Annotated in this window: 108 protein-coding genes, 4 tRNA genes and 1 rRNA gene (1 of these 113 running past the window's edge); 34 read left to right on the top strand and 79 right to left on the bottom strand. The window is 47.6% G+C overall.

Annotation, left to right across the window (positions count from 1 at the left end; all coding sequences use genetic code 11):
• Positions 1 to 1,030, bottom strand: the 5' portion of a protein-coding gene (gene ffh, locus ACN0UY_RS00565) for a signal recognition particle protein (protein WP_417664885.1). Its footprint begins 344 nt before the window's first position; the window shows 1,030 of its 1,374 coding nt (coding positions 1–1,030); it begins with the start codon at positions 1,028 to 1,030; its stop codon lies off the left edge, out of view.
• 153 nt (positions 1,031 to 1,183) lie between these two features.
• Here ffh and ACN0UY_RS00560 point away from each other — a divergent pair, with 153 nt between their 5' ends.
• Together ACN0UY_RS00560 and ACN0UY_RS00555 are read left to right on the top strand one after the other, a co-directional pair.
• Positions 1,184 to 1,975: a cytochrome C assembly family protein gene (locus ACN0UY_RS00560; RefSeq protein ID WP_417664884.1), complete on the top strand. Its 792-nt coding sequence runs from the start codon at positions 1,184 to 1,186 to the stop codon at positions 1,973 to 1,975.
• Between the two features lie 87 nt (positions 1,976 to 2,062).
• The gene (locus ACN0UY_RS00555; RefSeq protein ID WP_417664883.1) at positions 2,063 to 3,331 is read left to right on the top strand and encodes an HlyC/CorC family transporter; all 1,269 of its coding nucleotides are present in this window, start codon (positions 2,063 to 2,065) and stop codon (positions 3,329 to 3,331) included.
• A 31-nt stretch (positions 3,332 to 3,362) separates the two neighbouring features.
• On the opposite strand, the gene ACN0UY_RS00550 is transcribed toward ACN0UY_RS00555, so the two are convergent.
• Both ACN0UY_RS00550 and gshA read right to left on the bottom strand, forming a co-directional pair.
• Positions 3,363 to 3,974, bottom strand: coding sequence for a hypothetical protein (locus tag ACN0UY_RS00550; protein ID WP_417664882.1), 612 nt, complete (start codon positions 3,972 to 3,974; stop codon positions 3,363 to 3,365).
• 3 nt (positions 3,975 to 3,977) lie between these two features.
• Positions 3,978 to 5,570, bottom strand: a complete 1,593-nt coding sequence (gene gshA / locus ACN0UY_RS00545) for a glutamate--cysteine ligase (RefSeq protein ID WP_417664881.1) — start codon at positions 5,568 to 5,570, stop codon at positions 3,978 to 3,980.
• A 167-nt stretch (positions 5,571 to 5,737) separates the two neighbouring features.
• Between gshA and ACN0UY_RS00540 the strand changes: the two genes are divergently transcribed.
• Together ACN0UY_RS00540 and ACN0UY_RS00535 are read left to right on the top strand one after the other, a co-directional pair.
• Positions 5,738 to 7,837 (top strand): response regulator, encoded by a 2,100-nt coding sequence (locus ACN0UY_RS00540; protein ID WP_417664880.1) that lies wholly within the window; start codon positions 5,738 to 5,740, stop codon positions 7,835 to 7,837.
• Entirely contained in the window at positions 7,837 to 8,010 is a 174-nt protein-coding gene (locus ACN0UY_RS00535; protein ID WP_417664879.1) for a hypothetical protein, read from the top strand. The genes ACN0UY_RS00540 and ACN0UY_RS00535 overlap by 1 nt, the downstream gene beginning before the upstream one ends.
• 41 nt (positions 8,011 to 8,051) lie before the next feature.
• Here the strand turns inward: ACN0UY_RS00535 and ACN0UY_RS00530 are convergent, their stop codons facing one another.
• The 9 genes from ACN0UY_RS00530 to ACN0UY_RS00490 form a co-directional block, all read right to left on the bottom strand.
• Positions 8,052 to 9,182, bottom strand: coding sequence for a sodium ion-translocating decarboxylase subunit beta (locus tag ACN0UY_RS00530; RefSeq protein ID WP_128352000.1), 1,131 nt, complete (start codon positions 9,180 to 9,182; stop codon positions 8,052 to 8,054).
• Positions 9,183 to 9,188: 6 nt separating this feature from the next.
• Complete coding sequence (oadA, locus tag ACN0UY_RS00525) at positions 9,189 to 10,973, bottom strand: sodium-extruding oxaloacetate decarboxylase subunit alpha (RefSeq protein WP_417664878.1); 1,785 nt, start codon at positions 10,971 to 10,973, stop codon at positions 9,189 to 9,191.
• Positions 10,974 to 11,003: 30 nt separating this feature from the next.
• On the bottom strand, positions 11,004 to 11,219 hold the full coding sequence (locus ACN0UY_RS00520; RefSeq protein ID WP_417664877.1) for an OadG family protein: 216 nt from the start codon (positions 11,217 to 11,219) through the stop codon (positions 11,004 to 11,006).
• Between the two features lie 138 nt (positions 11,220 to 11,357).
• Positions 11,358 to 11,434 (bottom strand) — tRNA-Arg (locus ACN0UY_RS00515).
• A gap of 26 nt (positions 11,435 to 11,460) precedes the next feature.
• Positions 11,461 to 11,537: transfer RNA gene (locus tag ACN0UY_RS00510), tRNA-Arg, on the bottom strand.
• A 12-nt stretch (positions 11,538 to 11,549) separates the two neighbouring features.
• Positions 11,550 to 11,642, bottom strand: a tRNA-Ser gene (locus ACN0UY_RS00505).
• Positions 11,643 to 11,853: 211 nt separating this feature from the next.
• On the bottom strand, positions 11,854 to 12,051 hold the full coding sequence (gene csrA, locus ACN0UY_RS00500; RefSeq protein ID WP_128352003.1) for a carbon storage regulator CsrA: 198 nt from the start codon (positions 12,049 to 12,051) through the stop codon (positions 11,854 to 11,856).
• Between the two features lie 226 nt (positions 12,052 to 12,277).
• Positions 12,278 to 14,878, bottom strand: a complete 2,601-nt coding sequence (alaS, locus tag ACN0UY_RS00495; RefSeq protein ID WP_417664876.1) for an alanine--tRNA ligase — start codon at positions 14,876 to 14,878, stop codon at positions 12,278 to 12,280.
• Between the two features lie 78 nt (positions 14,879 to 14,956).
• Positions 14,957 to 15,427 carry a regulatory protein RecX gene (locus ACN0UY_RS00490; protein ID WP_417664875.1) on the bottom strand — a complete coding sequence of 157 codons (471 nt, stop codon included), beginning with the start codon at positions 15,425 to 15,427 and terminating at the stop codon, positions 14,957 to 14,959.
• A gap of 34 nt (positions 15,428 to 15,461) precedes the next feature.
• Here ACN0UY_RS00490 and ACN0UY_RS00485 point away from each other — a divergent pair, with 34 nt between their 5' ends.
• The gene (locus ACN0UY_RS00485; RefSeq protein WP_417664874.1) at positions 15,462 to 16,142 is read left to right on the top strand and encodes an SIMPL domain-containing protein; all 681 of its coding nucleotides are present in this window, start codon (positions 15,462 to 15,464) and stop codon (positions 16,140 to 16,142) included.
• On the opposite strand, the gene ACN0UY_RS00480 is transcribed toward ACN0UY_RS00485, so the two are convergent.
• The 24 genes from ACN0UY_RS00480 to ACN0UY_RS00365 all read right to left on the bottom strand — a co-directional run bounded on the left by ACN0UY_RS00480 (position 16,134) and on the right by ACN0UY_RS00365 (position 36,502).
• On the bottom strand, positions 16,134 to 17,180 hold the full coding sequence (locus ACN0UY_RS00480) for an agmatine deiminase family protein (protein ID WP_417664873.1): 1,047 nt from the start codon (positions 17,178 to 17,180) through the stop codon (positions 16,134 to 16,136). The genes ACN0UY_RS00485 and ACN0UY_RS00480 overlap by 9 nt on opposite strands.
• Positions 17,177 to 18,229 carry a 23S rRNA pseudouridine(2605) synthase RluB gene (gene rluB / locus ACN0UY_RS00475; RefSeq protein WP_417664872.1) on the bottom strand — a complete coding sequence of 351 codons (1,053 nt, stop codon included), beginning with the start codon at positions 18,227 to 18,229 and terminating at the stop codon, positions 17,177 to 17,179. The genes ACN0UY_RS00480 and rluB overlap by 4 nt, the downstream gene beginning before the upstream one ends.
• Before the next feature lie 5 nt (positions 18,230 to 18,234).
• On the bottom strand, positions 18,235 to 18,816 hold the full coding sequence (gene scpB / locus ACN0UY_RS00470; RefSeq protein ID WP_417664871.1) for an SMC-Scp complex subunit ScpB: 582 nt from the start codon (positions 18,814 to 18,816) through the stop codon (positions 18,235 to 18,237).
• Positions 18,797 to 19,630, bottom strand: a complete 834-nt coding sequence (locus ACN0UY_RS00465) for a segregation and condensation protein A (RefSeq protein WP_417664870.1) — start codon at positions 19,628 to 19,630, stop codon at positions 18,797 to 18,799. The genes scpB and ACN0UY_RS00465 overlap by 20 nt, the downstream gene beginning before the upstream one ends.
• A gap of 5 nt (positions 19,631 to 19,635) precedes the next feature.
• Positions 19,636 to 20,262 (bottom strand): L-threonylcarbamoyladenylate synthase, encoded by a 627-nt coding sequence (locus tag ACN0UY_RS00460; protein WP_417664869.1) that lies wholly within the window; start codon positions 20,260 to 20,262, stop codon positions 19,636 to 19,638.
• A 34-nt stretch (positions 20,263 to 20,296) separates the two neighbouring features.
• Positions 20,297 to 21,124: a PHP domain-containing protein gene (locus ACN0UY_RS00455; protein WP_417664868.1), complete on the bottom strand. Its 828-nt coding sequence runs from the start codon at positions 21,122 to 21,124 to the stop codon at positions 20,297 to 20,299.
• A 1-nt stretch (position 21,125) separates the two neighbouring features.
• Positions 21,126 to 23,141, bottom strand: a complete 2,016-nt coding sequence (locus ACN0UY_RS00450) for an FAD-dependent oxidoreductase (protein ID WP_417664867.1) — start codon at positions 23,139 to 23,141, stop codon at positions 21,126 to 21,128.
• Between the two features lie 59 nt (positions 23,142 to 23,200).
• Positions 23,201 to 24,556 carry a carbohydrate porin gene (locus tag ACN0UY_RS00445; protein WP_417664866.1) on the bottom strand — a complete coding sequence of 452 codons (1,356 nt, stop codon included), beginning with the start codon at positions 24,554 to 24,556 and terminating at the stop codon, positions 23,201 to 23,203.
• A 10-nt stretch (positions 24,557 to 24,566) separates the two neighbouring features.
• Complete coding sequence (locus ACN0UY_RS00440; RefSeq protein WP_417664865.1) at positions 24,567 to 26,543, bottom strand: BCCT family transporter; 1,977 nt, start codon at positions 26,541 to 26,543, stop codon at positions 24,567 to 24,569.
• Positions 26,544 to 26,670: 127 nt separating this feature from the next.
• Positions 26,671 to 26,934: a 30S ribosomal protein S17 gene (gene rpsQ / locus ACN0UY_RS00435; RefSeq protein WP_128352015.1), complete on the bottom strand. Its 264-nt coding sequence runs from the start codon at positions 26,932 to 26,934 to the stop codon at positions 26,671 to 26,673.
• Entirely contained in the window at positions 26,934 to 27,125 is a 192-nt protein-coding gene (gene rpmC, locus ACN0UY_RS00430; protein ID WP_128352016.1) for a 50S ribosomal protein L29, read from the bottom strand. Before rpmC ends, rpsQ begins: the two co-directional genes overlap by 1 nt.
• Entirely contained in the window at positions 27,125 to 27,538 is a 414-nt protein-coding gene (gene rplP, locus ACN0UY_RS00425) for a 50S ribosomal protein L16 (protein ID WP_092854205.1), read from the bottom strand. Before rplP ends, rpmC begins: the two co-directional genes overlap by 1 nt.
• An 11-nt stretch (positions 27,539 to 27,549) precedes the next feature.
• Positions 27,550 to 28,239 (bottom strand): 30S ribosomal protein S3, encoded by a 690-nt coding sequence (gene rpsC, locus ACN0UY_RS00420; protein ID WP_128352017.1) that lies wholly within the window; start codon positions 28,237 to 28,239, stop codon positions 27,550 to 27,552.
• 11 nt (positions 28,240 to 28,250) lie between these two features.
• Complete coding sequence (gene rplV, locus ACN0UY_RS00415) at positions 28,251 to 28,583, bottom strand: 50S ribosomal protein L22 (RefSeq protein ID WP_128352018.1); 333 nt, start codon at positions 28,581 to 28,583, stop codon at positions 28,251 to 28,253.
• 12 nt (positions 28,584 to 28,595) lie between these two features.
• Positions 28,596 to 28,874 carry a 30S ribosomal protein S19 gene (gene rpsS, locus ACN0UY_RS00410; RefSeq protein ID WP_026860408.1) on the bottom strand — a complete coding sequence of 93 codons (279 nt, stop codon included), beginning with the start codon at positions 28,872 to 28,874 and terminating at the stop codon, positions 28,596 to 28,598.
• Between the two features lie 16 nt (positions 28,875 to 28,890).
• Entirely contained in the window at positions 28,891 to 29,715 is an 825-nt protein-coding gene (gene rplB / locus ACN0UY_RS00405; RefSeq protein WP_128352019.1) for a 50S ribosomal protein L2, read from the bottom strand.
• Positions 29,716 to 29,729: 14 nt separating this feature from the next.
• Positions 29,730 to 30,032 carry a 50S ribosomal protein L23 gene (rplW, locus tag ACN0UY_RS00400; protein WP_055438604.1) on the bottom strand — a complete coding sequence of 101 codons (303 nt, stop codon included), beginning with the start codon at positions 30,030 to 30,032 and terminating at the stop codon, positions 29,730 to 29,732.
• Entirely contained in the window at positions 30,029 to 30,634 is a 606-nt protein-coding gene (gene rplD, locus ACN0UY_RS00395; RefSeq protein ID WP_128352020.1) for a 50S ribosomal protein L4, read from the bottom strand. Before rplD ends, rplW begins: the two co-directional genes overlap by 4 nt.
• Positions 30,635 to 30,652: 18 nt before the next feature.
• Positions 30,653 to 31,297 carry a 50S ribosomal protein L3 gene (gene rplC, locus ACN0UY_RS00390; RefSeq protein WP_128352021.1) on the bottom strand — a complete coding sequence of 215 codons (645 nt, stop codon included), beginning with the start codon at positions 31,295 to 31,297 and terminating at the stop codon, positions 30,653 to 30,655.
• A gap of 38 nt (positions 31,298 to 31,335) precedes the next feature.
• Positions 31,336 to 31,647, bottom strand: coding sequence for a 30S ribosomal protein S10 (rpsJ, locus tag ACN0UY_RS00385; RefSeq protein ID WP_008488677.1), 312 nt, complete (start codon positions 31,645 to 31,647; stop codon positions 31,336 to 31,338).
• Positions 31,648 to 32,031: 384 nt separating this feature from the next.
• Positions 32,032 to 33,231, bottom strand: coding sequence for a dipeptidase (locus ACN0UY_RS00380; protein WP_417664864.1), 1,200 nt, complete (start codon positions 33,229 to 33,231; stop codon positions 32,032 to 32,034).
• A gap of 184 nt (positions 33,232 to 33,415) precedes the next feature.
• Complete coding sequence (locus tag ACN0UY_RS00375; RefSeq protein ID WP_339877798.1) at positions 33,416 to 33,688, bottom strand: hypothetical protein; 273 nt, start codon at positions 33,686 to 33,688, stop codon at positions 33,416 to 33,418.
• 178 nt (positions 33,689 to 33,866) lie between these two features.
• Positions 33,867 to 34,895 (bottom strand): tRNA dihydrouridine(20/20a) synthase DusA, encoded by a 1,029-nt coding sequence (gene dusA, locus ACN0UY_RS00370; protein ID WP_417664863.1) that lies wholly within the window; start codon positions 34,893 to 34,895, stop codon positions 33,867 to 33,869.
• Positions 34,896 to 34,960: 65 nt separating this feature from the next.
• Positions 34,961 to 36,502: an amidase gene (locus ACN0UY_RS00365; RefSeq protein WP_417664862.1), complete on the bottom strand. Its 1,542-nt coding sequence runs from the start codon at positions 36,500 to 36,502 to the stop codon at positions 34,961 to 34,963.
• Positions 36,503 to 36,571: 69 nt separating this feature from the next.
• On the opposite strand from ACN0UY_RS00365, the gene zur reads away from it, so the two are divergent.
• Entirely contained in the window at positions 36,572 to 37,012 is a 441-nt protein-coding gene (zur, locus tag ACN0UY_RS00360) for a zinc uptake transcriptional repressor Zur (protein WP_417664861.1), read from the top strand.
• Positions 37,013 to 37,036: 24 nt separating this feature from the next.
• Here zur and dnaB read toward each other — a convergent pair whose 3' ends face one another.
• From dnaB to ACN0UY_RS00300, 12 genes are all read right to left on the bottom strand, one after another.
• On the bottom strand, positions 37,037 to 38,449 hold the full coding sequence (gene dnaB, locus ACN0UY_RS00355; protein WP_417659505.1) for a replicative DNA helicase: 1,413 nt from the start codon (positions 38,447 to 38,449) through the stop codon (positions 37,037 to 37,039).
• A gap of 126 nt (positions 38,450 to 38,575) precedes the next feature.
• Positions 38,576 to 39,526, bottom strand: coding sequence for a DUF4097 family beta strand repeat-containing protein (locus ACN0UY_RS00350; protein WP_417664860.1), 951 nt, complete (start codon positions 39,524 to 39,526; stop codon positions 38,576 to 38,578).
• A gap of 12 nt (positions 39,527 to 39,538) precedes the next feature.
• Positions 39,539 to 40,069 carry a hypothetical protein gene (locus tag ACN0UY_RS00345; RefSeq protein ID WP_417664859.1) on the bottom strand — a complete coding sequence of 177 codons (531 nt, stop codon included), beginning with the start codon at positions 40,067 to 40,069 and terminating at the stop codon, positions 39,539 to 39,541.
• Positions 40,056 to 40,625, bottom strand: a complete 570-nt coding sequence (locus tag ACN0UY_RS00340; RefSeq protein ID WP_417664858.1) for an RNA polymerase sigma factor — start codon at positions 40,623 to 40,625, stop codon at positions 40,056 to 40,058. The genes ACN0UY_RS00345 and ACN0UY_RS00340 overlap by 14 nt, the downstream gene beginning before the upstream one ends.
• A 156-nt stretch (positions 40,626 to 40,781) precedes the next feature.
• A complete protein-coding gene (gene rplI, locus ACN0UY_RS00335) occupies positions 40,782 to 41,234 on the bottom strand; it encodes a 50S ribosomal protein L9 (protein WP_417659509.1) in 453 nt (150 codons plus the stop codon).
• Between the two features lie 42 nt (positions 41,235 to 41,276).
• The gene (gene rpsR, locus ACN0UY_RS00330) at positions 41,277 to 41,504 is read right to left on the bottom strand and encodes a 30S ribosomal protein S18 (RefSeq protein ID WP_006956988.1); all 228 of its coding nucleotides are present in this window, start codon (positions 41,502 to 41,504) and stop codon (positions 41,277 to 41,279) included.
• Between the two features lie 10 nt (positions 41,505 to 41,514).
• A complete protein-coding gene (priB, locus tag ACN0UY_RS00325) occupies positions 41,515 to 41,817 on the bottom strand; it encodes a primosomal replication protein N (RefSeq protein ID WP_417664857.1) in 303 nt (100 codons plus the stop codon).
• Between the two features lie 32 nt (positions 41,818 to 41,849).
• Positions 41,850 to 42,224 (bottom strand): 30S ribosomal protein S6, encoded by a 375-nt coding sequence (rpsF, locus tag ACN0UY_RS00320; protein WP_128352033.1) that lies wholly within the window; start codon positions 42,222 to 42,224, stop codon positions 41,850 to 41,852.
• Between the two features lie 130 nt (positions 42,225 to 42,354).
• Entirely contained in the window at positions 42,355 to 42,810 is a 456-nt protein-coding gene (locus tag ACN0UY_RS00315) for a hypothetical protein (protein ID WP_417664856.1), read from the bottom strand.
• Positions 42,800 to 43,546: a 23S rRNA (guanosine(2251)-2'-O)-methyltransferase RlmB gene (gene rlmB / locus ACN0UY_RS00310; RefSeq protein ID WP_417664855.1), complete on the bottom strand. Its 747-nt coding sequence runs from the start codon at positions 43,544 to 43,546 to the stop codon at positions 42,800 to 42,802. The genes ACN0UY_RS00315 and rlmB overlap by 11 nt, the downstream gene beginning before the upstream one ends.
• A 25-nt stretch (positions 43,547 to 43,571) precedes the next feature.
• The gene (rnr, locus tag ACN0UY_RS00305) at positions 43,572 to 45,926 is read right to left on the bottom strand and encodes a ribonuclease R (RefSeq protein ID WP_417664854.1); all 2,355 of its coding nucleotides are present in this window, start codon (positions 45,924 to 45,926) and stop codon (positions 43,572 to 43,574) included.
• A 107-nt stretch (positions 45,927 to 46,033) separates the two neighbouring features.
• Positions 46,034 to 46,120 (bottom strand) — tRNA-Leu (locus ACN0UY_RS00300).
• Positions 46,121 to 46,310: 190 nt separating this feature from the next.
• Here ACN0UY_RS00300 and ACN0UY_RS00295 point away from each other — a divergent pair.
• Positions 46,311 to 46,850, top strand: coding sequence for an RDD family protein (locus tag ACN0UY_RS00295; RefSeq protein ID WP_417664853.1), 540 nt, complete (start codon positions 46,311 to 46,313; stop codon positions 46,848 to 46,850).
• A 29-nt stretch (positions 46,851 to 46,879) separates the two neighbouring features.
• Here the strand turns inward: ACN0UY_RS00295 and lptG are convergent, their stop codons facing one another.
• Positions 46,880 to 47,950 (bottom strand): LPS export ABC transporter permease LptG, encoded by a 1,071-nt coding sequence (lptG, locus tag ACN0UY_RS00290; RefSeq protein WP_417664852.1) that lies wholly within the window; start codon positions 47,948 to 47,950, stop codon positions 46,880 to 46,882.
• Positions 47,950 to 49,056 (bottom strand): LPS export ABC transporter permease LptF, encoded by a 1,107-nt coding sequence (gene lptF / locus ACN0UY_RS00285; protein WP_417664851.1) that lies wholly within the window; start codon positions 49,054 to 49,056, stop codon positions 47,950 to 47,952. Before lptF ends, lptG begins: the two co-directional genes overlap by 1 nt.
• A 123-nt stretch (positions 49,057 to 49,179) precedes the next feature.
• Between lptF and pepA the strand changes: the two genes are divergently transcribed.
• From pepA to ACN0UY_RS00270, 3 genes are read left to right on the top strand one after another with little or no spacing between them, the layout of a single operon-like run.
• Positions 49,180 to 50,685, top strand: a complete 1,506-nt coding sequence (gene pepA, locus ACN0UY_RS00280) for a leucyl aminopeptidase (RefSeq protein WP_417665891.1) — start codon at positions 49,180 to 49,182, stop codon at positions 50,683 to 50,685.
• 12 nt (positions 50,686 to 50,697) lie between these two features.
• A complete protein-coding gene (locus ACN0UY_RS00275; protein WP_417664850.1) occupies positions 50,698 to 51,153 on the top strand; it encodes a DNA polymerase III subunit chi in 456 nt (151 codons plus the stop codon).
• 18 nt (positions 51,154 to 51,171) lie between these two features.
• Positions 51,172 to 54,021: a valine--tRNA ligase gene (locus tag ACN0UY_RS00270; RefSeq protein WP_417664849.1), complete on the top strand. Its 2,850-nt coding sequence runs from the start codon at positions 51,172 to 51,174 to the stop codon at positions 54,019 to 54,021.
• A 43-nt stretch (positions 54,022 to 54,064) separates the two neighbouring features.
• Here ACN0UY_RS00270 and ACN0UY_RS00265 read toward each other — a convergent pair whose 3' ends face one another.
• The 8 genes from ACN0UY_RS00265 to ACN0UY_RS00230 all read right to left on the bottom strand — a co-directional run bounded on the left by ACN0UY_RS00265 (position 54,065) and on the right by ACN0UY_RS00230 (position 62,426).
• Positions 54,065 to 55,426, bottom strand: coding sequence for a GntP family permease (locus tag ACN0UY_RS00265; protein WP_417664848.1), 1,362 nt, complete (start codon positions 55,424 to 55,426; stop codon positions 54,065 to 54,067).
• Between the two features lie 44 nt (positions 55,427 to 55,470).
• Positions 55,471 to 55,830, bottom strand: a complete 360-nt coding sequence (gene rraB, locus ACN0UY_RS00260; RefSeq protein WP_128352043.1) for a ribonuclease E inhibitor RraB — start codon at positions 55,828 to 55,830, stop codon at positions 55,471 to 55,473.
• 7 nt (positions 55,831 to 55,837) lie between these two features.
• Complete coding sequence (locus ACN0UY_RS00255; RefSeq protein ID WP_417664847.1) at positions 55,838 to 56,557, bottom strand: 1-acylglycerol-3-phosphate O-acyltransferase; 720 nt, start codon at positions 56,555 to 56,557, stop codon at positions 55,838 to 55,840.
• A gap of 61 nt (positions 56,558 to 56,618) precedes the next feature.
• The gene (parC, locus tag ACN0UY_RS00250; RefSeq protein WP_417664846.1) at positions 56,619 to 58,859 is read right to left on the bottom strand and encodes a DNA topoisomerase IV subunit A; all 2,241 of its coding nucleotides are present in this window, start codon (positions 58,857 to 58,859) and stop codon (positions 56,619 to 56,621) included.
• 14 nt (positions 58,860 to 58,873) lie between these two features.
• Positions 58,874 to 60,766 (bottom strand): DNA topoisomerase IV subunit B, encoded by a 1,893-nt coding sequence (parE, locus tag ACN0UY_RS00245; RefSeq protein ID WP_128352046.1) that lies wholly within the window; start codon positions 60,764 to 60,766, stop codon positions 58,874 to 58,876.
• Positions 60,767 to 60,822: 56 nt separating this feature from the next.
• Positions 60,823 to 61,404, bottom strand: a complete 582-nt coding sequence (locus tag ACN0UY_RS00240) for a YqiA/YcfP family alpha/beta fold hydrolase (RefSeq protein WP_417664845.1) — start codon at positions 61,402 to 61,404, stop codon at positions 60,823 to 60,825.
• A gap of 3 nt (positions 61,405 to 61,407) precedes the next feature.
• Positions 61,408 to 61,848: a DUF1249 domain-containing protein gene (locus ACN0UY_RS00235; protein WP_417664844.1), complete on the bottom strand. Its 441-nt coding sequence runs from the start codon at positions 61,846 to 61,848 to the stop codon at positions 61,408 to 61,410.
• On the bottom strand, positions 61,845 to 62,426 hold the full coding sequence (locus ACN0UY_RS00230; RefSeq protein WP_417665890.1) for an NUDIX domain-containing protein: 582 nt from the start codon (positions 62,424 to 62,426) through the stop codon (positions 61,845 to 61,847). Before ACN0UY_RS00230 ends, ACN0UY_RS00235 begins: the two co-directional genes overlap by 4 nt.
• 280 nt (positions 62,427 to 62,706) lie before the next feature.
• Between ACN0UY_RS00230 and tolC the strand changes: the two genes are divergently transcribed.
• Both tolC and lpxL read left to right on the top strand, forming a co-directional pair.
• Positions 62,707 to 64,068, top strand: a complete 1,362-nt coding sequence (gene tolC, locus ACN0UY_RS00225) for an outer membrane channel protein TolC (protein WP_417664843.1) — start codon at positions 62,707 to 62,709, stop codon at positions 64,066 to 64,068.
• Entirely contained in the window at positions 64,061 to 64,990 is a 930-nt protein-coding gene (gene lpxL / locus ACN0UY_RS00220) for an LpxL/LpxP family Kdo(2)-lipid IV(A) lauroyl/palmitoleoyl acyltransferase (protein WP_417665889.1), read from the top strand. Before tolC ends, lpxL begins: the two co-directional genes overlap by 8 nt.
• On the opposite strand, the gene glnE is transcribed toward lpxL, so the two are convergent.
• A complete protein-coding gene (gene glnE / locus ACN0UY_RS00215) occupies positions 64,987 to 67,731 on the bottom strand; it encodes a bifunctional [glutamate--ammonia ligase]-adenylyl-L-tyrosine phosphorylase/[glutamate--ammonia-ligase] adenylyltransferase (protein ID WP_417664842.1) in 2,745 nt (914 codons plus the stop codon). The two genes, lpxL and glnE, sit on opposite strands and share 4 nt — an antisense overlap.
• 2 nt (positions 67,732 to 67,733) lie before the next feature.
• Complete coding sequence (locus ACN0UY_RS00210) at positions 67,734 to 69,224, bottom strand: inorganic triphosphatase (RefSeq protein WP_417664841.1); 1,491 nt, start codon at positions 69,222 to 69,224, stop codon at positions 67,734 to 67,736.
• 228 nt (positions 69,225 to 69,452) lie between these two features.
• Between ACN0UY_RS00210 and putA the strand changes: the two genes are divergently transcribed.
• Entirely contained in the window at positions 69,453 to 72,620 is a 3,168-nt protein-coding gene (gene putA, locus ACN0UY_RS00205; protein WP_417664840.1) for a bifunctional proline dehydrogenase/L-glutamate gamma-semialdehyde dehydrogenase PutA, read from the top strand.
• Between the two features lie 43 nt (positions 72,621 to 72,663).
• On the opposite strand, the gene ACN0UY_RS00200 is transcribed toward putA, so the two are convergent.
• From ACN0UY_RS00200 to ACN0UY_RS00190, 3 genes are all read right to left on the bottom strand, one after another.
• Complete coding sequence (locus ACN0UY_RS00200) at positions 72,664 to 74,439, bottom strand: acyl-CoA dehydrogenase C-terminal domain-containing protein (protein WP_417664839.1); 1,776 nt, start codon at positions 74,437 to 74,439, stop codon at positions 72,664 to 72,666.
• A 79-nt stretch (positions 74,440 to 74,518) separates the two neighbouring features.
• On the bottom strand, positions 74,519 to 75,226 hold the full coding sequence (locus tag ACN0UY_RS00195; protein ID WP_417664838.1) for a general secretion pathway protein GspB: 708 nt from the start codon (positions 75,224 to 75,226) through the stop codon (positions 74,519 to 74,521).
• A complete protein-coding gene (locus ACN0UY_RS00190) occupies positions 75,226 to 76,686 on the bottom strand; it encodes an ExeA family protein (protein ID WP_417664837.1) in 1,461 nt (486 codons plus the stop codon). Before ACN0UY_RS00190 ends, ACN0UY_RS00195 begins: the two co-directional genes overlap by 1 nt.
• A 104-nt stretch (positions 76,687 to 76,790) precedes the next feature.
• Here ACN0UY_RS00190 and ACN0UY_RS00185 point away from each other — a divergent pair, with 104 nt between their 5' ends.
• A complete protein-coding gene (locus ACN0UY_RS00185) occupies positions 76,791 to 77,906 on the top strand; it encodes a tRNA nucleotidyltransferase (protein WP_417664836.1) in 1,116 nt (371 codons plus the stop codon).
• On the opposite strand, the gene ACN0UY_RS00180 is transcribed toward ACN0UY_RS00185, so the two are convergent.
• From ACN0UY_RS00180 to folB, 3 genes are read right to left on the bottom strand one after another with little or no spacing between them, the layout of a single operon-like run.
• The gene (locus ACN0UY_RS00180; RefSeq protein ID WP_417664835.1) at positions 77,903 to 78,697 is read right to left on the bottom strand and encodes an undecaprenyl-diphosphate phosphatase; all 795 of its coding nucleotides are present in this window, start codon (positions 78,695 to 78,697) and stop codon (positions 77,903 to 77,905) included. The genes ACN0UY_RS00185 and ACN0UY_RS00180 overlap by 4 nt on opposite strands.
• Positions 78,694 to 79,242 carry a 2-amino-4-hydroxy-6-hydroxymethyldihydropteridine diphosphokinase gene (folK, locus tag ACN0UY_RS00175; RefSeq protein ID WP_417664834.1) on the bottom strand — a complete coding sequence of 183 codons (549 nt, stop codon included), beginning with the start codon at positions 79,240 to 79,242 and terminating at the stop codon, positions 78,694 to 78,696. Before folK ends, ACN0UY_RS00180 begins: the two co-directional genes overlap by 4 nt.
• The gene (folB, locus tag ACN0UY_RS00170) at positions 79,239 to 79,592 is read right to left on the bottom strand and encodes a dihydroneopterin aldolase (protein ID WP_417664833.1); all 354 of its coding nucleotides are present in this window, start codon (positions 79,590 to 79,592) and stop codon (positions 79,239 to 79,241) included. Before folB ends, folK begins: the two co-directional genes overlap by 4 nt.
• A gap of 113 nt (positions 79,593 to 79,705) precedes the next feature.
• Between folB and plsY the strand changes: the two genes are divergently transcribed.
• Entirely contained in the window at positions 79,706 to 80,299 is a 594-nt protein-coding gene (gene plsY / locus ACN0UY_RS00165; protein WP_417664832.1) for a glycerol-3-phosphate 1-O-acyltransferase PlsY, read from the top strand.
• A 6-nt stretch (positions 80,300 to 80,305) separates the two neighbouring features.
• Here plsY and tsaD read toward each other — a convergent pair whose 3' ends face one another.
• From tsaD to ACN0UY_RS00150, 3 genes are all read right to left on the bottom strand, one after another.
• Complete coding sequence (gene tsaD, locus ACN0UY_RS00160; protein ID WP_417664831.1) at positions 80,306 to 81,322, bottom strand: tRNA (adenosine(37)-N6)-threonylcarbamoyltransferase complex transferase subunit TsaD; 1,017 nt, start codon at positions 81,320 to 81,322, stop codon at positions 80,306 to 80,308.
• A gap of 61 nt (positions 81,323 to 81,383) precedes the next feature.
• The gene (locus ACN0UY_RS00155; RefSeq protein WP_417664830.1) at positions 81,384 to 82,499 is read right to left on the bottom strand and encodes a PilT/PilU family type 4a pilus ATPase; all 1,116 of its coding nucleotides are present in this window, start codon (positions 82,497 to 82,499) and stop codon (positions 81,384 to 81,386) included.
• A 2-nt stretch (positions 82,500 to 82,501) separates the two neighbouring features.
• Entirely contained in the window at positions 82,502 to 83,536 is a 1,035-nt protein-coding gene (locus tag ACN0UY_RS00150; protein WP_417664829.1) for a type IV pilus twitching motility protein PilT, read from the bottom strand.
• Between the two features lie 34 nt (positions 83,537 to 83,570).
• On the opposite strand from ACN0UY_RS00150, the gene ACN0UY_RS00145 reads away from it, so the two are divergent.
• Genes ACN0UY_RS00145 through ACN0UY_RS00130 form a run of 4 tightly spaced genes read left to right on the top strand, consistent with a single transcriptional unit; the run spans position 83,571 to position 86,115 of the window.
• Positions 83,571 to 84,284, top strand: coding sequence for a YggS family pyridoxal phosphate-dependent enzyme (locus tag ACN0UY_RS00145; protein ID WP_417664828.1), 714 nt, complete (start codon positions 83,571 to 83,573; stop codon positions 84,282 to 84,284).
• A complete protein-coding gene (proC, locus tag ACN0UY_RS00140) occupies positions 84,281 to 85,108 on the top strand; it encodes a pyrroline-5-carboxylate reductase (RefSeq protein WP_417664827.1) in 828 nt (275 codons plus the stop codon). Before ACN0UY_RS00145 ends, proC begins: the two co-directional genes overlap by 4 nt.
• Before the next feature lie 21 nt (positions 85,109 to 85,129).
• Positions 85,130 to 85,681: a YggT family protein gene (locus ACN0UY_RS00135; protein WP_417664826.1), complete on the top strand. Its 552-nt coding sequence runs from the start codon at positions 85,130 to 85,132 to the stop codon at positions 85,679 to 85,681.
• The gene (locus ACN0UY_RS00130) at positions 85,678 to 86,115 is read left to right on the top strand and encodes a DUF4426 domain-containing protein (RefSeq protein ID WP_417664825.1); all 438 of its coding nucleotides are present in this window, start codon (positions 85,678 to 85,680) and stop codon (positions 86,113 to 86,115) included. The genes ACN0UY_RS00135 and ACN0UY_RS00130 overlap by 4 nt, the downstream gene beginning before the upstream one ends.
• On the opposite strand, the gene ACN0UY_RS00125 is transcribed toward ACN0UY_RS00130, so the two are convergent.
• A complete protein-coding gene (locus tag ACN0UY_RS00125; RefSeq protein WP_417664824.1) occupies positions 86,112 to 87,860 on the bottom strand; it encodes a potassium/proton antiporter in 1,749 nt (582 codons plus the stop codon). The two genes, ACN0UY_RS00130 and ACN0UY_RS00125, sit on opposite strands and share 4 nt — an antisense overlap.
• 68 nt (positions 87,861 to 87,928) lie before the next feature.
• On the opposite strand from ACN0UY_RS00125, the gene rdgB reads away from it, so the two are divergent.
• Together rdgB and hemW are read left to right on the top strand one after the other, a co-directional pair.
• Positions 87,929 to 88,528, top strand: a complete 600-nt coding sequence (gene rdgB, locus ACN0UY_RS00120; protein ID WP_417664823.1) for an RdgB/HAM1 family non-canonical purine NTP pyrophosphatase — start codon at positions 87,929 to 87,931, stop codon at positions 88,526 to 88,528.
• A gap of 5 nt (positions 88,529 to 88,533) precedes the next feature.
• The gene (hemW, locus tag ACN0UY_RS00115; RefSeq protein ID WP_417665888.1) at positions 88,534 to 89,670 is read left to right on the top strand and encodes a radical SAM family heme chaperone HemW; all 1,137 of its coding nucleotides are present in this window, start codon (positions 88,534 to 88,536) and stop codon (positions 89,668 to 89,670) included.
• A 6-nt stretch (positions 89,671 to 89,676) separates the two neighbouring features.
• On the opposite strand, the gene trmB is transcribed toward hemW, so the two are convergent.
• Together trmB and ACN0UY_RS00105 are read right to left on the bottom strand one after the other, a co-directional pair.
• Positions 89,677 to 90,393 carry a tRNA (guanosine(46)-N7)-methyltransferase TrmB gene (gene trmB / locus ACN0UY_RS00110; RefSeq protein WP_417664822.1) on the bottom strand — a complete coding sequence of 239 codons (717 nt, stop codon included), beginning with the start codon at positions 90,391 to 90,393 and terminating at the stop codon, positions 89,677 to 89,679.
• A gap of 125 nt (positions 90,394 to 90,518) precedes the next feature.
• Positions 90,519 to 91,595 carry an OmpA family protein gene (locus ACN0UY_RS00105; RefSeq protein ID WP_417664821.1) on the bottom strand — a complete coding sequence of 359 codons (1,077 nt, stop codon included), beginning with the start codon at positions 91,593 to 91,595 and terminating at the stop codon, positions 90,519 to 90,521.
• 139 nt (positions 91,596 to 91,734) lie between these two features.
• Here ACN0UY_RS00105 and mutY point away from each other — a divergent pair, with 139 nt between their 5' ends.
• From mutY to ACN0UY_RS00085, 4 genes are all read left to right on the top strand, one after another.
• Positions 91,735 to 92,754 (top strand): A/G-specific adenine glycosylase, encoded by a 1,020-nt coding sequence (mutY, locus tag ACN0UY_RS00100; RefSeq protein WP_417664820.1) that lies wholly within the window; start codon positions 91,735 to 91,737, stop codon positions 92,752 to 92,754.
• A gap of 81 nt (positions 92,755 to 92,835) precedes the next feature.
• Complete coding sequence (locus ACN0UY_RS00095) at positions 92,836 to 93,108, top strand: oxidative damage protection protein (protein WP_417664819.1); 273 nt, start codon at positions 92,836 to 92,838, stop codon at positions 93,106 to 93,108.
• A 190-nt stretch (positions 93,109 to 93,298) separates the two neighbouring features.
• Positions 93,299 to 94,411, top strand: a complete 1,113-nt coding sequence (gene proB / locus ACN0UY_RS00090) for a glutamate 5-kinase (RefSeq protein WP_417664818.1) — start codon at positions 93,299 to 93,301, stop codon at positions 94,409 to 94,411.
• Complete coding sequence (locus tag ACN0UY_RS00085) at positions 94,408 to 95,661, top strand: glutamate-5-semialdehyde dehydrogenase (protein ID WP_417664817.1); 1,254 nt, start codon at positions 94,408 to 94,410, stop codon at positions 95,659 to 95,661. The genes proB and ACN0UY_RS00085 overlap by 4 nt, the downstream gene beginning before the upstream one ends.
• Here ACN0UY_RS00085 and waaA read toward each other — a convergent pair.
• Both waaA and ACN0UY_RS00075 read right to left on the bottom strand, forming a co-directional pair.
• The gene (gene waaA / locus ACN0UY_RS00080; RefSeq protein WP_417664816.1) at positions 95,646 to 97,670 is read right to left on the bottom strand and encodes a lipid IV(A) 3-deoxy-D-manno-octulosonic acid transferase; all 2,025 of its coding nucleotides are present in this window, start codon (positions 97,668 to 97,670) and stop codon (positions 95,646 to 95,648) included. The two genes, ACN0UY_RS00085 and waaA, sit on opposite strands and share 16 nt — an antisense overlap.
• A 6-nt stretch (positions 97,671 to 97,676) precedes the next feature.
• Positions 97,677 to 98,417 carry a glycosyltransferase gene (locus ACN0UY_RS00075; protein WP_417664815.1) on the bottom strand — a complete coding sequence of 247 codons (741 nt, stop codon included), beginning with the start codon at positions 98,415 to 98,417 and terminating at the stop codon, positions 97,677 to 97,679.
• A 123-nt stretch (positions 98,418 to 98,540) separates the two neighbouring features.
• On the opposite strand from ACN0UY_RS00075, the gene ACN0UY_RS00070 reads away from it, so the two are divergent.
• Both ACN0UY_RS00070 and ACN0UY_RS00065 read left to right on the top strand, forming a co-directional pair.
• Positions 98,541 to 100,142, top strand: coding sequence for a cryptochrome/photolyase family protein (locus ACN0UY_RS00070; protein ID WP_417664814.1), 1,602 nt, complete (start codon positions 98,541 to 98,543; stop codon positions 100,140 to 100,142).
• 9 nt (positions 100,143 to 100,151) lie between these two features.
• Positions 100,152 to 100,685, top strand: a complete 534-nt coding sequence (locus tag ACN0UY_RS00065; protein ID WP_417664813.1) for a lipocalin family protein — start codon at positions 100,152 to 100,154, stop codon at positions 100,683 to 100,685.
• A 3-nt stretch (positions 100,686 to 100,688) separates the two neighbouring features.
• Here the strand turns inward: ACN0UY_RS00065 and ACN0UY_RS00060 are convergent, their stop codons facing one another.
• Complete coding sequence (locus ACN0UY_RS00060) at positions 100,689 to 102,494, bottom strand: DEAD/DEAH box helicase (protein WP_417664812.1); 1,806 nt, start codon at positions 102,492 to 102,494, stop codon at positions 100,689 to 100,691.
• A gap of 263 nt (positions 102,495 to 102,757) precedes the next feature.
• Here ACN0UY_RS00060 and ACN0UY_RS00055 point away from each other — a divergent pair, with 263 nt between their 5' ends.
• The 7 genes from ACN0UY_RS00055 to nspC all read left to right on the top strand — a co-directional run bounded on the left by ACN0UY_RS00055 (position 102,758) and on the right by nspC (position 112,351).
• A complete protein-coding gene (locus ACN0UY_RS00055) occupies positions 102,758 to 104,215 on the top strand; it encodes an NAD-dependent succinate-semialdehyde dehydrogenase (protein WP_417664811.1) in 1,458 nt (485 codons plus the stop codon).
• The gene (locus ACN0UY_RS00050; RefSeq protein ID WP_417664810.1) at positions 104,212 to 105,585 is read left to right on the top strand and encodes an aldehyde dehydrogenase family protein; all 1,374 of its coding nucleotides are present in this window, start codon (positions 104,212 to 104,214) and stop codon (positions 105,583 to 105,585) included. Before ACN0UY_RS00055 ends, ACN0UY_RS00050 begins: the two co-directional genes overlap by 4 nt.
• Positions 105,586 to 105,598: 13 nt before the next feature.
• Positions 105,599 to 106,450: a thioredoxin gene (gene trxA / locus ACN0UY_RS00045; protein WP_417664809.1), complete on the top strand. Its 852-nt coding sequence runs from the start codon at positions 105,599 to 105,601 to the stop codon at positions 106,448 to 106,450.
• 129 nt (positions 106,451 to 106,579) lie between these two features.
• Positions 106,580 to 107,998 (top strand): sodium-dependent transporter, encoded by a 1,419-nt coding sequence (locus tag ACN0UY_RS00040; RefSeq protein ID WP_417664808.1) that lies wholly within the window; start codon positions 106,580 to 106,582, stop codon positions 107,996 to 107,998.
• A 3-nt stretch (positions 107,999 to 108,001) separates the two neighbouring features.
• The gene (locus tag ACN0UY_RS00035) at positions 108,002 to 109,915 is read left to right on the top strand and encodes a GNAT family N-acetyltransferase (protein ID WP_417664807.1); all 1,914 of its coding nucleotides are present in this window, start codon (positions 108,002 to 108,004) and stop codon (positions 109,913 to 109,915) included.
• 94 nt (positions 109,916 to 110,009) lie between these two features.
• Positions 110,010 to 111,209 carry a saccharopine dehydrogenase family protein gene (locus tag ACN0UY_RS00030; RefSeq protein WP_417659561.1) on the top strand — a complete coding sequence of 400 codons (1,200 nt, stop codon included), beginning with the start codon at positions 110,010 to 110,012 and terminating at the stop codon, positions 111,207 to 111,209.
• Positions 111,210 to 111,214: 5 nt separating this feature from the next.
• Positions 111,215 to 112,351, top strand: a complete 1,137-nt coding sequence (gene nspC / locus ACN0UY_RS00025) for a carboxynorspermidine decarboxylase (RefSeq protein ID WP_417664806.1) — start codon at positions 111,215 to 111,217, stop codon at positions 112,349 to 112,351.
• 81 nt (positions 112,352 to 112,432) lie between these two features.
• On the opposite strand, the gene ACN0UY_RS00020 is transcribed toward nspC, so the two are convergent.
• From ACN0UY_RS00020 to rrf, 4 genes are all read right to left on the bottom strand, one after another.
• Positions 112,433 to 113,182 carry a type III pantothenate kinase gene (locus tag ACN0UY_RS00020; protein WP_417664805.1) on the bottom strand — a complete coding sequence of 250 codons (750 nt, stop codon included), beginning with the start codon at positions 113,180 to 113,182 and terminating at the stop codon, positions 112,433 to 112,435.
• Positions 113,172 to 114,161: a bifunctional biotin--[acetyl-CoA-carboxylase] ligase/biotin operon repressor BirA gene (birA, locus tag ACN0UY_RS00015; RefSeq protein WP_417664804.1), complete on the bottom strand. Its 990-nt coding sequence runs from the start codon at positions 114,159 to 114,161 to the stop codon at positions 113,172 to 113,174. The genes ACN0UY_RS00020 and birA overlap by 11 nt, the downstream gene beginning before the upstream one ends.
• Positions 114,158 to 115,159 (bottom strand): UDP-N-acetylmuramate dehydrogenase, encoded by a 1,002-nt coding sequence (gene murB / locus ACN0UY_RS00010; protein WP_417664803.1) that lies wholly within the window; start codon positions 115,157 to 115,159, stop codon positions 114,158 to 114,160. The genes birA and murB overlap by 4 nt, the downstream gene beginning before the upstream one ends.
• A gap of 95 nt (positions 115,160 to 115,254) precedes the next feature.
• Positions 115,255 to 115,343, bottom strand: a 5S ribosomal RNA gene (gene rrf, locus ACN0UY_RS00005); the annotation flags it as partial.

Below are 115,343 nucleotides of genomic sequence, written 5' to 3'. Positions count from 1 at the left end.
TGTCGCGCATTTGAGCCAGCTGATCACGAAAGTCCTCAAGTGAGAACTTACCGTCTTTCATCACCTTTTTAGCAACTTTTTCCGCTTTCGCTTTATCAACTTTAGATTCGAGTTCATCGATCAGCGACATCACGTCGCCCATACCTAAAATCCGCGAAGCAACGCGATCAGGATGAAACGGTTCGAGCGCTGTATTCTTTTCGCCAATACCCAAAAATTTAATTGGTTGGCCAGTAATATGACGTATCGACAACGCTGCACCACCGCGAGCATCACCATCTGTCTTAGTTAAGATAACGCCCGTAAGCGGTAACGCTTCGCTGAAAGCTTTTGCAGTGTTGGCGGCGTCTTGCCCAGTCATCGCGTCAACCACAAACAATGTTTCTACTGGGTTGATTGCTTCGTGCAATGCTTGAATTTCCGCCATCATAGCTTCATCAATTGCGGTACGACCGGCAGTATCGACTAAAACTACATCTAGGAATTTTTTCCGTGCGTGAGCTATTGCAGCTTGTGCAATAGCAACAGGTTTTTGATCTGTGCTTGATGGGAAAAATTCAACTTCAACTTCGCTCGCTAATGTTTCCAATTGCTTAATAGCGGCCGGACGGTAAACATCGGCACTAACCACCAACACTTTCTTTTTCTGTTTTTCACGCAGGTAGCGGGCTAATTTACCGACGCTGGTCGTTTTACCAGCACCTTGCAAACCTGCCATCAGTATCACTGCGGGCGGCTGTGCGGCAAGGTTGAGCGGCACATTGCCTTCACCCATTGCGTGCTCAAGCTCTTTTTGCACAATTTTTAAGAATACTTGGCCAGGGGTCAGGCTCTTGTTGACTTCTTCACCAAGGGCTTGCTCTTTTACCCGGCTTACAAATTCACGCACTACCGGCAAGGCAACATCAGCCTCGAGCAGTGCCATGCGCACTTCTCGTAAGGTGTCTTTGATGTTGTCTTCGGTTAAACGTCCGCGACCGGTAATACTTTTCAACGATTGCGACAATCGTTCGCTTAAATTCTCAAACATGCGAATCTGCCCACTTTCTTATTGCCATTTTGTCGATATGGCGGCGATTATATCTTAAATCAAGCAAAGTTTCCTGATCCTATTGGGTTTAGGCGTGACTATGCATATACTTGCTACATTGTTCACCCATTGCGCAGCAGACTGATAATTGCCATGACCCTATTGCTACCCATCAATCTTGTGTTGTACGTACTGAGCGCCGTATTACTTTGGCGTAGTCTCGCACGAACAACCTCTGCATCTTGGCTACTGCTAATCGTACCACTGGCAGCAATCGTGACCCATGCAATCGTGTTGTGGGATTACCTCAATGCCGATCATTTTGACCATTTAAACATCACTACCAGTTTAAGTACGGTCGCGCTCTTGTTAGCCGCATTCACGTTAATGCGAAGCCGCCGCGCCGGTGGTTTGCTGTTAAGCCCAATAATTTATGTGTTCGCGGCAGTGAGCGTATTACTGATGGTACTCAGTCCGGCCAACTGGGGCGCACAACTGAGCGAAGCCCATGGTTTAGTCGTCCATATTATCTTGTCCTTGATTGCCTACGCGGTGTTGAGCTTAGCAACTTTGTACGCAATCCAGCTCTTATATTTAAACTACTTACTGAAGCATCACCGCACGCACACGCTCACCGGTTATTTACCCCCCTTGATGACTGTGGAACGTTACTTTTTCCGCTTATTGAGTACCGGAACTGCGTTGCTACTGATCGCAATTATTAGTGGATTCGTTTTCCTTAATGACATGTTTGCTCAGGGGCAATCGCACAAAACAATTTTGAGTCTTATTGCATTCGCACTTTACGCAATTGTGTTGTACCTGCACGGCGTAAAACGAGCACGCGGACGAGCTCTGGTAATAACCAGCGTTATCGCTAGCATTATTCTGTCATTAGCGTATTTTGGCAGTCGTTTTGTGAAAGATATTCTACTTTCTCTGTAGTTCGTCACGCATTTGCATGCGAAGAACTTGACTTGTAGCGCCAGCTGGCTAAATTAGGCGTTCAGTTTTAAATTATAGGACTTTTTTTTGGACGAGATATCCACCTCGACCCTACTGATCATACTTGGGGTTTTATTGTTTCTTTCCGCGTATTTTTCTGGCTCGGAAACCGGCATGATGTCGGTCAATCGTTACCGCTTACGTCACCTCGCGCAGCAAGGTAATGCTGGAGCCAATCGCGTACTCTATCTTCTCGACCGCCCTGACCGTTTAATTGGTCTTATTCTAATCGGTAATAATTTAGTTAATATCGCTGCTTCGGCAATTGCGACAATCATTTGTTTGCGCTGGTTTGGCGATGCTGGCATCGTTATCGCAACATTTGGTTTAACTTTGGTTGTGCTAATCTTTGCTGAGGTAACACCGAAGACAATTGCAGCTCTGCACCCCGAACGCATTGCGTTTCCTAGCTCATTTGTTTTAAAGCCAATGCTGACTGTACTCTACCCTCTCGTGGCAACGGTTAACTTTATAACGAATAGCTTCATGCGCTTACTCGGTATTAACCCGAAAGGCTCCTCTGGCCAAGATGCGTTGAGTTCCGAAGAGCTGCGAACGGTGGTTAATGAAGCAAACTCAATGATTCCTTCAAGTCACCAAGACATGCTGATTAGTATCTTGGATCTTGAGAAAGTGACCGTTGAAGATGTGATGATTCCGCGTGCTGACATATCGGGTATTGATGTGCAGGACGACGTGAAATCAATTATTAAACAACTCAGCCAAGCCCAATACACAAGAATATTACTCTATCGGAATGAAATTGACGACGCAGTTGGCTTTTTACACGCGCGTGACATCATGCAAATCATGACAAAAAACAATAATGATTTGGATAAATCTGAAATTGTCCGCGCCGCTCGGGATATTTATTACATTCCGGAAGGCACACCGCTAAACGTGCAATTACTGAAATTTCAGCGCAACAAAGAACGTATTGGTTTGGTGGTGGATGAATACGGCGATATTCAAGGGTTAGTGACTTTAGAAGATATTTTAGAAGAGATTGTAGGTGACTTCACCACCAGTATTGCGCCTGCACCGAGCGAATCTACCCAAGTTCAAATCGATGGTTCGGTACATGTCGAAGGTGTTGCGAATATTCGTGACTTAAATAAAGAAATGAACTGGGACTTACCTACGGATGGCCCCAAAACGGTCAGCGGTTTAATCATCGAGCAACTGGGTGACATTCCGCAGCGGCCCTTATGTTTACGTATTAATGGCTATGCGATTGAAGTGATTGAAAGCAGTGACAACTTAGTCAAACTGGTGCGCGTGCTACCCGATAGGTAACACGCACCCGCTCATCATAACAGCGGTTCGGTTAACCAAAGAATAGACGCCACAACCAACCGCGCTCTAAATCATCTTCGCAGGTACGCAACTGAGCACCATAACGACTGGCACGCTGTTTGACCCGCTCTGCTGTATTCATTAACCAGCGTTTACTGCGATAGGTTTGACGCTGATAGCCGCCCCATCCTTCATGATAATTGAGATATTGCGCGTAAGCGTCCCATTTAGAAACACCGTTTATTTGGTGACTTTTTGAGATAAACCATCCCATAAAATCAAGTGCGTCATCAAAGTCGTCACGTGATGACCACGAGTTTCCTGTTTCACGAACGTAGTCATCCCATGTTGGTGTCTTGGCTTGCGAATAACCATAAGCACTACTCACCCGCCCCCATGGGATAATCCACAATAAATAGTCCCGCGGTGGCACGGCATCGTGCTTGAATGAACTCTCTTGATACATCATGGCCATAGGAACTTGTATCGGTACGCCCCACTTATCGCGCATTGCTGCAGCGGCGTCGTACCAATCACGTTTTTCCATGAAAATACCACAGAGGTTTTCCGGCTCTTTCGGTGGTGCTGATGCACAGCCGACTAAACTAAGAGTTGCCGCAATAATCGTAAACTTGAACTTCATTTTTTAACAATCCAGTGATTGGTAAGCCGCACGCCGGAAATACTCCTCTAAAAAGTCATCAAAACTTGAATTCGCGTCGGCCGCTTCAAGCTCCTGTTGCGCAGCCCATGAAGCATCGCGCAAACGGTCAAATTCAGCCTCGGTGAAATAACTTAACGGCTGCTCAAGTTGTTTTTTATAATCCCGCGCCAGTTGCATGCCAAACACGCTGTTATCGATGTTGTGCTCAAGCAAGTGTGCCATTACCCGGCCTGACAACGTCAGTTCAGGATTAAGTACACAACGGTATTGTTCGTTAACTGCCGTGACATAGTCTTGCTCACCGTGAGCAGTGTCCATCACTTTGGCAATTTGCTGTAAGTCAGCAAATATATCTTCTAACCAATCAGATATAGGCCTTTCATAACCATTATCTTGCAGGGTTAAGCGTGGGTTACGCCCATCCATGACAACCCGATTAAAATTGGTATCGGTTATCACCTGCTCATCCCAGCTTAGCTCAGCACTGGGTTTAAGTGCGCAATAGATCAACAGTACATCAAGCAACTGCATTTGTTCAGCAGTAATACCCACAGGGCTAAATGGATTCACATCTAATGCCCTGACTTCAATGTATTCAACCCCACTGCGTTCAAGAGACTGCGTAGGCGTTTCACCTGAGCGGGCTACCCGCTTCGGTCGGATAGTTGAATAAAACTCATTTTCAATTTGTAGAATATTCGTGTTGAGTTGGCGATACTCACCATCAACTTTAACACCAATTTTGCTAAACCGCGCAGATGGGGTTGTGATCGCCCTACGTAGACCGGTCACGTACTCGTCCAGCGTGTTATAGGTTATCTTGAGGTCCGCCTGCTCTTTATTGGTATAGCCTAAATCACTCATTCGCAACGAGGTTCCATAAGGCCTGTATACGGTGCCTTTACCCAATTCGGCGAAGGTCATATTGCCTTCGGTATGTTTCAGAAACGACTTACAAATAGCCGGCGAAGCGCCAAATAAGTACGGAATAAGCCAGCTCACCCGCTTATAGTTTCGAATTAAGTGAAAATAGCGTTCGGAAATAAAGTCTTGGTTGAGTTCACGCTGTTCGCGTTCAGCTAACAATTGCCAAAACGTATCGGGCAGTGAAAAATTGTAATGCACCCCCGCAATAATTTGCATACCGCCGCCATACCGATAGGTAAGCCCTTGCCGATACAAAGTTTTCATTCTACCGGTATGGGATTTGCCATACTGCGCAATCACAATATCTTCGGCCGCGCCGACAAAGCACGGCATACTTAATGGCCATAGTAACTCATCGCCTAATTCGCGATAGGTTACTTTATGGATATCCATCAGCTGCTGCACGGTGACTTTGATATCACTGGCTACGGGCGTGATGAATTCCATTAAAGTTTCGGCATAGTCGGTTGTAATTAACGGATGCTTAAGCGCCGAGCCTAACTTTTCGGGATGCGAAGTGGGCGCAAGCTTTCCCGCTTCTGTAATACGCAAGGTTTCGCGTTCAACCCCGCGGTGAATGTCACGTAAAATATTAACGTGCTCGGAATTGGCGAGTACTGCCAACACATCGGCAAATTGTGACTGCAAAATGGGATCCTGCCTTATATCGTCGAGCCATTGGTTATCGCGAAATATTACTGGTTTATAACCTTTTAGTCCATGTTAGTCGATCAGTGTTTAGCATTGGCTAAACACTACTTGCATGGCATGATAGACAATTAAATGACTATCTCATATTGGTCTTGAGGCAATCCATGCAACTGCGAAAAGGCTTGGCAGAACTATTCTATAGAATATATCGTCGGTTGAACCCAGACGATATCGCCACGGCTAAGTCTATGACTATGGCTGCGCGCGAAAAAGAAATTAAAGCTGCAGCTGCTGCAAATCAAACAAAAAGTGAATTTCTCGCCAATGTAAGTCACGAAATTCGTACGCCAATCAATGCTATTTTAGGGATGACGCAGCTCACCCTAAAAACCAATCTCGACGAACAACAGCGCAGCTACTTAAAGTCTATTGAAAGTTCATCACGAATCTTACTGGGAATTGTCAACGACATGCTCGATTTTGCCAAGATAGAGGCTGGCAAGCTCAGTATAGAGGCGATTCCGTTTGACCTTGAAGAGGTTTTGGCCAACCTTGCTGACATGTTTGCCTATCGTGCATACGACAAAAACTTAGAGTTTATCATTAACTTGCCAACCAACATTCCAACACGACTCATTGGTGACCCGCTGCGGCTTAATCAGGTGTTGGTAAACCTAGTCAGTAACGCCATCAAATTCACTGAAGATGGTGAAATTGTTGTTTCGGTTACATTATTGGATGTCGATGACGCCGATGTATTTCTGCGCCTTTCAGTAACGGATACGGGTATCGGTATGGACGAAGCACAACGAGCTCGTCTATTTGATGCCTTCACGCAGGCCGACACCTCCACCACTCGGAAATTCGGTGGCACCGGCTTGGGTCTCGCCATCAGTCAGCGTATTGTAAAAATCATGAATAAGCACGGCTTAGGCGTCACCAGTAGCGTTGGGCAGGGCTCAACTTTCTTTCTCGAACTGCGGTTACCGATTCAACAGAATCAAGACTTGTCGAACCGTGACGCACTGATCAAGCGCTTACAGAACAAACGCGTTTTGGCCATTGAAGATAACTTAACTACGCGTGAAATGCTGACTGAATTATTACGCAGCTACAATGTTGATATACAAACCTGCCGCACTGCCGAGGAAGGCCTGAAACAGCTTGACCAGCAACCTTTCGATGCCGCAATTGTAGACTGGCAACTACCTGGTATCAGCGGGTTGGAGTTCTGTCAGGAAGTACTCTCGAAGCAGGACACAGCTTCGCCGAAACTGATACTCGCAACCAATTATCACGCTAAAGACATGATTGAGCAGGCGCAGTCGATTGGGGTCGCTGACTATATTGTTAAACCCTATACCAGTTCGGCGTTGGTTCGGGTGCTCTGCTCGGCGCTTTCGATCAGTACTAATAGACAAGCAATGCCAAGTAATAACCGCTTAAAAGAGATTTGCAGTGCACCCGTTTTATTGGTTGAAGACAATGACATCAATCAGATCATCGCACGAGAAATGCTGCAACATGCAGGCATGCAAGTCGATGTAGCGCGCAATGGCGAAGAAGCGCTCGCTATGGTGTTGGCAAAACATTATGCCTTAGTGTTGATGGATATTCAGATGCCGGTCATGGATGGTCTTACCGCAGCCGAAAAAATACGTGGGCATTATTCCTACCAGCAATTGCCTATCATTGCGATGACAGCAAACAGCAGTAGTGACGACATCGAGCGTTCGCACAGTGCAGGTATGCAAGACCATATCAGTAAACCTATTGATGAACAGGTGCTCATTCAAGCGCTCGAGAAGTGGTGTGTGCGCGGCGATTATCAACGTGAGCAAACTTCGGCGGTATCCGTGCACAACAAACCAGCTGTAGCTCGAAACTACCCCAATCATAGTGACATTGATTTCGATAATGCGCTGGATCGTCTTGGGCACAACGTAGCATTATATCAAAGTTTAATAGAACGCTTGTATAGTGACTATCACCATGCGCCGCAGCAAATCGTTGAGTTTCTTTCAAAAGGTCAGCACGACCAAGCAAAGCGTTTCTTCCACTCATTGAAGGGGGCAGCGGCAAACTTGGGGCTACTCAAGTTATCAAATATCGCTGCGCAACTTGAAAAAAGCATGGCGAGCGGCGCAGTGGATGAAGTTGCCGACCATATTACGCGACTTGACCCAATGCTGGAGCAGGCTCGGCAAGCTGTCGCCGATCTGGTTCTCTGGCAACAACGCCAACACACCACAGGGAAGCAATAATGACGAGATTTCTATTTTTAATTCCGCTGATACTAAGCGTTCTCTGGTTTGTATATCTTCGATTAAACGGCTGGAGCATGCGCCAAGGGCTGAAAGGTTTTATCTACATTGCAGCATTCAGCGTGTTTGTTGCAGTGGCTTATACTGTGCTGCTTTGGCTAACCGGACGTTAAGCCCGGTTAACCATTATTACCCACTTATGGCGTGCGCAGAGTTAGCCAACTAAGGCTAATAAAATACCCGCCGCAACGGCACTCCCCAGCACACCAGCCACATTCGGCCCCATCGCATGCATTAATAGGAAATTTTGCGGATTAGCCTCAAGCCCAACTTTGTTCACCACGCGAGCCGCCATAGGTACAGCTGAAACGCCTGCGGCACCAATTAGCGGATTGATTGGTTGCTTGCTGAATTTGGCCATGACTTTTGCCATTAATACGCCCGATGCCGTGCCGATACCGAACGCAACAGCACCCAAACCAAGAATGCCCAAAGTTTGTAGCGATAAAAACTCGCCTGAAGAGAGTTTTGAACCAACCGCCAAACCGAGAAATATCGTCACAATATTGATTAGTTCGTTCTGTGCTGTCTTACTTAAGCGGTCAACAACACCCGCTTCACGCATCAAATTACCAAGACAAAACATACCAACCAATGGTGTTGCTGTTGGTAAAAACAGAAGAGTCAGAAATAGCACTGCCAGCGGAAATAGAATTTTTTCCTTACGCCCCACTGGACGCAATTGCTCCATTTGAATTCCGCGTTCAGCTTTTGTAGTTAACAACTTCATGATTGGCGGTTGAATTATTGGCACTAACGCCATATAAGAATAGGCTGCAACAGCAATAGCTCCGAGTAAGTCAGGGCTTAATTTTGACGCAAGGAATATTGCTGTCGGACCGTCGGCACCACCAATAATCGCGATGGCTGATGCATCCGCCATGCTAAATTCAAACCCTGGTATGGAGTTCAAGGCAATCGCACCGAGCAATGTCGCAAAAATCCCAAATTGGGCGGCCGCACCCAGTAACAATGTTCGAGGATTTGCAAGTAGTGGGCCAAAATCCGTCATGGCGCCTACACCCATAAATATCAGCAGCGGAAAAACACCCGTTTCAATACCAACGTAATAAACGTAATAGAGCAGACCACCCGGATCCGTGAAGCCTGCTTGCGGAATGTTCGCAAGAATAGCGCCGAAGCCAATCGGCAACAATAATAACGGTTCGAACTTTTTATGAATGGCTAAATAGAGCAGTAGCGCTCCAACGAGCATCATTACAGCCTCACCCCAAGTGAACGCAGCAATGGCGGTGCTCTCCCAAAGCAGTATCAAACGGTCCATGTGCAACTACTCCAAGTTCAGCAAAACGTCACCTACATTCACGCTATCACCTTCTTTGGTTTGTAACGCTGCGACAACGCCATCGTGTTCGGCTTTAATATCGGTTTCCATCTTCATGGCTTCAAGAATAATTAGCACGTCTCCGGCCTTGACCGATTGTCCTTGCTTAACCTGAACCTTGAAAACATTGCCTGCTAGCGGCGCCTTGACTTCGTGACCTGATCCAGCTGACGAAGGTTTTGCGGCTGACGCATCAGTTTTTGCTGAAACAATTTGTCCAGACGGCGCCACTTCAACAGTAAATAACTTACCGTCCACTTTGACATCATAGACACCTGAACCACTCGACTCACTTACGCCAGAAGCTGTGTTCGAGGTTGGTTCCGCTTCATTTTCTTGTCCGGTAGGAACGGGCTCAAAGGCATCCGGATTTCCACGGTTTTTCAAAAACTTCAAACCAATTTGCGGGAACAATGCATAGGTTAATACGTCATCGACTTCGCTTTTCGCTAATTCGATACCTTCATCTTTCGCTTTTTGCTTGAGTTCTTTGGTCAGACTATCCAGTTCATTGTCGAGCAAGTCAGCAGGACGCACTGTAATTGGTTCATCACCATCCAATACGCGCTGCTGCAGTTCTTTATTGACCGGCGCTGCGGTTGCACCATATTCACCACGCAATACACCGCGGGTTTCTTTTGAAATAGATTTGTAACGCTCGCCACTGAGCACATTCAACACCGCTTGTGTGCCTACAATTTGCGAGGTTGGGGTAACTAACGGAATAAAGCCAAGATCTTCACGCACGCGCGGAATCTCTTGCAGAACTTCTTCAAACTTATCCAGTGCCCCTTGTTCCTTGAGTTGCCCTTCCATATTGGTCAACATTCCGCCTGGCACCTGTGCAATCAGAATACGTGCGTCAATACCTTTCAGTGAACCTTCAAATTGTGCATATTTTTTACGAACTTCACGAAAATAACTCGCAATTTTCTCTAACTTTTCCAGCTCGAGCCCGGTGTCACGTTCGGTTCCCTCAGTCATTGCCACAATGGTTTCGGTTGCTGAGTGCCCATAGGTCATACTCATTGACGAAATTGCGGTATCGAGCATGTCGATACCAGCATCAATTGCTTTTTGATAGGTGGCAGTGCTTAAACCTGTGGTTGCATGACATTGCATGGCAATCGGTATATCTACGGTTTTCTTTAACGCACTAATCAATTCAAAAGCCGGCTCCGGGCGTAATAAGCCAGCCATGTCTTTTATACACAATGAATCGCACCCTAACGCCTCCAGTTCCTTCGCCATGTCTAACCACTTGTCTAAAGTGTGAACTGGGCTCACCGTGTAAGACATCGTGCCTTGCGCATGGCCGTCGACTTCTTTCGCGGCTTTAATTGCGGTTTTAAGGTTACGGACATCATTCATCGCATCAAAAATACGAAAAACATCAACGCCATTCTCTCTGGCACGTTCCACAAACCGGCGCACCACATCGTCACCATAATGACGATAACCTAATAAATTTTGTCCCCGCAGGAGCATTTGTTGTGGCGTTTTGGGCATCGCTTTTTTTAGTTCTCGAATGCGCTCCCAAGGGTCTTCCCCTAAATAACGAATGCAGGCGTCGAAGGTCGCACCGCCCCATGACTCCATTGACCAGTAGCCCATGCTATCGAGCTGCTCAGCAATCGGAAGCATGTCGTCTAAACGCATCCGTGTTGCTAATAACGATTGATGGGCGTCGCGTAATACGAGTTCAGTGAGTTGCAGTGGCTTCTTTGTCATTCAAGCGCTCCTTACTTATTTTTGAATGGTTTATTTGCGGCGATACTGATGAATTGCAGCGGTTATAGCGGCGAGTTGGGCAGGCGTGGGTTCCTGTGCCGATGAACTGCCACCTACCGCTGGCTCAGGGGCATCGGCGATAAGCCGCAACAATGCCATTGCACCAAGCAATAGAGAAAGAAAAGCGAACACGGTAACCATCCCGGTTACCATAATTGTGAAGGCTTCTGAGAATAGATCTGTCATAAACCGCCTGCTAAGTAGTTGTTTATTTTTAATCCTAAATGAACATAAGGATAACACAACTAATTTAGCTGGAGGGTTTAGCTGAAAAATAGAGGGTATAAATAAAAACGATAGAACTCAAAGGGGTATTTCAAGAAGTGGCGCACTCGGGAGGACTTGAACCTCCAACCGCTCGGTTCGTAGCCGAGTACTCTATCCAATTGAGCTACGAGTGCGTATATCCGGTGTTATTGTCAACAAATGGCGCACTCGGGAGGACTTGAACCTCCAACCGCTCGGTTCGTAGCCGAGTACTCTATCCAATTGAGCTACGAGTGCGTTGTTGACAAATGGCGGTGAGGGAGGGATTCGAACCCTCGATAGAGCTACAAACCCTATACTCCCTTAGCAGGGGAGCGCCTTCAGCCTCTCGGCCACCTCACCGCTTACTTGTGGCGATGAATTCTAGCGACCTTGAAAAATATGTCAAACGATTTTTTGGAAATTGGTGTTTGTTTGTGGGAATTTTAAACATCTCGGACAAAATTCCGGCACAACCGTCCATTTTGAGATAAATAAGCTAAATAGGTAACTTCGCTTAACGCCCGCTTAAATCAAAAAAGCCGACCTCGTCGGGTCAGCTTTTTTTGTAAAATCATTCTTTGTCTTCTGGTTTCTCGCTGTCTTGGTGCTCAGCTTGAATACGCATGTAAATTTCTTCACGGTGAACAGAGACATCTTTTGGTGCATTTACCCCGATACGCACCTGATTCCCTTTTACACCCAATACAGTGACTGTGACCTCATCGCCTATCATCAAGGTCTCACCCACTCTGCGGGTTAAGATCAACATTAGCCTACTCCTTCCCTACTTCTGTGTCCCATGCGGTTCAGTATAGATCATTCCCGCACCATCAGCCTGTTATTTTTCGCCTCAATGAATATATCACAATTGTTATAACAATCACCACTTTATTGCGCACTTATTCACCGAAACCCGAATAAGCACGGACATTCTAACAAGGAACTGCTGTCAGTACACCCGCACATCATCCAAACTAACCGTACCATCGCGCTATCTACCGCAATAATGCTTCCAACTTCGTTTTAGCTGCACTGAGTGCATGGTCCAACTTGGTTGGGTCTGCGCCGCCGGCTTGCGCTAAATCAGGTCGGCCACCACCTTTACCGCCAACTTCTGCCGCTGCTACATTAACAACCTCGCCCGCTTTAACGCGACTGGTGAGATCGTTCGTTACACCGACAATCAAGCTGACTTTATCTTCCGTAGCGAGTCCTAACACAACAACACCAGACTGCAGTTGGTTTTTTAAATCATCAACCATGCTTCGCAAAGCTTTGGCTTCAACACCAGCAACCTCAGCGATTACTACTTTTACACCATGGATATCTAACGCATTACCAATTAAGTCGGAGCCCGCTTGTGCAGCAATTTTCTGACTTAATTCATCTATAGTACGTTCAAGCTGACGACTACGATCAATTTGTTGTTGCACCCGCTCAGCCACGTGCATTGCATCGGTTTTAAGCAGGCTGGCTGCGTGACGGAGTTGTTGTTGCTGTTGCAAGGTAAACTGTACAGCACCCGCGCCAGTAACGGCTTCAATTCTGCGCACGCCTGAAGCAATACCCGCTTCAGAAATTATGCGAAAAGCACCAATGTCGCCAGTCTGTTGCACGTGAGTACCACCACAAAGTTCCATGGAGAAATCACCCATACGCAACACGCGAACCTCATCGTCATATTTCTCACCAAATAAGGCCATTGCACCCGCTTTTTTCGCGTCCTCAATTGGCATTACCGCCGCACTTACTTGAAGATTGTTATAAATTTCTTCATTCACTTGACGCTCTATCGCATCAAGTTGCTCGGCTGTTACGGATTCGAAATGTGAGAAGTCAAAACGCAAACGTTCGGCTGTTACCAGTGAGCCCTTCTGAGTAACATGCTCCCCCAAAAGGTTACGTAATGCAGCATGCAATAAGTGCGTTGCTGAATGGTTTCGCTTAACAGCTTCACGACGGTGAGAATCAACATGAGCGGCCACCTTGTCACCGACTTTAAGTGTCGCAGCTGCTTGCCCATGGTGAGCAATTGCCTTACCGATATATTGGGTGTCTTCAACTACAAATTCACCACCATTCACAATCAATTTGCCGGTATCACCAATTTGTCCGCCACTTTCAGCATAAAATGGCGTGCGGGTTAGCACCACGATGCCTTTACTTTCCGCAGGCAACTCTGAAACAGCTTCACCATTGGCAAATAATTCGACAATTTCACTTTCGCCCGTAACATCGGAGTAACCCAAAAATTCAGACTTCTGGTTCGACTTTAAACGCTCGTTGTAATCAACACCAAAATTCGATGCTTGTTGAGCACGTTGGCGTTGCGCTTCCATCGCTTCATTAAACCCAGTCTCGTCAATGGTTAAACCTTTCTCGCGCGCCATGTCAGCGGTAAGGTCCATCGGAAAACCAAAGGTGTCATACAGCTTAAACACCAACTCACCTGGAAGCACTGTGCCGTCGAGCTCTGTGAGCGCTTCATTCAAAATATTTAGGCCGCGCTCAAGCGTTTTACCAAACTGTTCTTCTTCTCTTTGTAGCGCTTGTTCAATAACTTTCTGTTTATCTTTAAGTTCGGGATAAGCGTCACCCATTTGTTCAACCAAGCTGGCCACAAGCTTATGGAAGAAGGTGCCTCGTGCACCTAGCATGCTGCCATGTCGCACAGCACGGCGGATAATGCGGCGCAATACATAACCGCGGCCCTCATTCGAAGGTTGCACCCCGTCAGCAATTAAGAAGCTGCATGAACGAATATGATCAGCAATGACGCGTAGCGACTTATTATCTAAATCATCGGTTCCAATAATGCTTGCGGCTGATTTGATCAGTGCTTGAAATAGGTCAATTTCATAGTTGCTGTGTACATGTTGCAATACAGCAGCAATCCGCTCTAAACCCATACCGGTATCAACCGAAGGCTTTGGTAATGGTAGCAACGTACCATCGGCCTGGCGGTTGTATTGCATGAATACTAGATTCCAGATTTCAATGTAACGATCACCGTCCTCTTCTGGTGTTCCCGGTGGGCCGCCCCAGATTTCTTCGCCGTGATCATAGAAAATTTCAGAGCATGGCCCACACGGCCCAGTGTCACCCATTGCCCAAAAGTTATCTTTTGCTCCAATACGTGAAATACGGTCGGTCGGCACACCGATTTCTTTAGCCCAAATGTCGTATGCTTCGTCGTCTTCAGTGAACACAGTTACCCACAGTTTTTCTTTCGGTAACTTCAACACGTCTGTCAGATATTCCCAGGCATATTGAATCGCTTCGCGCTTAAAATAATCGCCAAAACTAAAATTACCCAACATTTCAAAAAACGTGTGGTGGCGCGCGGTGTAACCTACATTTTCAAGATCGTTATGCTTCCCGCCTGCTCTCAAGCAGCGCTGAGATGACGTCGCACGGCTGTAATCACGTTGTTCATCACCTAAAAACACATCTTTAAACGGCACCATACCTGCGTTGGTAAACAGCAAGGTTGGATCATTGCCAGGGATTAAAGATGCTGATGGAACCCGTTGATGGCCCTTCTCAGCGAAGAACGCGAGAAACGCTTCACGAATTTCCGCACTGGTCATTTGCATGGACTACTTCCTACGACGTTTGGGGTTAGTTTATGACTAAAGATAGGGCAAAATGCTACCATGAAAGAATCACGACGACTAGTCTGCAAAGGCTTTAGCTTGGCGTTCAAGCGCATGATTTATCACATCGAAACTAAACCCACGTTGTAATAAATGACGCATGATTTTATCGCGTTGCTTCCTATCAACTGCTGGCATTTCGCCAAACTTTCTAATCAACCGTTGATAACAGGCCTCATTCCAGTCAGGTTGTTCGTGCTTTAAAACCAGCTCAATTAGCTCTGCGGGGATACCTTTTTGGGGAGCTTGAGCAGATATTTTCCTTAGCCCGTCACCGCGTGCTATACACGTTCGAACCCACACATGGGCAAAGCGTTCATCCGACTGCCAACCATGTTCTTGTGCCTTTTTAAGAACCAAGTCTATGGTACGGTGGTCAAAGCCTCGTTGCTGTAGTTTTTGGTGCAATTCGTGAGCACTGTGTTCTCGACGCGCAAGGAGGCGTACCACAACCTCCTCCGCTTGCTGTATAGTGTTTTCTTGTTCCATTTGCACCTACTTACATTCACCCCATGGAGGTGTTATGACTGTTCGTAAAATGTCAATTCTGCTAATCGGTTGCTTAACTTTAGCTGCTTGCCAACCAATAACTCAAGAACCTCGCACGCTGACGGTTTCGAGTCATGCCGAACTTGAGGTTGAACCCGACCAAGTAAGCATTAATTTAAGTATCAATCGCGAGGGGCAGGACCTAACCTTACTCAAGCAACAAATTGATACCGTCACAGCTGCGATCATAACATTTTTGCGCGAGCAGCAAATTGATGATCGGGACATCAGGTCCTATCAAATTAATGCTTCGCCGCGTTACGACTATAAAGATGGTGAACGACTTCAACGCGGCTATACCGCGACCCGTCAGGTCAGTGTGCTGCTTCGCCAAGTGTCAAACTACGATGCGATAATCAATCAGGCGCTTGAGGTTGGTGCAACGCATATTCTTAACTCTGAATTTTTGGTAAGCGAAACCGAAGCCCTGTACCAACAAGTGCTCGAACAAGCCGTTGTCAATGCACGGGAAAAAGCCGACAAAATGGCACGTGCTGCCAACAGCGCCGTGGTTGAAGTGCTACAAATTCAGGAAAGTAGTCAAACACCGGTGCGTTATGAAGCGACGATGCGTATGCAACAAGCGGCGGATGTGAGTTTGCCAGGTACCAATAAAATACGAGCTCAGGTGCAGGTGACCTATCAACTAGAGTAAGTTGTTGGCCGCAGCTGGTAGCGGCAACGTCATACAGTGCAGTGCGCCGCCCGCCTTCATAAATTCGTCGGCGGGTGCGGCAATTATATGCAGCTTTGGTGCCGCAGTTTGCAAGGTTCGAACTGCCTCGTAATCGCTATCCAAACCGAATTGAGGCACCACAACGCAATTCCCAACACGCACAAAATTTACGTAGCTTGCCAGCATCGGCGCCTTTCCACGCTCAAAAACACCGTGCACACGCCGCACAGAAGTAAATTCATTAATATCTGGAACAATTGGCTCTGGCTGCGGCAACACCACCACGTTATATGGGCGCCCTTGTATGTCCCGCCACGCACTTACTTGCTCAAGCTGTCGCTGATATGCGTTGAACAGCTCCCCCGGCACACTGGGCATACTCACAACAAGCGTCTCTTCATTAAGAAATTGAACCTGGTTGTCCGTATGCCCGCCCGTTTCATCCGCTGGGTTCGCGAAATCAAGCCAATAAATTTGCTTAAGCCCTAATGGCTGGCTTATCTGCTGAAGCTGTTCGATGCGAGATAGGCGGCTATTGTTTCGAGCTACACTTACCCCATGCACAATCGCAGTGCCTTGGCCGTCCGTTGCGACAGCTCCACCTTCAAAGACAAAGTTATGGGTTTCACATGGCACCTGCAGTCGATCTGCCAATGCTGCAGCAAACGCTTGGTCATCCTCACAATTTGGATAAAGCCCATGCCACGCCGAAAAGGCAAAACTATGCGCCGTAACCTGATCACGCTTTGTTTGGCACCATAGCGGCCCGATATCGCGAGGCCACGCATCGTTGTACGACAAAGAAAGTGTTTTTACTGAATCAGGAAGTTGTTTGCGCACCGATGTGAACTGATCTGGATGCACGCCTATAAGCATAGGATAGTGCGGTGAAAGCATTTCCCAGAATTCGATGAGCTGACGTTGAGCAGGTTTTCCCTGCTCACGCCAAACATCATCTCTAAACGGCCATAAACTAAGCAGCGGCCCGGCTAAGCGCCAGTCAGCGATTAGGCTCATGTGCGCGTGCGTTTGCGCCCAGTTGCTTTGCGTTCTTTCGGCTTACGTGTCGTCGGTTTACGTTCACTCGGCTTACGTTGGTCTGTAGCCCGCGAACCCGGCCGCTCACGGTCACCTGGTTTACGCGACTTCGAGCGCGACTGGTCATTTGTCTTACGTGGATCGGGCTTTCCGGTTGCAGCCTGCTCTTGCTCTACAGCTGGCGTATTATGGCCACGTTGCTGCAGTTTTTGCGCGTTCACACGACGAGCACGTGAATAACGTTTTTGTCGTGACTCTCCTTGGCGTGGATCAACGAACGTTCGCGTTTCCGCCGGCAAGCCAACAAGCTCGCGCAGGTAATTGATTTCTTTAATCGGCAGTTCACCCCAACCACTTTGCGGCAGACCTTGCTCAAGCTTGATATTTCCGTAACGAACACGAATCAAACGGCTAACCTGAACCCCTTGGGATTCCCACAAGCGACGAACTTCTCGATTGCGCCCCTCAGTTAACATGACGCGAAACCATTGGTTCATGCCTTCGCCACCGCCACGTTTAATTTCTTTAAATGATGCTGGACCATCTTCGAGCTGCACACCCTGCTTCAGTTTGCGCATCATCTCGTCCGTCACTTCACCAAATATGCGGACCGAGTATTCACGCTCAATTTCATGACCGGGATGCATTAAGCGGTTTGCAAGTTCGCCGTCGGTGGTGAACAACAGCAAACCTGATGTGTTCACATCAAGTCGGCCAACAGCAACCCATCGTGAGCCTTGCATGCGTGGTAAGCGATCGTAAACAGTCGGTCGCCCTTCCGGATCTTTACGCGTGCAAAGTTCACCTTCCGGTTTGTGGTACATCAGTACTCGGCACACCACATCTTCGGGCTGTTTAATACTGGCTTCGCGGCCGTCAATTCGAACCACCGCATTGCTGTCAATTCGTTCACCTAAACTGGCAACTTGACCATTCACGCTCACGCGACCAGCCGCAATCATTGTCTCAAGTTCGCGGCGAGAGCCATGACCTGACCGGGCTAGTACTTTTTGTAACTTTTCACTCATGGGTATTACTCTGTATTTGTCGCTGTCTCAGCGGTTGTTTGAACGGCCGCCCCTTTCAGTGAAACCTTTTCAGGCGCCTCAGGAATAGCCGGTAATTCAGATAAATCTTGTAAACTAAAATAATCCAAAAACTCATTTGTTGTCGCGTAAAGCTGCGGGCGCCCGGGTACTTCACGGTGCCCAACCACTTTTATCCAACCACGTTCTTGCAACGTCTTCATAATGTTCGAGCTTACGCTTACACCACGAATTTCTTCAATATCACCCCGTGTTATCGGCTGGCGATAGGCAATTAATGCAAGGGTTTCAAGTAACGCCTGCGAATAACGTGGCGGCTTTTCTTGCCACAAGCGGCTTATTATACCACCCAATTCCGCGCGCGTCTGAAATCGATAGCCTGAGGCTACTAAGGTTAATTGAACACCACGCTCTTGGTAATCACTTTGTAACTCGCTCAGAACTTCTTTGAGTTGCTTACGGCTAATGCTTTCCTCGCTAAAATGCTCAAATAACTGCGTTTCAGTTAATGGCTGCTCAGCAACAAAGAGGAGTGCTTCAATCGCTTGTTTAAGTTGTGGAGTCTGCATAAATTTGCTCACGGTTCGTGACATGAATCTCACTAAAAGCGTCAACTTGAACCACTTCAATCAACGCTTCTTTCACCAGTTCTAAAATAGCCAAAAAGCTAACAACAACACCCGCTTTACCCTCACTGGGTTCAAAAATATCCGCGAATCGCAATCGCTGGCTGGTTTGCAATAAATCCAAGATGCGGCTCATGCGCTCACGTGTGGATAATTTCTCCCGTTGCACTTGATGGTGGTTTTGTAATTTTGCGTGCGCTAACGCCTGGCTAAATGCTAGCGCTAACTCCGCTAAAGCGACGTCAGGTAAGTGTTGTTCAATAAGTTCTTGCGCGTCGGTCATGGCTTGCGCAACGAAATTATCCCGTCCTGTTTGCGGCATCGCATCAAAATGTTGGGCACCCTGTCTGATTGATTCATATTCTTGCAACCGTCGCACCAACTCTGCGCGTGGGTCGTGCTCTTCGTCATCTTCAGCAGGCGGGCGTGGTAATAACATACGACTTTTTATTTCGGCTAACATTGCCGCCATAACCAGATAATCGGCCGCCAACTCAAGTTTGAGATCTTTCATCATCTCAACGTATTCCATGTACTGGCGTGTAATCGGTAAAATCGGCAAATCAACAATGTCGAGTTTTTGTCGACGAATCAGGTACAGCAGCAGATCCATCGGCCCCGAAAAGCTTTCTAAGATAAGTTCAAGTGCATCAGGCGGAATATAAAGGTCTTCAGGTTTATCAATGACCGGTTCACCACGAACAAAGCCAAGTGGCAGTGATTGTTGTTGTGGGGTATTTGCGTCAGCCGAGCTCATGTAGGTTACTGATCCACAAAAGGTGAAACGTCCCCAGCCCCTTGCCGTGCTACTTTTACAACATCATCCGCGAGGTCAATGATGGTGGTTTGCTCTTCAGCACGGTGCTCGCCATCGATGATTAAATCGACTTGGCGCTCTAATCTTTCGCGAATTTCATTCGGGTCTGATTCTGCGAATTCATTGTCATCCAGAATCAAGCTGGTTGACATTAATGGCTCTCCCAAAGCTTCGAGTAAGGCCATTACAATTGGATCATCAGACACACGAATACCAATTGTTTTGCGCTTAGGATTCAGCAAGCGACGTGGTACCTCTTTAGTACCTTTTAGAATAAATGTATATGCACCAGGCGTGTTGTTTTTTAATAAGCGAAAAGCTGGATTGTCGACTCGCGCATAGATAGATAATTCAGAGAGATCGCGACACATCAGCGTAAAGTTATGATCTTTATCGATATTTCGAATACGACAAATGCGTTCCATGGCATTTTTGTCACCAATACGACAGCCAATTGCATAACCAGAATCTGTTGGATATACGGCAACACCGCCCTTTAGAATAATCTCGGCTGCTTGTTGAATTAAGCGCTTTTGCGGATTTTCTGAATGTATACTGAAATATTGGCTCATAAAGCTATGTAAAGTCCCGTGTTACCTAGTCTTATTATGACCATTTCGACCATATTGGCACACAGCGCTCAGGTAGACAAAGGTTTTTACCCAATTCACGCCAGCGGGCTGGGTAATGAAAATCCGAGCCTACAGAGGCAAGCAAGCCGATTTCTTCAGCAAAGGTCGCCAATGCTTCGCGTTGGCCAGGTGCTTGTGTACCAATTGCAACTTCAACACCATCTACGTCCGCTGCTTTTGCCTCATGCAGTAATCGTCGCAGCCACTTGTTGCTCAACTGATAGGCATGCGGGTGCGCAATAACGCTAACGCCACCAGCAGCTTTTACGCTGGCAGCAGCATCAGCTAACGAAACCCACTCGGTCGCAATGTAAGCCTGCTGCCCTTTACCGAGATAACGCCGAAATGCTGTCTCGAATGAATTCACCCAGCCACCTTCTACTAACGCATCGGCTAGATGTTTTCGGGTTGGCATTGTCATCGCTTGCGCCAACGGCGGCTGCACATCAATACCCGCATTGTGAAGCTTCGCAACCATTGCTTGATAACGCTCTCGGCGACGCTGCTGTTGCACACTTAATAACTCAACAATACTTGGCGCCTGCTCATCAAAATTGAGTGCAACCAAATGCACCTCAAACTGCTGCCAGCGGCAAGTTATTTCGGTGCCAGAAATGAGCGTTAACGGGATGTTTTGCGCGCTTATCGCGTCTCGTGCCTCAGTTAATCCGGCAATTGAATCGTGATCAGTTAATGCCAAATGGCTGACGCCGAATTCATGGGCGCGGCTCACCAAGTCCGCTGGGCTTAGTGCGCCGTCGGAATAGTAGCTGTGACAATGTAAATCGTATTGCTGTGTCATATCAAATGGCTGCTGCAAGTTCTGCGCCCTGACGAATCGCGCGTTTGGCATCAAGCTCGGCTGCTACATCAGCACCACCTATCAAGTGAACAGATACGCCCTGCTGCTCAAGATCATGGAACAACTCACGTTGTGGTACCTGCCCAGCGCAGACCACAATAGTGTCTACTTCGAGCAACTGTTCCTTGCCGTCAATCTCTATCCAGAGTCCATGTTCAGTAACGCGTTTGTAGCTCACCCCGGCTATCATTTCTACGCCTTTTTTCTTCAAGGTGGCGCGGTGCACCCACCCTGAAGTTTTACCCAACCCAGCGCCTACCTTTGAAGTTTTGCGTTGCAATAACCAAACTTCCCGCGGGCTATGCTCCTCGGCTTGTGGTTTCAAACCACCGCGCGCTTCGTAACTTTCATCAACCCCCCAAATCTCAGACCATTCCTGAACATTTGATGTAGGCGAGTGTTCTGTGGTGATGTATTCAGCCACATCAAACCCGATACCTCCGGCACCGATAAGTGCAACTTTCTTACCCACCGGCTTATGATCACGCAACACATCCAAATAGCCCAACACGTTGTCAGATTCTATCCCCGGAATGTCGAGTTGCCGCGGCACCACACCTGTTGCTAGAACCACCTCATCAAACCCTCCGGCAACTAAGTTCGCTGCGCTCTGACGGGTGTTAAGGTGAACCGTCACACCGCAATCCACAAGGCGGTTTTTAAAGTAACGAATGGTTTCATGAAACTCTTCTTTGCCTGGAATTTGCTTGGCGTAGTTAAACTGGCCGCCAATAGCTGCGGCTGCATCGAATAAATGCACTTCATGGCCGCGCTCTGCGGCACGGCACGCAAACTCGAGCCCTGCTGGCCCAGCACCAACCACAGCAATCTTTTTCGGCTGCTGGGCCGGAGTAAACACTAACTCGCTTTCATAACATGCCTGTGGATTAACCAAACAGCTGGCACGTTTGTTTTCAAACACATGGTCGAGACACGCCTGATTACAAGCAATACAGGTATTGATTCTATCCGCTTGGTCGCGCTCAGCTTTATTAACGAAGTTGGCATCCGCCAGCAACGGCCGAGCCATCGAAACCATATCGGCTTCTTCATCGGCGAGTATTTTTTCGGCAACTTCTGGCGTATTAATTCGGTTCACCGCTACCACTGGAATCGACAGTTCTTTGCGTACTTTGGCCGTAATCCAACTAAATGCAGCGCGTGGCACTGAAGTGACGATGGTCGGTACACGTGCTTCGTGCCAACCAATACCGCTATTTATAATAGTCACACCAGCCTTTTCAACTGCTTTACCTAGCGCGATCACTTCATCATAGGTGTTGCCTTCTGGCACCAAATCGAGCATCGACAACCGGTAAACAATAATGAATTTTTCACCAACCGCGGCACGAATCGCCTTGATAATTTCTAGTGCTAAGCGGCTGCGATTTTCAAACGAACCACCCCATCTATCAGTGCGTTTGTTGGTTCTTGGGCAAATAAACTGATTGATTAAATAGCCCTCAGAGCCCATGACTTCAACACCATCGTAGCCGGCTTTTTGAGCTAATTTTGCGGCACGTGCGAAATGGCGAATGGTCGTAAGAATTTGGCGTTCGCTCATTGCTTTTGGTTTAAAAGGGTTAATTGGCGCTTTGATTTTACTTGGTGCGACAGAAAACGGGTGGTATGCGTACCGCCCCGTATGCAGAATTTGCATACATATTTTGCCGCCATTTGCGTGCACCGCCTCAGTTACTTTACGATGCTTCGCAACATGCCAAGGTCTGCTGAGTTCACTACCGAAGGGGCTGACGCGTCCGCGAAAATTCGGGCTAATGCCACCCGTCACGATAAGTCCAACGCCACCTTTGGCGCGCTCGGCGTAAAAAGCCGCCAACTTATCGAAACCGTTTTTTTCTTCTTCTAAACCAGTGTGCATTGAACCCATAAGCACACGGTTCTTGAGTTGGGTAAAACCTAAATCAAGTGGCTGAAATAAATGGGGGTATTTCATTGGCACAGTGACCTCAACTTAAACAACTGTTTGAATAAGGCCACTGTACTCATTTTTACTTAAAAATAATAGCCTATATTGATGTTGAATCGCGTGTTGGTGTCTTTCGCATCACCACTCATAGAGCCACCTACAAACGGCTGATTTCTGGCGGTTACCAAGTCAAAATAAGTATATAGCCCCCCCGCCGCGACCGCAAAACCAAGCACATTCATTATCGTATCTTCGGTATACAAGCGTTTATCTGTCATCAAACTGAAATCATTGTAAAACGTTAAGTTGGTCACAGGGCCCCATTTTACTGGCATGCTGTATGCAATATTCGCCGTATAAAGTGTTGCCTTGCTCGGTATCGTATCAAAGTAGTTGTAGGCGCCAACAACAATACCTATATCCGGTACATCCATGTCGTAGTCGTACTGGGACACCTGTCCCATAAATGTCCAGCGATCATAATTATAAAGCCCATGCAGCGCCCAAGCTGAACGTTCGCCGACATTATCAATGCCATCGTTCATATCACCCCATTGCAATGACGCGCCGAATTCTGCCGAACTGAGTTCGTCTAGGGTCCATTTTCGAACGCCACGTAATGCCCAACTGTTGGTTTCCGCAGCTAGCGCAGCGGGGTCATCATAGATGCCCTCACCGGCGACACGAAGTCCGACAGCATCGTATGCATAGCGGTCTGATTTATTGGTCGCTAAGCCATCCGCACCACCGAGTTCATCGGACTTGAAAAAGGCAATATCGAAATCCCAGTCGGCATCGCGATAGCGCATTTTGGCGCCCATATCATGGTCATCCTCAAGCCCAACGTAGAAATTAGAACTAAAGAAATAACTGTTCGAATTATAAGGCGTATTGCCAAATGGTACCTTGGTGACGCCAAGTTGGCCCTGCCAGTTGTCTGTGAAGTTGTAGCCAACCCATGCGTGCTGCACAACGTCCATGTATTGGAACCAGCGATACTGCGCTGACAACACTACATCACCTATTTCGCCGCTGTAATCAATGCGGATTAAATCAAAATCAAAGTCACCGCCGCGATCTTTTATCGGGTCGTTATAATCCTCCCAAACATACTGTGTGCGAACCGCTCCACCGATTCGAATCGGATCATTCTCAGCATTCTCTAAATCTTCTTCTAAACGCTCAACGCGTGCCGCCAGCGCCGAGTTTTTGACTTCGCGACGCGGCGCAAACGCTTCTTCCTGCTCTTGATTGGCTGACTCCGATGCGGTTTGTTCCTGCGCAACGCGCTGCTCAAGGTCGAGCACACGTTGCTTCAGCTGTTCAATCTGGTTGAGGAGTTGCTGCAGCTCCTCTGCACTGCTGCGCTCGGCATTTTGAGCTAACGCAGTTGGCACTATTAATGCAGCCGCGACCGATACCGCTATGATTTTAAGCTTCATAGTCAACTCCTTAACGTAGTACATGCAAGAAATGCATGTGCTTGTGATAGTGATCAATAATGTCGCCAATCACAGCATCGCGTGACCAACCAAGAATGTCGTAGTCTTGACCACCTTCGCGTAAATGAACCTCTGCCCGATAGTATTTTTGCTCTTCTGGTGCATCCGTTGGGTCTGCATCAGTTTCCGAGAAAACAAACGCTGGCTGAATATGAGAAGACAACTGAACATGGTAAATAAAGTCAATTTCATCACCATGGATAACGCGGAATATTTTAATATTCTTATCGTCGCCTTGTAGCTGGACGGTTAAACCACTGGCTTCCATTTCCTTCGCTACCTCGGCAAATGCAGGCTCCACAACTTGCAATAAAAAGCGCTGGCCAACCGACTGACTTGGAAAGTCTATAATATTGTGTAACCGCTCGCGCCAGTTCTTATTGCTCGATGCTGACGCTGTCAGATAGTTATTTTGTAAGGTATCTTTTTTATGAACATCAACGCGTAAGGCACGGATCAACCCGTAAGTAGCAATGAGTAGAATCACGGTAAATGGAAGTGCACTGGCTATCGTCATTGTCTGCAGCGCACCTAACCCACCAGCAAGCAGCAGCACAATGGCGACAATACCTTCCCCACTCGCCCAAAAAATACGCTGCCAAGCAGGCGTATCATCGCGACCATTGGAGCACAGCATATCCACAACCATTGACCCCGAATCCGACGAGGTGACAAAGAAAACCACGACCATCAACGTAGCAATAACGCTTAGCACTCCGCTCCAGGGAAATTGTTCCAGAAAAGCGAATAGTGCGATTGATACATCGTTTTGGACCATTTCGCCCAGTGACGTTACTCCCTTATTAAGGATCATATCAATGGCCGAGTTACCGAAGAAGGTCATCCACATGAGAGTAAAGCCTGTAGGCACCAGCAGCACACCAAGTACAAACTCTCGAATGGTGCGACCGCGCGAAACGCGCGCAATAAACAACCCTACAAATGGTGCCCAACTTAACCACCAGCCCCAATAGAAAACTGTCCAACCGCCAATCCAGTCGGTTTTTTCGTAGGCAAATAGATTAAAGGTATTGTTGACTAGTTCAGAAACGTAAGAGCCTGTGTTTTGCACGAAAGCCTGCAGTAAGAACACAGTTGGCCCCAATATCAATACGATAACGAGCAATATAATTGCGAGTATCATATTCAGCTCTGACAACCGGCGGATACCTTTATCCAACCCGGTCGTTACTGAGATAACAGCCAGTAAAGTGACACCAACAATGAGTAACACCTGAACCGTATCTGATACCGGTACATCAAACAGGTAATTAATACCGGCATTAATTTGGGTGACACCATAGCCCAGCGACGTGGCCACACCGAATACTGTTCCTATAACTGCAAAAACATCCACAACATTACCGATAGGCCCGTAAATTCGGTCACCGATCATGGGATAAAGTGCTGAACGCAGGGTTAATGGCAGCCCATGACGGTAGGCAAAAAAAGCAAGAATTAGCGCCACAATTGCATAAATTGCCCACGCATGAAGCCCCCAGTGAAAGAAGGTTATCTTCATCGCTTCCCGGGCTGCCTCAACCGAGCCGGGGTCGCCAACTGGAGGCGCTAGAAAATGCATAACAGGCTCAGCAACACCGAAGAACATCAACCCGATTCCCATGCCTGCTGAAAACAACATCGAGAACCAAGATAAATTTGAATAGTCCGGCTCCGAATGGTCAGGGCCGAGCTTAATTGTACCCATACGGGAAAATCCGAGGTACAAAACACTAAGGAGAATTATTGCGACCGCAAGTACGTAAAACCAACTGCCGTTCTCAATTATGGCTGACTGAATAGTCTGAAACCAGGAGTCCGCTGTTTCTGGAGCAATGGCAGCGAACAAAAGAATTGCAACAATTAGACCTGCTGCACTGAAGAATACTGGGGGATTTAAACGGGCCGGCTCTCGGATGTCGGTCATCGTATCTCCTTGGCTGAATTGAAAAACTCCTACCCAGTATAACCATACTTTACTGCTTTTTCCTGCCTGCAAAAAAAAACGGCCTCCCGAAGGAAGCCGTTTATATTACACGTTTATTGGTAATCGGTTAGATTACTAATGCGCGCTCTACAATTTCAACAAGTGCCCAAGTCTTAGTCTTGGATACTGGGCGCGTCTCGCGAACAATCACGGTATCGCCAGTTTTACACTCATTGTTTTCGTCGTGTGCGTGCAATTTCGTGGTACGGGTAATGTACTTACCATATACCGGATGTTTAACACGGCGAGTTACCGCAACAGTGATGGACTTGTCCATCTTATCGCTGGTTACACGACCTTGCAGAGTACGAACACGTTTTTCTTCAGCCATTACGCACCTGCCTTCTCAGTCAGAATAGTCTTCACACGTGCGATATCACGACGCACTTGCTTCAACATGTGGGTTTGATTCAGCTGACCAGTTGCTGCTTGCATGCGCAGATTAAACTGCTCACGACGCAAACCCAGCAATTCTTCTTGCAGCTGCTCAACGGTTTTTTCTTTCAGTTCGCTAGCTTTCATTACATCACCGTCCGAGTTACAAAGGTGGTTTTGAATGGCAGCTTACGTGCCGCAAGGTCAAACGCTTCACGCGCCAACTCTTCCGAAACACCGTCCATTTCATACAGGACACGACCTGGCTGAATTTGAGCTACCCAGTATTCCACGCTACCTTTACCTTTACCCATACGCACTTCAAGAGGCTTTTGAGTAATTGGCTTATCAGGGAACACGCGGATCCAGATCTTACCTTGACGTTTCACGTGACGCGTCATGGCACGACGAGCCGCTTCGATTTGGCGAGCTGTCATACGACCGCGCTCAACCGATTTTAAACCGAAAGTACCGAAGCTGACTTTGTTACCTGCTTGCGCCAGGCCGCGGTTACGGCCCTTGTGTACCTTACGGAATTTAGTACGCTTTGGTTGTAACATATCGTATCTCCTTACTTACGGCCTTTAGGGCGTTTTGCTGGAGCTGCTGGTTTTTCCTCAGCAACAGGCATACCGCCAAGAACTTCGCCTTTGAAGATCCATACTTTGATACCAATGATACCGTAAGTGGTGTTAGCTTCAGCGGTTGAATAATCGATGTCTGCACGCAATGTGTGCAATGGAACTCGACCTTCACGGTACCATTCGGTACGTGCGATTTCCGCGCCGCCTAAACGGCCGCTAACTTCTACTTTGATACCTTTGGCGCCAAGACGCATTGCGTTCTGAACCGCGCGCTTCATAGCACGACGGAACATTACACGGCGCACTAGCTGGCCAGCGATATTTTCAGCAACCAGTTGTGAGTCAAGCTCAGGCTTGCGCACTTCTGAGATGTTGATTTGCGCAGGAACACCAGTCAGTTTTGAAACTGCTTGACGCAATTTCTCAACGTCTTCGCCTTTCTTACCAATCACAACGCCTGGACGGGCTGTGTGGATAGTCACGCGGATGCTCTTGGCAGGACGCTCGATGACGATGCGAGAAACTGACGCGCTGGCCAATTTTTCGTTCAACATCTTACGAACCAAATGATCACTGTGCAGGTTATCAGCAAAATCTTTCGTATTCGCGAACCAGGTTGAATTCCATGGTTTGGTGATACCTAGGCGAATACCATTAGGATGTACTTTCTGACCCATAATTTTATCTCCTAGCTATCTGATACAACCACAGTAATGTGGCTGGTACGCTTTAAGATACGATCAGCACGACCTTTCGCACGAGGCTTGATGCGTTTCATGGTTGGACCTTCGTCTACCATGATTTTAGCAACTTTTAACTCGTCGATGTCGGCACCTTCGTTGTGTTCAGCATTCGCAATCGCTGACTCCAACACCTTTTTCAACAGCAATGCTGCGTCTTTAGGGCTGTAGTTCAAAACGTCCAGCGCTTTCGCTACTGGTAAACCGCGAATCTGATCCGCTACCAAACGCCCTTTTTGCGCAGAAAGCTTGGCAAACTTGTGAATAGCAATAGCTTCCATCTCATGTCTCCCTTAGCGTTTCTTCGCTTTCTTATCAGCGGCGTGGCCACGATAAGTGCGTGTTGGTGCGAATTCACCAAGCTTGTGACCAATCATTTCGTCAGAAACGAAAACTGGCACGTGCTGGCGACCATTATGAACAGCGATTGTTAAGCCGATCATATCAGGGATAATCATTGAACGACGGGACCAAGTTTTAATTGGCTTTTTGTCCCCGGCTTCCAACGCTTTCTCCACCTTGTTAAGTAGGTGAAGGTCTATAAATGGACCTTTTTTAAGAGAACGTGGCATGTTAGATCCTCAACTCTTATTTGTTGCGACGACGTACGATGAACTTATCTGTACGCTTGTTCTTACGGGTCTTATAACCCTTAGTCGGAGTACCCCATGGGGTAACCGGATGACGACCACCTGAAGTACGACCTTCACCACCACCATGTGGGTGATCAACTGGGTTCATTGCCACACCGCGAACGGTAGGACGAACACCACGCCAGCGCGTTGCACCGGCTTTACCCAATTGACGCAGCATGTGTTCTGCGTTGCCTACTTCACCGATGGTTGCACGGCAGTCCGACTGAATTCGGCGCATTTCGCCAGAACGCAGACGTACAGTAACGTACGCGCCGTCACGAGCTAGAAGCTGTACTGACGCACCAGCTGAACGAGCCAGCTGAGCACCTTTACCAGGCTTCATTTCGATAGCGTGTATTACTGAACCCACTGGAATGTTACGCAGTGGCAGTGTGTTACCGCTTTTGATCGGTGCATCTGAACCAGAAGCTACTTTATCACCAGCCTTCATGCCTTTTGGAGCAAGAATGTAGCGACGTTCGCCATCTGCATACAGAATCAAAGCGATGTTCGCTGAACGGTTTGGATCATATTCCAAACGCTCAACTTTCGCTGGGATGCCGTCTTTATCGCGTTTAAAGTCGACCATACGGTAGTGATGCTTGTGACCACCGCCAATGTGACGAACTGTAATGCGACCATTGTTATTACGACCACCTTTCTTGTTGTTTTTATCCAACAATGGGGCGTAAGGCTTACCTTTGTACAGGTCTTCGTTAACCACTTTAACGACGTGGCGACGACCTGGAGACGTAGGCTTACACTTAACTAATGCCATGTGAATTCCTCCTGTTACTCAGCGCCGCCGACGAAGTCGATGTCCGCACCTTCTTTCAGTGTGACATACGCTTTTTTCCAGTCGCTGCGCTTACCGAAGCGAGCGCCGGTACGTTTGGTTTTGCCTTTTACGTTCACAGTGCGAACGCCTTCAACTTCAACTTCAAACAACTTTTCTACCGCTGCTTTAATTTGAGGTTTAGTTGCGTCTTTCGCTACTTTGAACACGACAGTGTTAGCTGTTTCTGCAGTCGTAGTAGACTTCTCAGAAACGTGAGGAGCAAGAATTACAGTCAGCAAACGTTCTTCGCGCATCATGATAATACCTCCTCGATTTGCTTCACTGCGTCAGCAGTCATCAAAACTTTTTCAAAAGCAATCAGGCTTACTGGGTCAAGACCTTGAACATCGCGAACGTCAACTTTATGCAAGTTGCGTGCGGCTAAGAACAAATTCTCTTCCACTTCTTTAGTCACGATAAGAACGTCGTTCAAATCCATTGACTTAAGCTGAGCTGCTAATGCTTTAGTTTTTGGTGAATCAACACCAAACTTCTCTACCACGATTAAACGATCTTGACGAACAAGTTCAGACAAGATGCTTTTCATTGCACCGCGGTACATTTTCTTATTTACTTTTTGGTCGTGGCTGCGTGGTTTCGCTGCAAACGTCGTACCACCAGAGCGCCAAATTGGGCTGCGGATAGTACCTGCGCGAGCACGGCCAGTACCTTTCTGACGCCATGGCTTTTTGCCACCGCCAGATACTTCAGAACGCGTCTTTTGTGCCTTGGTGCCCTGACGAGCGCCTGCAGCATAAGCAACGACTACCTGATGAATCAGAGCTTCGTTGAACTCACGTCCAAAGGTAGCTTCGGAAACTTCAAGAGCGCCTTTTGCGTCTTTTAATGTTAATTCCATCACCATTCTCCTCAGACGTTACGCCTTTGCCTTGACTGCTGGCTTAACGATTACATCGCCGCCAATAGCACCAGGGACAGCACCACGAATCAGCAACAAGCCACGCTCTGCGTCTACGCGTACTACGTCAAGCGTTTGTACGGTAATTTGCTTGTTACCCATCTGACCTGCCATCTTTTTGCCCTTGAATACCCGACCCGGAGACTGGTTCTGACCGATAGAACCCGGCGCACGATGCGACAACGAGTTACCATGGGTAGCGTCTTGAGTACGGAAATTCCAGCGCTTAACAGCACCTTGGAAACCTTTACCTTTAGAGGTACCGGTAACGTCTACTTTTTTGGTGTCCGCAAAAATTTCTACAGTGATTTCTGAACCCACTGCATAATCATCACCTTCACCGTTCTCTAGGCGGAATTCCCAGAGACCGCGACCTGCTTCGACACCCGCTTTCGCGAAGTGACCAGCAAGTGGTTTAGTAACGCGGTTTGCTTTTTTTGTACCTGCAGTCACTTGAAGCGCGCGGTAACCGTCAGTTTCCTCAGTTTTCACCTGAGTCACACGGTTTGCTGTCACTTCGATCACAGTAACAGGTACAGAAGCGCCGTCTTCTTGGAAGACGCGAGTCATTCCTACTTTACGACCGACTAGACCAATAGCCATTGTTAAAACCTCTCGTGTGTAATCCTATTACTGTCCGCTTAACCCAGGCTGATCTGAACATCAACGCCCGCCGCAAGATCCAAACGCATTAACGCGTCTACAGTCTTGTCAGTTGGGTCCATGATGTCGATCAAACGCTTGTGGGTACGGATTTCGTACTGGTCACGCGCATCTTTGTTCACGTGTGGTGAAATCAACACAGTGAAACGTTCTTTGCGCGTTGGCAGTGGGATTGGGCCACGTACCTGAGCACCAGTGCGTTTTGCAGTCTCAACGATTTCTGCAGTCGACTGGTCAATCAGACGATGATCGAACGCTTTCAAGCGAATCCGAATTCTTTGATTAGCCATAAAAATCAAAGCCTCAATTAATAAAGAGCATTTAAAAAAGAGCACAGAAAAAAACCGACACCCTGGCAGCATACCGGGCGTGGCATTTTCAACGAAAAATCCATTCAATCCCCTATCGGGACTGCTGTGGCAACCAACTACCAGCGTTGAAATCCTTTACGGGGATCAACACTGTGGCCGCGAATTATACGCTTTTGAAGGGAAAAAGCAACATCGATGTTCGTTATTCGTTACTCGTTATTCGTTATTCGTTATTCGTTATTGGTTGGTCGTGGAAAAGAAAAATCTCCGCGCACTGAGTGTGGCGGAGATTTTTTGTTTACGCTTTTGGTGTTTCGCTTTTTCGATTAACGATTAACGAATAACGAATAACGCTCTTGGTTCTTAATGTTTCGCTGCGTAGTCTTCCGCTTCGCGCCATACACGAACAAAGTTTCTGTATAATATTTTTTCGATATCAGCTTCGCTGTAACCCCGGTCAAGTAGACCTTGCACCAAGTTTGGATAGGTTGTTACATCCTTTAAGCCAACTGGCAATGAATCGCCTACCCCATCGTAGTCAGAACCAATACCGATATAATCGATACCCACTAGGTTTTTCACGTGGTCAATGTGATCAAGAACTTCTTCGAGTGTGGCATATGGGAACGGGTTTTTGGCACGCACTTCAGCGATACGCTTTTCAGCCTCATCAGAACCTTCACCAAACTGTTCATTAATAGCGGCAATTTGCTTGCGTACAATGTCACCGTAACGATTCGCTTGTTGCGTCACAAACGATGAACCGAAATTGATCATAATGACACCGCCATTTTTGGCGAGGCCCTTGATCATCTCGTCGCTCATGTTGCGTTCAAATCCAGGAGTGTACGTGCGCAACGATGAGTGCGATGCAATAACCGGTACTTCTGATATTTCGACGGCCTGCCAAAACGCTTCATCCGATACGTGCGAAATATCAACCATCACACCGACTTTATTCATTTCTTTGACCAGCTCTTTACCGAACGGGCTCAAACCATTCCACTGACGTCGAATATCATAGGACGAGTCTGAGATATGGTTCGACTGGCTATGCGCCAACGTAATATAACGAATACCACGATTGTAGAATTCGTATAAATTATTCATGTCACCTTCAATCGGTGAACCGTTTTCCATGCCAAGAGCGATAGAAATCACACCGCGTTCTTGTTGTTGCATGGCTTGGTCAACACTATAAGCCATCGCAAACTTGTGCGGCGCGCGCCAGGCAAGTGCTTCCATACTATCGATAAGCTGATGTGCCAATTGATAGCTCGCACCTTTAGTTTGTTCTAGTTGAGCGGGAATATAAATCGACATGAATGGGACGTTCAACCCGCCCTGTTTTGCGCGTGGATAATCAAAATCACCACGGGCTGTTGCACGCGTTACGTCTTCCCAGTCTTTGTTCAAACGATATGGCACATCGATATGGGTATCGATGATCAGATTTTTTTGTGCAATTTCATGCGCTCGCTCACTCGCGGTGTACTGCTGAGCTGCGGCTGCAGTTGTCAGGCTTAGGGCGCCGACCAAACCCAAAACAAGCGGCTTATTCACGCTGCAACTTCCTCTTTATAATAATTAAAAGTGAAGTTCAGCCTACCACATGTTTACTACGCATTCACTTGGATTTGTCGACGCTCACCGCAGTGGAAACGATAACGACCGCACCTGCAACCACTGTACCCAATACAGGGGCGGCCATCATCACAACCAACAAACTCGATTGCATCCACATCGGTTATTCCTCGTTGCCAACTAAGTAATCAGCTGCGGCTTCTGCCACGGTTGAGGCAACACGGCTTGGATTTAATGCAAATTTGAATTCAGCAAAGTACTGCACCAGCTCTAATTGGTTTTCTGCTTTAACTTGGCTGCGAGTTACTTCAACTTCCTGCTGAATGCTGCGTTGCAAAGAAGACTCCAGCACGTCGCGCGGTTGTGATTCGTTAGCAAAGGCAGAACCTGCAAATACGCTAGATAATAAAATGACTGTTGCGATAGTGGTTTTCATGGGTTATCTCCTGTAAATAAAATGACTATTTATTTAGTCGACAGGAATAATGCAAAGGTTGTGCCAACTTCCGCCTTTTGTTGCGAAACTAGGATTAAATCTATATTTTCAGTGCTTTAGACGCAAAAGAGCCGTACATGTGTACGGCTCTTCGGTTATGTATGGAACAAAAGAAATGTTAACTAACATTAGCCTCGTTAGCGAAATCGGCGACTTTTTCGGCAAAATGTAAACGTGCTTGAATAACTTCACCATATGCAGCTTCTATCACGCTACGCGCATTTCCTGCCGTTGGCCCTTGCTGGCTTAATACTTGACGCCACTTTTTGGCACCGGGCCCACCTTGAAAAAGCCCAATCATATGGCGCAGTACATGCCAAGGACGCCCACCAGTTAATACATGGGCATCGGTGTAGCGAATCATTTCTTCTAGGACATGTTCGATGTTTAATTCATGTTGTTCACCGAACAAACCGTCAAATTGGGTTAGTAGTAATGGGTTTTGATAGGCTTCTCGCCCAATCATGACACCATCTACGTACTCCAAATGATGCTTGATTTCGTCAACGGTCTTAATACCACCATTAATTGAAATGTTTAGCTCCGGGTACCGTTGCTTCATGCGATATACGCGATCATAACGCAGCGGTGGAATATCACGGTTTTGCTTCGGACTTAATCCTTTCAGCCAAGCATTGCGTGCGTGCAAGGTAAAGTGCTCGCAACCAGCGTCAATCACTGGCTCAAGGAAGGCTTGCAGATATTCGTCGCTGTCGTGTTCATCTATTCCTAGTCGCGTTTTCACTGACACCACGGTGTTAGGCGACGCAGCCTTCATAGCTTTCACACAAGCAGCGACCGTTTCAGGTTGGGCCATTAGGCAAGCGCCAAAGCTGCCATTCTGAACACGATCCGAAGGGCAGCCAACATTAATATTCACTTCTCGGTAGCCACGGTCCGCAGCTCGCACCGTGCAGTCAGCCATGGCGGTCGGGTCGCTACCACCCAGCTGCAGTACCACAGGTTGCTCCGCAGCGTTGAATTGCAAGAAGTCCATTTTACCGTGAATAATCGCGCCGGTTGTGACCATTTCAGTGTAAAGCACTGACTTTTGAGTTAATAACCGATGAAAATACCGACAGTGACGGTCCGTCCAATCGAGCATCGGCGCTATCGATATCAATTTGTCAGCATAGTTTATAGTCATCGGCTTTCTGTTTAACCTTAGTTCATCAGTTCAAATAAAACGGCGCGCGATTCTACCACTCTTGCTCAGTAAGGGCTAGCCAACACCGGTGCACGACGCGCTTGTGTTCTTGCTTCGTAACCATAAGCGGCTTCAATCAAGGTTGCTTCGCTATTTGCGGTACCAAAAAAGCTCAACCCTACCGGCATGTGGTGCACAAACCCCATCGGCACAGTGATGTGTGGGTAGCCAGCAACCGCAGCTGCGCTGCTCGCAGAACCCGTGAAATGATCGCCGTTAATAAAGTCGATTTTCCACGCTGGGGAAACTGTAGGGGCAATCAGTACATCAAGGTCGTTCGCTGATAGTACCGCATCGATGCCCTCCTCCCGCGCTTTACGACGCGCATCCTTAAGCGCTTTTTCATAGCCTTCACGATCGCTTTGGCGCGCCAGAGCCATTTCAAACAGTTCCTGACCGAACCACTTCATAGTGACACTCGATTCCGCTTTGTTCGCAGCAATCAAATCTTCAAGAGTGCTGAACTCAGGGTGTGGACTTTGCTCAAAGTAAGTGCGCAGGCCTTCTCCAAATTCATACAGCAATACCGAGTACTCATCGCCACCCCAATTGCGTCCATTCGGGAACTCCAAGTCATCAACGATAATTGCACCAGCGGCCTTCAATACCTCCAGTTGTGCATCAAATACCTGGTCGAGCTGACTGTTGTAGCCCGCTAAATCGCGCATCACACCGATGCGCTTACCTGCAAGGCCGTCACGGCGTAAATTCTCTTTATAATCTACGTTTGAGGCGAAGCTCGCTGAGTCGCGCTCATCTAAACCGCGCATCGCCATCAACAGATGCACCGCATCTGCAACACTGCGAGCAATTGGTCCGGCCGTATCTTGGCTGTGTGAAATAGGAATAATGCCGTCACGACTTAGCAAACCAACCGTTGGCTTAATGGTCACCACACCGCTAATCGCTGACGGGCAAACTAAACTCCCATCGGTCTCGGTACCTACAGCCACAGAGACAAAGTTAGCGCTTACTGCAACAGCAGAACCTGAACTCGAACCACAGGCTGTGCGGGTCGTATCATAGGGATTCTTCACTAAACCACCCAAGCTACTCCAGCCCGAAGAAGAATTGGTTGAACGAAAATTTGCCCATTCGCTTAAGTTGGCCTTACCTAGAATAATCGCGCCAGCATCGCGCAACTGCTGCACAATAAAAGCATCATCAGGCGGCATATGATCGCGCAGTAGATAAGAACCCGCTGTATTTGCTAGCCCATCAGCAGTATCGATGTTGTCTTTCAGCAATACCGGTATGCCGTGCATGGGTCCGCGGTATTTACCAGCTTCGCGTTCGGCGTCAAGCTTTGCTGCAACGTCTAACAGTTTCTCACGTTGTTGCACCGAAATAACGGCACGAAGGTTAGCACCATCGGTATTATGCTTTTCAATCTGGGTTAAATAACGCTCAACAAGCTCAACACTGGTAAGTTCACCACGCTTAAACTGCTGCTGTAACGCGTCAATTGAAGCGCCGTCTGCGGCAATAGCCACAATACTGAACGCATACAAACAAACCAACAATCCCAATTTTTTTATAGTTTTCATTGTTGCTTCCTTTAATAAGCAAATAGATGGAGCTTTGCGCCTTATGATTCCGATGGTAAACTGCGCTGTATGAACACACAAGAAACCCAACGCCTGATCAATAAGGCTGAAAAACTTTGCGAACAACGTGGTGCACGCTTAACGCCAGCGCGTCGCGAAGTGTTTGAAATATTAGCCGGTCAAGCCGGAGCTATCGGTGCTTATGATTTATTGGACAAGCTTAAAGCTGCTGTTCCGAATGCAAAGCCACCGACTATTTATCGTGCTTTGGACTTTTTGCAAGAGCAGGGTTTTGTCCACAAAATCACATCCTCCAATAGTTACGTACTTTGCACCCATTTTGACCACCAACACCCAGTACAAATGCTAATTTGTGAGCAATGCGGCTCGGTACAAGAAATTCAATCGGACGGTGTATACGACGCGTTGCGTAAGCAAGCGGAAGGTCAAGGCTTTAAAGTGGCTTCGCAATCCATAGAAGCACATGGGCTTTGTAAAGATTGTATGTAACTTGTGTCACGACAATTGCGGGCGTTAGTAACCAGGCCCGTCAGGCATATCCATCTTGGCAAGATTATCAAATCGCGAATAATGCCCTTGGAATTTAAGCTTTACGCTGCCAATCGGCCCGTTACGCTGCTTGCCAATAATAACTTCAGCAATACCACGCTCTTCACTTTCAGGGTGATAAACTTCATCACGATAGATAAACATAATCACATCGGCATCCTGCTCGATTGAACCTGATTCCCGTAAATCTGAGTTAACAGGACGCTTGTTCGTACGCTGCTCCAACGACCGGTTCAACTGTGATAGTGCCACCACAGGCACCTCGAGCTCTTTCGCTAAGGACTTCAATGAACGCGAAATTTCGGCAATTTCTAAAGTTCGGTTTTCCGATATTCCAGGTACCGTCATCAACTGCAAATAATCAACCATAATCATAGAAAGACCGCCACTCTCACGATACACCCGACGGGCGCGTGAACGAACTTCTGTTGGGGTAAGTCCTGAGGAATCGTCGATAAAGATATTGCTTTTATCTTTCAAAATATTAATGGTTGACGCAATACGAGACCACTCGTCTTCTTCCAAGCGGCCGGTTCGAATTCGAGTCTGATCAACATGGCTTAACGATGCTAGCATACGCATCATAATTTGTTCGGATGGCATCTCTAAGCTGAAAACCAGCACCGGTTTATCGGCTCGCATGGCTATGTTTTCACACAAATTCATCGCAAAGGTGGTTTTACCCATCGACGGGCGCGCGGCAACGATAATTAAATCTGAAGGCTGCAAACCAGCGGTCATCTGGTCGAGATCGTAAAACCCAGTTGATGCGCCCGTTATACCGTTATGATTTTTATTGCGGCTTAGGAAGTCGATGCGGTCGATAGTTTTTTGCAGTATCGGCGAAATGGGTTGCGGACCTTCGTTTTCGTTGGTGCGCTTTTCAGCAATTTGGAACACTTTGCTTTCTGCCAAATCCAGCAGCTCGCTAGAGGTACGGTTTTGCGTATCAAAACCTGACTCAGCAATTTCATTGGCAACTGCGATCATTTCCCGCAATACAGCGCGTTCGCGAACAATTTGCGCGTAAGCTCGAATATTAGCGGCGCTGGGTGTGTTTTTAGCAATTTCACCAAGATATGCAAAACCGCCAACATCTTGCAGTTCGGCCGATGTTTCGAGAACTTCAGATACGGTGACTAAGTCAATTGGCTGGTTACGTTCGGACAGGTGGTGCATGGCGCGGTAAATTAATCGGTGCCCACGGTGATAGAAATCATCGGAAATTAACTCGCCGGCGATGGTGTCCCAAGCTTGGTTATCAAGCATGAGTCCGCCAAGCACTGACTGTTCAGCTTCAATTGAGTGCGGGGGTGTTTTTATCGCATCAAGCTTCGCATCTTTCCGTGTTTGCTTATCGTTGCGCTTCTCTGCCATGGATATCTCAGTAACCTTAATTAGATTGTCATGCGAGACTATACAAAATGATGCAGAACGAAGGAAGCGAATCAGCTTTTATTTTTTGCTGACTCGCTTACCGATTACACGTATTTACTAATAATATCAGTTAGATAGTGTGACATTACCACTCACAGTACCAAACCGCATTGAACCACTTCGCTCACCCAACTCAAGCTCCAGCTGTTCACCAATTCCAAATGGTGACTTCTGTGGTTTTGCATTACTGAGCTTATTGTGAATTGAACCGCCGGCACTTGTCTCAATGGTAATATCGGCATTGATGCTACCATTAAACTTCGCATCCACATCCCCACTCACACTCTCGACATTAATTCGTGCTTCCGGGCCAGCTGTTAGCTTCATGGTTACGTCGCCACTGACACTGTTCACCTGCAAGGATTCAACCGTTTGCAATGCCAATTCAACATCACCAGATACTGACTCTGCGCGCACCACAGCAGCATTCGTGCTAACCCGAACGTCACCGCTTACACTGGCATAAGTGGCGCGGCGGCTATCGCTATCGCTATCGCTAACGTCACCACTGACGCTGCTTAATGCAATTTCACCGGCTAAGTCGCGTGCATGAATATCACCACTAACCGACTCAAGCTTCACACCACCGGTTAATGCATTCGCTTTAATGTCGCCACTGACTGTTTTCAACATGCTTTGCGCAGTAAATTGTGACGCCGAGAAATCGACTGACACCCCTTTTGCCTCAACGCGAGCAGATGACGGCAGCGAAATGGTGAGTTCATTGCCGTCATTGTCGTTGTAACGACCACGCTTAGGCATTTCCACCTTAATGGTTAACGTATCCCCATTAAGTTCGAATATAAAACGCTCGGCATGCTCATCCAGCTTGCCTTTTACATGAGCGACGTTCTTATCCGTGCCCTTAATCATGACATCGCCGCGCATCGTTTCGACCACCACGCGCGCATTGCTCGGAATCGTCATTTCCTCGTCAACAGTTTTCCGTTCGGCGTGAACATTTGCTGATAGCGTCAGTACAACGCCACTCATAACCCATAACATTAATCGTTTCATCACTAACTCCTATTACGCCCGTTGCATGGTGCGCGGTTGTTGATACATGGTGCGCAATAGATCCAATTCCTGTTGATGAATCCACTGCAAAAATTGCCACAATTCTGCATTGTCCGGCTCTAATCGTAACTGCGCCGTAATTTGGGTTGCAGCGTCACGCAGTTGCTGCAATTCATTCTCTAATTCGCTAACCGATTGCTGGTAGCCAGCATCATTAAAGCTTGTTAACAAAACTTGGCGTTGCTGCTGGTGTTGTTCCGTTAGCATGGTTAGCAAGTCGATACCTTGATGGTTGGGGATGGGGGCGTTGTTCTGGTGCATAGCACTCAACATGACGCCAGTCATAACCAGCACGGTTGCTGCTGTTGCCGAAAGCCAAGCCATCCAACTGTTGCGCCCTATCGACACCTTAACTTGAGAACGGCTAATGCTCGCCTCAATCCCCCGCCATAAATCTTTATTGGGGCTAACCTCTGCATGCTTGTCAGCAACGTCAGAAATTAGTTCGTCGAGCTTAGATGATGAACTCTTAGATACTGTCATGGCTCAACCACTCCTCCAACAACGTACGTGCCCGATGCACTTGTGCTTTACTCGTACCAACCGCAATACCTAACTCGCTTGCCACATCTTCATGCCGCATCCCCTCTATGCAATGCAAAACAAAGGCCCAGCGCGTCTGCGGTGGCAGCCTTTGGATGAGCTTATCTAACTCACCCAAATCTGGACTGTCTTCGTGCGTAAGCTCTTGCTCAACCGCATGCTGATCGTCACCAACAAACTGTAAATGATTTAATCTGCGAGATTGCTGTCTCAGCTCGGATATAGCAACTCGAGTCGCTACGGTATGCAACCAAGTACTAAATTTGCTATCACCACGAAAATTAGCTAAGTACTTCCAAACCTGAATAAAAACTTCCTGAGTTAAATCATTTGCCGTATCCAAATTCCCAGCTAAGCGCATCACCAATCCATAAACCCGCCGATGATGCCGATCATAGAGCTGTCTAAATGCAATCAAATCACCCTCAGCAGCGCGCTTCACCAGCGCCTTATCGGGATCATCGAAGTGTGCATGTGTTACCACCTGAGCTGTCACAGTAGTTCCTTTTAGTCGGTCAGATGCATTCATCAATAACTTCAGTCATAAGGTTAGTCGCCCACCTTTCCCCAAAGGTTTATATCGCTTCAAAAAAAAACAAAAAAAAAGCTGTCCAAATGGACAGCTTTTCTATTTTTTGCTTTGACTGATTGCTTAGTCAGCAGCAACAACTTGCAATTTAACAGTAGCAAATACGTCTGAGTGCAAGTGCAACTCGATGTCGTATTCGCCAACTTCACGCAAGGTGCCGTTTGGCATTAACACTTCGGACTTAGCAACTTCAGCGCCAGCAGCAGTTACTGCATCAGCGATGTCACGAGTACCGATTGAACCAAACAATTTACCTTCGTCACCAGCTTTAGAGCTGATTACAATAGGTTCAAGTGCATTAATTTTTTCTGCACGTGCTTGAGCAGCGGCTAACTCTTCAGCAAGTTTTGCTTCAAGTTCAGCACGACGGCCTTCAAATACTTTAATGTTCGCTTCGGTAGCAGGAACTGCTTTACCTTGTGGGAACAAAAAGTTACGTGCATAACCAGACTTAACTGAAACTTGGTCGCCCAAGCTACCTAAGTTGGCAATTTTGTCTAATAGAATGATTTCCATTGTACGCTACCTCTGAGTCTCTGAGATCGTTCGCGATGCGGCTTACTGATGTGAATCAGTATAAGGCAGCAAAGATAAGTAACGTGCACGTTTGATTGCACGCGCCAACTGACGCTGGTACTTCGCAGAAGTTCCAGTGATGCGGCTAGGAACGATTTTGCCACTCTCAGTAATATAGTTTTTCAGAGTAGCGATATCTTTATAATCAATTTCTTTAACGCCTTCAGCCTTAAAGCGGCAGAATTTACGGCGACGGAAAAAACGAGCCATGATGGTCTCCTCAAATCTTCACAAGTTGCTGGGCATGTAGTACCAATTTGCCAATCCCGTTTCTATCTTCAATACGATTCAAAAAACCGGTGACTTGTACTGCACTTCCAACGTTTAATTCTTTTGCCCATTGTGGTGCTAATTCGCCACTCATAACCACGGTAATGCGAACATAACTGCGGCGAGGGAGTCCGGCTTCGATTTGTTCCGACTGATGTTCCAGTACAAATCTCAAATGGCTAATGCCAGCCGGGCTGTGCGTTAACTGTGGCGGTTTAATAATTTCGCCGCTCAGTTGATAGTTATTTTGCACAGGCTCCACAATAGTAGACTCAACGGTTTGGCTTACGCCGCTTCGTTGTCGTCTTGCTCTTCGTTACGGCTATCAGATTTACGCGGTTCTTCTTTCTTGCTCATATGAGAAGCTTCAGTTTCAGCTTCTTTTTTGCGCATGATCATGTTGCGTAATACTGCGTCGTTGTAGCGGAAAGCTGTTTCCAGCTCATCAACAACTTCTGACGTCGCTTCGATGTTCATCAACACATAGTGTGCTTTGTGCAACTTGTTGATTGGGTAAGCCAATTGACGACGGCCCCAGTCTTCTAGACGATGAATGGTACCGTTACCCTGTTTGATGGTCTCGCTGTAACGCTCGATCATGCCAGGGACTTGCTCGCTCTGGTCTGGATGGACCATGAATACGATTTCATAATGACGCATTTCTGCTCCTTATGGTTCATAGCTACTAACTGGCTCAGTCGCACCCTCAGCAGCAAGGAACGCTTTTTAATTGAAATTTAATACTTCAGACTGATTTAAGCCGCGGGAGTGTAGCCGATATTGCGCGCAATCACAAGTTTGATTGTGCGTTGTGGCCATTTTCAACAAGTTGAATGAGTATTTTTACAAACTGTTCCGGCAAAGCAGCATAACTATCGGCTGGCCCTTGCACTTTAAACCGCTGCACCGATTGACTTAGGCCATCTGAGGCTGGTGCTTCCAAATTTCCCATGAGCACCAATAATTGCTCCGAGGTTACCGTAACGGTAAGCTGCCAAGCACGCGGTTCAAGTTGGTCTAACAAGCGCCACTCATGACGCTGCTCAATACGCTGTTGCACATCAAAGGCAACATCTTCAAGGTGCTGCACATTCACATCGCCTTGAATTTCATAACTGACATACAGAAACGGTTTGTTCGAACGTTGTTCGGGAGTTAAATCACCCATAGGCAGCCAAGCCAACGCCAACATGACCACCACCAGCGCCACTAAAAACAGCGGCAACCAACTGCGTTTAAACGCCATGGCGTTGTCTCACTACTTCGTACAAACACACACCGGTCGCGACCGAGACATTTAAGCTACTCACAGTACCCAGCAATGGAATCTTGATGAGCTCATCACAAGTTTCTCGGGTGAGGCGGCGCATGCCATCACCTTCAGCTCCCATAACAATCGCAACAGGCCCTGTGTAATCAACTTCGTACAAGCTTTTACTTGCTTCACCAGCTGTGCCCACAACCCACACCTGCTTGTCTTGCAACTGGCGCAACGTACGAGCTAGGTTGGTCACTTGCACAAATGGGATGGCCTCAACCGCTCCGCTTGCAACTTTACGTACGGTTGGGTTAATCGATGCAGACTTGTCTTTAGGTACTATTACCGCGGTAACGCCAGCCGCATCGGCTGTGCGCATGCATGCACCAAGGTTGTGCGGGTCGGTAACGCCATCTAACACCAAGAACAGGGCTTTATTGCCAAACTTATCAATCAACCCATCAAGGTCATTTTCGTTGAGCTGTGGCGCTTCCAATGCGGTAATTGCTATCCCTTGGTGATTGCCACCTTCGGCCTTTTTATCCAACGTAGCCTTGGGCACAAATTGCACCCGAATACCTAAGCGTTGGGTTAAACTCACTAATTCCTGTAGTGATTTATCTTGCCGCTCGCGAGTGGCGAAAACTTCAACCAAGCGTTCAGGATGCTGCTCTAACAATGAACGCACTGAATGCATTCCAAAAATTGTAACTTTTTTACTCATTTTTTAACGGCTCACGATACATAATTTATGAATTATTTTTAGCTTTTGGCTTTCGGCCTTTTCGCGCAGCCTCTTTGGCTTTTCGCTTCGATTTGATCCGCGCTTTCGTCACATTTTTCTTGTGTTTCTTGCTCGGTTCTTTAACCGGTTTCTCTTTATCTCGTTTGCTCGCTGGCATCCGGTCTTTTCCGGTTGGGCTCTCTGCCGACAGCAGCTCTAAGTCAATTTTCCGCTCATCAAGGTTAACCGACTTCACACGGATACGTACTTTATCGCCCAAGCGATAAACGCGTCGGCTATTCTCGCCGATCAGTAACTGGCGCGCGCCGTCGAACTGATAGTAATCGTTATCTAAATTACTGATGTGAACCAGACCATCAATTTGCATATTATCGATACGAACGAACAAACCGAAATTGGTTACTGCTGCAATTACGCCAGTGAACTCAGAGCCAACATGGTCGCGCATATATTCGCATTTAAGCCATTCATCCACTTGCCGCGTTGCATCATCCGCACGCCGCTCAGTCATCGAGCAATGCGCACCCAGCTCATCGAGTTGTTCATCCGGATACATCCACGCACCTTCAAGTGCTGGCGAAGGCCCTTGTTGCTTTTTCAACAGTGCTTTAATCGCACGATGCAAAACTAAGTCTGGGTAACGTCGAATTGGCGACGTAAAATGCGCGTATTCATCAAGTGCTAAACCAAAATGCCCAGCATTGTCTGGGCTGTAAACCGCTTGTTGCATAGAACGCAACAACATGGTTTGAATCAATTCAGCATCAGGCCGTTCCGCCACTTGCTTCAAAACTTCTGAGTAGTCATGCGGGCTTGGGTCATCGCCACCTGTCATGGTAATACCAAGTTCGCCCAAGAAGCTGCGGAATGCGCTAAGGCGCTCGGCTGCTGGTGGCTCGTGAATACGAAATAGAGCGCCAGCTTCTTCGTGCGCTTCTATTAAACGCGCAGTCGAAACGTTCGCCATAATCATACATTCTTCAATGATGGTATGGGCCACGTTGCGGCGTACCGGTTCAATGGATTCAATTTTGCGCTGAGCATTAAATATAAAACGCGTTTCGAGTGTTTCAAATTCGATTGCAGCACGTTGTTGACGGGCCTTTTTGAGTACTTTGAATAAGCCGTGTAAGTGCTCAATATTCCCCATGACATGATCGTAATCTTTGCGTAACTTCGGGTCGCCATCCAAAATGGCGGCAACCTTGGTATACGTCAGCCGTGCATGTGACTTCATGACTGCAGGGTAAAACTTCGAGTGCGTCAGCTTGCCCTTAGCATTGATATCCATCTCAGCAACCATGCACAACCTGTCGACATCCGGATTCAACGAGCACAGACCATTCGACAGTTTCTCTGGTAACATCGGTACCACGAAGTTTGGAAAATAGACGGAATTACCGCGTTCCAGCGCATCTTTATCCAGCGCGGTATTCGGGCGCACATAATAACTTACGTCAGCAATCGCGACCCATAGGCGCCAACCATCACCTTGCGGCTGCGCGCAAACTGCATCATCAAAATCTCGAGAATCGTCACCATCGATGGTGATTAACGGTAACTCACGAAGATCGGTACGCCCTTCATAGGCTTCCGGTGGCACGGTCTCGCCAAAACGCGCAAGTTCTTTCTCTACAGCTGGCGACCATTGGTTCGGAATATCATGCTCACGAATAGCAATCTCGATTTCCATACCAGGCGCCATATGCTCACCGAGCACCTTGGTCACTGTACCGATAGGGCTGCTACGTCGGGACGGTCGCTTGGTTACTTCGACAACCACAATTTGGCCATGGCGCGCGCCGGCAGACTGCTCTTCTGGAATAAGAATATCTTGGCAGATTCGGCTATCATCTGGCACCACTGTTGCAATGTTATGCTCAACAAAATAGCGCCCGACAATATCACCTTGGCGTGGCTCAATTACACGCACTACACGGCCTTCGATACGGCCTTTACTGTCGGTGCCCTGTTGCTGAACCAGTACTTTATCGCCATGCAGTACGTTATACATTTGGTGATGCGGGATAAACAGATCACTGCCGCCTTCATCAGGGCGGCAAAAACCAAAGCCATCACGGTGACCGATGATGCGGCCTTTAATTAAGCTCATCCGTTCTGGTAGCCCATAGGCGTTGGCTTTGGTGTAGATAAGTTGGCCATCACGCTCCATTGCGCGCAATCGACGTTTCATACCGATGTGCTGACGCTCATCAGTAAGATTAAATTTTTCAACCAGCTCTTCGAAGCTGATCGGCTTTAAGCGTGCTTCAACAGCGTCAAGCAATTGCTCGCGCGACGGGATCTCGACTTCGTATTCAGGTGCATCGGCAACTGAGTTGTTGTCTTTTTGGGTCATAATTCCTCGATAATGGGTCAACGCCATGTTGCATTGACAAGAATACCCTAAGCATAACAGACAAAAACAATATTGGTTAAATCAAACACGGGGGATATTCAAAGAAGTGGTGCCTAGGGTCGGACTCGAACCGACACGTTGTTTCCAACGGCGGATTTTGAATCCGCTGCGTCTACCAATTTCGCCACCCAGGCACTGGGGACTTTGCGCTAGCTTGGCTAGCTGAAGTATGGTGCGCATTATACTGAACAGTTGAAGCCGATCAAGATATTTTCGTGAACAATTGACCGTTCGACTATTTCCTAACCAACCGACTGCAAAAATTTATGCTCCACAGACATTTTTAGTTAAGATACCGCCAGTTAATTTTAATTTGAGATACTCATGACTGAACCAACTGCACTCGACGATACGCCGCCACGCTCAACTGCGCAGATTCACGCAAGCTTCCCCAGCGCCAGTTTTCTTCGCCGCTTAGCTGCTATGGTTTATGACTTATTGGTTGCTGTTGCCATTTTAATGTTGGCCACAGGGCTTGCTCTTATTCTACCCGCAGTGCTGAACCACATGGATGTGATACAACTTTCGGATGATTTCAGCGCAGCTGATTGGCTGAACAAAACACCGTTGTTTGGTATTTACCTATTGAGTATTTTGGCAGCATTCTTCTGCTGGTTTTGGTGGCGCAGTGGGCAAACCGTTGGCATGCGCGCATGGCGCTTAAAAGTTCAACAGCGTGACGGTTCACGACTTACCAAAAAGCAGGCCGTGATACGCGTGCTTACGTGTGCCTTCGGGCTAGGTAACTTGTGGGTGTTGGTTGATTTTAAAAACCGCCGCGCATGGCATGATTATGCAGCAAATACCGAATTGGTGACCTTATCAAAAGAAGCTAACCAACTGTATTATTGGAAAGAGCTGTAACAACCGCCGACCGATTTAATACGGCGTCGTTAACTACCCCGGCGCCCCATCATCCACAACGCCCAGCCAGCAAACAGTAAGCTGGGTAGCAGTGCGCCAAACACTGGTGGCAATTGATAAACTTGAGCCATAGGGCCAAATATTTCATTACTGACATGGAAACCGAAGCCGGTAATCACACCCAGCAATATACGAGCGCCCATGGTCGTTGAGCGTAACGGGCCGAAAATAAATGACAGTGCAACCAACAACATCACTGCCACAGTAACTGGGGCGAGCAATTTGCGCCATAAAGCCAATTCATAACGTTCTGCAGCTTGCTTATTTGTCTTCAGGTATTCCAAATAATCAATCAGTCCGCGAATTGACAACGATTCAGGTTTAACTGTCACAACACCCAACTTGTCAGGGGTTAATGATGATTCCCACATAAATGAATCTTGCGTGTTTTGAATAATACGATCGATGGTGTACTCGGTTTGAGTAACCTTCGACAGGCGCCATTTGTCTGCCGTGAACGTTGCTGATTGCCCCTGCGTTATTGACTCGAGTTCATTTTGATCATCAAAGTTGTAAATCGTTACATCACGCAAACGACCGGTATTTTCAACTTCGCCAATATTCACAAAGCTCAGCCCATCGCGAGCCCAAATACCTTGTTGGGCAGATATTAAGCTGCCGCCCGAAATAGCGCGGGCGCGGAGTTCACGCCCATGCGATTCTAATTCCGGTGCAACCCACTCGCCCATAGCCATAACAGCTAGCATCATGATAACCGCCGCTTTCATAACCGACGCAACGATATTTAAACGCGAGCGTCCAGCGGCCAACATCACCACCAGTTCTGAATTGCTAGCCAACATGCCCATGCCAATCAAGCCGCCAAGTAATGCCGCCATCGGAAAGAAAACCTCAATGTCGCGAGGTAAGCTGTACAGTACGAAGAGCCCCGCATCCGCAACCGAATAGGTGCCCTTGCCGACTGACTTCAGTTGTTCGACAAAACGGAGCAGACTCGAGAGCCCACTTAAAACCGCCAAGCTCAGTAGCGAAGTGACTAATACCGAGCGCGCGATGTAGCGATCCAAAATGGAAAACATCACTTTGACCTCTTCAGTTTAGCCATTACTCTCAAACCCCACGGGCGCCCTTTTCCAATTAATAGAATGCCACATACCAATAATAAAACGTGTATCCACCATAAGCCTATGGTGGGGTTAATCGCCCCGTCAGCAACGGCTGAACGCGCGGCCATTAGAATTAAGAAATACCCTAAATAAATAAGTAAAGCAGGCGCCATTCGCCCAAATTTCCCTTGGCGCGGATTTACACGGCTTAACGGTACAGCAATAAGGGTAAGTAATGGCATAGCCAGAGGGATTGCAATGCGCCACTGCAACTCAGCCTGCGCTTCAGGATTGGTCTCGTTCATCAACTCGAGCGTGCTGTAGGCTTCCAGCTTACGAATGTACTCGGAACCTTCTTGTTCTTTAATCTGCAATTGATAGTCATCAAATTGCATGATTTGAAATTCGCCTTCTACAAAACTTTGGGCATAACGCATACCATTGGAAAGTACTAAAGTTTGCGCGCCAGTTTCAGCAGCGATAACGCTACCTCTGTCGGCCATGACGACGCTGCCGCCAATAACTTTGTTATCTTCGTCACGTAGCGACTGGGCCACGAATACTTCATCAAGATCGCCGTTATCGTTCAGGCCTTGCACATAAATAACAGCTTTTTGGTTACTCGCTTGCTGGAAACGTCCAGGCATGATCACACTCAATCCAGTTTCGCTGCGTGCTTTTTCCTCAACCACGCGTTCCTGTTCAAGCGACCATGGCACCAAATATAAAGTTAGCGCAGCAGTGCTGACGGCAAGAACCAAAGACAAAACTAACGTAACGCGGGTTACATACCATTCACTGACACCGCAGGCGTGAAATACCGTCATTTCGTTATCGGCATAAATACGACCATGAGCCAGCAAAATACCGAGAAATAGACTTAAAGGGAGAATAAGTGCAGCTAATGCGGGAAGATTTAACCCAAGTAACTGAATTACAATGTTACTAGGTATTTCGCCCGCAGAAGCGTCCGCTAGAACCCGAACGAACTTCTGGCTCACGAAAATGGTCATGAGCACCGTTAATACGGCGATCTGAGACTTAAATGTTTCACGTATTAAATAGCGAAATATACGCACTGAGACCCACTCTTAACATTGCTTTTTACTGGAAATGCTGCGAATTTTAAGTAAACTTGTCGTTTTCACAAGAATTATTCTATGACAGCTATCTACTGTCAACCGCAGCAAACGGGAGCACATATGGAGTTCAGCGTAAAAAGCGGCAGTCCTGAGAAACAACGATCTGCCTGTGTCGTGGTCGGTGTCTACGAACCACGTCGCCTATCCGGTGTAGCAGAACAACTTGATAAAGTTAGCGGCGGATACCTAAGTAACCTCCTGCGCCGCGGTGACCTTGAAGGTAAATCCGGGCAAATGCTGCTGCTACACAACGTTCCTAATATTTTTAGCGAGCGCGTTCTTCTCGTTGGTTGCGGCAAAGAACGCGAACTCGATGAACGTCAGTATAAACAAATTATTGAAAAAACCATCCATACTTTAAACGAAACCGGTTCAATGGAAGCAGTTTGCTTTCTGAGTGAACTGCACGTTAAGGGTCGCGACACCTATTGGAAGGTGCGCCAAGCCGTTGAAGCAGCTCAAAGTGGCCTCTATACCTTTAACCAATTAAAAACCCGAAAAGAAGAGCCACGACGCCCGTTAAGAAAATTAGTGTTCAACGTGCCGACGCGTCGCGAGTTACCGCTTAGCGAAAAAGCTATCACACATGGCCTAGCCATCGCAAAAGGCATGTCACTGTGTCGTGATGTTGCCAATATGCCACCGAATATTTGCACGCCGCGCTACTTAGCTGAACGCTCAGAAGAGCTCGCAAGTAATTACGAAAAGCTGTCTTTTACTGCGGTTACCGAACAGGAAATGGCAGAATTAGGTATGAATGCCTATTTGGCTGTAGGCCGCGGATCTGAAAATGAGTCGGTATTAAGCTTACTTCATTATCAAGGAACCAGCAGCGAACAGGCTCCTATTGTGCTCGTTGGCAAAGGTTTAACCTTTGACGCTGGTGGCATCTCAATAAAGCCAGCCGCCAATATGGATGAAATGAAATATGATATGGGCGGTGCAGCAGCGGTTTTGGGTGCAATGCAATCCATTGCTGAGCTGCAGCTTCCTATTAACGTTATCGGCGCCATAGCAGGCTGCGAAAATATGCCTGATGGCCGCGCCTACCGTCCCGGTGACGTGTTAACCACCATGAGTGGTCAAACTGTTGAGGTGCTGAACACAGATGCCGAAGGTCGTTTAGTTTTATGCGACACGTTAAGCTATGTTGAGCGCTTTGAGCCCGAAGCGGTCGTTGACATCGCAACCTTAACAGGTGCTTGTATTATAGCTCTGGGTCATCATGCCAGCGGCCTGATGAGCAGTCACAACCCACTTGCTCATGAATTGTTGTCTGCATCTGAGCAAAGTGGTGACAGAGCGTGGCGTTTGCCGCTATGGGACGAGTATCAAGATGCACTGGATAGCCCATTTGCTGATATGGCCAACTTGGGCGGACGCGATGCGGGTACCATAACCGCAGCTTGTTTCTTGTCGCGATTCACCAAAAAATATCATTGGGCGCACCTTGATATAGCTGGAACGGCATGGCGTAGTGGCGCCAAAAAAGGCGCTACCGGGCGCCCCGTACCGCTATTAACGCAGTTTATTATCAATCGCACCGCATCTGGTGATCAGGACTAATTCGGGCAGCTCATGGCACAAGGTATTTTCTATGTACTCGATGGCTTAAACGACCAGCAACAGCTGCAATTTTTTTGCGAGCGTATAGCGAGTGCTTGGCGCGAATACCGCAGTGTGCGAGTCTGGTGTGCTGACCAAGCGACCGCCGAGCAGCTGGATGAAGCGCTCTGGCAGGCTCCTGGAGATGCGTTTGTGCCCCACAACTTAGTTGGTGAAGGCCCGGCTCAAGGAGCGCCTGTAGAGCTCTGCTGGCCCCAGGCAAATGTGCCGAAGCGCCGCACTGCTGCAGTCGTGAACTTAATGTCCGAAATACCCGATTGGCAAGGTGCTCGCATGATTATTGAACGCGTTCCAAGCGACGAAAATGCACGGCAACAAGCGCGCGAACGCTACAAAACCTATCGCGGTCAGCATGTAGAACTGCAAACTATCAAAGCATCTGAACAGATGAATTCATCAACCAAATAGAACGAAGTGAAGGTTTCTATGGATAAAACGTATTCCCCGCAAGCGATCGAGCAAGCTCTCTATAAAACTTGGGAAGAGCGAGGCTACTTTAAGCCGTCAGGCCAAGGCGATGCCTATTGCATTATGATCCCGCCACCCAATGTCACTGGCAGCTTGCACATGGGCCATGCGTTTCAGCACACCATCATGGATACGCTCACGCGCTATAAACGGATGGACGGGTATAACACACTTTGGCAGGTTGGTAGCGATCATGCCGGCATTGCCACGCAGATGGTCGTTGAGAGACAACTGGCAGCACAAGGCCAAACGCGTCAAGAACTTGGTCGTGATGCGTTTATTGATAAGATTTGGGATTGGAAAGCACAATCAGGTGGAACAATTACTTCGCAAATGCGTCGGTTAGGTGATTCCGTCGACTGGGATCGTGAACGCTTCACTATGGACGATGGTCTGTCAGAGGCGGTGCAGGAAGTGTTTGTGCGTTTGCATGAAGAGAACCTCATTTATCGTGGCAAACGATTGGTGAACTGGGACCCGAAACTGCAAACAGCAATTTCAGATCTTGAAGTTGAAAACAAAGAACAACAAGGTCACATTTGGCACTTGCGTTACCCGCTTGCCGACGGTGCCAGCACCGCGGATGGTAAAAATTATTTAGTCGTAGCAACCACGCGACCTGAAACTATGCTGGGTGACGTGTGCATTGCTGTGCATCCCGATGACGAGCGTTACCAAAGCTTGGTTGGCAAATTTGTTGAATTGCCACTTGTTGGTCGCAAGGTACCAATCATTGCTGACAGCTATGTCGATAAGGAATTCGGCACTGGCTGTGTGAAAATCACCCCAGCCCATGATTTTAACGACTATGAAATTGGTAAGCGCAATAGTTTACCGATGATTGCGGTACTTGATGATCATGCTCACGTTCGCTCAGTTGCAGGCCTTTACACGCCTACCGGTGAAAGCTTAGATAATATCGATGCGTTTGATGGCACGCTCCCAGCTGCGTATCAGGGGCTAGATAGATTTGATGCACGCAAGAAAATTGTCGCCGATTTCGATGCCCTCGGGTTACTCGACAAAACTGAACAACACACCAACAAAGTGCCTTACGGCGACCGCGGTGGTGTGCCGATTGAACCCCATTTGACCGACCAGTGGTACGTGCGGGTTGCTCCCATGGCAGAAGTTGCCACGAAAGCAGTTGAAGATGGTGAGATTCAATTTGTTCCAAAACAATATGAGAACATGTATTTCTCTTGGATGCGTGATATTCAAGACTGGTGTATTTCACGTCAACTATGGTGGGGCCATCGCATTCCAGCATGGTACGACGCCGATGGAAACGTTTATGTGGGGCGCGATGAGCAAGAAGTGCGCACCAAACACAACCTCGGTGATATTAAACTAAATCAAGATGAAGACGTGCTCGATACCTGGTTTTCGTCTGCACTTTGGACTTTCTCAACTCTTGGTTGGCCGAAACAAACTGAAGATTTAAAAACCTTTCACCCAACCGACGTGTTGGTAACGGGATTCGATATTATTTTCTTCTGGGTTGCACGCATGATTATGATGACCATGCACTTCTTAAAGGATGAAAATGGTAAGCCTCAAGTTCCGTTTAAAACCGTTTACGTAACCGGTCTTATTCGCGATGAAGAAGGCCAAAAAATGTCGAAGTCGAAAGGTAATGTGCTCGACCCATTAGACATGATTGACGGTATCGACTTAGACACGTTAGTAAACAAACGTACGGCGAATATGATGCAGCCTCAGTTAGAGGCAAAAATCAAAAAACGTACACAAAAGCAATTCCCTGAAGGCATCTCTGCACATGGTACTGATGCACTGCGCTTTACCTTGGCAGCATTGGCCTCAACCGGGCGCGATATTAACTGGGACATGAAGCGACTCGAAGGCTATCGTAATTTCTGTAATAAACTATGGAATGCGAGCCGTTATGTGCTGATGAACACGGAAGAGCAAGACTGTGGCCAAGCTGGCGGTGAAATGGAATTATCATTAGCTGATCAGTGGATCATTGAGCAGTTTAACGACACCGTGAAGCAATTCCGTAGCGCCTTAGACAACTACCGTTTTGATCAGGCCGCAGGTATCGCTTATGAGTTCACATGGAACCAGTTCTGTGACTGGTACTTGGAATTGACTAAGCCAATTCTGTTCAACGGTTCTGAGGCTCAGTTGCGTGGCACCCGTCATACACTTATTACAGTGCTTGAACAGCTATTGCGGTTACTGCACCCATTATTGCCATTTATTACTGAAGAGATTTGGCAACGGGTTGCACCATTAGCTGGTGTAACCGGTGAAACCATCATGTTGCAAGCCTATCCGCAAGTACAGGCAGAACGCTTTGCAACTGCCCGTGATGACATGGAATGGTTAAAACAGGTCATTGTCGCCGTACGTAATATTCGTGGCGAAATGAATTTATCACCGAGCAAACCGCTACCTGTGCTTTTCAAAAACGCGGATGCAACGGCACAGCAACGTCTTGAGAGTAATGCCAGCTTCTTGAGCGCATTAGCAAAACTTGAGTCAGTGACCTTCTTAACGGCTAGCGAAGAAGCGCCTGCCAGCGCAACAGCGCTCGTTGGACGTATGGAGATTCACATTCCTATGGCAGGTTTGATCGATACTGCTGCCGAGTTGGCACGGTTAGATAAAGCTATTGAAAAAGCGCAGAAAGAAGTCGATTTATTTAGCCGTAAGCTAAGCAACGAAAATTTTGTTAGCAAAGCCCCGGCTGAAGTGATTGATAAAGAGCGCGCTAAACAGGCTGAAGCCATAGAAACTCTGCAACAACTGCAGCAGCAACGCCAAAAAATCGCCGCGCTTTAAGGGCGGCGAACCTGCTGCTTAGGTACTTACCGCACGCATACTTCTAAACGAGGATGAGTGCGGTAAGTACCGCTAACAACGCAGCAATCATCGGAATCAAAACGGTTACCACAAAAATATCGCGGTAGGCTTCTTTGTGGGTCAACCCCATTAACGTTAAGAGCGCGATAACGGCACCTGAGTGTGGCAGCGAATCTAGTCCACCCGCAGCCAAATTGGCAATACGGTGCAAGAGTTCAGGCGCAATACCAGACTCTAAATAAGCCGGTGCTAAGCTCGACATAAATATCTGTAATCCGCCAGAAGCTGACGCTGTGACACCAGAAATTAGATTAGCCGATACAAACACTGACAATAACGTAGGTATATCTAAGGCCAGTAACCATGCGGCAAAAGCATGGAAACCTTCTGTTTGAATCACAACTCCACCGAAACCAATCACCGCAGCAGTATTTATAAGTGGCAATAAAGCATCATCAACACCTCGACCTGCTGCCGTCATAAACTCTTTTCTAACCGGCTGAAATAAAACAAAGCAAAGCAAACTCCCTACGATCAGCGCAAAGCTTGCCCAAAGAACCGGTTGTTGGTTTGCAAAGTCTTGCCACGCTGACTGTACACCTGACATTTCCAATACGCGCGGCAGTACGATTGTGCCCAGCACGAGAAAAATTGGCAGTAATGACATCCATAAGCCGGGTAGACGTTGATCAGGACGAGGCGCTAGTGCTGCCATTTGATGGTCTTTTTCATTAGCAACATAGTTGTCACCGCGTTGCTGCGCGCGCTGCCATTGCCATTGTAAATACAACATACCTAACACCGCCATCACCGCGCCGGCGAATACACCGTACCAGCCGCCCGCAAAGAGGTCGGTCGACAGACTGCGTGCAGCGATAACGTTATGAATTGAAGGTGTGCCGGGAAGTGCCGTCATGGTAAATGTTCCTGCGCCCAGTGCTATAGCAGCTGCATATAAGCGTCTCGGTATGTTGGCTGTGCGCATCAAGGTGACGCCTATTGGATACATGGTAAACATCACCACAAATACCACCACCCCACCATAGGTAAGTAATGCACAAACTAACATCGCAATCAGCAAAGCATGTTTTTGCCCAAGCCGTTCGATAATTCCCACAGCAACACCTTGAGCGGCATGGCTTGTTGCCATGATGCGGCCAAATAAGCCGCCGCACAGAAACAATAGAAGGAAATTCCCAGCAAAACTGAACGCACCAGAGGGGCCAAACGGAAAGTGTTTTAAGAAAATGTCTTGAATGGGAATATTATTGGCAACGCCAATAACAAGAACAGAGATCAGCACGGCCAAGAGAATATTTACACCACGCAAAGCCAGCACGATAAGTAAAGCTAGCCCAACCACAAGCCCTAAATCTGCAATCATGAGTTTTATGCCCCTATTATTATTTTTAGTAGGGGGCTCGGTGACTACTCTTCTTCGTCGTCACCGAAATACGTGCCCCAGCCGTCGTAATCAACGCCGGCAAGATCTGCTATTTTCGCGACTTCTTTGGTTTGTAATTCTAGAATTTGAGGGTCAAGCTTTACTTCACTGACCGCGACAAAAGCGAACTGCCGCGACCCATCATCAAGCTCAAACTCATCTGCGTCGTCGACATGGTAACCAACTTTCACCAGCTCGACAGCAGCTTTCTCAAGTTTGGTGAAATCGGAACTTACCAGGTGATGCTCAATGGTGAACATTTCAGACGTGTCTGCACCATCATCGATTAAGGCTGCCACAGTTTCGTTGCTTTGCGCGATTAATTCACTTAAGTCATTCGCCATGCCTGAGTTATCCTTGTGCAAGTTCGTGATCAAGTTCACCAATTTTTGACTGCATCAACTGATGACAATGCGCCGTTAAAGCTCGAATAGAATCAGAACTATAATCCGAAATCTTAACGGGCTTTAACATTTCAATAATTACGGTGCCATTATTCCAACGGTTTAACTTAATGCGACCGTGTAAATTAGATACGCAGATAGGCACAATATCAACACCAGCTTGCATTGCCGTGCGAAACGCACCCGTTTTGAATGGCAACAAACCACGGCCGTAACTGCGCGTACCTTCTGGAAATAACAAAATAGAAAGTTTGCGTTTACGAATTGCTGATGCAGCCTGCTCAATGGTGCCGTGTGCGCGGCCCTTGTTTTTACGATCGATCAGAATATTGCCTGCTAGCCAATACATTTGGCCAAAGAAAGGTATCCATTTTAGGCTTTTTTTGCCAACGCTTACGGTGCTTTGAGGCATGGCGCGGCTCAACGTAAAAATATCATAGCTATTCTGATGGTTAGCGATGTAGACGAACGGCCCACCCTGTTTAACTTCATCCGGAACTCGTATTTCAAGCTTTACGCCAAGCAGGCGATGCATGCTGCCATACCAATGCGCTGCAAAGGCCGTATTGTTGCGATGAAAGGGCCGAAAAATACAGAATAAAAGTAACAGTGTGCTACCAACAACGATAAAAGCGCCTAATAGGACCATACGTAAAACAGCGAGCATGAATTCTCCTTAATCACTAGTGCCCGCTAGTATAACCTGTTAGGCGCTGAAAAACGTCCGATCAGTCTTGATTTTCGACAGTAATTGCATCAACGCGCTGCAATCCTCGCGGTAATTTATTCCCGCGACGCCCACGTTCTCCGCGGTAATGCTCGAGATCAGACGGTTTTAACGTCAATTTACGTTTGCCTGCCAATAAAGTAATCGGCATATCAGCTGGAACTACAGCTGCGGCAACAACATATTCCTCACGTGATTGGGCACGTAATGTCGGAATACTTATCATCTTATTCCCTTTACCTTTTGATAATTCCGGTAAGTCTTTAACTGGGAACAACAACATTCTGCCTTCGTTAGAAACCACTGCAAGCAGATCGGATTCAACATCATTCACCGTGCTAGGCGGCAATATTTTCGCCCCCGCTGGCAAATTCAATACGGCCTTACCGTTTTTATTACGGCTGACCAAATCACCAAATTTACAGATAAAGCCATACCCTGCATCCGAAGCTAACAGGTAACGTTGATCGTCTTTAGCCATTAATACTTGGTCAACGGTTTCACCCGCAACCATGCTAAATCGACCTGTTAATGGCTCACCTTGTGTTCTGGCTGATGGTAATAAATGTGCTTCACAAGAGAAGCTACGCCCAGAACTGTCTATGAAGACAACCTGTTGATTGCTCTTACCTTGCGCGTGGGCCAAAAAGCCATCGCCCGATTTATACGCTAAGTTGGTTCCTTCAACGTCATGGCCCTTGGCCGCGCGTACCCAACCTTTTTTCGACAACACAACAGTGACTTGCTCCGCTGGAGTAAGGTCGCGCTCACTTAACGCCTTGGCTTCTTGACGCTCAACCAACGGCGAACGGCGATCGTCGCCATATTTTTCTGCATCCGCTAAAATTTCTTTGCGAATCAGTGTCTTCATACGGCGATCAGAACCTAACAACAATTCGAGTTGCTGACGTTCCTTTTCAAGCTCATCTTGCTCCCCCTTTAGCTTGAACTCTTCAAGTTTCGCTAAATGGCGTAATTTCAATTCAAGAATGGCTTCAGCTTGCGTATCGGTAAGCCCAAAGCGGGTCATCAACTCTTGTTTGGGTTCATCTTCATGACGAATAATCGCAATCACTTCGTCAATGTTCAAATAGGCAATCAGCAAACCTTCTAAAATATGCAGGCGCGCTAATATTTTATCTAACCGATGTTGAAGCCTGCGCGTTACCGTATGTTGGCGGAACTGCAGCCATTCTTTAAGTACGGTTAAAATCGATTTAACTTGCGGCCGGCCATCAAGACCAAGCATATTCAGATTAACGCGGTAACTTTTTTCTAAATCAGTGGTCGCGAACAAATGTTGCATCATCTGCTCTATGTCCACGCGATTAGAACGTGGAATAATCACTAAACGTGTCGGGTTTTCGTGGTCTGACTCATCACGTAAATCGGTCACCATCGGTAACTTTTTCGCTTGCATTTGTCCGGCAATTTGCTCGAGCACTTTGGCGCCAGAAGCTTGATGTGGCAATGCGGTTATTACCACTTCGCCATCTTCCATGTGATACTTCGCCCGCATGCGAATCGTACCGCGGCCGGACTCATAGATTTTTACGATTTCGTGATGTGGCGTAATGACTTCAGCGTCAGTTGGATAATCCGGCCCGTGCATGTGCTCCATAACATCAGCAAGATCAGCCGTCGGCTTTTCCAACAACATTGCACAGGCTTGCGCAACTTCTCGCGCGTTATGTGGCGGAATATCTGTCGCCATACCTACCGCAATACCGGTTACACCATTCAACAAAATATGAGGTAAGCGCGCTGGCAACATGCGCGGCTCTTTCATCGTGCCGTCAAAGTTTGGCGTCCAGTCAACGGTTCCCTGACCAAGTTCACTGAGCAACACTTCGCTAAAGCGCGACAATCGCGCTTCGGTATATCGCATTGCAGCAAACGATTTGGGGTCATCCGGTGAACCCCAGTTCCCTTGCCCATCAACCAACGGATAACGGTATGAAAACGGCTGAGCCATCAATACCATGGCTTCATAACAAGCGCTGTCACCATGCGGGTGGAATTTACCTAACACATCACCCACGGTACGCGCTGACTTTTTGTATTTCGCTAACGCAGAAAGTCCAAGCTCTGACATCGCATAAATTATGCGGCGTTGCACCGGTTTGAGGCCGTCACCGATATGTGGAAGCGCGCGGTCCATGATCACGTACATGGAGTAATTTAAATAAGCGTCTTCGGTAAATCGGCGCAGTGGTATTTGTTCTAAAGCATCCATAGACATGCGTGTGCTTCTCCTTATAGCTCAGCCAAGTCGACTAAGTTACCTTTACTTTCTAGCCATTCTCGACGGTCGCCCGAACGCTTTTTAGCCAATAACATATCCATTAACTCTTCAGTCGCTTCAGGTTCATCAACGGTCAGTTGCACCAAACGACGCGTATTCGGGTCCATTGTGGTTTCCCGTAACTGCAGTGGATTCATTTCACCTAAACCTTTGAAGCGCTGTACGTTAACTTTGCCCTTTTTCTTCTCAGCTTCGATACGGTCCAAGATGCCCTGCTTTTCGCCTTCATCCAGCGCGTAAAAAACCTCTTTGCCCACGTCAACGCGGTACAATGGCGGCATTGCCACATAGATATGGCCATGATCCACAAGCGGTCTGAAATGCTTAACGAATAACGCGCACAATAGGGTGGCGATATGTAATCCGTCGGAATCAGCGTCAGCAAGAATACATATTTTGCCATAGCGCAGTTGCTCTAAATCATCGGAGTCTGGGTCAACACCTAACGCGACGGAAATATCGTGAATTTCCTGCGAGCCTAAGATTTGATCGGATTCAACTTCCCAAGTATTCAGAATCTTTCCGCGCAGCGGCATTACCGCCTGAAAATCGCGATCACGCGCTTGTTTGGCTGACCCGCCAGCAGAGTCACCCTCAACCAAAAATAACTCGCCACGAGCCGGGTCTTGCGTTGCACAATCGGTCAATTTACCCGGTAACGCTGGCCCTTGGGTAACTTTTTTCCGCACCACTTTTTTGCTCGCGCGCATCCGGCGCTGCGCGTTGTTGATACATAAATCAGCGAGCAGCTCAGCTTGCTCGGTATGTTCATTCAACCATAAGCTAAACGCGTCTTTCACCACACCAGAAACGAATGCGGCGCATTGTCGTGACGATAAACGTTCTTTAGTTTGCCCGGCAAATTGTGGGTCTTGCATCTTCACCGACAAGATATATGCACAGCGATCCCAGATATCTTCGGGGGTTAAGCGTACGCCGCGCGGTAATAAATTACGAAACTCACAAAAGTCGCGCATCGCGTCTAGCAGACCTTGGCGTAGACCGTTAGCGTGCGTACCACCTTGCGGCGTTGGAATCAGGTTTACATAGCTTTCGGTGACACTTTCTCCGCCCTCGGGCAGCCAAGTAACCGCCCAGTCAACGGCCTCTTCATTGCCAGCAAAAGCGCCTATGAAAGGCTCTTCGGGTAATGTCGGTAACTCTTGAACAGACTCAACCAAATAATCACGCAGACCATCTTCGTACAGCCAAGTTTGTTCCTCATCATCAACCAAATTACGGAAGGTAATTTTCAAACCTGGGCACAGTACCGCTTTAGCGCGTAGTAGATGCGTAAGTTTAAGTACTGAAAATTTCGATGAGTCAAAATACTTAGGGTCTGGCCAAAAATGTAGGCTCGTTCCTGTGTTGCGTTTCCCAACAGTACCGGTCACCGTTAAATCGGTAACTTTGTCACCGTTTTCGAAGGCCATCTCATACACTTGGCCATCGCGCTTCACCGTCACATCAACACGCGTTGATAACGCGTTAACTACTGAAATACCTACCCCGTGCAAACCGCCAGAGAATTTATAGCTTTTGTTTGAAAACTTTCCCCCAGCGTGCAGCTTGGTCATGATCAGCTCAACCCCAGGAACACCTTCTTCGGGGTGGATATCAACTGGCATCCCACGACCATCGTCTTGAACCTCCAAGGATTGATCGGGGTACAAGATAACAATCATCTCACGAGCATGCCCTGCAAGAGCTTCATCGACACTGTTATCGATAACTTCTTGACCAAGATGGTTAGGGCGCGTGGTATCGGTGTACATTCCCGGCCTGCGACGGACCGGTTCGAGGCCATTGAGGACCTCTATCGCATCGGCTTTGTAATCTGACATGCGCTTATTTATCTCGTGTTGCACGGAATCGTTATTATAGGAATGTCCATATACTGTTACAGGACGTTTAGAAACTCAAGCGCCGCGGGTAGGTAGCGAGGAAAATCAACAAAACTATGATCCCCTCCTTGCTCCACTATCATACGTTGATTCTGATAGTAATCACGGGCTTGGCGATAATCGAGACGCTCATCACCTGCTTGCAATAAAACCAACAACTCAGCCTTATTATCAAATTGACGCTCCGCATCCATCAACACCTCGCGGTCACTTCTATCAAGATGATAGATTTCCTGTGTGTACGGGTGCTGGCGTTCAATGGCCTCTTGAGGCATCCAGCTGTATGGTTTCACTGCTGGGTTGATAAGCACACCACGAACTTTCCGATGCTGCACGCGCCCAATTTGGCTCACAACATAATGCGTCCAAAATCCACCTAAGGAGCTTCCCATCACCGCGGTTAATGGCTGTTCAGCGACTACCTCATCAAGATAATCGCGTATTGCAGCCATCTTCACTGGTTGTTGCGGCGCAACAAGTATGCGTTCATCCACGCCTCGCGCGGCTAAATGCTGTTGTGTTTGAATGATTTTTAAACTTTGGGGTGAACTCTCAAATCCATGTAAGTAAAGCAGCAATGGTCAAATCTCCTGCAGATGGCCACGCTCACGAATCAGCTGTAACCATTCCTGTAAAAAATAGTTCACTTGGTGTTTTTCGTCAGCATGATGCATCTTCGGATTCGGCACATCGTAACTGGCCTGGATTCGCGCCACACCCTGACTGCGAATCACCTCCGCCAACTGAGCATCATGGTATAGCCGGACATCCAATTGCGTTTCGCGTAGTCCGGGCAGTTGTTGCACTAGCGCTTGCTGTTCAATGCGAACTTCCGTGGTGTAAGGCGCTGCTTCCAGCACAGTTAAAGCAAAGCGGAGCTGATGCCCCACTTTGATCACTTGCGAACCGGACTGCTTTACACTTTCAACCAGCGGCCTTAAAGCAGCATAGTTTATTGCTGCTAAGCGCTGCAGAGCGGCCAAGTCGAATTTGTAGCGTCTGAGCTTAACGTCTGTAGTCATACATCCTCAAACTGACGTTTGTGTAGTTGCAACCATTGTAGCCCAATCACACTTGCAGCATTGTTAATTTTTCCTTGCTCTAACAACTGCACCACGTCAGAAAATGGCAATACGTGAACTCGAATGTCTTCGTTTTCGCTCTCTAAACCAGCGTGCCGCAATGCGTTGCTACTGTCGACTAAAGCAATATAAATCGAAATTTGTTCGGTGCATCCACCGGGTGTCGACAGGTAGGTCAGCGCATAATGCAAGCTATCGGTAGTTAACCCCGACTCTTCTGCAAGCTCCCGGTGCGCAACCTGCTCTGGCGATTCATCATCGCTGTCGAACATCCCAGCCACAAACTCAAGCAACCAGGGAGACTGGCTTGTGTTCAGCGCGCCGACGCGAAATTGCTCCAGTACCACCAAAGCATCGCGTTTCGGGTCGTACGGTAACACCACGACAGCGTGGCCACGGTCCATGACTTCGCGCTCAAATACCGCAGACCAATCGCCGTCAAACAGCCGGTGCTGCAAGGATAACTTGAACACGCTAAGAAACCCTTCACGAAGCGGTTGCCTCTTTATAATTTTCACATCACTTTGATTATATTTTTGCACATTCAACCTTTTGCTGTTGTTTAACGTCTTATGTACTCGACTTAGCGCTAATTTGATTCATAACAATTGTAAAAAAAGCCCGCTTTGGCACATAATTAGTTACACTTGAACCCATTCTGTTGCAACTGGCGCAATGCAATTAAGCGTGTTTAAAAGTACACTAGTAAACATTCACGTGTGTATGTAAAATAGCGGCCAGTTTTTGGCAAAGTTTTTGACAAGATAATGCTTTCAGATAATTAGGACACCCTAGCCCATGAAAAAGCACGTATTATCAGTATTAGTTGGCTTAACAATCAGCGCAACATCAAGTGTTGCCTACGCCGACGACCTTGCACAAGTTTTTCAACTTGCCTTGCAAAACGATCCAACCTTACAACAAGTTGATGCGCAACGTCGCGCAGCGCAAAAAGGCATCGATATCAGTAAATCAGCCTTTTGGCCGCAAGTGAATTTTTCTGCTGGTTACTCACGTTCTGAATCTGAACGTCCGCAGTTTGATCCAACCTCACAACAGTTTGTTACGGTCGACTCAGAAAGTCGCGGTTGGAATGCCGGTGTGAACTTATCGCAAACAGTTTTTGACATGAATGTTTGGGACCGCGCAGCACTGAGTGAGAAACAAGCGTATCAAGCTGAAGTGAATTATTTAAGTGTACGCCAAGAGTTAATGATTCGTGTTGTTAATTCATACTTTACCGTATTGGAACGTTTGGATGACCTCGAATTTGCAACGGCTGAGAAAAAAGCAATTGAGCGTCAGCTAGAACAAACCAAACAACGTTTTTCAGTTGGTTTAACGGCCATCACTGACGTACATGAAGCGCAAGCTCAATATGACACATCGGTCGCCTCCGAAATCCAGGCAAAAAATGCGGTAGAAATTGCGCAAGAATCACTGCGTGAAATTACTGGGCGTTATCATCAAGATTTAGCTGAGTTGAATACTGAGTCTTTCTCGCCAGAATCGCCGATGCCAAAAGATGCGCAGCAATGGGTAAAAATTGCTGAAGATAAGAACTTGCAGCTGTTGGTTCAGCGTGTCGCTGTTGAAATCAGCGAACAGCAAATCGACCTCGCGCGCAACGGCCACCTGCCAACCGTGTCATTGTCTGCCGATTATTCAACCAATGACACCACGACAACAGCTGGTGGCATGGAAACTAATATGCCACGCATGGATTCGAACTCGATTGGGTTGTCACTGAACGTGCCATTATTCAGCGGCTTCCGCACTTCATCAGAAGTGGATCAGGCACGTGAAAACTTCGTTGCCTCAAGCCAAGAGCTGGAAGGTGTACGTCGTAATGTTGAGCGTCAAGTTCGTAGTGCTTACTACGATGTTGTTGCCTCAATGGCAACAATTCGCGCCTTTGAACAAGCCGTGGTATCCGCAGAAAGCGCACTTAAAGCAACACAAACAGGGTTTGAAGTCGGTACACGTACTATTGTTGACGTACTGAACAGCACGCGCAACTTGTACAACGCACGTCGCAACTTATCAAGCGCACGTTATGGTTACATTCGCCAGTCGTTAACCCTGAAACAAGCTTCGGGCCAGATTAGCGAACAGGATTTAGTTGCCATCAACGCAAGCTTACTTAATGAAAATAATTGAGAAACCCAGCTTTGAGCCACGTTTTCTTCTACCTAAGTATTGGTTAACGTGGCTTAGCGTCGGATTACTCTATACCATCTCGTGGTTGCCTTATCGCTGGCAACTTGGGATGGGTAGAGGTTTGGGGCGGTTGCTTTATCGTTTTCTTCCGCGCCGTGCGAAAATAGCACGTCGCAATCTCGAGTTGTGTTTTCCGCACATGTCAGCAACTGACATTGAGCAACTTGTCCGCAAAAACATGCAAAATACTGGCATCGCTTTTTTTGAAACTGGTATGGCGTGGTGGTGGCCTGATTGGCGCATTCGCCGAAAGTTGCATGTGCACGGTGTTGAACATCTTCAGGCAGCACAAAAAGACGGTAAAGGCGTACTCCTGCTACTCTTTCACTTTCTTAGTTTAGAAGTTCATGCACGGCTGCATGGTTTCGTGAAGCCGGCGGTCGGTCTGTATCGCCCGCATAACAATGCCGTTATGGAGTACTTACAAACATTAGGTCGTGGGCGCTCAAACAAATACATGATTCCACGAACCGATGTTAAAAGTATGCTGCAAGCGCTTAATCAAGGCGAAATTGCTGGATACCTGCCTGATCAGGACTACGGCCGTAAGCGCACTGTGTTTGCCCCATTGTTTGAGGTTGAACAAGCGAGCACAACGACGGGTACGTTGCTATTTGCCGCTAACTCCAACTGCGCCGTGTTGCCTGTTACCTGTTTTCGTCGCGACGATGGAACCGGCTATGACATGACCTACTATCCTGAGTTTGAAAACTTTCCCACTGGCGACAATGTTGCTGATGTCACCCGCGTGAACCGTATGATTGAGTTTGCCATTCAGCAACGTCCGGAACAATACATGTGGATACATCGTCGTTTTAAAACACGTCCGAACCCTGACGACCCTAGTCTTTACGACGGTTAATTACCAAGCCATGCCTGCCACGCTGAGATAACTGCGTGGCGGTGCTTGGCTAGATTTTGACGGGTTACATTCCCCCTGTCATCAAGTGCCAGTTGATGAATAATCTGTCGCTCAGCAATATATGCTGATATGAGCTGCTCGGTTTGTAAGTCCGTGAGCAAACCTAAATGACCGGCCTGTTCAATAATCCGAATGTTATCTGTATAGACGGTTAAGTCAGGATATTCTGGCGCAAATCTAAGCACTAAATATTGCACCAAAAACTCTAAATCCGTTATACCACCGGCGCCCTGCTTGACATCAAACTCTTGTGCCTCAACTCGAGCCTCTAGGTGATCACGCATTTTTTCACGCATTTCAATCACCTGCTGTTTCAACACATCGCGATCGCGGCGAGCACCGAGCCGTTGACGACGAAGATCTACTAACTTTTGGCATAGTTCCGGTGACCCAAAAACAGGGCGCGCCCGCACCAAAGCTTGCAGCTCCCAGGTCCATGCGTCTTCGGCTAAATAACTGGCAAACGTATCGAATCGGGTAACCAACAAACCTGCTTTACCGGAAGGGCGCAAACGCATATCAACCTCATACAAAGTACCAACGACTGTACGTGTGGTGAATAAATGCAAAATGCGTTGCGCTAAGCGTAGATAAAATTGCTGTACCTCAATCGGTTTGCGGCCGCTCGTTTCGCCTTCATAATCTGAATCGGCAATAAACACTAAATCAAGATCCGAACCATAACCAAGCTCCAGTCCACCGAGTTTACCGTATGCAAATACAGCAAACCCCATATCGTCTGCATCGCGCTGTGGCGGTGCGCCATGTTTTTCAACCAATTGAAACCATGCAAGACGCACTACTTTAGCGATGATAGCCTCAGCCAAGTAACTTAAATGATCACTGACTTTCATTAGCGGCAACGCCCCGCTGATATCCGCAGCGGCTACCTTGAGCTGTAATACTTGTCGCGCTTGGCGCAAAGCATCCATCTGCGCTTCGAGATCAATTTCTTGCTCAGGTAAGCGCAACATAAACTCATCGAGTAACTGGGGGTATTCGGTGAGTTGGGGTAATTGATAAAGGTGCTGCGGATCAATCAATTCATCCAACAACAATGGGTACAATGCTATTTGTTGCGTGAGCCACGAACTGGCTCGACACAGTTTTATCAATTGCTCACGAGCACCGCTGTTCTCAACCAAAAGTTCAACATAAGCCGTGCGGGTCATAATTTTACGTAGAACGTGCAATACCCGTTCCAGCACTGAATCAGAATCGGCGAACTGAACAATACGCTCCAGCAGCAATGGCACCAACCTTGCCATAGCTTTGCGCCCACGCGGCCCAGAGCCACGTTCGCGGACATCTTTGCGTAGCTGATTTACTTGTTGCCACACGAGCTGTGCCGTGGCTTTACCCAGTCCCACGTCGATTAACACGTCAACTGCAGTGTCGTCATCAATCATGTCCTGCCACAATAATTGCAGCTCACCAGCTTCTTCGTCTTCGGCGTCGGGGTCACCAATAACTTGCTTGAAGTGGCCATGCACAAGGTTCATCGTAGTTCGAATCATCTTCTCGATGTCTGACCATGGTTGCTCATAAGCAAGGCTGATGCGCTTTTGGCGCTCTTCATCATCAGGCAAGGTCTGAGTTTGTTCATCATTGAGCTGCTGCAAGACATGTTCCATGCGGCGCAACTTCGCATAACAATCCAGCAATTCATCAACTGTTTGTTGCGAGAGAATGCCGAGTTCTGCTATTGCTGCGTACGCACCGTAAATAGACTGGGTTTGCAGTTGACGCTGTTGGCCACCACGGATCAGCTGAAAGGCTTGCGCGATGAACTCGATTTCCCGAATACCGCCAGCGCCGAGCTTAATATTTCGTTCAACGCCCTTTCGCCGCGCTTCCTGAGTAATTAAGCTTTTCATTTTACGCAGCGCGTCGATAGCAGAAAAATCAATGTAACGGCGGTAAACAAAGGGTCTTAATAGGGCTGATAATTGTTGTTGATAATCGTCACCAGCACCAATAATTCGCGCTTTAACCATGGCGTAGCGTTCCCAATCACGCCCTTGCTCTTGGTAGTAGTATTCAAGTGCTGACAAACTCGCAACAACAGGCCCAGATTGACCAAATGGACGCAAACGAAGATCAACCCGAAACACGCGACCATCACCGGTTGTTTGGTCCAGCATTGTAACTAACGCCTGTGCCAACCGCGTAAAAAACACACTGTTTTCGATTGGCTTGCGGGCGTGGTCCGTTTCACCTTGTTCCGGATAGCAAAAAATAAGGTCTATGTCGGACGAAAAATTTAGCTCACCGCCGCCCAATTTGCCCATGCCAATGACCAGCAACGGCAGTGCGTTATGTTCCGAGTCACGCGGCGTACCGAAGCGCCCACAAAGTCGCGGATATAGCCAAGCCAATGACTGTTCTATGAACGCGTCAGCAGTCGCACTGATGTGCGCCAACATATCTTTTAATGGAATTTGTTCCAATAAATCAGCTGCAGCTAAACCGGCATACCATTGCTGTCTTAAACGTCTTACCAAACGGTGCGCTTGTGCTTCATCGTTACACTCCTGAAGCCCTTGAGTAAGGATTTCACGGTAGTCGGACAGCTTAAGCAACTGAACCTGATCACCCTGCCAGTTAATTGCCTCTGGCTGCTGATCGACGGTCCGTGCAATAAACTCACTTATTGCTGTAACGCGCGCCGCAGCTTCCATGTTTAAAGCATCCAATAGGGTTCTTGTTTTAATGCCGAGCGCCGCGAACGCTCAAGCGCGTATAGCAATGTCTCGAGTTGTATCTCTTGCCAACTTAGTAGCTTCTCGGTATTGATATCATCAGTATCTTTAATTGCTTCACGTAATAGTTTTAGCGCCATAATTTCCCGAATACCACGCATCATGTCTTGCCATGGCGCCCGGAAACTTTCCCGATCATCCGCATCAAACAAATAACCCACACAATAACCAAGTTGCAAAGAGCTCTGCAGCTGCGGGAGTAGTTTTAAATATTGATCAGCGCGTAACTCATCATTTTTAGTAAATGCTTCAACCACCTGCTGCCAATCATCACGAAGACGCTGTGATGCCCATTGTTTAAGAGGTATCTGCATCAACTGCTCATGTCGCGGCTGTTCCGCACACAACTCACCGAGCTCAAACAGTGTCAGCTGGTAATCATCGCGCTTGCTCAAGTTAATCACCAACTCAAGTTGCACTGCGTGCTCTTGCTGCTCCACAATAAAATCAAATAACTTCTGATTCTGCTTTAAAGCCCGATGATACGCACCATCATCTGCAGTCAACTCATTTAAGCCGTCATACCGACTTAACCAGCCCAAATGCCCAAGCATTTGTTCCAATCGGGCAATATGATCGGTCACATCCAACTCAAATAATGCCAATTGCTGCAGAACAACTTTGCAAAGACGGATACCGTCTGTAATGCCGGCTACAGCTCGCACACTAGGCTGCTCAGTGAGGCAAGCGTCGTTATGCTGCCAATATTGCAAAGCGTAAGAAAGCGCCCGGTACAAACCCGCTCCGACATCGTCGGTTGGTTGTTGATGCACGAAATGCGCATGCGTAAATGGCTCAAGTACTGATTTTTGCGCCAGTAAATAACCGCGCGCAGCTTTGCTTAAACTGCCAACTCGGGCATTTACTCGAGTGATAAAACGGCGCGCTAATTTATAGGCGTCTGACGTGTTACCGCCCTGTACTTCAAGTTCAATTTCGCACAATGGCCGTGACTGCTCATCGGCGACTATCTGGCCTTCATCAAAGACCAATTCGATAACACCATCCCCACTCGGTATATGCCAGCGATGACGTGTGAAGTCGGTACGAAACAACTGGGTGAGTTCACGTTGAATGTCAAACAACGGAAATTCATCTGGCCAGATATCTTCTTCAAACAATGTTAAATCAGGCGAATCCTGAGTAATTATTGCGTTGTATTCGGGCCTTGAATGTAATCCGCCCAAAACATTACCCGCTAATTTAATTGTTTGCTCACGCTCATCACCACGGCGCCGAATACGCAATCCCATGTCATGCTGTCGCAACTGCAGATCAGGAGTATCAAAATAGGTGTTCGTCAACTCCAAGGTAGAACGCTCGGCGTCTTTTGCCAATTGTTGGCATAACGCCAAGACTGATTCTCGTTGTGCTGGTTCTACCAGTAATTTTATTTCTGTTTCCTGGCTCACAAGTACTCTCTTACGCGTTGATTTTGCTTCGTTCATACGGTACTCGCAGTATCTTTACGGGTCAACTGAAATGGACTTGACAGCACTGCCTAAAAATTGCACCGTGGGCGCGATTCTGTCGATTAGAAAAAATCTGATCAGACTAGCTTTACCTGCGCCAAAAAAGTCATATACTGGCGCCCAAAATATGTCACCTACAGCCTTGGGCTGAGTCTAACAGGAGATGCTATGTTCAAAGCAAGTGAAGTACTTGCGGCTCAGTATACCGGCGCCGACCTTGGTCGACTCCAACAAGCGATCACCGACAATTATATTGTTGATGAAGATGCTTACTTGCGTGAGCTGTTGCCCCTTTTACCGCAAGATGAGGACAATCTTGATACGGTTACTCAGGCGGCTGCCGATTTAGTGAATAAAGTACGCGACCGTGCCGACGGTGGCGGTGTCGATGCCTTTCTTCAAGAATATAGTTTAGACACCAAAGAAGGCATCATTCTCATGTGCCTTGCAGAGGCTCTTCTGCGTATTCCTGATGCAACAACCGCTGACGCGCTAATACAAGACCGGTTATCCGGTGGTGACTGGCATCAGCATATGGGGCAAAGTGCCTCGTGGTTGGTGAACAGTGGCACCTGGGGCTTGGCGTTAACCAATAACATCATCAATCCAACTGGGCAGCCAATGGAAACGCCGCGTGGCGTATTTCGCCGCATGGTCCGCCGCCTTAGTTCACCGGTTGTTCGTAAAGCCACTTATGCGGCAATGCGAATTATGGGCACTCAATTTGTATTGGGCCGCACCATTCAAGAAGCCTTGAAGAACAGCAGAAATAACCGCGATAAAGGCTACACGCACTCCTATGACATGTTGGGCGAAGCGGCCTTAACCACCGCCGATGCGCGTCGCTATCATGCTGACTACGTGAACTCGATTAAGGTGGTTGGTAAAGAAAATTTCAATAATCCCAACGCGCCACGCCCTACTATCTCGATAAAACTGTCAGCGCTGCACCCACGCTATGAAGCAGCTAATCATGAGCGGGTACTTACCGAACTGGCAGCTAGCCTCACCGAGCTAGTTAAGCTAGCAAAAGAAGCAGATGTCGGCGTTACGATTGACGCCGAAGAGGCTGATCGACTGGAATTGTCGCTCGAATTGTTCGAGAAAGTCTACCGCAGCGGTGTTTGTAAAGGCTGGCCACGGTTTGGTTTGGTGGTACAAGCGTATTCCAAGCGTGCGTTACCGACCCTATGCTGGGTTACTGCGCTAGCGCGCGAATGCGGTGATGAAATTCCAGTGCGCCTGGTAAAAGGTGCGTATTGGGATACTGAAATCAAACTTTGCCAAGTCAACGGTCTGCAGGGCTATCCAGTATTTACGCGCAAAGCCAACACCGACGTTTCTTATTTGGCGTGTGCGCATTACTTGCTCAGTGAAGCCACTGATGGCGCAATTTATCCTCAGTTTGCGACGCACAACGCACAGACTGTGGTTGCCATTAACGACCTTAATAAAGCCTACCAGCGCCGCATTGAGTTTCAGCGCTTGCATGGTATGGGTGATGATTTATACGACACGTTACTGGAGCAAGACTCCAAGATTACGGTCCGAATTTACGCACCTGTTGGTGCCCATAAAGATCTCCTACCCTACTTGGTACGCAGACTGTTAGAAAACGGCGCCAATACATCGTTCGTGCATAAACTGGTCGACCCACAAACGCCTGTGGCGGAGCTTACAGAGCATCCGCTACGCATCATGTTAAAACATGAACATTTTGCAAATAACAAAATTCCATTACCGACGCAGATATTCAGTGATCGGAAAAACTCGTTAGGATTGAATATGAACATTCACTCACAAGCTGATGATTTTATTAACGCGGTTCACCAATACAGTGACAAACAATGGCAAGGTGGTCCAATTGTAAATGGTGACGTGGTTGATGCACATCACCGCGTGGCAATTCATAGCCCGCAAAAAACTGATCACCAAGTTGGCACCATCTGCTGGGGCGACAAAGCGTTAGCTGAACAAGCACTAATAAGTGCGAATGCCGCTTACCGCCGTTGGCGTGACACTGACGTGGAGGTTCGTGCTAAGTCCCTTGAGAAGCTCGCTGACTTGATGGAAGCCAACCGTAACGAACTGATCGCGTTGTGTAGCGTAGAAGCAGGTAAAAGCTTGCAAGATGGTATTGACGAAGTACGCGAAGCGGTAGACTTCTGTCGCTATTATGCGCAGCAAGCGCGTGAGCTTATGGGTGAAGATACCACGCTGCCAGGCCCAACCGGCGAAACCAACGAACTACTGCTGCAAGGCCGCGGTACATTCATTTGTATTAGCCCTTGGAACTTCCCGTTGGCAATATTTGTCGGTCAAGTTGCTGCAGCATTGGTTGCTGGTAACTGCGTTATTGCCAAACCAGCGGAACAAACCGGTCTGATTGCATTCCGCGCAGTTCAGTTAGCACTTGAAGCTGGTATTCCTGGCGATGTATTGCACTTTATGCCCGGTAGCGGCGCAGAAGTCGGCAACTTTTTGGTGTCACAAGAAGACATCGGTGGGGTTTGTTTCACCGGTTCAACCTACACGGCGCAAGCGATAAACCGTGCATTAGCAGCACGTACTGGCGCCATCGTGCCGTTTATTGCTGAAACCGGTGGCCAGAATACCATGCTGATCGACTCAACTGCTCTGCCTGAGCAGGCAGTAACCGACATTGTAGCCAGTGCATTTAAGAGTGCTGGCCAACGTTGTTCGGCACTGCGTGTATTGTTTGTGCAAGATGATATTGCCGACCGCATTATTGACTTGCTCAAAGGTGCTATGGCCGAATTGAAAGTTGGTGACCCAATTTTCCATGAAACCGATGTCGGCCCAGTTATTGATGGCGTTGCGAAAAGTAACTTGGAACAACACATCAACGATATATCTCAAGCTGGACGTCTTATCGCTCGGGCACCAATGCCTGAATATACTGATGGTGGCACTTTCGTGGCCCCAACAGCGATTGAAATAGATAGCATCAATCAGTTAGTGAAAGAGAACTTTGGTCCTATCTTGCACGTGATTCGCTGGAAGACAAACGAGCTTGATGATGTGATAAACAGCATCAACGGCACCGGTTTCGGTTTAACCTTCGGCATTCACAGCCGCAACGAAACCTTCGCTGCAGACGTCGCCCGCCGCATGGACGTCGGTAACGTTTACATTAACCGTAACCAGATTGGTGCCGTTGTAGGCGTGCAGCCATTCGGTGGCCGCGGTATGTCCGGTACTGGACCGAAAGCTGGTGGCCCACACTACTTAGCACGTTTTGTTACGGAAAAAACACGCACCAATAACATCACTGCTGTTGGTGGTAACGCAACGCTGCTGTCGTTAGGTGACTAACGGCAACAGCATTGTCTTGTGTTAGCTATTGCGAAGTGGGCGACTAAAACTCGCCCACTTCATGCCGATACAAACTTTCACTGCCGTCTCGAATAGCCCCGACTAAACCATGAATACGTGGCAAAATACGAGCCATGTAAAACTTCGCTGTTTTCACCTTACTTGCCAAATAAGGACGCTCAGCCACCAACGGATCGGCGACAACGGCCATACGCAACCAAATATAGGCAAATGCGACATACCCAACCAAATAAAGATATTCAACGGCAACACTATTAATAATATTTTCATCGTCACCAACGCGGTTAAGCACTTCATCCGTGATGGTGCGCAGCAGTTTTGTTGCTTCAGCAAGCTGTTTAAACTCAACCTCTAAACCAGCAAGTGGCTGATCGAGCAAATCTTGAATGTCCTGCAGTAGTGGTTGCAGTAACTCACCACGCGAACCTGCTATCTTGCGACCCAGTAAATCAAGAGCTTGAATGCCGTTGGTTCCTTCATAAATCTGCGCAATGCGTGCATCACGAACAAGCTGTTCTTGGCCCCACTCACGAATAAAGCCATGGCCGCCGAAAACTTGCTGACCAATTACGGTCACTTCAAAACCTGTATCCGTGAGAAATGCCTTGGCTACTGGTGTTAACAGCTGTACCAATGCCTCTGCACGCGCCTTTTGCTGCGGATCTTGTGCATATTTTGCAATATCAAGCTGTTGACCAACGTAGGTAGAAAACCCTCGTCCACCCTCAACAAAGGCTTTCATGGTCAACAGCATGCGACGCACATCGCCGTGCACAATCAGTGCGTCAGCTTCTTTTTGCATGTCACGGGTTGCTTTAGCACCACGACCTTGCAGCCGGTCTTGTGCATAGTCCAAAGCATTCTGATATGAACGCGCAGCTGCACCAAGGCCCTGAATACCAACGCCTAAACGCTCATAATTCATCATAGTAAACATTGCTGGCAAACCACGATGAGGCTCACCAACCAGCCAGCCCTTGGCACCGTCAAAGTTCAAGACGCACGTTGCTGAAGCATGAATCCCCATTTTGTGTTCAATAGAACCGCAATGAACGCCATTACGTTCGCCTAACGAGCCGTCTTGCTGCACTAAAAATTTCGGTACAAGGAACAAGCTGATGCCTTTGCTACCCGCCGGTGCATCAGGTAATTTTGCCAATACCAAATGCACAATATTGTCGACTAAATCGTGTTCACCGCCGGTAATAAATATTTTCGTACCGGTAATTGAAAAACTGCCGTCTTGGTTAGGCTCAGCCTTTGATCGAATAATACCGAGGTCAGTTCCGGCATGCGGTTCAGTGAGACACATCGAGCCGGTCCACTGGCCACTGATCATTTTTTCAAGGTAGGTTGCTTTCAAATTATCGTCAGCGTGCTGATCAATGGTCATGATCGCGCCAGCTGTTAAGCCAGAATAAAGTGAGAAGGAGATGTCAGCAGCACAGAGCATTTCTTCGTATTGAGCAGAAATACTTTTCGGAAGCCCCATGCCTCCGAATTCCGGATTGGCGGTAACGCCAACCCAACCGCCCTCAGCAAGCTGTTTGAAGTTTTCTTTGTAACCTTTTGGCGTTGTCACGTTGCCGTTTTCGAACTTCACGCCTTCTTCGTCAGCGGCACGAGCATTCGGTGCAATAAGAGTTTCAGCTAATTTGGCACCTTCATCAATAATCGCGACAGCGGTGTCCATATCTAACTCAGACAACTCAGCGAATTGGGCCCAATCTTGCTCAACTTTAAAAACATCTTGCAGCACAAACTGCATATCTTCACGAGGAACGCGATAGTCCGCCATGACAACACCTCTTAAATAACGCTGACTTCACTACGAAATCAAACAGTGGATTTAAACAGGTGTTTTAATAACAGATAAACTAGGGCTTTGTCCAGTCTTCCAAAGCGGGTTGTTGAAATGCTTGATTATTTCGTGACAGCACAACATGTGCCGGAGCTATTGTTAGTACAGTTAACCCCTGCCAACGCTCTCCCTCAAATAATCTTACCCCAGCTAACTCGACCCAGCGTGCTTGCGCACGGGATGAGTATTGATGCCCGTCATAGCTAAACGAAGGTACAGTGCGCTGAAAGTCCAGACTTAAGTTAGCCAAGGTAGGCACGACGCTACGCCCTTCACCATTTTCATTAAGAGCACTCTCAAAAGCGCTCAATAATTCAGGTGAAACTTGATTTAAGTCAATAGTTTGATCGTCATTAACAACCGAATTTTCAGCCTGACGCTGCGCCGAGCTCATTATCGTTTCACTGGGTTCCATCGCAATAATTTGCTCTGCCGTTGCTTGCGACTGCTCTGTCTCGGGCCACTGCGGCTCGATTACAGCGGCGATGGTTCCCAGTTGATATGACATCTGCGGTGTTGGCTCTGTAACCTCTAAGGCGTTGTTTGACATTAAATATTGAACGCCTAGCCAGCCAATGCCAGCAGCAACGACGAGACTAACGAACAGAATAACGATGCGCCCTAGAGCTACTGTTGGCTCAACAGCCGACTCCAAAGCCACTTGAGAATGAGCCTTTAATAGCGGCGACTGTTGATTTCTGAGTGCTTTAAGTACCGACGACATTATTTGTTCTCCTGCTGAACACTACCTTGCAACCTTGGTCCACTTGGCGTGCTTTGAGCGGTCAACCAGGATAAGGTTAATGCATCAAGGTGCCCCGTTACTCGTAACCCTGCTTGTTGCTGCAGTTGTTGTAACTGCTCCGAGAAGGTCGCCTCCGGTGAGCTGTTTGAAGCCATAAGCTGCTGCGCTAACCAGCGTTGATACACCGATTCTGCAGTTTGCGCGTCGGCCGCAGAGTAACCAGGTGGTTGTGGCAATAACGCAATAAATTCCCCAGTCCAGTTTGAGTCCGGTTGGGTGTTTATACTGTCTATAAATTGCAATTCGCCACCACCTAGATCGAGCAAAACTGGCAATTGCGGGATTAAAATCTGATCGAAGCGCGCGCTACCGCGCACACACAACAACTCAAAGGTGCGTACCCAATCACAGAATTCCGGTTCCTGTGGAGGCTTTGGTAATTGCCAAGCAGCAGCTAATGATGCGATTGGTGATTCGCCAGAACCTACTTGCTCCTCGCCATTAGCTGGTGTGTTCTGATTCTCAAGATGTTCAACATACCAAGCGGTTGTTGCACTCAGCACTGCCACCAATGCGCTGGCTGCAAGTATGCGAGTCAATCGGAAACCATTTGAATGCTGACGGTTAGTCACGCCACCATCTAGCTCACGCGCAGCAAGTTGAATGTGCTTCACCGAAACAACAGATTGTTGATCGTTGTAGGCTGCCAGCAGCGCCCGATCACAAAGCAGGTTTAAACGCCGTGGTATCCCCTCACTGGCAATATGCACTCTTTTGATCGCGGCCCGATCAAATAAACCACGTTGCGCGCCAGCAACCTGCAATCGGTAATTAATATAGCGTTCTGAGTCAGCTAACTGTAGCGGTAGCAAGTGATAGCGCGCCGTGATGCGCTGCGCAAGTTGTCGCAATTCGCGCCGGCGCAAGAGATCTTGCAGCTCAGGTTGCCCAATTAGAATCACTCGCAGCAATTTTTGTTGGTTGGTCTCAAGGTTGGTTAATAATCGCAGTTGTTCGAGAACTTGTGGTTGCAGGTGCTGAGCTTCATCAATAAGTACAACACACTGTGCGTTATTGGCATGCGCCTGCAATAAAAAATGACTGAGCTTGTCAGTGAGTTGTTTGGATGTGACTTGCCGTTTGTTGTAACGGATACCGAACTCATCACACAACGTTGCCAGTAACTCATCAGAGTTAAGCATCGGGTTCAGAATGAACGCGGTTTGAGTTTGCTCGGGTAGTTGCTCTAAGAGCGCACGGGAAACCGTTGTCTTACCGGTACCAACCTCGCCGGTTAGCAGGATAAAACCGCCACTGCCTTGCAGCCCATAACTCAAATGCGCCAGCGCTTCCTGATGCCGTTCACTAAGGTAAAGAAACTGCGGATCAGGCGCTATCGAAAACGGTTCGGTGTGCAATCCAAAATAATTAAGATACATAGTAACTTCACTGAGATAGTAGCTATTTTAGCCATCAGTGTAACGACTCGCTTGCAACAGAGCCAGTGATTCGCGATCATCTTATGAAATGACAAGGAGTGAGCGTGAAAATATATTTAGTTGGCGGTGCTGTTCGTGACCAATTGCTGGGTAAACCAGTGCATGAGCGTGACTACGTGGTGGTCGGTGCTAGCGCTGAAGACATGCTGGCGCGTGGTTTTCGTCAAGTAGGTAAGGATTTCCCCGTGTTCCTGCATCCAAAAACGGGCGAAGAATACGCGCTCGCTCGCACTGAACGTAAAGATGGACAAGGCTATACTGGCTTTGCCGTGAGTGCTGATAAGACCGTGACACTGGAAGACGACCTGTTGCGGCGCGACCTAACCATCAATGCGATTGCACAAGATGATGCCGGTCAGCTCATCGATCCCTACCATGGCTTAGAGGATATCAAGAAAAAGACCTTACGCCATGTCTCACCTGCCTTTGCTGAAGATCCATTACGGGTATTACGCGTCGCGCGTTTCGCTGCTCGTTTTGCTGAAGATGGATTTACCGTTGCACCCGAAACGCTGGCATTAATGCAGGCAATGAGCGCTCAAGGTGAATTGAGCACGCTTGCCGCAGAACGTGTGTGGCGGGAAACCGAAAAAGCACTAACCAGTTCATCACCACATGTTTACTGGCAAGTTTTAACTACAGCGAACGCACTGACCCCGTGGTTTGCGGAACTCACAAACACACTCAATACCAGTGATATGGCAAGGCAACTTGAACGCATCAAGAGCGAAGTGGACACCACGATTGCGTGGGCATTAACATGCCAGCGCCTAAACCACGAGCAACTAACGAGTTTGCAACAGCGCTTGCGGGTGCCCAATGACTATCAAGATTTAACTGCGGCAGCATTAAAAATAGACTATCAACCACATCACGCTATTGATGCAAATTGGGCCTTTAGTGCTATCGGCCAAGCTGACGGATGGCGTCGCCCTGAAAAGGTTGCGCGGTTAGTGACATTATGGAAAGCGCTTGGCCTGCCGCAGCAAGAAGCACAGCAACTGCTCTTGGCATTTGATCAAGCACTGTTGGTGAAAGCCAAAGACGTTATCGCCGTCGCGGCCCAAAACGGTGCGCCATTAAATGGGCCTGAAATTGGACTGGCAGTACGAGAAGCACAGCACACTGCCATGCTGAACGCATGGCAGTCATGCAATTAGATAAATAAGATAAATAAAAATGTACCAAGCGCTAGCCGATAGATGACAAACGGAAGCATACCCATTCGGCTAATGACCTGCAGAAATACGTGAATACACACATAAGCCGCAACAAAGGATGTGAGCACGCCAATGATTACCGCCAACCAAGCCACGGGTTCCGGTTGCTGTACTAATTTAAGCCCTTGATAACCGCCCGCCATAATAATAATTGGGATAGATAATAAGAAACTAAAACGCGCGGCATCAGTTTTAGTCAGTCCAAGCAACATGCCAGCAGTCATTGTTATTCCTGAACGTGATGTGCCAGGAATCAACGCTAACGCTTGCATTACGCCTATTATCATCACTTGTTTGAATGTTAATTGTTCCAGCTGTTGTTGCTGAGATGCCCGAGCATCCGCAAACCAAAGCAATAAACCAAAAGCAATGGTACTGGTTGCGATGACCAACGCTGAACGCCCAAAGTTTTCAACTAAATCACTGCCGAGTAGTCCGGCTAAACCAGCCGGAATAGTTCCCCAAATAATTAGCCACGCCAATCGGCTGTGCGCATTGTGCCGACCGCGTAAACTTTCGACCCAGTTTACCAGCAGCTCGCCGACTTCCTGTCGGAAATATAAAACGACCGCCAATAAAGTGCCAACATGTACAGCAACATCAAAAGCCAAGCCTTGATCTTCCCACCCAAACAATTGCGACGGTAGAATTAAATGGGCCGAACTCGATATCGGCAGAAACTCAGTAAAACCTTGAATTAACGCGAGAATTATAGCTTCCAACGTGCTCACGATAATGACTTCCTTGTAGATGGTTGAATAAGTTTAAGGTGTGGTAATGCATCAAACTCGAAAGATAACGGCTCCAGCACTTGTTCGCCAGAATAGTTTTGCCAATGTTCTGCAAAACTTTTTCCTGTTTGCGGGTGCCGGCTATTAGGGCTAATTTCTGCTAATGGCCATAACACAAAAGCATTGGTCAATATTTCGGCGCGTGGCAATTGCACCGGACGCTCACTGATCACGTCATCATAAAGCAAAATATCGATATCTAAAGTTCTCGGACTAAACCGCGTTGCGCCATCCGCATGCCCGTGTTGGCGTTCGATGTGCTTGCAAATAGCACTGACCGACTCAATGCCTAAATCAGTCGTAACACTGGCAACGAGATTAAAGAAACGGTTCCCAGAAAAGCCAACGGCGTCACTTTCAAATACTCGTGACACGTACATTGGTTGGTCTGATGTCGCGAACGCATCATGCAGCGCGCGTATTCCTGCGCGGATAAAGCGCTCACGATCTCGGTTACTGCCAATACCAAACCAAACCGCGCTCACACAGCTCCCCTCACAATTTCAACCGCCGTTTGTCGTGCATTTGCAACCGCTTGAGGTTTGCCCACTTTGACCCTAACACGTGGACATTTAAATTCCGTAAGCACCAGCGCAGCAACTTCTTCGGCAACAGTTTCAATTAAAGCACGAGGTCGTGACTGGATGAGCGCGGTCACGGCTTTACTCAATGCATCATAATCAAGCGCATCACTTAATTGCTCGGAGCGCGCTGCTGCCTGGTTATCCCAATCCATTTCTAGATCAAGCACCAACGGTTGAGTTTGTTCATGTTCCCAGTCATACACACCAATGTAGGCGTCAACAACCAAGCTTTCGATAAAAACTTTATCCATGCGTCGTACCGTATTAATAGAATTTCGGCGCTAAAGCGCTTATGCTATGGGTTTTGAATAGTAACGGAAAGTGGACCAGAAGCAAACGGCTTGTATGCCGGTTTAAGTGACCTATGGGTGCATTAATTTTACTCGCGATTATCTCAGCCTATCTATTCGGCTCCATTAGCAGCGCTGTGCTAATTTGCCGTTTATTTGGGCTGCCCGATCCCCGCACCTCTGGCTCAAATAATCCTGGGGCCACCAATGTCTACCGCTTAGGCGGCAAAATTCCAGCGTTGTTAACACTCTGGTTCGATGTACTCAAAGGGATGGTTCCTGTTTGGATATCGTATTTCCTTGGCATTGAACCATTTTATCTTGGCCTGATAGCCGTAGCCGCCTGCTTGGGCCATATATTTCCACTGTATTTCCATTTTCGTGGGGGAAAAGCCGTTGCGACCGCACTCGGTGCTATGTTCCCCGTGGCATGGGAAATGGCTTTGTTGCTGATTGCTACCTGGCTACTGGTATTTCGAATTAGCCGTGTATCGTCACTCGCAGCAATTATTACGGTGAGTCTGGCACCTTTCTTTGCCTACTGGATTAAGCCCCAATACACCGTACCCGTAATTATGATTTCGGTGCTAATTATGTGGCGCCATCAATCCAATATCGTGCGCTTACGCACCGGGCAAGAAAAGCGTACAACACGCCGCAAAGACTAAAATCATTTAACCTGGCGCGCCAAGTTGCTCTAACGGCCAACGCGGATAGGTTTTAATGTGAATGTCTGAACGTTCCCCAGCAAGCAAGCGCTGCGCGCCAGCAAATGCAATCATGGCTCCATTGTCGGTACAGAACTCGGTTCTCGGAAAATAAACCTTGCCACCGATACTTTGGGTAAAGTCATTCAATTGCTGGCGTAGATGTTGGTTTGCACTTACTCCGCCCGCTACTACCAGACGCTTCAGTCCGGTTTGTTCTAACGCACGTCGACACTTAATCACCAAAGTATCCACTACAGCATCCTGAAATGCCCGAGCAACATTGGCGAGCGCTTGCGCAGACCCGTCCGTGCTTGCAATGGTATTCGCTGCAAAGGTTTTCAACCCGCTAAATGAAAAGTCCAAACCGGGACGGTCTGTCATCGGCCGCGGAAAGCGATAGGCGCCGCTTTCACCCTGCTCAGCCATCGCCGCGAGCCGTGGGCCCCCCGGATAGTCCAACCCCATCAACTTTGCCGTTTTATCAAAAGCTTCACCGGCTGCATCGTCAACAGACTCGCCCAGCATGGTATATAAACCAATTCCATCCACTCGCACCAGTTGAGTATGACCGCCCGAAACCAGCAGCGCCACAAATGGAAACTGCGGTGGTTGGTCTTCCAGCATGGGCGCCAATAAATGACCTTCCATATGATGCACCGCTATTGCTGGCACATTCCATCCGAAAGCTAAACTGCGGCCAATGCAAGAACCCACGAGCAAGGCACCGACAAGACCGGGTCCGGCCGTATAGGCAACGCCGTCAATATCCGAGGCTTGAAGATTGGCTTGTGTCAGCGCGGCTTGAATTAAAGGTAGGGTTTTGCGAACGTGATCGCGTGATGCCAATTCTGGCACCACACCGCCGTAATCGGCATGCAACTTCACTTGCGAATACAGCTGGTGTGCCAGTAATCCGTGTTCAGTATCGTAAATAGCGATACCCGTTTCATCACAGGATGTTTCTATTCCTAGCACACGCATGAAAGCCCTCGAAATTCAGGTTAAAAAACGGCGCACAGTTTAACCCAGATTTTGCTCGAAGTCAGTCAAGATCGACCGTTGCACCCTGTAACGCACTGTCATCGTCGCTTGCGTTACTGTCGCCACTGAGTTTAATGCGCAGGCGCAAGTCATTCGGCGCGTCGGCATGACGTAACGTTTCTTCGTAACTGATACGCCCTGCTTTGTACAAATCAAACAACGCTTGGTCAAATGTTTGCATACCAAGCTCGCGTGATTTCGCCATGATTTCCTTTATTTCACCCATGTCATTGGTTGCAATTTTCTCCGCAACAATGGGGCTATTCAGAAGGATCTCAATGGCTGCCACACGCCCACCATCAATGGTAGGAACTAACTGTTGTGCGACAATTCCACGAAGGTTTAATGACAAATCAAACATTAACTTGCCAATTTTTTCCTTCGGCACCATGTGCATGATCCGTTCTATGGCTTGGTTCGCGTTATTGGCGTGCAAGGTTGCAACACACAAGTGACCCGTTTCAGCAAAAGTAAGTGCATACTCCATGGTTTCTTGTGAGCGAATTTCACCGACCAAAATGACATCGGGGGCCTGGCGCAGTGAACTCTTCAGCGCCGCTTCAAATGACTCAGTATCAGCGCCCACTTCGCGCTGAGTTACCATGGATTTTGCGTGGTCATGAACAAATTCCACCGGGTCTTCAATGGTTAGAATGTGCCCTTTCGAGTTCTGATTACGGTAACCGATTAGTGCCGCGAGCGTTGTTGATTTACCGGTGCCTGTTCCACCAACGACCAACATCAAACCACGTTTATTCATGATTAACTTGGTCAGTACTTCCGGTAATTTCAATTCCTCAACGGTTGGAATGTCCGTAACAATACGACGAACAACCATACCTGCACGTTGGCGTTGCCAAAAAGCACTCACCCGAAAGCGGCCGATGCCCTCACGAAAGATAGCGAAGTTAGATTCTTTATCTTCCATAAATTCTTTGAGGTGTTTTTCGCCAAGTGCTTCTTTTACAATGCCTAAAGCTGCGTTATCGCTCAGTTTTTGTTCACTAAGCGGTAGTAATTCACCATTTATTTTAGCGCTTGGCGGTAAGCCCGCTGAGATAAACAAGTCAGAGCTGTTACGCTCGACCATTATTTTCAACAGTTTGTCTAAAACCATAATTAGAAACTATCCTTATTGGCCGATTTCGCCTTAGCATCAGCGCGTGACACCAGTCCTTGGTTCAACAAGTTCTGCAAGCACTGATCGAGCGTTTGCATACCGTGCGCTGCGCCAGTTTGTATTGAAGAATACATCTGTGCAATTTTATCTTCGCGAATCAGGTTTTTGATTGCCGACGTTGCAATCATGATTTCATGCGCTGCGACACGACCACCACCTACTTTCTTTAAAAGTGTTTGCGAAATAACAGCACGTAGAGATTCAGATAGCATAGAACGAATCATCGGCTTTTCATCGCCAGGGAACACATCAACAATACGATCGATAGTTTTTGGTGCAGAGGTTGTGTGCAACGTACCAAATACTAAATGACCGGTTTCCGCCGCTGTCATTGCAAGGCGGATGGTTTCTAAGTCACGCATCTCACCAACCAGAATAACATCAGGGTCTTCACGTAGCGCCGAACGTAACGCATTACTAAAGCTATGCGTGTCGCGGTGAACCTCACGTTGGTTAATCAGGCTGCGTTTGTTTTTATGCACGAATTCTATTGGGTCTTCAATGGTAAGAATGTGGTGATATTTATTTTCATTCACATAATCAATCATTGCCGCCAAAGTAGTCGATTTACCAGAACCTGTTGGCCCGGTAACCAAAACCAATCCACGTGGGTTGTCAGAAATGCTTTTGAATATCTCAGGAGCACCTAACTGCTCCAGTGTTAATACATCACTAGGGATGGTACGGAACACGGCACCAGCACCCCGGTTTTGCACAAACGCGTTAACACGAAAACGCGCTAAGTCTGGTACTTCAAACGAAAAGTCGCACTCAAGGTTTTGTTCATATTCCTTGCGCTGGCGGTCATTCATAATGTCGTAGACCAGTTCTTGCACCTCTTTGTGGCTAAGCGCTGGGATATTTATTTTACGAACGTCACCGTCTACCCGTATCATAGGAGGCGAATCTGCGGATAAATGTAAGTCGGACGATTTATGTTTAACAGAGAAACTGAGTAGCTCAGTGATATCCATATAACAGCCTCTTGTAAGTGAGTTTTAGCCATTGATGAATAGCATAGCTGAACGCATAAAAGAAGTCCGCAATGAAATTGCTCAGGTGTGTAGCGCACATAAACGCAGCGCGCAGAGTGTGCAATTAATTGCGGTGAGCAAAACAAAACCCGCAGCAGACATTGTCGCAGCCTACACTGCAGGACAACGTGACTTCGGCGAAAATTATGTTCAAGAGGCGATTGCAAAAATTGTGCAATTGTCTGATTACCCGATTACCTGGCACTTTATTGGGCCCATTCAATCGAATAAAACCCGTGATATCGCACAATATTTTGATTGGGTGCACAGCATTGATCGAGAAAAAATAGCTCGCCGATTAGCGCAACAACGCTCCGATGAGCAGGGCCCACTCAACGTGTTAATTCAAATTAATATCGATGACGAGACGTCAAAAGCGGGAATAGCGCCAGCTCAAATGCTAGAGCTCGCGGCCGTCATCTCAGAATTCCCTCAGTTGCGTTTACGTGGCCTGATGACGATACCTGCCGCAAAGACTGACGCGGCGGCCACCTCGGAAAGCTTCGCTGCCATGCAGCGGTTGTTTTCTGAGTTAAAAGCCCAATATCAACAAGTAGATACATTATCGATGGGGATGAGTGCTGATTGGCAGTACGCGGTCGCGCATGGCGCGACCATGATTCGTATTGGCACGTCGCTATTCGGCGCTCGGCCCCCAAAAAGTGAACAAACAGGAGACCTTACATGACAACATCGCCTCGTAAAATTGCGTTTATCGGTGCGGGAAATATGACTCAAAGCATTGTTGGTGGCATGGTCAAGAGTGGCTACCCCAGCGACCTTATTTACGTCAGCAACCCAAGCCCCGCTAAACTGGACAAGATGCGCGACACGTTGCATGTACACACCAGCCAAGATAATGCTGAAGTTGCAAATGCTGCAGACGTTATCGTGCTTTCTGTTAAGCCGCAGCTTATGGCCGATGTTTGCGCAGCCCTAACAGAACAGGTTGCCAACTTAAGTGAAAAACTCATCGTGACTATCGCTGCAGGTATTCGAATTGAGAAATACCGTCAGTATCTTGGCAATTCAATTCGTATGATTCGTGTTATGCCAAATACACCGTCACTTGTCGGTCAAGGAATGTCTGGACTAGTCGCTGATGACAGGGTTAATGACGATGACAAAGCCTATATCACTGAGGCTTTCGATGGTGTTGGCGCAACTTTGTGGGTCGCCGATGAAGATGAACTGGATATTTTAGGTGCTGTTGCTGGCAGCGGCCCTGCATATTTCTTTGAATTCATGGCCAGCTTGCAAAAAGCCGCCACCGCGCTAGGCTTTGACCGAGAGAAAGCTCGTCTGATGGTGCAACAAACCGCCTTAGGCGCCGCTGAAATGGCGATAGCAAGCGAACTCGAATTGGAAGACTTACGTAAACAAGTGACCAGCAAAGGCGGCTCAACGGCGAAAGGCGTTGAAGTCTATCAAGGCGCTGACATTGACGATATATCTGCCAAAGCGGTGAAAGCGGCGGTAAAACGCAATCAAGAAATGGCAGAACTGTTTTAATTAACTATTTAGAGAACCACTATGGATGCTTTTCGCTTTTTGGTTGAAATTGTATTCGACCTGTTTTTAATCGTTGTCTTGTTGCGTGTTTGGATGCAAGCAGCTCGTGCAGACTTTTTTAATCCCATGAGCCAGTTTGTGGTTAAAGTTACGAACCCGCTGGTACAACCGCTTCGGCGTCTGTTGCCGATGGCCGGCAACTGGGACATCGCCACGATGCTGCTGGCTTACCTAGTCGGCATCGGAAAAATACTGGTTCTTTCCAGCATGAGTGCGGGTATGACGCCAATGCTGACAGATACTCTGATGATGGGCTTAGCTGTCGTGTTATTTCAGTTTTTATCGCTACTGTTCTGGCTAACTATTATCATGGCGATTATGAGTTGGTTTAATCGCGGGTATCATCCGATGATGGCTATTTTAGGCCAATTGACCGAACCGTTTTTGGCGCCAATACGGCGTATTATCCCCCCGATTGGCGGGCTTGACCTTTCTGTGCTAGTTCTTATTGTTGCAATTCAGTTTGCGCGGATTTTACTCAATAATCTACTTAGTTTAGGTATGGGGATATGAAACACTTACTTGTTGGGGCTTTAACCGTTATCAGCATGCTTATTTTCCCAAGCTCCGCGTTAGCCGAGCAAAGTAAGCGCATCGGGCCCTGGGAAGTTCACTATAATGCGTTCAACTCCACCTTGCTGCGGCCGGAAATGGCTCAGCAATACCAGTTATCACGCAGTGAAACGTTAGCTACACTCAATATTTCAGTACTCGATGCCACAAAGGCTGGCAAACCGGCTCAGCAAGTCAATTTAAGTGGCTACGTGATGAATCCTCTGAGTCAGCAACAGCGTCTCGAGTTTCGCGAGGTCGTTGAAGGCGATGCGGTTTATTATCTGGCGCAGACGCGTTTTTCAAATTTAGAAACCTTGCGGTTTTTCATTACGATCAAACAAGGCGAGCAAACGCATGAATTGCGTTTTCATAAAGAGTTTTGGGTCAACTAACGGTTGACCCTGTCCTCGAGTAGCTTTACACCCACTTGACGGATATAACCTTCATCGGTGACTTCTCGGACCGTAAGCCTGACAGAGCCCAACTGAAGATGATCACCGACCACCACGCGTCGGTGAAACTTCTGGGTGAAATAATCATGCAAGGACATCGTCATAATCCCCGAATCCAATTCTCCGACGGGATAGAACCCCGCCACGTCTTGTATGAGCAAATCACCACGTAAGCTAAAGTCACCAAAGAATTGACTGGTTTGCAGTTCAGTTTGCTTACCGCCCGCTGACAATACACGGCTAATTGCATCAACATGCTCCAGCTTGGCGACAACCAATACGGTGTCACCTTCACAGAGGCGCGGCTTGCTCAAAGGTAACAGCCACTCGCCCCGGCGAATTACACCGACAAATTCAACTGCAACATCCCAACGTAATTCATTCCAATAGTGGTCGCAGGCTGGCGAGCGCTCGGTAACCTGATAGGCCCACAGCTCCATAGGGTCGTTACTGCCCACCCGATCTAACGGCATCCGCCTGTCAGGTTCTGCCGGTGCCGGAACTTCTAAACCTAACCAACGCGCCATAGGAGCAAGCGACCAGCCCTGCACAATAAGGGATACCATGACCACCATAAACGCAATATCAAAGTACAATTCTTCATTGGGAACACCGGTTAACCAGGGGTACAACGCCAAAATAATAGGTACTGCACCACGCAACCCTACCCAGCTTATAAAAACTTGCTCACGCCATGGGAAGGAAAAAGGAATCAAACTGGTAATAACCGCCAGCGGCCGCGCAACGAAAATCATCAATACCGCAACCGAAAGTGATAACGCCCAATGTTCAACTAAGTGAGATGGGGTAACCAGCAACCCGAGTATCAGGAACATCATGATTTGGCTTAGCCACGCTAAACCGTCCTGCACTTGCAAGATATGAGGCAGTTGTGGCAAGCGGGAATTGCCAATTTTATAACCCATCAAATAAACCGCGAGATAGCCACTTCCTCCAATACCACTGGTGATAGAGAAGATAACGACAGCCGTTGCAGCGGCCAATAACGGAAAGAACGAAAATTGCACCGATATTTTTTGAGCCATCCAGACAAAAAAGCGTCCACCAACCCAACCAGCAAGATAGCCTAGCGCAAGTTGCTGAAGAATATCGACGGTCATCCAACCCCACGAGAAACTCTCCGCCGCCGCTATCATTGAGGTTAGCGTCATTGTAAGAATAATGGCCATGGGGTCGTTGGTGCCTGACTCAATTTCTAATGTTGAGGCTACCCGCTGTTTTATTTTTAAATTTTGAGATTGGAAAATACTGAAAACCGCGGCCGCATCGGTTGAACTTAGAATTGCGCCAATTAATAAAGCAGTAGGCCACGGTAAATCAAACAACCACACAACACCTGCTGCAGTTAATGCACAGGTAAGCGCGACGCCCACGGTTGCTAAGCTAATTGCTGGCCATAGAGCTACACGAAAGCGCTCTTTGTGGGTACGCATACCGCCATCAAAAAGAATAATAACGAGTGCTAATGAGCCAATGAAAAATGCTAACTCAGGATTACTAAACTCAATGCCAAGCAAGCCCTCTTCGCCGGCTAACATACCGACAATCAAGAAGGTTAGTAGCAGCGGTGCGCCAAGTCGATTCGACACAACAGCAGCTAAAATGCTGATGAGCAATAACGAGCCCATTAAAAGCATGATTCCAGTAATGCTGGTCAAAAACATCTCTCCTTGGTGACATAGGCAATGCCCCGTATAATAACAGGCAAATATCGAAAACGGGTGAAAAGTTCATGCACGAATTAGTCTTAGCGACCGGTAACAAAGGTAAAGTTTCTGAGCTAGAAGGGTTACTTACCCCTTTAGGATGGCATGTTCGTCCGCAGTCGGAGTGGTCATTTGAAGAAGCCGAGGAGACCGGACTAACCTTCGTAGAAAATGCGATTCTTAAAGCTCGTCACGCGGCCGCACAAACCGGCTTGCCCGCTTTAGCTGATGATTCTGGCCTTGCTGTTGATGCTTTGAACGGTGCACCCGGAATCTACTCAGCGCGCTATGCCGGCATCGGATGCAGCGACGCGGATAACATCGAAAAACTGCTGGCCGCCATGGCCGGAATACCTGATACACAGCGCCAAGCTAGCTTTCACTGTGTTCTAGCCTACCTTCGTGAACCCAATGACCCAACCCCAATTATCTGTCACGGACGCTGGGATGGCTATATTACCCAGGTCCCGCAGGGGAATCAGGGATTCGGCTACGATCCCGTGTTCTGGGTTCCTAGCGAACACTGCAGTGCCGCACAATTGTCGCGTGAACAAAAACAGGAACTCAGTCATCGTGGGCAGGCGCTAAAACAGCTGGTGGACATGCTCCAACAGGCTCGCACATGAGTCGATTGCAACTTCCGCCACTTTCCTTATATGTTCATGTACCTTGGTGTATTCAAAAATGTCCGTACTGTGATTTTAATTCACATGCCTTGAAGCACGATATTCCGGAAGCGGAATATGTCGGCCGTTTGCTCGATGATCTCCGCGCTGACCTAAGCTGGGTTCAAAACCGAGAATTAACCAGTATTTTTATCGGCGGCGGTACTCCAAGTCTGTTTTCAGCGGTAAGCATTGCCAAATTGCTGACTGGTATCGGCAAACTTATCCCGCTGAGTCCCAATTGTGAAATAACGCTTGAGGCCAATCCGGGCACCTTCGAAACCGAGCGCTTTTCTGGATTTGTTGATGCTGGCGTGACGCGCCTTTCCATTGGCGTGCAGAGCTTGCACAACGAGCAGTTGAAGGCTTTGGGGCGGATACACGACCCCGAGCAAGCTAAACAAGCTGCTGCACACGCGGCCAAATTGCCGTTGAAAAGCTTTAACCTTGATTTAATGCACGGATTACCTGGGCAAACAATTGATCAAGCTATGGCTGATTTAGACGGGATTATAGCGCTGGCCCCACCACATATTTCTTGGTATCAATTAACCATTGAGCCGAATACGGCTTTCGCCAGTCGGCCACCGAAGTTGCCTGACGATGATGTTTTGTGGGACATTCAAGAGCTCGGTCACGCGAAATTAGCTGCCGCTGGCTACCAGCAATACGAAGTGAGTGCTTACGCGAAACCTCAGCATCAAAGTCAGCACAACCGAAATTATTGGACCTTTGGCGACTATTTAGGGATAGGCTGCGGCGCTCACAGTAAAATCACCCTTCCCACAGAAAATAAAATCATTCGATGTGAGAAGATAAAACATCCTCAAGGCTATTTAGATCTCACTAAACCACTTCGCTATCGGCAGTGGGATGTTGCTGCAGAAGAGTTAACCTTTGAGTTCTTTATGAACTACTTTAGACTTTATGAGCCGGTTTCTAAATTAGAATTTGAAGCCCGAACTGGCCTCCACTCATCTGGGGCTGACCGTCTGCTTCAACAAGCAATTGAAAAGAACTTGGTGGTCGATAACGGCGACGCCTGGGAAACCACAAACCTAGGGCGCCGTTACCTGAATTCAGTATTGGATATGCTTATCTAACAGCAGTTAGGCAATGCGCTCGAACTTCAAATCCCATACTCCGTGCCCGAGTCGCTCGCCACGTTGTTCGAACTTGGTTAGCGGACGTTCCTCTGGACGAGGCACGTAGGTATTGTCAGCAGACAGGTTGCGCCATTGGGGTGCAGCCTGCATCACCTCGAGCATGTGCTCGGCATAATTTTGCCAGTCTGTTGCTAAGTGCAACACACCACCGATAGCTAGTTTCTTTCGCAATAAATCAACGAACTCGGGCTGAATCAAGCGGCGCTTGTGATGACGTTTTTTATGCCATGGGTCTGGAAAAAACACTTGCACTGTGGCCAAGCTTCCGTCTGCAATACAGTCGGCCAAAACCTCAACTGCATCATGCTCGTAAACCCGTAAGTTGCTGACCTCAGCTGCTTCCGCTTCCAGCAAACAAGCACCAACACCAGGCCGATGAACCTCAATACCGATAAAGTTTTTCTCGGGTGCGGCCTTAGCCATGGCAACCAAAGAACGCCCCATACCGAAACCGATTTCTAATACGGTTGGAGCTTCACGACCAAACACCTCAGTCAAGTTCAGTAAACCTTGATTGTGGGTAAGCCCCATCGTTGGCCAGCTTCTTTCTAACGCTGCAGCTTGGCCCTTTGTTAATCGCCCCTCACGCTTAACGAAGCTGCGCACTTTGCGTATGTATTTACCCTCAGCTTGGGCTTTTTCAAGATTATCGGAGCTCATGAGGCCTCTATTTAGTTACGCGACTTAAGTTAGTTTTACGATTTAAATTTTTGCCGCGCTCATTATGCAAAAAGGCGCACCAAACGCAAGTTTGGCACGCCTTTTATATTCGAGCTACTGGCAAGTTAGTCTTGAACTGGAACCTGCTTAGTAACTGACATAACAGCTTCAATGCGGCGGTTCTTCGCACGGTTTTCAGCTGAGTTGTTCGGGTACTTCGGACGGCTTTCACCGTAACCAACCGTGGTTACGCGAGAAGCTGCAATACCGAAATCATTGATTAAGCTATTCCCTACAGCATTAGCGCGACGATCAGACAACTGCTGGTTATAAGTTGCAGCACCAGTATCATCGGTGTGCCCTTCAATAACCACGTTAAGTTGCGGATATTCTTTTAAGAATTCAGCAGTGTCACGAATGTCCGAAGTTTGCGCAGAAGAAATTTCCGCTGAGTTCAATGCAAAGGTAACTGTTAATTCGCGAGTTACTGTCTCATTTGCGTACATAACACAGCCTTCCGCGTCAACTTTGAAGCCAGCTTGAGTGTTCGGACACTTGTCTTTATCATCCATCACTCCATCACCGTCTGAATCCTTCATTACAGGGGCTACAGGCTGCGGTTCTGGGGCCGGAGTCGGCTCAGGTTTGGTGTAAGTCGGTTCTTGACTACCACCAAAATAATAGCGCAGCCCGGTCATGAACATAAATTCAGTCAAGTCACCATCATTCTGCTGCACAGCACCCTCTAAGGTAAGTGCCCAATTGTCGTTTATATACTGCTTATAACCAGCACCTACACGCACAAATTGGTTGCTGATATCACTAAACTCTGTTGAGTTGATACCAATCGAGCCAAATACATTAGGTGAAAAGTTGTAAATAATATCCATACCAAAGGCAGCACCACTTGAACTATCGTTCGAAGTTTCTAAGTCACCACGTAAATAATCGTAGTAAACACGGTAACCCCATTCAGGAGTAAACTGATAACCACCTTCAATGCCGCCAAATAAACTGTCAAAACCACCACCAAACGATTGAACTTGGTTGTTTTCAATAACGCGACGGTCTGAGTCTGTTCCGAATAAGCCAATTCTTGGCCCAATATAGATGCTACCTGCCTCATCACCTGAGAAAGCCATTGCTGGCGCCGCAACAATCGCCGAAAGTACTGCTGCAGATACTATTGATAACCGTTTCATGAGATGCTCCTTTTATGTTCTCATAGGTCAATTTCAAATTATTGGGATTATTATAGGGTAAAATGAAAAAAAATGCCTGTAATGACACAACTTTACGATTTATTTTCTATTTTTTTAACATGGCGTTTACGTAAATTTCATGATTAATAAGACTTCCCAAGACGCGATCATTCCGCTACGGCCAGAAGAATTTGCAAACACCATTATTTCTTGGCAATACCAACATGGTCGCAATACCTTGCCGTGGCAGCGCGAGGCTTCGCCCTACCATGTATTGGTAAGCGAGCTGATGCTGCAACAAACGCAAGTAAGCACAGTCATTCCCTACTTTGAACGCTGGATTAGGGTTTTTCCTGATCTAGCCACACTGGCACAGGCTTCCGAAGATGAAGTTTTGGCCCAGTGGCAAGGGCTTGGTTATTACTCACGTGCAAGAAACTTACACAAGGCGGCTAGTTACGTCGTGACAGAACTCAACGGACAGTTACCTGCCACGCCGGAGTCTTTGCGAGAAGTTCCTGGGGTTGGCCCCTATACTGCAGGTGCAATAACCGCATTTGCTTTTGATAAGCCTGCAGCCATTGTCGATGGCAATGTAAAACGCCTCTTTTGTCGCTATTTTGGCATCGAAGGCGATCCAAGCAGCAGTGCGATAAACCGCCAGATATGGACAAAAGCTGAAGAATACAAACCTCACAGCAAAAACCGACAGTACGCTCAAGCGCTATTGGACCTCGGCGCAACAATTTGTACTCCACGCAATCCGAAGTGTGAACTGTGCCCGCTACATGCGTCCTGTAATGCCTTAGCGACTAATCGAGTCAGCCTGCTACCGCAAAAGCGAGCTAAGCGTACATTACCCACAAAAGATGGATGCTTTGCTCTTGACGTCAATGCCAACGGTGTCATCTTGGTGCAGCGTTCTGCAAACGGCATATGGCCGCGGCTATGGTGCCTTCCTGAGCTTTCGGAAGTGCCACCCAAAGCGCAGGTACATGGTAGCTTTAAACATGTGTTTTCTCATTACCGCTTAAACGCTACCGTCATCAATTATACCCATCCGGATGCTAAAACCCGTATCCCACTCGATGCTCTAGCACAATATGGACTGCCGGCACCTATCCGCAAATATATTCATACACACGTTCTAGAAAATTAATCTTTTGGATACCGACAAGGTTTGCAATAGCGTGATTATGCAACGTAAAATGGCTGTAACTTAAACCGACATGAGGTTGTCATGAGTCGTACTGTATTTTGCGAATACCTAAAAAAAGAAGCTGAAGGCCTAGATTTTCAGCTTTACCCGGGTGAACTGGGCGAAAAGATTTTTCAGAGCATATCAAAGCAAGCGTGGGCTGAGTGGCAGAAGAAACAAACCATGCTCATCAATGAAAAGCGGCTAAATTTAATGGACCCAAATGCACGCAGCTTTTTAGAAGAGCAAATGCGAGCCTTTCTGTTTGAAGGCAAAGACGTTGACATTGAAGGCTATACCCCACCAAGCCAATAAAACTCCTATAAAGCCCCGCAAATCGGGGCTTTTTGCTATTCAAAACTCGTAAACTTCAAGCCTTGTTCTAGCCCCATTCTCTAGTTTTATGGGCTTTATAGCGGGCATAATTGTGGTTTATCGACCCAAGCTAGAGAAACCCCCTCAAATCTGTTAGACTACATATGAATTTTTTCAAGAGGGAGTAGTTATGGAGATGCCTTCCTGGCGACGCGCTGTACTTAAAGTAGGCAGTGCATTAATCGCGCCAGACGACGCAGGAACGAGCAGTAAATATTTATTAGCCATAGCTCGATTTATTATCGAGTGCCATGAACGTGGTCAAGAGATAGTTCTTGTCTCATCAGGCAGCGCTGCTGCAGGCCGGAAGCATATCAGCTATGACGGTGATAAGCTGCCAGTTACCATAAAAAAGGCAATGGCCGCTGTTGGGCAAACCGACATGATGGCAAATTGGTCGCGATTCTTTGACTTTTCATGTGCTCAAGTATTGTTGACACACGGTGACTTGCGCGACCGCGCTCGCTACGTAAGTGTTCGAAACACCTTACGCACATTGTTAGAACACAATGTATTACCTATCGTAAATGAAAATGACGCACTTGCCACCGACGAAATGAAAGTGGGTGACAACGATAATTTGGCAGCCATGGTCGCAACTTTAGTTGATGCTGACGCGCTGATTATCTGCTCCGATATTGACGGTCTTTTCGATGCCGACCCACGGGTTAAACCTGATGCTAAAAAGATTCCAGTAGTCGATGAGATTACTGAAGAAATTTTCGCACTCGCTGGTGGAACAACAAATAAAATTGCGACCGGCGGCATGCGCACCAAGATTGAGGCAGCCGAGAAAGCGACCTCCCATGGTATCGACACCTATATAGTGAACGGCCGCAAAGGTGCCACGTTTGAGCATTTGCTCCGCGGCAACAACCCAGGCACGTTATTTAAGCGTCAGCAAGATCCAATGAGTAATAAGAAACATTGGCTTCGTCATACATTAATTTCTCAAGGTGAGTTAGTTATCGATGATATCTCAGCCGATGCACTTAATCGCGGCGAGTCGCTAACAATTAGCGGCATTATAGATGTTCAAGGCGACTTTAACCGTGGCGATGCAGTTGTAATTCGCAGTGCAAGTAACGCAGAAGCTATTGGCAAAGGCATTTGCCAATACAGTTCACACGAGTTGATGCATATCAAAGGGCAAGAAGTCAGCGATATCGCTGAAGCTTACGGCTACAGCCCTATCTCAGAAGTGATTGAGAGCAACGATTTAATGATTCTGGAGGACGAATGAGTAACCAGTTAGCAGAACAAATTTCAAAACGCGCCGCTGTTGCGGCACGCGCAGTCGCAAACTTATCTGAAGCGAAAAAGAATCAGGTACTGCAACGCATGGCAGATGCCATTCGCGACATGCAAAGCGATATCCTAGAAGTTAACGAAAAAGACATGGCTGCAGGCCGTGATAAAGGCCTTTCTGAGGCGATGCTCGACCGTTTGCAATTGAACCCTGAGCGCGTTGAAGGCATGGCAACAGCGATTGAAGAAATTATCGAACTGGCCGACCCTGTTGGCGAGCGTACGCCTTTTGTGACACGCCCGAATGGTATTCAAGTGGACAAGATGAGAATTCCACTCGGTGTAATTTGTATGATTTACGAAGCGCGACCAAATGTAACAGCCGATGCCGGTGCGTTATGTTTCAAATCGGGTAATGCAGTTATCCTGCGCTGTGGCCGTGAAGCGATTGAAACCAGCAAAGCCATTGCCAAAGCATTACATAAGGCGCTGCATGATAGTGACTTACCGGAAGACGTTATCACTGTCGTGCCAAGCCCAGATCGTGAACTGATGACCGAACTACTAAAACAAGACAAATACATTGATTTGGTTATTCCACGCGGCGGTGAAGGCCTCATCCACTTTGTCAGTGATAACAGCAAGATCCCTGTTATTCAGCATTACAAAGGCGTTTGCCATTTGTACGTGGACAAAGATGCCGATCAAGAAAAAGCACTAAACATTTTATTGAATGGTAAAACACAACGCACTGGCGTCTGCAACGCTCTGGAAGGTTTGGTCGTGCATCAAGAAATTGCAACGAGCTTTCTACCAAAAGCCGCTGCAGCATTAGCTGAAAAGAATGTAATTATTCACGCTGACGCAGCTTCAGCTGAATACTTTGAAGATGCCGATGTGATTGCCGACGATGCCTACGGTGAAGAGTATCTCGCGCTGGAAATCGCTGTTCGTACAGTTCCTGATTTTGATGCAGCTCTGGATCATATCCACACCTTCGGCAGTGGTCACACGGAAGTAATTGTGACTGAAAACCAAGCCGCAGCAGACCGTTTCATCCGCGAAATTGACTCGGCTGTAACCATGGCAAATACCTCTTCACGATTTAGTGATGGTGGTCAGCTTGGTTTAGGTGCTGAAATTGGTATCTCTACCAGCAAGTTGCACGCTTATGGCCCAATGGGCTTGCAAGCGCTAACAACTGAAAAATTCGTGGTTACCGGTAACGGTCAAATTCGCGAATAGCCGCCAATAAGTTTGGGCCAATCACGTGTTTCATCCCAATGAAATACTTGGTTGGCCTCTGTCGCTTTAGTTAGCTCTTTTCTGAACGAGCGCAGCAATCGCTGTATGTTTTTTTCACGCCAATCGCCTTCTGCTCTTATTTCACATTTATCAAAGTCAACTATCCAAGCCTTACCTGCGTTATCAAGCATCAAGTTATGACAATTTAAATCAGAATGATAAACCTGATGGTTGTGTAATTGCTTTATCACTTGCCCAAGACTTTCCCATTCATGGCTTTCTAACTGTCGTTGTTGGAGCAATTTAAAAGTGTCCTGAGCATTCGGTATAACTTCGACCAAAATGTCTGCGCGATACCCCCATATGGGGGCCTTAACGTACCGGGCTGCTACTGGGCGAGGCACGGGCAGTCCAGCTTCTCGTAACTTAAGCAGCAATGAAAACTCAGCCATTGCTCGGCTACTGACAACAGGCTCGCGTTTGAAGCGGTCCGTATTCACTTTGCCCACTAATCCGCCCCGATAATAATGACGGAGCAATAAACCATGCTCTGCGGCATCAATGAACCACGCAGTGCTGCGTCCGGTAGCAGAGCCTTTAATTTGATTGTGGGCACGCCAATACTCCGGATCAAAATAATCGTTTTTACAATCGCTTAGAACCTCAGGATCGAACCACAAGGTCGTACCGCGAGTTGGTTTTACCGTTTGCATCATAAACATTGTCCTAGAAGTCGCTGCACCTGTACCAGCCGATAACATCCCACAAATGTCCGAAAACACCGCGTTAGTAGCGCCTTGGTCATTGGCAAATTCGTTCGCAGCATTGTTGGCTAACTGCTTACAAAGGGCCGGTTGCTCAAGTAATTGATGCCAACTGCTAGCGAGTTCCGCAGCGTTCGAAACCATAATAACGCCATTGGCTTGCTGCAAGCGATCGTAAATGTCCTGAAAATTGAATATATGACGACCTGAAATAACCGGGGTTTGGGTTGCAACCGGTTCCAACGGGTTGTGTCCGCCGCGCTCGATTAAGCTTCCGCCAACAAAAGCAACGTCGGCGAGCGCGTACCACAGCAGTAGCTCACCCATGCTATCACCTAAATATACCTGACTTTGGCTAGATATTTTCTCGCCGGTGCTGCGCCGAACATAAGTAAAACCTGCTTTAGAGATAGCTTCAGCCACGGCTTCGAAACGTTCTGGATGGCGTGGAACCAATATAAGTAACGCGGAGGAGTGATGTTTTTGCAGTTTTCGAAACGCGCTTAAAACTTGCTCATCCTCGCCGTCGTGCGTGCTCGCGGCTACTAAAACTGGCCTATTGAGTTCTTGGCGCAAGCGTTCAGCTTCAGCCTTTATCTCATGTGAAACTTGAAAATCGTGCTTTAAGTTCCCTCTCACCACAACCCGTTCGCTAGACATACCCAGCTCGATAAAACGCGTTAGAGTAGCTTGGGTTTGCGCCGCAATCGCACTCACTGCAGGCCAGATTGGCCCAACGAGCCAACTGTACTTGCGATAGCTTTTAGCCGAACGCTCCGACAACCGCGCGTTAACCACCATCACTGGAACAGCGCGTTGTTGCGCTTGCTGTAACATACAAGGCCACAATTCAGTTTCTAAGATAACGACCAAGCGTGGCGCGAACCTATCGAAAAAACGACGCATAGAGCCGGGTGTGTCAATCGGTAAGTAAGCATGAAATACGCGATCGCCAAATAGCTTAACAGCCAGTTCAGCCGCAGTGGGAGTCATCGAGGTTAGTGTAACCCCAAGGTGAGGATAGACATTTAATATCTGTTCAATTAAGCCTTTAGCCGCGACAGTTTCACCAACTGAAACGCAGTGGATGATAATGCCATCGCGCGCCTGCACCGGAACATCTTGCAGCGCCAGCCGTTCCGACCAACGCTGCCGATATGCCGGAGCCTTTCGACTGCGCACCCACAAATATATAAATACCAATGGTGTTATGCAGCGAATCAGCAGCCGGTAAGCAAATGTCATCTTCGCTTAACGCCAGTATTCTTTAATCCAAGTGGTTGGCAAAACCTTTCTATACCACTTACCACTGCGCCCTGCCATTGCATCATCAGGATGTGGACGCCCGTGGAATATAATCACTTTTGCACCGGCAGGAATACGCGGCTGTTGAAAAAAGCTAAGCGGGAATGGGCGCAAACAGTGACGCTTAAAGCTACGACACCACTCAGCTGGCCAGTATTTTAACTTGCCTTGGCGTGCGACAAACTGCGTGATAAATTCTTGTTCATTACGCACATCTTTGCGTGAACCTACTGGATCACTTTTCAGGTGTTCCAGAGCATCCACATGGGCGCCAATATTAAATCTGAATACTGATGTGTTGCCGGTTGCGTCGGACTTATCCCATTCTTTGATCACCAAGAACTCGCCTTCAGGTTCAAAGAATTCGTCTAAACTTCCAACAATCACGATATCAAGATCGAGAAAAAGAGTTGGCCCTTGTAAGTCATAAAGCGGATCGGCGAAACAAGTAAGCTTTAGCCAACCATGCGCGAACGTCCATGGTTTACGTTGATCAAAGTCTTCAAAACCAATTTCCGGTATTGGCTTTACTTCAACTTCATCACGAATGCCCTCTGCATCGTCAGTCAAGCACACGAATCGAAACGGCAATGAAATATTGCGACTAACCATCGAATACAATGTATTGACGTAATCCGACCCGTATTTCTTACCCCACTTTATACAAATGATGTTAACTGGCTGCATGATTTTCCTGCCTGACGTTTGCCTTGTTTAATTGCGAGTATAATGCCAAATTTTCAGTGATCTCGCCATGCTAAAACACGTAATATCTTATGATATCCTTATAACTTAGCGCAGTTTTAACATATGACTAGTTTATCTTCAGAACTTGATGGCTGCCTGCTCGACCCAAGCGCGCTTACCTCGAGTTCGTTCGAGCGTATCGCATTGGTATTGGGCGACCAGCTTAACGCCTCACACAGCTGGTATCGTGAAGTCGATCCGCAACGGCTGTTTGTCATTATGGAAGTGCGCCAAGAGACAGATTACGCCACACACCACATTCAGAAAGTAGTCGGCTTTTTTGCGGCAATGCGGCAATTTGCGGCTGCTTTAACCAAAGCGGGCCATCAAGTTCTGTATCTCACCTTAGATTGTTCGGTTAATCAGCAGGACGTATGTAATAACCTAACCCAATTAATTTCCCTTGCACCTAAATTAACCCGTATCGAGCTGCAACAGCCCGATGAATATCGCGTTGACGCCTACCTGCAAGCTTGGGCAGAGCAGCAATCACGTACCGTGACCTGGCATGATACCGAGCACTTTCTGTGCGAAAGAAATGTTCTCAGTGAATGGTTTCCCAACAAACAAAATTTTTTGATGGAAAGCTTTTATCGCCGAGTACGGAAACTTACGGGATACCTGATGGAAAACGGCAAGCCGATTGGGGGGAAATGGAACTTTGATAAGGAAAATCGCAACAAACTGCCGAATAACCATGAAGTTAGCAACACGTTATGCTTTTCTCATGATGTCAGTGCCCTAGTGGATATGATAAAGAAATCAGGCGTTAAGACCATGGGCCAGATTAACTCACGCCAATTTATCTGGCCAACAACTCGGGCCGAATCACGTCAACTCTTAGACTACTTTGCACAAAATCTACTTCCAGAATTTGGTCGCTATCAAGATGCCATGCACACAGACCATTGGTCGCTCTATCACGCCAGGCTATCATTTGCGCTGAATACAAAAATGATTAGCCCTCGCGAGGTTGTAGAGCGTGCAATACATCAATGGCAACATCACCCAGACACCATTAATATTGCCCAAGTCGAAGGCTTTGTTCGGCAAATTATTGGCTGGCGAGAATTTATCCGCGCAATCTACTGGCATCACATGCCCGACTACGCAGAGCTTAATTTCTTTAACAACAAACGGCCACTGCCAGACTTTTACTGGACAGGCGACACACGCATGCAATGCCTTGCAAGTAGTATCAAACAGTCACTCAAATATGCATACGCCCATCACATTCAAAGGCTGATGATAACCGGTAACTTCGCGTTATTGATTGGAGCCGCCCCTGATGCGGTAGATGATTGGTATCTTGGCATCTATATCGATGCTATTGAGTGGGTCGAGCTACCCAACACGCGTGGCATGAGTCAATTCGCCGACGCTGGTATTTTAGCGACGAAACCTTATGTATCCAGCGGCTCTTACATCAATAAAATGTCGAACTATTGTGCCAGCTGCCATTACGATGTGAACCAACGTACTGGAGATAACGCATGCCCGTTCAATAGCCTATACTGGAATTTCATACATCAACATCAACACCAACTTCGCAACAATCCACGTATGGCTTTGATTTTGAATCAATGGCAAAAACGTACTTCAGAACAACAGCAAGAATTAGTGCAACAAGCAAAATTTTACTTGGGCTCTATCAATAATCTATAGGGACTTTATATGAGACATTTTATATCAGCGGTTTTGGCTGGCATGGTACTGATGGGGTGCAGCAGTGCACCAACACCCGTGGCACCGGTCATCAATGACTTTGAAGCCGAACGTTATTTGGGAAAATGGTATGAAATTATCCGATTACCGCACAGCTTTGAGGAAGGATTAGATCAAGTTACAGCCGAGTATCGCCTCAATGCAGATAATACCATTGAAGTTACAAACCGTGGTTACAATGTAGCTGAAGGCAAATGGGAAACAGCGATTGGACATGCCGAGCCGATTGGCTTAGCCATGTACCGTGTTACGTTCTTTTGGCCATTTGATGGTGGTTATTATATTAGCCAGCTGCACGAAGACGCCCGCGGCAACTATCAGGTTTCTGTAGTAACAAGTGACAATCATGATTATTTCTGGTTGCTGTCTCGTTCACCAGATGTGTCAGAGGAAGTTATTGAAGGCGTACTAAAACAAGCAGAGAGTTGGGGATATGATACCAGCCAGATGATTCGGGTAAATCATCTGACTGGTAGTCATTAATACTTACTGCGGACGACGGCTGCGACGCTCGCCTTGACTACGGCCTGGGCGATCGTTGCGACGTTGAGCGCCTTTAAATGCTGGACGTTCACCACCTGGAGGGCGCGGACGACGCGTAATTTGCTCGGTTGGAGCAAGCTCTAAGCCCATCTGTTGCTGACGCACACGAGCGCGTTGCAATACACGAACTACGGCTACCGGCATGCCTTTTGGCAATTCAACCAAGCTATGCGCGTCAAACAATTGGATTTGACCAATAAAGCGACTATCAATATCACCTTCGTTTGCAATTGCACCAACGATGTCTTGTGGACGCGCACCGTGTTCACGGCCTACTTGAATGCGATAGGTATCGAATTCAATATTGGCATCGCGACCACGCTGGCTGCGTTTTTCACGACCGTCACGGCTATCGCTGCGCGCATCACGCTTGTCGCGTGAACGTTCTTCGAATTTACGTGGTGGTGGATCTTCAGAAACAATCAATGGACGCTGCAGATTCTGCTGTGCAAGCAATGCCGCTGCGATTTGGTCTGAATTCAAACCAGTTTCTTCCTGCATTTTTGCGATGATCTCGCTCAATACAGTGAAATTACCACCCGCTACGGTATCAACAATTTGCTGCTGCAATTTCTGTTGACGATGTGCGCTTAGCTCTTTGGCATTCGGTACTTCGAAGCTTTCTATGGTGCCGTTGGTTAAACGCTCATAAGTACGCAGTAAATGTTTTTCTTTACCACGATAAAATAAGATTGCTTCACCACTGCGACCAGCACGGCCAGTACGACCGATGCGATGCACATAGGATTCACTGTCACCCGGCAAATCATAGTTCACCACGTGGGTAATTTCTGGCACGTCAAGACCACGAGCAACAACGTCAGTTGCAACCAAAATCTCAATACGACCACTGCGCAGCTGAGCAACAGTTTGCTCACGTTGCGACTGGTTCAAGTCGCCACTCAATGGTGAGGCCTTGAAACCTGAAGCTTGTAACTGCTCGGTAACGTCCATGGTATCTGAACGTGTACGTACGAAAATCAATACACGTTGATACTCAAGGGTTTCGAGTAAACGGGTTAATGCTTGCATCTTGCTTAAACCGCGAACCAACCATGCGCGTTGACGAATTGTCGCCTGAGCTTTGGTTTGAGCCGCGATTTGGATATTCAATGGTTGCTCACCCGCTTCGTTGACCAAGAAGGTTTTCGCTAATTTGCGAATAACAGGCGGCATAGTTGCTGAAAACAATGCACGTTGAGCGGTTTTTGGAACAGCTTTCATGATTGTTTCGATATCGTCAATAAAGCCCATATTCAGCATTTCATCGGCTTCATCAAGCACAGCAAAACGTAGCGCGCTTAGGTTCAATACACCCTTTTTAAGCAAGTCGAGCAAACGACCTGGGGTACCAACAACCACTTGAGCGCCACCGCGTAATGCTTTGATTTGTGGACCAAATGCAGCGCCGCCATATACTGTAGTCACTTCAAGGCCACGTATTTGGTTAGCAAACTCATTGATCGCTTCCGCAACCTGCATCGCAAGTTCACGTGTTGGCGCAACAACCAATAGTTGAGTGCTACGTTCGTTAGCATCAAGCATGCTTAAGCCTGGCAAACCAAAAGCAGCGGTTTTACCGGTACCGGTTTGCGCTTCGCCGAGCACGTTTTTGCCTTCCATAAGTGCAGGAATAGCCTGCAATTGGATTGGTGTTGGTTGGGTGAAATTCATTTTTTCTAGCTGTTTAAGCACAACAGCGGGCAGGCCCAAATCGGCGAACGATTGGCCAGTCATTACTTCAGACATATTTTTCTCACATGTTTCTGTACTACGTATATAAAGGGGGTTGATATACGCCACGCTACAGAACACGATGAACACTCTGGCAGGAAATAGGCGCTGTTACCCCAGCAAATTCAGGGGTAAGTCCGCTCCCATCAATAGCGGTAATGACCCTGAGGCCGCGAACTATACGCTAAATGTTAAAAGAACACAAGTTAAACTGGCATTGAACTTATGGCGTTTAAGCCCAATACTCTGTTATACATTCAAATAAATTAGGAATGCTTATGCCAACCCACACCATGCGATCACTGATTCAAACGAACGCGTTTATTGATGGACATTGGATACCTACAGACGAACGCTTTGCCGTGACCAACCCGGCTAACGGCGACACCTTGGCTGAAGTTGCGAATGGCGATGCTGCTTTAGCTGAACGCGCTGTTGAGGCTGCTCACAAAGCACTTCCGTTATGGCGTTCGAAAACCGCGAAGCAACGCGCTGATCTTCTTCAACGCTGGTATCAAAGCATGCTCGACAATAAGCAAGCTCTTGGCGAACTGATGAGTGCTGAGCAAGGTAAACCAATTGCCGAAGCTATTGGTGAAGTGGAATACGGTGCAAGCTTTGTCGATTGGTTCGCGGGCGAAGCTGAGCGTAATTATGGCGACATATTACCGGTAAGCTCAACAGATAAGCGCAGTTGGATTATCAAACAACCCGTTGGTGTTTGTGCGGCGATTACCCCGTGGAACTTTCCAAACGCTATGATTACCCGCAAAGTAGCCCCCGCGCTTGCCGCCGGCTGCACAATCGTGGTGAAGCCACCACAGCTAACACCTTTGTCGGCTTTAGCGCTGGCTCAGTTAGCAAGTGAAGTCGGTATTCCGGATGGGGTTATTAATTTTGTGCCCACTACCCACTCGCGCGAAGTTGGTGAAGTGTTCACACAACACCCGCGAATACGAAAATTTACTTTTACCGGCTCTACTGCTGTCGGTAAAAAGCTTATGGAGCAATGCGCTGGCACGATGAAAAAAGTGTCGTTGGAATTGGGCGGCAATGCCCCCTTTATAGTGTTTGACGACGCTGATATAGATGTTGCTGTTAAAGAGCTTATTGCATGTAAATTCCGCAATGCCGGCCAAACCTGCATCAGTGCGAATCGTGTGCTGGTGCAAGGAAGTATTCACGATGCCTTTATTGAAAAGTTAGAAAGCGCCCTAAATGGCATAAAAGTGGCCCCCGGCAACGCCGATGAGGTTGATTACGGGCCGTTGATAGATGCAGACGCCATTAGCAAGGTCACAGAATTAATTGACGACGCAACCGCGGCTGGTGCACAAATTAAAACTGGCGGTCGGGTATTAAGCGAATTGGGTGAGCTTTTTTATGCACCTACGTTAATCACAAAGGTCAAACACACAATGCGCATCGCCCAAGAAGAAATTTTTGGCCCGGTCATTGCAGTGCAAACCTTTACCGATGAAGCACAGGGTGTGCAGCTTGCCAATGATACACCGTTTGGTTTAGCTGGTTATTTTTGTGCACAAGACTATGCGCGTATTCAACGCGTCAGCGAACAACTGGAATGCGGTATGCTAGGTATCAATACCGGGGCTATCTCGCATGCTTACAATGCATTTGGCGGGGTCAAAGAATCAGGCATCGGTCGCGAAGGTTCGCGCTATGGTTTGGCTGAATATCAAGAAACTAAAAATATAACATTAGGCGGTCTTGCATGAGCTCCTCAATAACAACGCAGTTACAGCGGTTACGCGCCAGCTATGATAGCGGATTAACGCGACCACTTGCGTGGCGTTTACAACAACTGAAACAGTTAGAAAGTATGTTCGAAACACACGAACGCGAGCTGTTACAAGCGTTGAATGCAGATTTAGGCAAGTCCAATGCCGAGGGTTGGCTTACCGAGCTGGGCTATTTACGCAGCGACATTCGACACACCGCAAAGCATTTAAAGAAATGGATGCGCCCCACTCGTGTTTCGCAACCACTTTTAGCTTGGCCGGGCCGTAGCCATTTATACCCCGAACCACTGGGTGTAGTGCTCATTATCGGTGCATGGAATTATCCATTACAGTTATTGCTTAGCCCGCTGGTTGCAGCTCTCGCAGCAGGAAACTGCGCTATTGTGAAACCTTCCGAACTGGCTCCGCGCACAGCAGAGCTCATTGAGCGCTTGCTACCGGACTACTTAGCACCAGAAGCCGTGCACGTGGTAACTGGAGGCGCGGACGTAGCGACCGAATTGTTAGCGCATAAGTTTGACCACATCATGTACACCGGCGGCGGACGGGTTGGTCGTATTGTGATGAAGGCAGCCGCTGAGTTTCTAACGCCAGTCACACTAGAACTTGGTGGGAAAAGTCCTGCCGTGGTACTCGCTGATGCGGATATAAAAGTTACCGCCCGCCGCTTAGCGTGGGGAAAGTGGCTTAACGCTGGGCAAACCTGCATAGCTCCTGATTATGTATTGGTTGATGAAACCGTTCATGATGACTTAATCGCTGAATTAAAACGGGCAACGGAAGAGTTTTTTGGCAACGAGCCGGAACTGGCTGATGACTATGGTCGTATTGTAAACAAGGCACACTTTGAACGTTTACGTGCATACCTCAGTGATGGTCAAGTAGCTTTTGGTGGAGATTCCGATGCCCAAGAGCGGTACTTGCAGCCCACCGTATTAACCCATGTGTCGCCTTCAAGTAACGTGATGCAAGAGGAGATCTTCGGTCCTATTTTGCCCGTTGTTAAAATCAAGAACCTCGCTGAAGCCATCGAGTTTATTCGTGAACGTGACAAACCCTTAGCCCTTTATGGATTCAGCCGTTCACAGCGCCAACTTACGCACTTAACTGAGCACACCCATGCGGGCAACCAGTGCAATAACGACACACTGATGTTTATGTTAAACCCCAAATTGCCGTTTGGCGGCGTTGGCGCGAGCGGTATGGGTCGTTATCACGGTAAGTTTGGCTTTAATACCTTTAGCCACTTAAAATCAGTTATGACGCGACCGTTTAAGATCGATCCGAGTTTCCGGTATCCTCCTTACACGTCCTTTAAGCAAAAGTTAATACGCTGGTTTTCTTAGATAAGAGGTTTTTGTGACTCAAGCTGTGGTAATTGATATAAATTTAGAAAACGCTCAACGCGTTATTATTGAAGGCTCGCAAGATAAGTTAGTCATTATCGACTTTTGGGCGGACTGGTGTGAATCCTGCAAGCAACTGATGCCTACATTAGAAAAGTTAGCAGCCGCATTTTCCACTCAGGTGGTTCTGGCCAAAGTTAACTGTGATGAACAGCAGCAATTGGCGACCCAATTTAATATTCGCAGTCTACCGACAGTTATATTTTTTAAAGACGGACAACCGGTTGACGGTTTTGCTGGCGTTGAGCCAGAGTCCTCAATTCGCGCTCGTATCGAAAAATATTTACCCACGGTAGACGATGAACTCGTAACACAGGCGTTACAGGGCATCGAAACTGGCGAGTACGAACAAGCCTATACGCTGGCCAAACAGGCTGTCGATATTAATCCCGATAGCAGTCAAGCTCAGATAGTGCTTGCCGACGCGGCTTGCGAATTAGGCCGCTTGGAACAAGCTGAACAGTTACTCACTTCAATTCGTATGGCCGACCAAGATCAATATTATCAGCACGTGACGAGTAAGTTGAATGTCGCCAAGCAAGCAGCCGACTCACCTGAACTAAGACAGCTTGCGGAGCAACTTACCGGCGCACCCGACAATCACGAGTTAAGACTCGAGCTAGCGGCCAAACTCTACGCCGCCCATCGAGCAGAAGAAGCACTGGAACATATTTTTGCTGTGTTGCGACAAGATCTAAATTTTGGTCACGCCAAACAGCAGGCATTGGATATGTTAAACGCTTTACCAAAAGGTGACCCTTTAGCAGCAAGTTACCGACGCAAACTCTACAGCATGTTGTACTAACCTGCCGGTTCGGCTGTTCAGGCGCAAATTTCCGACTATTGGTCTGGTCTGCTTGCCGGAGCACCGCGCATGCGCTAGGATTGGCCAGTTTGCAATCCATTATAATAACGATGAACAAGGGTTCTCTCTATGAGCGCAGCGCGTGAGCATTTCAGCTCAAAAATCGGATTTATATTAGCCGCAGCAGGTTCAGCCGTAGGTATCGGCAACTTGGTCGGTTTTCCTGTAGCCGCCACCAAAAACGGTGGGGGTGCTTTTCTACTTATTTATGCATTGTTTGTCGCTTTCATTTGTTTGCCGGTCATGTTGGCAGAAATGGGGCTTGGGCGCCGTTCACAGCATAGTCCTTACCGTGCCTATTCAGAGCTCGGCCAAGGTTTAAAGCGCTGGCGAATTGCTGGCCTACTCGCCACCATTACGCCGTTTATGATTGCGGTGTTTTACATGGTCATTACGGTATGGATATTCGGTTATCTAGTGCAGTCATTAACAGGTAACCTCGATGCACTCGCCTCCGAAGGATATTTCGGGAAGTTCGTTAATGATTATGATTTTATTTGGTATTTAGTTGCCGTAACCATCATCATTAATTTCATCTTAGTAGGCGGCGTTCGCAAAGGTATTGAGCGTGCATCAAAAATTCTGATGCCTACGTTATTTCTGATGTTACTGCTATTAGTCGCCTTCGTGCTTACTCTCGATAACGCATGGGCCGGTGTTCAATTTTACTTGGTGCCTGATTTTAGCCAAATTGATGGTTCCGTGATTAATGGCGCACTTGCCCAAGCCTTCTTCTCGCTTTCATTGGGGATGGGTATCCTTATCACCTACGGTTCATATTTCCGCCGCAGTGACGATATTGTTACCTCCGGTAAGTTGGTTGCGTTAACAGATACAGCAGTAGCCTTTATTGCGGGCTTAATGACCTTACCGGCTATTTTTGCAATTTATCCAGAAACGAATCCAGAAACTCTAAGTGATTCATCGGTGAGCATGATTTTCTCATTCTTTCCGAACATCTTCTTAGCCCTGTCGGATTCAGTGGGTTATTTTGCCGCCAGCGTTGCAGCAACAGTGTTCTTCTTGTTGGCTTTCGTGGCCGCGATAACGTCGCTCGTTTCAATTATTGAGGTGCCTACATCGTCATTAATGGAGAAGCGCGATATTTCTCGTAAACGCGCTTTACTGATGATGGGGATTGCCACAACGATTCTGACACTGGTTGCCGCTACTTCATTTGGCTTGGTACCGTGGTTCACCGCATTTACCAGCTACGCCGGCGCCGATAAATCGGTGTTTGACGTTATTTACGATGTTTTTTATGACACAATTTTACCGTTGAACGGTTTATTGATCTGCTTATTCGTTCGTTTCCGTTGGAAACGCTCTCAACTCACCGCAGAGTTAAGCGAAGGTAACCAAGCATATGCTACGTCATGGCTAGAAAAATACGTAAGCTTCTCGATTGGTACATTTATCCCAGTTATCTTGGCTGTCATTTTCTTAAATACAGTGCTGACCAAGTTCTTTGGATACTCATTCCTGTAAATTATGAGTCTTCAACGTATCGCCAAACATTTAGAGACTGCTCGAGTTCGGGCAGTCTTTTTATTTGACGGTCCACCTGACTGGCTTACGTTCCATAAAAAGGCCATTTTTAGGCAGCATGATGCTGTTTTGCATTTATCCGATAGCGGCAACGCAGAAGTCGCAGTGCATCGATACCGTGATTATCTTGGCACCAATAATAGTGCCGTTTTATTAGAGTTTAATCAGGTCATTCATGCCGATGCGCTGGCTGCGCTGGCCGGAACTGTTAACGGTGGCGGCATACTTTATGTATTTTTACCTGCTACTGACACGCCCTTCAAAACACGGTTGATAAAAAGTGCTGATCGCTTCGAACGTATCGAAGTCATTCGCCCAGATGTCGATCTGAAGCGACTTACTGAAAAGCTGTGTACTGAACAGCTACCTGAGGTCGACCAGCCTCATTTGCCAAACGCTGATCAAAAACTAATTGTCGACTGCATGATCGATTTACCCGGAACCTGCCATATTTTAATGGCCGACCGCGGACGCGGAAAAAGTACAACGCTCGGGTTGGCATGTCAGGCATGGATACGTAATTACCGCGGCCGTGAACTGGTCGTAACAGGCCCTCGTCCCTCAGCGGTATCAACTTTACTAGAACATGCGGCACAATCAGTGCGGTTTGTTGCCTGGGATAAGCTGCTCTCCGACTATCCTGCGCAAAGCGTTCGTTTGATTATTGACGAGGCTGCTGCCATTCCTATGCATGTGTTACAGCAGCTCGCGCAACGATTTACAGTATGGGCCATCGCAACCACCGTCGATGGCTATGAAGGCTGCGGCAGAGGCTTTGCGGTGCGCTTTTTGGAATGGATCCAGCAACAGCGCGTCTGTAAAGCACATACACTTGAACGCCCTATTCGTTGGTCTACATTTGACACCTGTGAGCCGTGGCTTAACCAAGCTCTGCTCATGCAAGTACAGCACACACAGATGACGGCTGATGCACTCGCTTCGAAAGCACCGTTAGAGTTTCAGGACACTCACGCTAGTGAATTGAGTGAAGCTGACTTAACCGAAGTCATCATATTGCTACTGGAAGCGCATTATCAAAGTAGCCCGAATGACCTACGCCTATTGCTCGACGATGATGAACAGCGATTAGTGCTAGCCCGTCGTAATCGTCTGCTTATAGGTGTCATTTGGTACGGCCACGAAGGACCGCTTCCTGAAGCATTGCACACGCCTATTAAAGAAGGTAAACGCCGTTTAAATGGCAATATTTTGCCGCAAGCTATCGCCTTTTATCTGCAGCAACAAGAGGTTCTGAACTGGCAATGGTGGCGCGTTACGCGAATCGCTGTGCATGACGATGTGCGGCGTCAAGGTGTCGGGCTGCAATTACTGGTCCATCTTACCAAGCTAGCAGAGCGCGCTAACATTGATGCGCTTGGTTCAAGCTTCGGTGCCAGCCCCGACGTCATAGAGTTTTGGACGCAAACGTCTTTCCAGATAGTTCGTATAGGGCGCAAGCTAAACATGGCCAGTGGTTACCCCAATGCCATAGTAGCTAGCGGTCTATCCCGCCGTAGCCAAGAACTGATTCGTGTTTTGCATGACTATTGCAATGCGGAACTCGACTGGAAAGCGCATACTTCAGTGAATATTTCCGCCGCGACACACCAAGTTGCCAGACAGATACTCGGCGGGTTTGCGCATGGTAACCTCCCGTTTACCGAAGCCCAATTCGCATGGACAGTGTGCGACATGAAGCTGCCTATTAAAGTGACCGGACTCACGCTACCGGGCCAAATCCTTAATACCACCGATGACCTTGCTCGCCTCACGCAACGCTACGGTTACAGCAGCCAACAAACCATGCAAAATCAATTGCGCCAAATAGCCCGCGAATACCTCGAACTCACTCGGTAAAGACTGTTAAAATAGTCATCTAAATATGCTGATTTAGTAAAATTATGCTATCGTTTAGCCTTTGTATTCACCCGCAACAAAAGGGTTATATTTCATGTCTCGAGTATTAATTATTGGTGCTGGCGGAGTAGCTGGCGTAGTGGTAAAGAAGTGTGCAATGTTGCCAGAATACTTCTCTGAAATTCACCTTGCTAGCCGTACTGTATCCAAGTGCGAAAAGCTTCAAGAAGAAGTGGGCAAAGACCGTGTTGTCGGTGTGTATACCGTCGATGCTGACAATGCCAGCGAAGTGGCTGATTTAATTCGTAAAGTGCAGCCGAGCCTAGTGATCAATGTTGCTTTACCTTATCAAGATTTGCCAATCATGGATGCTTGTCTCGAGACTGGCGTACATTATTTAGATACCGCCAATTATGAGCCAAAAGACGAAGCTAAGTTCGAATACTCTTGGCAGTGGGCTTATCAGGATAAGTTCAAAGAAAAAGGTATTATGGCGCTATTGGGAGCTGGTTTTGACCCGGGCGTGACCAATGTGTTCACTGCATATGCAGCCAAGCACTACTTCGATGAAGTACATTATTTAGACATCGTCGACTGTAACGGTGGCGATCATGGTCAAGCTTTTGCGACCAACTTTAATCCAGAAATTAATATCCGCGAAATTACTCAACGTGGCAAGTACTGGGAAAATGGCGAGTGGCATGAAACTGATCCAATCAGTGTTCGTGAAGACTTGGACTACCCAGGAGTTGGTGTTCGTGCATCGTATTTATTATTCCATGAAGAATTAGAATCACTGGTTAAGCATTTCCCAACCATTAAACGTGCGCGCTTCTGGATGACATTTGGCGAGCAATATTTAACCCACCTACGCGTTTTAGAAAACGTAGGCATGACGTCAATTCAACCTGTCGAATTCCAGGGTCAAAAAATCGTACCGCTTGAATTCTTAAAGGCCGTGTTACCTAATCCTGGATCATTAGCGGAAGGTTATACTGGCATGACCTGCATTGGTACTTATGTAACAGGTATCAAAGACGGTAAAGAGAAAACCATCTTCATTTACAACAACTGTGACCATGCAGTTTGTAATGCAGAAGTCGGTGCTCAAGCTGTTTCGTACACAACCGGTGTTCCTGCAATGATTGCCGCCTCAATGATGCTGCAAGGCCATTGGATGAAACCAGGCGTATGGAACATGGAACAGTTCGATCCAGATGAGTTCATGAACCGTCTAAACCAATACGGCCTTCCATGGAAGGTGGTAGAAACTGATTCTCCATTTAAGCGCTAATAACTATGACCAATCCGTTCTTAAATTCGGACATTCCGTCGCCTTGTTACGTTTGTGACGAGGCGGCGTTAGAGAAAAACCTAAAATTGATGCAGCGTGTGCAGCAAGAAAGCGAAGCGCATATTATTCTTGCACTTAAAGGCTTTTCAATGTGGAGCACGTTCCCGCTCGTGCGTGAATACCTAAAAGGCTGCACGGCAAGCTCTGTCTGGGAAGCGCGACTCGCTGCGGAAGAGTTCGGTCGCGAAGTTCATGCGTACGCGCCTGCATACAAACAAGCCGACATTGATGCCTTGCTACCCTTGGTACACCACATTTCGTTTAACAGTATGTCGCAATGGCACGCTTATCGTGAACAAGTACTCACAGCTGGTGTTTCAGCTGGTTTGCGAATTAACCCAGAGCATCAAGAGGCTGAAACTGAACTGTACGATCCAAGTGCACCTGGTTCGCGTTTAGGGATTCGTCTGCGAGATTTAGAGGGTGCAGACCTCACCGGTATTGAGGGGTTACATGTACATAATTTATGTGAATGTGACTCGCTCGCACTTGAGCGCACGCTGGAAGCAGTGGAAGAAAAATTTGGCGATCTCTTGCACCAAATGAAATGGCTGAATTTAGGTGGCGGTCATCTTATGACCCGACAAGGTTACGATGTTGACCATCTCATCAGCCAACTGAAACGCTTGAAACAGACCTATAACCTTCAGGTTATTCTTGAACCTGGTTCAGCCGTTGCGTGGCAGACAGGCCCGCTTGTAGCTGAAGTTGTCGATATTATTGAGAACGATGGGCAAATAGCATTGCTCGATATTTCGGCTACTGCACATATGCCTGATGTTTTAGAGATGCCATATAGACCAACCATCACCAATGCACGAGAGCCGGGCGTACTACCGCATACTTACAAACTCGGTGGCAATTCTTGTTTGGCGGGAGATGTTATTGGGCTCTATAGTTTCGAATACCCTCTGCAGCGAGGTGATCGAATAATCTTTGAAGATATGATGCATTACACCATGGTGAAGACATCGTTTTTTAACGGCGTTGAACATCCAGGCATCGGCATATTGAGACGCGATGGTCGCTTCGAACTCATTCGTAAGTTCACTTACGAAGATTTCCGCGACCGCTTATCTTAAGCGAAACGAAGCAAACAAAAAAAGCACAGCCTTCGCTGTGCTTTTTTATATCTAGACTTATATCGCGACGAAGTTATGTCGTCATTTTTCCTGACGTGCATAACAGGCCAAACCTTGTAAGACTAATTCAGTACGAACTTCGCCTCTGCGCTTAATATCCGCTGGTAACAACGGAATTGAGCCGCCACTATATAGAATGCGGTAATCGAACCAATCCAGTTCGGTTTCAGAAACCGAAATAGCTTGCCTAACAAGTCCTACAAAAGTATTCACACAACCATTTAACAGGCAATCTGGGGTACTTTGTCCAAGTTGTTGCGCTTTTCCCCAATGCTCTTCAGCTTCTATCTCGGCAAAAACATTTGGAGCGCGATCGAGTACTGAGGTTTTCATTAGGTTAACCCCTGGCGCTATCCAGCCACCAAGATGTTGTCCATGTTCATCCACCCAATCAACAGTAATCGCAGTTCCAGCATCAATAATCACTGTAGCTTTAGGTTGTTCATCAAAAGCACCAAGCATTGCCAACCAGCGATCAACACCTAAATTACTGGGCTCTGAATAAGAATTTTTAACGCCAAAAGCCGCAGTTTCAGATCTCACCGAGTTCACCGTGAGAGACGGAACTTGGCTTAACCAAGCTTCAACGACTTCTTTGCGATTTTTGCTACTTACAGCAGCAAGCCACACACTTTCAACGTCCGATGAAATAGTGTGCCCAACCAGTTCATCGTATGCGACATTCAACCATGGCTCTAGATGCCCTTCTGCATCCATCAGTGCAGCTTTTACTCGGGTATTACCTGCATCTATCAGTAATTTATGCGCCATATCGTAAACTTACCTCTCCAGCGTGGAATCGTTCTAAATTTCCTTCACGTTTTACAAGCAACGCGCCGGTTTCGTCTATACCTTCGGCAATACCATGAAGTTCTTTGTCGCCCATTAAAATACGTACGGGTTGCTTCGCCAACCGATCGTATTTCTGCCAACTCGGGAGAAAACGATTGAGCCCAGATTCATTATACGCCAGCAATGCCTTACGGCATTTTATAACTAGCGCGGCCGCCACTTCGTCGCGATTAAACTTACCATTCAACAACGTAGAAAGATCAGTCCAAGGTTGGTCAATTTGATCAGCCAACCAAGGTGGCATCGTTAAGTTCAATCCGATGCCAATAATCGAATGAGCAACACCAAGCGCCTGCCCCTCAAGTTCGATTAATATACCAGCTACTTTTTTGCCGTTAACTAGGACATCGTTCGGCCATTTCACTTCCACATCAAACACACCCAGTTCAGATAGCAGTTCGGCTATGACCGTACCCAAGGCAATACTGAGCCCCATAGCGGCGCTCATGCCCTGATCAAGGCGCCAATACATACTCATATATAAGTTACTGCCAAATGGCGATACCCAGCGCTTACCGCGGCGACCTCGCCCTTGCGTTTGAGCCTCCGAGAAAATCGTAAAACCTGGGTCGATTCCTCGCCCAATGTGTTGCTTAATATAATCGTTTGTTGAGGCCAAGATGCGTTCAAGATGAATATTATCAACCCGCTCACCTCGAGCTGCAATATTTGCTTGGATTTGTTCCATGTTAATAAGCGCTAACGGTGCTGCGAGTCGATACCCCTTACCTGTGATACGAAACACATCCACGCCAAGACCTTGAATATCCTTAATATACTGGCTTACGGCGGTACGACTAACACCTAAAAGCGCTCCAAGAGCTTCACCTGAGTGAAAGTGACCATCACTTAATCGCTCTATTACGCGTACTACTCTGTCGCATCGTTGTGGTTTCATAGTGACATCATTCCTTGCCCACCTATCAGTCGAACTTCTGCTTCAAGATTAACACCGAACTCAAGGTTAACTTTATCCTGAATATACCGCGCAAGATTCAATACATCTTTCCCGGTAGCCGAACCGTTATTAACTAATACCAACGCCTGTTTATCATGCACCGCCGCACCGCCTATTGAATACCCCTTCAACCGCAGATAATCGATCATCCAGCCCGCGGCTAACTTAATCTTACCTGAGGGGCTTGTAAAATATGGCATCTCAGGATAGCGGGAAATTAATTCTTTAAGTTGAGAAGACTCAACTAATGGGTTTTTAAAGAAACTTCCAGCATTTGGAACCCGCGTCGGGTCAGGAAGTTTAGCCGTACGAATCGCGATAACTTTTTCAAGTATGTCTGCTGGTGTAACCGGCAAGCTTAAAGTTTTTAGCTCTCCATAACTGACTTCAGCTTGCCAATTCTTTGGAATCTTGAACCGCACACTTGTTATTAACCAACGCGAAGGATTTTGCTTAAAAATGCTATCGCGATAGGCAAAGTAGCAAGCATCGTTAGTTAACCTATAGCGGGATTGCGAATGACGATCCCATACTTCAACACTCTCAATAAATTCGCTCACTTCGCGACCATAAGCGCCAATATTTTGTACCGGAGCAGCACCAACGGTACCTGGGATCAAAGCAAGATTTTCGAAACCGAAAATTCCTTGCGCGTGAAGCTTGCACACAAGTTCATGCCAGTTCTCGCCCGCTGCAACGTGTACCTGCCAAAAATCCAAACTTTCATGGATTTCGATACCGAGTAATCGCACATGTAAAATTGGAAATTCAATATCTTCAAGAAACAGAGTATTTGAACCCGCACCTAATACATACGCGTTACTCGGTATGCCGCTAAGCTGAGATAGATCGTCAAGCACAATAATTCGCGCTGCTTCTGAGGGCAGGCGAAAGCTGTGCAAGCAAGATAGGTTTGTTGATTCGATTACGTCATTCATTGCGCAATTATACGGCGATGACTATGGAAAGGCGAGAGCGTTAATCGTCAGGCATAAAAAAACCCCGAGCGTTAGCTCGGGGTTCTCGATTTAAAGCCTGGCGGTGTCCTACTCTCACATGGGGAAGCCCCACACTACCATCGGCGCTGAAGCGTTTCACTACTGAGTTCGGAATGGATCAGGT

The organism is Pseudidiomarina sp. (assembly GCF_048268165.1).
In the GTDB taxonomy this organism is placed as follows: domain Bacteria; phylum Pseudomonadota; class Gammaproteobacteria; order Enterobacterales; family Alteromonadaceae; genus Pseudidiomarina.
This window is presented reverse-complemented; position numbering and strand designations above follow the sequence as displayed.

What these genes read in the sequence shown, in the direction of transcription:
- ACN0UY_RS00560 (WP_417664884.1), top strand. Translation starts at nt 1,184, where the DNA reads ATGACCCTATTGCTACCCATCAATCTTGTGTTGTACGTACTGAGCGCC.
- ACN0UY_RS00550 (WP_417664882.1), bottom strand. Translation starts at nt 3,974, where the DNA reads ATGAAGTTCAAGTTTACGATTATTGCGGCAACTCTTAGTTTAGTCGGC.
- ACN0UY_RS00540 (WP_417664880.1), top strand. Translation starts at nt 5,738, where the DNA reads ATGCAACTGCGAAAAGGCTTGGCAGAACTATTCTATAGAATATATCGT.
- ACN0UY_RS00535 (WP_417664879.1), top strand. Translation starts at nt 7,837, where the DNA reads ATGACGAGATTTCTATTTTTAATTCCGCTGATACTAAGCGTTCTCTGG.
- ACN0UY_RS00530 (WP_128352000.1), bottom strand. Translation starts at nt 9,182, where the DNA reads ATGGACCGTTTGATACTGCTTTGGGAGAGCACCGCCATTGCTGCGTTC.
- oadA (WP_417664878.1), bottom strand. Translation starts at nt 10,973, where the DNA reads ATGACAAAGAAGCCACTGCAACTCACTGAACTCGTATTACGCGACGCC.
- ACN0UY_RS00520 (WP_417664877.1), bottom strand. Translation starts at nt 11,219, where the DNA reads ATGACAGATCTATTCTCAGAAGCCTTCACAATTATGGTAACCGGGATG.
- csrA (WP_128352003.1), bottom strand. Translation starts at nt 12,051, where the DNA reads ATGTTGATCTTAACCCGCAGAGTGGGTGAGACCTTGATGATAGGCGAT.
- alaS (WP_417664876.1), bottom strand. Translation starts at nt 14,878, where the DNA reads ATGCAAATGACCAGTGCGGAAATTCGTGAAGCGTTTCTCGCGTTCTTC.
- ACN0UY_RS00490 (WP_417664875.1), bottom strand. Translation starts at nt 15,427, where the DNA reads ATGGAACAAGAAAACACTATACAGCAAGCGGAGGAGGTTGTGGTACGC.
- ACN0UY_RS00485 (WP_417664874.1), top strand. Translation starts at nt 15,462, where the DNA reads ATGACTGTTCGTAAAATGTCAATTCTGCTAATCGGTTGCTTAACTTTA.
- ACN0UY_RS00480 (WP_417664873.1), bottom strand. Translation starts at nt 17,180, where the DNA reads ATGAGCCTAATCGCTGACTGGCGCTTAGCCGGGCCGCTGCTTAGTTTA.
- rluB (WP_417664872.1), bottom strand. Translation starts at nt 18,229, where the DNA reads ATGAGTGAAAAGTTACAAAAAGTACTAGCCCGGTCAGGTCATGGCTCT.
- scpB (WP_417664871.1), bottom strand. Translation starts at nt 18,816, where the DNA reads ATGCAGACTCCACAACTTAAACAAGCGATTGAAGCACTCCTCTTTGTT.
- ACN0UY_RS00465 (WP_417664870.1), bottom strand. Translation starts at nt 19,630, where the DNA reads ATGAGCTCGGCTGACGCAAATACCCCACAACAACAATCACTGCCACTT.
- ACN0UY_RS00460 (WP_417664869.1), bottom strand. Translation starts at nt 20,262, where the DNA reads ATGAGCCAATATTTCAGTATACATTCAGAAAATCCGCAAAAGCGCTTA.
- ACN0UY_RS00455 (WP_417664868.1), bottom strand. Translation starts at nt 21,124, where the DNA reads ATGACACAGCAATACGATTTACATTGTCACAGCTACTATTCCGACGGC.
- ACN0UY_RS00450 (WP_417664867.1), bottom strand. Translation starts at nt 23,141, where the DNA reads ATGAAATACCCCCATTTATTTCAGCCACTTGATTTAGGTTTTACCCAA.
- ACN0UY_RS00445 (WP_417664866.1), bottom strand. Translation starts at nt 24,556, where the DNA reads ATGAAGCTTAAAATCATAGCGGTATCGGTCGCGGCTGCATTAATAGTG.
- ACN0UY_RS00440 (WP_417664865.1), bottom strand. Translation starts at nt 26,543, where the DNA reads ATGACCGACATCCGAGAGCCGGCCCGTTTAAATCCCCCAGTATTCTTC.
- rpsQ (WP_128352015.1), bottom strand. Translation starts at nt 26,934, where the DNA reads ATGGCTGAAGAAAAACGTGTTCGTACTCTGCAAGGTCGTGTAACCAGC.
- rpmC (WP_128352016.1), bottom strand. Translation starts at nt 27,125, where the DNA reads ATGAAAGCTAGCGAACTGAAAGAAAAAACCGTTGAGCAGCTGCAAGAA.
- rplP (WP_092854205.1), bottom strand. Translation starts at nt 27,538, where the DNA reads ATGTTACAACCAAAGCGTACTAAATTCCGTAAGGTACACAAGGGCCGT.
- rpsC (WP_128352017.1), bottom strand. Translation starts at nt 28,239, where the DNA reads ATGGGTCAGAAAGTACATCCTAATGGTATTCGCCTAGGTATCACCAAA.
- rplV (WP_128352018.1), bottom strand. Translation starts at nt 28,583, where the DNA reads ATGGAAGCTATTGCTATTCACAAGTTTGCCAAGCTTTCTGCGCAAAAA.
- rpsS (WP_026860408.1), bottom strand. Translation starts at nt 28,874, where the DNA reads ATGCCACGTTCTCTTAAAAAAGGTCCATTTATAGACCTTCACCTACTT.
- rplB (WP_128352019.1), bottom strand. Translation starts at nt 29,715, where the DNA reads ATGGCATTAGTTAAGTGTAAGCCTACGTCTCCAGGTCGTCGCCACGTC.
- rplW (WP_055438604.1), bottom strand. Translation starts at nt 30,032, where the DNA reads ATGATGCGCGAAGAACGTTTGCTGACTGTAATTCTTGCTCCTCACGTT.
- rplD (WP_128352020.1), bottom strand. Translation starts at nt 30,634, where the DNA reads ATGGAATTAACATTAAAAGACGCAAAAGGCGCTCTTGAAGTTTCCGAA.
- rplC (WP_128352021.1), bottom strand. Translation starts at nt 31,297, where the DNA reads ATGGCTATTGGTCTAGTCGGTCGTAAAGTAGGAATGACTCGCGTCTTC.
- rpsJ (WP_008488677.1), bottom strand. Translation starts at nt 31,647, where the DNA reads ATGGCTAATCAAAGAATTCGGATTCGCTTGAAAGCGTTCGATCATCGT.
- ACN0UY_RS00375 (WP_339877798.1), bottom strand. Translation starts at nt 33,688, where the DNA reads ATGAAAACCACTATCGCAACAGTCATTTTATTATCTAGCGTATTTGCA.
- dusA (WP_417664863.1), bottom strand. Translation starts at nt 34,895, where the DNA reads ATGACTATAAACTATGCTGACAAATTGATATCGATAGCGCCGATGCTC.
- ACN0UY_RS00365 (WP_417664862.1), bottom strand. Translation starts at nt 36,502, where the DNA reads ATGAAAACTATAAAAAAATTGGGATTGTTGGTTTGTTTGTATGCGTTC.
- zur (WP_417664861.1), top strand. Translation starts at nt 36,572, where the DNA reads ATGAACACACAAGAAACCCAACGCCTGATCAATAAGGCTGAAAAACTT.
- dnaB (WP_417659505.1), bottom strand. Translation starts at nt 38,449, where the DNA reads ATGGCAGAGAAGCGCAACGATAAGCAAACACGGAAAGATGCGAAGCTT.
- ACN0UY_RS00350 (WP_417664860.1), bottom strand. Translation starts at nt 39,526, where the DNA reads ATGAAACGATTAATGTTATGGGTTATGAGTGGCGTTGTACTGACGCTA.
- ACN0UY_RS00345 (WP_417664859.1), bottom strand. Translation starts at nt 40,069, where the DNA reads ATGACAGTATCTAAGAGTTCATCATCTAAGCTCGACGAACTAATTTCT.
- rplI (WP_417659509.1), bottom strand. Translation starts at nt 41,234, where the DNA reads ATGGAAATCATTCTATTAGACAAAATTGCCAACTTAGGTAGCTTGGGC.
- rpsR (WP_006956988.1), bottom strand. Translation starts at nt 41,504, where the DNA reads ATGGCTCGTTTTTTCCGTCGCCGTAAATTCTGCCGCTTTAAGGCTGAA.
- rpsF (WP_128352033.1), bottom strand. Translation starts at nt 42,224, where the DNA reads ATGCGTCATTATGAAATCGTATTCATGGTCCATCCAGACCAGAGCGAG.
- ACN0UY_RS00315 (WP_417664856.1), bottom strand. Translation starts at nt 42,810, where the DNA reads ATGGCGTTTAAACGCAGTTGGTTGCCGCTGTTTTTAGTGGCGCTGGTG.
- rlmB (WP_417664855.1), bottom strand. Translation starts at nt 43,546, where the DNA reads ATGAGTAAAAAAGTTACAATTTTTGGAATGCATTCAGTGCGTTCATTG.
- rnr (WP_417664854.1), bottom strand. Translation starts at nt 45,926, where the DNA reads ATGACCCAAAAAGACAACAACTCAGTTGCCGATGCACCTGAATACGAA.
- ACN0UY_RS00295 (WP_417664853.1), top strand. Translation starts at nt 46,311, where the DNA reads ATGACTGAACCAACTGCACTCGACGATACGCCGCCACGCTCAACTGCG.
- lptG (WP_417664852.1), bottom strand. Translation starts at nt 47,950, where the DNA reads ATGTTTTCCATTTTGGATCGCTACATCGCGCGCTCGGTATTAGTCACT.
- pepA (WP_417665891.1), top strand. Translation starts at nt 49,180, where the DNA reads ATGGAGTTCAGCGTAAAAAGCGGCAGTCCTGAGAAACAACGATCTGCC.
- ACN0UY_RS00275 (WP_417664850.1), top strand. Translation starts at nt 50,698, where the DNA reads ATGGCACAAGGTATTTTCTATGTACTCGATGGCTTAAACGACCAGCAA.
- ACN0UY_RS00270 (WP_417664849.1), top strand. Translation starts at nt 51,172, where the DNA reads ATGGATAAAACGTATTCCCCGCAAGCGATCGAGCAAGCTCTCTATAAA.
- ACN0UY_RS00265 (WP_417664848.1), bottom strand. Translation starts at nt 55,426, where the DNA reads ATGATTGCAGATTTAGGGCTTGTGGTTGGGCTAGCTTTACTTATCGTG.
- rraB (WP_128352043.1), bottom strand. Translation starts at nt 55,830, where the DNA reads ATGGCGAATGACTTAAGTGAATTAATCGCGCAAAGCAACGAAACTGTG.
- ACN0UY_RS00255 (WP_417664847.1), bottom strand. Translation starts at nt 56,557, where the DNA reads ATGCTCGCTGTTTTACGTATGGTCCTATTAGGCGCTTTTATCGTTGTT.
- parC (WP_417664846.1), bottom strand. Translation starts at nt 58,859, where the DNA reads ATGTCTATGGATGCTTTAGAACAAATACCACTGCGCCGATTTACCGAA.
- parE (WP_128352046.1), bottom strand. Translation starts at nt 60,766, where the DNA reads ATGTCAGATTACAAAGCCGATGCGATAGAGGTCCTCAATGGCCTCGAA.
- ACN0UY_RS00235 (WP_417664844.1), bottom strand. Translation starts at nt 61,848, where the DNA reads ATGACTACAGACGTTAAGCTCAGACGCTACAAATTCGACTTGGCCGCT.
- tolC (WP_417664843.1), top strand. Translation starts at nt 62,707, where the DNA reads ATGAAAAAGCACGTATTATCAGTATTAGTTGGCTTAACAATCAGCGCA.
- glnE (WP_417664842.1), bottom strand. Translation starts at nt 67,731, where the DNA reads ATGGAAGCTGCGGCGCGCGTTACAGCAATAAGTGAGTTTATTGCACGG.
- putA (WP_417664840.1), top strand. Translation starts at nt 69,453, where the DNA reads ATGTTCAAAGCAAGTGAAGTACTTGCGGCTCAGTATACCGGCGCCGAC.
- ACN0UY_RS00200 (WP_417664839.1), bottom strand. Translation starts at nt 74,439, where the DNA reads ATGGCGGACTATCGCGTTCCTCGTGAAGATATGCAGTTTGTGCTGCAA.
- ACN0UY_RS00195 (WP_417664838.1), bottom strand. Translation starts at nt 75,226, where the DNA reads ATGTCGTCGGTACTTAAAGCACTCAGAAATCAACAGTCGCCGCTATTA.
- ACN0UY_RS00190 (WP_417664837.1), bottom strand. Translation starts at nt 76,686, where the DNA reads ATGTATCTTAATTATTTTGGATTGCACACCGAACCGTTTTCGATAGCG.
- folB (WP_417664833.1), bottom strand. Translation starts at nt 79,592, where the DNA reads ATGGATAAAGTTTTTATCGAAAGCTTGGTTGTTGACGCCTACATTGGT.
- plsY (WP_417664832.1), top strand. Translation starts at nt 79,706, where the DNA reads ATGGGTGCATTAATTTTACTCGCGATTATCTCAGCCTATCTATTCGGC.
- tsaD (WP_417664831.1), bottom strand. Translation starts at nt 81,322, where the DNA reads ATGCGTGTGCTAGGAATAGAAACATCCTGTGATGAAACGGGTATCGCT.
- ACN0UY_RS00155 (WP_417664830.1), bottom strand. Translation starts at nt 82,499, where the DNA reads ATGGTTTTAGACAAACTGTTGAAAATAATGGTCGAGCGTAACAGCTCT.
- ACN0UY_RS00150 (WP_417664829.1), bottom strand. Translation starts at nt 83,536, where the DNA reads ATGGATATCACTGAGCTACTCAGTTTCTCTGTTAAACATAAATCGTCC.
- ACN0UY_RS00145 (WP_417664828.1), top strand. Translation starts at nt 83,571, where the DNA reads ATGAATAGCATAGCTGAACGCATAAAAGAAGTCCGCAATGAAATTGCT.
- proC (WP_417664827.1), top strand. Translation starts at nt 84,281, where the DNA reads ATGACAACATCGCCTCGTAAAATTGCGTTTATCGGTGCGGGAAATATG.
- ACN0UY_RS00135 (WP_417664826.1), top strand. Translation starts at nt 85,130, where the DNA reads ATGGATGCTTTTCGCTTTTTGGTTGAAATTGTATTCGACCTGTTTTTA.
- ACN0UY_RS00130 (WP_417664825.1), top strand. Translation starts at nt 85,678, where the DNA reads ATGAAACACTTACTTGTTGGGGCTTTAACCGTTATCAGCATGCTTATT.
- ACN0UY_RS00125 (WP_417664824.1), bottom strand. Translation starts at nt 87,860, where the DNA reads ATGTTTTTGACCAGCATTACTGGAATCATGCTTTTAATGGGCTCGTTA.
- rdgB (WP_417664823.1), top strand. Translation starts at nt 87,929, where the DNA reads ATGCACGAATTAGTCTTAGCGACCGGTAACAAAGGTAAAGTTTCTGAG.
- trmB (WP_417664822.1), bottom strand. Translation starts at nt 90,393, where the DNA reads ATGAGCTCCGATAATCTTGAAAAAGCCCAAGCTGAGGGTAAATACATA.
- ACN0UY_RS00105 (WP_417664821.1), bottom strand. Translation starts at nt 91,595, where the DNA reads ATGAAACGGTTATCAATAGTATCTGCAGCAGTACTTTCGGCGATTGTT.
- mutY (WP_417664820.1), top strand. Translation starts at nt 91,735, where the DNA reads ATGATTAATAAGACTTCCCAAGACGCGATCATTCCGCTACGGCCAGAA.
- ACN0UY_RS00095 (WP_417664819.1), top strand. Translation starts at nt 92,836, where the DNA reads ATGAGTCGTACTGTATTTTGCGAATACCTAAAAAAAGAAGCTGAAGGC.
- proB (WP_417664818.1), top strand. Translation starts at nt 93,299, where the DNA reads ATGGAGATGCCTTCCTGGCGACGCGCTGTACTTAAAGTAGGCAGTGCA.
- ACN0UY_RS00085 (WP_417664817.1), top strand. Translation starts at nt 94,408, where the DNA reads ATGAGTAACCAGTTAGCAGAACAAATTTCAAAACGCGCCGCTGTTGCG.
- waaA (WP_417664816.1), bottom strand. Translation starts at nt 97,670, where the DNA reads ATGACATTTGCTTACCGGCTGCTGATTCGCTGCATAACACCATTGGTA.
- ACN0UY_RS00075 (WP_417664815.1), bottom strand. Translation starts at nt 98,417, where the DNA reads ATGCAGCCAGTTAACATCATTTGTATAAAGTGGGGTAAGAAATACGGG.
- ACN0UY_RS00070 (WP_417664814.1), top strand. Translation starts at nt 98,541, where the DNA reads ATGACTAGTTTATCTTCAGAACTTGATGGCTGCCTGCTCGACCCAAGC.
- ACN0UY_RS00065 (WP_417664813.1), top strand. Translation starts at nt 100,152, where the DNA reads ATGAGACATTTTATATCAGCGGTTTTGGCTGGCATGGTACTGATGGGG.
- ACN0UY_RS00060 (WP_417664812.1), bottom strand. Translation starts at nt 102,494, where the DNA reads ATGTCTGAAGTAATGACTGGCCAATCGTTCGCCGATTTGGGCCTGCCC.
- ACN0UY_RS00055 (WP_417664811.1), top strand. Translation starts at nt 102,758, where the DNA reads ATGCCAACCCACACCATGCGATCACTGATTCAAACGAACGCGTTTATT.
- ACN0UY_RS00050 (WP_417664810.1), top strand. Translation starts at nt 104,212, where the DNA reads ATGAGCTCCTCAATAACAACGCAGTTACAGCGGTTACGCGCCAGCTAT.
- ACN0UY_RS00040 (WP_417664808.1), top strand. Translation starts at nt 106,580, where the DNA reads ATGAGCGCAGCGCGTGAGCATTTCAGCTCAAAAATCGGATTTATATTA.
- ACN0UY_RS00035 (WP_417664807.1), top strand. Translation starts at nt 108,002, where the DNA reads ATGAGTCTTCAACGTATCGCCAAACATTTAGAGACTGCTCGAGTTCGG.
- ACN0UY_RS00030 (WP_417659561.1), top strand. Translation starts at nt 110,010, where the DNA reads ATGTCTCGAGTATTAATTATTGGTGCTGGCGGAGTAGCTGGCGTAGTG.
- nspC (WP_417664806.1), top strand. Translation starts at nt 111,215, where the DNA reads ATGACCAATCCGTTCTTAAATTCGGACATTCCGTCGCCTTGTTACGTT.
- ACN0UY_RS00020 (WP_417664805.1), bottom strand. Translation starts at nt 113,182, where the DNA reads ATGGCGCATAAATTACTGATAGATGCAGGTAATACCCGAGTAAAAGCT.
- birA (WP_417664804.1), bottom strand. Translation starts at nt 114,161, where the DNA reads ATGAAACCACAACGATGCGACAGAGTAGTACGCGTAATAGAGCGATTA.
- murB (WP_417664803.1), bottom strand. Translation starts at nt 115,159, where the DNA reads ATGAATGACGTAATCGAATCAACAAACCTATCTTGCTTGCACAGCTTT.